This is a genomic window from Neobacillus pocheonensis (assembly GCF_050477905.1).
In the GTDB taxonomy this organism is placed as follows: Bacteria; Bacillota; Bacilli; order Bacillales; family Cytobacillaceae; genus Neobacillus; species Neobacillus pocheonensis_A.
Map to the genome: position 1 here is coordinate 230,687 of NZ_JBCNAD010000007.1, position 93,993 is coordinate 324,679.

General features: G+C 38.1%; 90 protein-coding genes, 2 tRNA genes and 1 pseudogene (1 of these 93 running past the window's edge). 76 read left to right on the plus strand and 17 right to left on the minus strand.

Annotation, left to right across the window (positions count from 1 at the left end):
• The 22 genes from ABES02_RS03985 to ABES02_RS04090 all read left to right on the plus strand — a co-directional run.
• Positions 1-918: the 3' portion of a BMP family lipoprotein gene (locus ABES02_RS03985; RefSeq protein ID WP_430131054.1), read on the plus strand. The gene continues 168 nt to the left of window position 1, outside the view; the window shows 918 of its 1,086 coding nt (coding positions 169-1,086); the start codon falls outside the window, past its left edge; it ends in the stop codon at positions 916-918.
• A gap of 206 nt (positions 919-1,124) precedes the next feature.
• Positions 1,125-2,660: an ABC transporter ATP-binding protein gene (locus ABES02_RS03990; RefSeq protein ID WP_430131057.1), complete on the plus strand. Its 1,536-nt coding sequence runs from the start codon at positions 1,125-1,127 to the stop codon at positions 2,658-2,660.
• Complete coding sequence (locus tag ABES02_RS03995; RefSeq protein ID WP_430131060.1) at positions 2,653-3,702, plus strand: ABC transporter permease; 1,050 nt, start codon at positions 2,653-2,655, stop codon at positions 3,700-3,702. The genes ABES02_RS03990 and ABES02_RS03995 overlap by 8 nt, the downstream gene beginning before the upstream one ends.
• A 1-nt stretch (position 3,703) precedes the next feature.
• The gene (locus tag ABES02_RS04000; protein WP_430131063.1) at positions 3,704-4,663 is read left to right on the plus strand and encodes an ABC transporter permease; all 960 of its coding nucleotides are present in this window, start codon (positions 3,704-3,706) and stop codon (positions 4,661-4,663) included.
• A gap of 167 nt (positions 4,664-4,830) precedes the next feature.
• Positions 4,831-6,111, plus strand: a complete 1,281-nt coding sequence (gene yfmF / locus ABES02_RS04005; RefSeq protein WP_430131066.1) for an EF-P 5-aminopentanol modification-associated protein YfmF — start codon at positions 4,831-4,833, stop codon at positions 6,109-6,111.
• A complete protein-coding gene (gene yfmH, locus ABES02_RS04010) occupies positions 6,111-7,403 on the plus strand; it encodes an EF-P 5-aminopentanol modification-associated protein YfmH (RefSeq protein ID WP_430131068.1) in 1,293 nt (430 codons plus the stop codon). The genes yfmF and yfmH overlap by 1 nt, the downstream gene beginning before the upstream one ends.
• 75 nt (positions 7,404-7,478) lie before the next feature.
• A complete protein-coding gene (ymfI, locus tag ABES02_RS04015) occupies positions 7,479-8,201 on the plus strand; it encodes an elongation factor P 5-aminopentanone reductase (RefSeq protein ID WP_430131071.1) in 723 nt (240 codons plus the stop codon).
• Between the two features lie 77 nt (positions 8,202-8,278).
• Complete coding sequence (locus tag ABES02_RS04020) at positions 8,279-8,530, plus strand: DUF3243 domain-containing protein (RefSeq protein WP_430131074.1); 252 nt, start codon at positions 8,279-8,281, stop codon at positions 8,528-8,530.
• Positions 8,531-8,694: 164 nt separating this feature from the next.
• A complete protein-coding gene (locus ABES02_RS04025; protein WP_430131077.1) occupies positions 8,695-9,483 on the plus strand; it encodes a DUF3388 domain-containing protein in 789 nt (262 codons plus the stop codon).
• A 21-nt stretch (positions 9,484-9,504) separates the two neighbouring features.
• Positions 9,505-10,392, plus strand: coding sequence for a helix-turn-helix domain-containing protein (locus ABES02_RS04030; RefSeq protein ID WP_430131080.1), 888 nt, complete (start codon positions 9,505-9,507; stop codon positions 10,390-10,392).
• Positions 10,393-10,460: 68 nt separating this feature from the next.
• Positions 10,461-11,045 (plus strand): CDP-diacylglycerol--glycerol-3-phosphate 3-phosphatidyltransferase, encoded by a 585-nt coding sequence (gene pgsA, locus ABES02_RS04035; RefSeq protein ID WP_430131083.1) that lies wholly within the window; start codon positions 10,461-10,463, stop codon positions 11,043-11,045.
• A 19-nt stretch (positions 11,046-11,064) separates the two neighbouring features.
• Positions 11,065-12,315, plus strand: coding sequence for a competence/damage-inducible protein A (locus tag ABES02_RS04040; protein WP_430131086.1), 1,251 nt, complete (start codon positions 11,065-11,067; stop codon positions 12,313-12,315).
• 478 nt (positions 12,316-12,793) lie between these two features.
• A complete protein-coding gene (recA, locus tag ABES02_RS04045) occupies positions 12,794-13,834 on the plus strand; it encodes a recombinase RecA (protein ID WP_430131088.1) in 1,041 nt (346 codons plus the stop codon).
• A gap of 324 nt (positions 13,835-14,158) precedes the next feature.
• Positions 14,159-15,718, plus strand: coding sequence for a ribonuclease Y (gene rny / locus ABES02_RS04050; RefSeq protein WP_430131090.1), 1,560 nt, complete (start codon positions 14,159-14,161; stop codon positions 15,716-15,718).
• A gap of 111 nt (positions 15,719-15,829) precedes the next feature.
• Positions 15,830-16,627: a TIGR00282 family metallophosphoesterase gene (locus ABES02_RS04055; protein WP_430131093.1), complete on the plus strand. Its 798-nt coding sequence runs from the start codon at positions 15,830-15,832 to the stop codon at positions 16,625-16,627.
• Positions 16,628-16,839: 212 nt separating this feature from the next.
• Positions 16,840-17,100 carry a stage V sporulation protein SpoVS gene (gene spoVS / locus ABES02_RS04060; protein ID WP_003211281.1) on the plus strand — a complete coding sequence of 87 codons (261 nt, stop codon included), beginning with the start codon at positions 16,840-16,842 and terminating at the stop codon, positions 17,098-17,100.
• A 516-nt stretch (positions 17,101-17,616) separates the two neighbouring features.
• Complete coding sequence (locus tag ABES02_RS04065; protein WP_430131096.1) at positions 17,617-19,353, plus strand: 2-oxoacid:acceptor oxidoreductase subunit alpha; 1,737 nt, start codon at positions 17,617-17,619, stop codon at positions 19,351-19,353.
• Positions 19,354-20,220, plus strand: a complete 867-nt coding sequence (locus tag ABES02_RS04070) for a 2-oxoacid:ferredoxin oxidoreductase subunit beta (protein ID WP_430131099.1) — start codon at positions 19,354-19,356, stop codon at positions 20,218-20,220.
• A 394-nt stretch (positions 20,221-20,614) separates the two neighbouring features.
• Positions 20,615-22,159 (plus strand): tRNA (N6-isopentenyl adenosine(37)-C2)-methylthiotransferase MiaB, encoded by a 1,545-nt coding sequence (miaB, locus tag ABES02_RS04075; RefSeq protein WP_430131102.1) that lies wholly within the window; start codon positions 20,615-20,617, stop codon positions 22,157-22,159.
• Position 22,160: 1 nt separating this feature from the next.
• Complete coding sequence (locus ABES02_RS04080; protein ID WP_430131105.1) at positions 22,161-22,616, plus strand: RicAFT regulatory complex protein RicA family protein; 456 nt, start codon at positions 22,161-22,163, stop codon at positions 22,614-22,616.
• 395 nt (positions 22,617-23,011) lie between these two features.
• Positions 23,012-23,554 (plus strand): outer spore coat protein CotE, encoded by a 543-nt coding sequence (locus tag ABES02_RS04085; protein ID WP_430131108.1) that lies wholly within the window; start codon positions 23,012-23,014, stop codon positions 23,552-23,554.
• Between the two features lie 96 nt (positions 23,555-23,650).
• Positions 23,651-23,851 (plus strand): hypothetical protein, encoded by a 201-nt coding sequence (locus ABES02_RS04090; protein ID WP_430131111.1) that lies wholly within the window; start codon positions 23,651-23,653, stop codon positions 23,849-23,851.
• A gap of 17 nt (positions 23,852-23,868) precedes the next feature.
• Here ABES02_RS04090 and ABES02_RS04095 read toward each other — a convergent pair whose 3' ends face one another.
• Entirely contained in the window at positions 23,869-24,420 is a 552-nt protein-coding gene (locus ABES02_RS04095) for a GNAT family N-acetyltransferase (protein ID WP_430131114.1), read from the minus strand.
• A gap of 114 nt (positions 24,421-24,534) precedes the next feature.
• On the opposite strand from ABES02_RS04095, the gene ABES02_RS04100 reads away from it, so the two are divergent.
• The 9 genes and pseudogenes from ABES02_RS04100 to ABES02_RS04140 all read left to right on the plus strand — a co-directional run bounded on the left by ABES02_RS04100 (position 24,535) and on the right by ABES02_RS04140 (position 32,048).
• Positions 24,535-25,251, plus strand: coding sequence for a serine/threonine protein kinase (locus tag ABES02_RS04100; protein ID WP_430131117.1), 717 nt, complete (start codon positions 24,535-24,537; stop codon positions 25,249-25,251).
• A complete protein-coding gene (locus ABES02_RS04105) occupies positions 25,248-25,991 on the plus strand; it encodes a prolipoprotein diacylglyceryl transferase (protein ID WP_430131120.1) in 744 nt (247 codons plus the stop codon). Before ABES02_RS04100 ends, ABES02_RS04105 begins: the two co-directional genes overlap by 4 nt.
• Positions 25,984-27,405, plus strand: coding sequence for a radical SAM protein (locus tag ABES02_RS04110; protein WP_430131123.1), 1,422 nt, complete (start codon positions 25,984-25,986; stop codon positions 27,403-27,405). The genes ABES02_RS04105 and ABES02_RS04110 overlap by 8 nt, the downstream gene beginning before the upstream one ends.
• Before the next feature lie 17 nt (positions 27,406-27,422).
• Positions 27,423-27,701: a hypothetical protein gene (locus tag ABES02_RS04115; RefSeq protein ID WP_430131126.1), complete on the plus strand. Its 279-nt coding sequence runs from the start codon at positions 27,423-27,425 to the stop codon at positions 27,699-27,701.
• 112 nt (positions 27,702-27,813) lie between these two features.
• Positions 27,814-28,278: a flavin reductase family protein gene (locus ABES02_RS04120; RefSeq protein ID WP_430131129.1), complete on the plus strand. Its 465-nt coding sequence runs from the start codon at positions 27,814-27,816 to the stop codon at positions 28,276-28,278.
• A gap of 146 nt (positions 28,279-28,424) precedes the next feature.
• Positions 28,425-29,198, plus strand: coding sequence for a 2-keto-4-pentenoate hydratase (locus ABES02_RS04125; RefSeq protein WP_430131132.1), 774 nt, complete (start codon positions 28,425-28,427; stop codon positions 29,196-29,198).
• A 76-nt stretch (positions 29,199-29,274) separates the two neighbouring features.
• The gene (locus ABES02_RS04130) at positions 29,275-30,258 is read left to right on the plus strand and encodes a fumarylacetoacetate hydrolase family protein (protein WP_430131136.1); all 984 of its coding nucleotides are present in this window, start codon (positions 29,275-29,277) and stop codon (positions 30,256-30,258) included.
• Between the two features lie 43 nt (positions 30,259-30,301).
• Positions 30,302-30,859, plus strand: a complete 558-nt coding sequence (locus ABES02_RS04135) for a XylR N-terminal domain-containing protein (protein WP_430131139.1) — start codon at positions 30,302-30,304, stop codon at positions 30,857-30,859.
• Between the two features lie 211 nt (positions 30,860-31,070).
• Positions 31,071-32,048 (plus strand): annotated as a pseudogene (locus tag ABES02_RS04140) (2-hydroxyacid dehydrogenase).
• Between the two features lie 99 nt (positions 32,049-32,147).
• Here ABES02_RS04140 and ABES02_RS04145 read toward each other — a convergent pair.
• Positions 32,148-33,650 carry a malate:quinone oxidoreductase gene (locus ABES02_RS04145; RefSeq protein ID WP_430131322.1) on the minus strand — a complete coding sequence of 501 codons (1,503 nt, stop codon included), beginning with the start codon at positions 33,648-33,650 and terminating at the stop codon, positions 32,148-32,150.
• A 312-nt stretch (positions 33,651-33,962) separates the two neighbouring features.
• Positions 33,963-35,123, minus strand: coding sequence for a DUF4317 domain-containing protein (locus tag ABES02_RS04150; RefSeq protein WP_430131142.1), 1,161 nt, complete (start codon positions 35,121-35,123; stop codon positions 33,963-33,965).
• Positions 35,124-35,269: 146 nt separating this feature from the next.
• Here ABES02_RS04150 and ABES02_RS04155 point away from each other — a divergent pair, with 146 nt between their 5' ends.
• On the plus strand, positions 35,270-36,073 hold the full coding sequence (locus ABES02_RS04155) for an ABC transporter ATP-binding protein (protein WP_430131324.1): 804 nt from the start codon (positions 35,270-35,272) through the stop codon (positions 36,071-36,073).
• A 41-nt stretch (positions 36,074-36,114) separates the two neighbouring features.
• On the opposite strand, the gene adhE is transcribed toward ABES02_RS04155, so the two are convergent.
• Positions 36,115-38,724 carry a bifunctional acetaldehyde-CoA/alcohol dehydrogenase gene (adhE, locus tag ABES02_RS04160; RefSeq protein ID WP_430131145.1) on the minus strand — a complete coding sequence of 870 codons (2,610 nt, stop codon included), beginning with the start codon at positions 38,722-38,724 and terminating at the stop codon, positions 36,115-36,117.
• Between the two features lie 238 nt (positions 38,725-38,962).
• Between adhE and ABES02_RS04165 the strand changes: the two genes are divergently transcribed.
• The 7 genes from ABES02_RS04165 (at position 38,963) to ABES02_RS04195 (ending at position 45,177) form a co-directional block, all read left to right on the plus strand.
• On the plus strand, positions 38,963-39,181 hold the full coding sequence (locus tag ABES02_RS04165; RefSeq protein WP_430131147.1) for a spore germination protein: 219 nt from the start codon (positions 38,963-38,965) through the stop codon (positions 39,179-39,181).
• Positions 39,182-39,782: 601 nt separating this feature from the next.
• Positions 39,783-40,043, plus strand: a complete 261-nt coding sequence (locus tag ABES02_RS04170; protein ID WP_430131150.1) for a hypothetical protein — start codon at positions 39,783-39,785, stop codon at positions 40,041-40,043.
• A 107-nt stretch (positions 40,044-40,150) separates the two neighbouring features.
• Entirely contained in the window at positions 40,151-40,537 is a 387-nt protein-coding gene (locus ABES02_RS04175) for a hypothetical protein (RefSeq protein WP_430131153.1), read from the plus strand.
• A 408-nt stretch (positions 40,538-40,945) separates the two neighbouring features.
• The gene (locus ABES02_RS04180) at positions 40,946-43,282 is read left to right on the plus strand and encodes a YhgE/Pip family protein (protein WP_430131156.1); all 2,337 of its coding nucleotides are present in this window, start codon (positions 40,946-40,948) and stop codon (positions 43,280-43,282) included.
• A gap of 184 nt (positions 43,283-43,466) precedes the next feature.
• Positions 43,467-43,649: a Fur-regulated basic protein FbpA gene (locus tag ABES02_RS04185; protein ID WP_430131158.1), complete on the plus strand. Its 183-nt coding sequence runs from the start codon at positions 43,467-43,469 to the stop codon at positions 43,647-43,649.
• Between the two features lie 252 nt (positions 43,650-43,901).
• Positions 43,902-44,561, plus strand: coding sequence for a fructose-6-phosphate aldolase (fsa, locus tag ABES02_RS04190; protein ID WP_430131161.1), 660 nt, complete (start codon positions 43,902-43,904; stop codon positions 44,559-44,561).
• Positions 44,562-44,706: 145 nt separating this feature from the next.
• Positions 44,707-45,177 carry a CBO0543 family protein gene (locus ABES02_RS04195; protein WP_430131164.1) on the plus strand — a complete coding sequence of 157 codons (471 nt, stop codon included), beginning with the start codon at positions 44,707-44,709 and terminating at the stop codon, positions 45,175-45,177.
• A gap of 64 nt (positions 45,178-45,241) precedes the next feature.
• Here the strand turns inward: ABES02_RS04195 and ABES02_RS04200 are convergent, their stop codons facing one another.
• The 3 genes from ABES02_RS04200 to ABES02_RS04210 form a co-directional block, all read right to left on the minus strand.
• Positions 45,242-45,943, minus strand: coding sequence for a pirin family protein (locus ABES02_RS04200; RefSeq protein WP_430131167.1), 702 nt, complete (start codon positions 45,941-45,943; stop codon positions 45,242-45,244).
• Between the two features lie 188 nt (positions 45,944-46,131).
• Positions 46,132-46,205, minus strand: a tRNA-Arg gene (locus tag ABES02_RS04205).
• A gap of 63 nt (positions 46,206-46,268) precedes the next feature.
• Positions 46,269-47,009 carry a TIGR02206 family membrane protein gene (locus ABES02_RS04210; RefSeq protein ID WP_430131170.1) on the minus strand — a complete coding sequence of 247 codons (741 nt, stop codon included), beginning with the start codon at positions 47,007-47,009 and terminating at the stop codon, positions 46,269-46,271.
• Between the two features lie 206 nt (positions 47,010-47,215).
• Here ABES02_RS04210 and mutS point away from each other — a divergent pair, with 206 nt between their 5' ends.
• Together mutS and mutL are read left to right on the plus strand one after the other, a co-directional pair.
• Positions 47,216-49,807: a DNA mismatch repair protein MutS gene (mutS, locus tag ABES02_RS04215; protein ID WP_430131173.1), complete on the plus strand. Its 2,592-nt coding sequence runs from the start codon at positions 47,216-47,218 to the stop codon at positions 49,805-49,807.
• Between the two features lie 13 nt (positions 49,808-49,820).
• Complete coding sequence (gene mutL / locus ABES02_RS04220) at positions 49,821-51,731, plus strand: DNA mismatch repair endonuclease MutL (protein ID WP_430131176.1); 1,911 nt, start codon at positions 49,821-49,823, stop codon at positions 51,729-51,731.
• Between the two features lie 296 nt (positions 51,732-52,027).
• Here the strand turns inward: mutL and ABES02_RS04225 are convergent, their stop codons facing one another.
• On the minus strand, positions 52,028-52,900 hold the full coding sequence (locus ABES02_RS04225; protein WP_430131179.1) for an SDR family oxidoreductase: 873 nt from the start codon (positions 52,898-52,900) through the stop codon (positions 52,028-52,030).
• A 177-nt stretch (positions 52,901-53,077) separates the two neighbouring features.
• Between ABES02_RS04225 and ABES02_RS04230 the strand changes: the two genes are divergently transcribed.
• Complete coding sequence (locus ABES02_RS04230; RefSeq protein WP_430131183.1) at positions 53,078-53,506, plus strand: Rrf2 family transcriptional regulator; 429 nt, start codon at positions 53,078-53,080, stop codon at positions 53,504-53,506.
• Between the two features lie 55 nt (positions 53,507-53,561).
• On the opposite strand, the gene mreBH is transcribed toward ABES02_RS04230, so the two are convergent.
• Entirely contained in the window at positions 53,562-54,569 is a 1,008-nt protein-coding gene (gene mreBH / locus ABES02_RS04235) for a rod-share determining protein MreBH (RefSeq protein WP_430131186.1), read from the minus strand.
• A 339-nt stretch (positions 54,570-54,908) separates the two neighbouring features.
• Between mreBH and miaA the strand changes: the two genes are divergently transcribed.
• The 3 genes from miaA (at position 54,909) to spoVK (ending at position 57,429) form a co-directional block, all read left to right on the plus strand.
• Positions 54,909-55,865, plus strand: coding sequence for a tRNA (adenosine(37)-N6)-dimethylallyltransferase MiaA (gene miaA, locus ABES02_RS04240; protein WP_430131189.1), 957 nt, complete (start codon positions 54,909-54,911; stop codon positions 55,863-55,865).
• A 26-nt stretch (positions 55,866-55,891) separates the two neighbouring features.
• Complete coding sequence (hfq, locus tag ABES02_RS04245) at positions 55,892-56,125, plus strand: RNA chaperone Hfq (protein WP_430131192.1); 234 nt, start codon at positions 55,892-55,894, stop codon at positions 56,123-56,125.
• 356 nt (positions 56,126-56,481) lie between these two features.
• On the plus strand, positions 56,482-57,429 hold the full coding sequence (spoVK, locus tag ABES02_RS04250) for a stage V sporulation protein K (protein ID WP_430131195.1): 948 nt from the start codon (positions 56,482-56,484) through the stop codon (positions 57,427-57,429).
• A 27-nt stretch (positions 57,430-57,456) separates the two neighbouring features.
• On the opposite strand, the gene ABES02_RS04255 is transcribed toward spoVK, so the two are convergent.
• Complete coding sequence (locus ABES02_RS04255; protein ID WP_430131198.1) at positions 57,457-58,062, minus strand: trimeric intracellular cation channel family protein; 606 nt, start codon at positions 58,060-58,062, stop codon at positions 57,457-57,459.
• A gap of 206 nt (positions 58,063-58,268) precedes the next feature.
• On the opposite strand from ABES02_RS04255, the gene hflX reads away from it, so the two are divergent.
• The 4 genes from hflX to glnA all read left to right on the plus strand — a co-directional run bounded on the left by hflX (position 58,269) and on the right by glnA (position 62,726).
• Entirely contained in the window at positions 58,269-59,528 is a 1,260-nt protein-coding gene (gene hflX, locus ABES02_RS04260; RefSeq protein WP_430131201.1) for a GTPase HflX, read from the plus strand.
• A 14-nt stretch (positions 59,529-59,542) separates the two neighbouring features.
• Complete coding sequence (locus tag ABES02_RS04265; RefSeq protein WP_430131204.1) at positions 59,543-60,814, plus strand: aminotransferase class I/II-fold pyridoxal phosphate-dependent enzyme; 1,272 nt, start codon at positions 59,543-59,545, stop codon at positions 60,812-60,814.
• Positions 60,815-60,984: 170 nt separating this feature from the next.
• Positions 60,985-61,359, plus strand: coding sequence for a MerR family transcriptional regulator (locus ABES02_RS04270; RefSeq protein ID WP_430131327.1), 375 nt, complete (start codon positions 60,985-60,987; stop codon positions 61,357-61,359).
• A gap of 32 nt (positions 61,360-61,391) precedes the next feature.
• Positions 61,392-62,726, plus strand: a complete 1,335-nt coding sequence (gene glnA, locus ABES02_RS04275) for a type I glutamate--ammonia ligase (protein WP_430131207.1) — start codon at positions 61,392-61,394, stop codon at positions 62,724-62,726.
• A gap of 262 nt (positions 62,727-62,988) precedes the next feature.
• Here the strand turns inward: glnA and ABES02_RS04280 are convergent, their stop codons facing one another.
• Together ABES02_RS04280 and lexA are read right to left on the minus strand one after the other, a co-directional pair.
• Positions 62,989-63,276, minus strand: coding sequence for a DUF4257 domain-containing protein (locus ABES02_RS04280; RefSeq protein WP_430131210.1), 288 nt, complete (start codon positions 63,274-63,276; stop codon positions 62,989-62,991).
• Between the two features lie 204 nt (positions 63,277-63,480).
• Positions 63,481-64,104, minus strand: a complete 624-nt coding sequence (lexA, locus tag ABES02_RS04285; RefSeq protein ID WP_430131213.1) for a transcriptional repressor LexA — start codon at positions 64,102-64,104, stop codon at positions 63,481-63,483.
• Positions 64,105-64,263: 159 nt separating this feature from the next.
• Here lexA and yneA point away from each other — a divergent pair, with 159 nt between their 5' ends.
• The 12 genes from yneA to ABES02_RS04345 all read left to right on the plus strand — a co-directional run bounded on the left by yneA (position 64,264) and on the right by ABES02_RS04345 (position 76,673).
• Positions 64,264-64,587 carry a cell division suppressor protein YneA gene (gene yneA, locus ABES02_RS04290; RefSeq protein WP_430131216.1) on the plus strand — a complete coding sequence of 108 codons (324 nt, stop codon included), beginning with the start codon at positions 64,264-64,266 and terminating at the stop codon, positions 64,585-64,587.
• 6 nt (positions 64,588-64,593) lie between these two features.
• Positions 64,594-65,241 carry a YneB family resolvase-like protein gene (locus tag ABES02_RS04295; protein ID WP_430131219.1) on the plus strand — a complete coding sequence of 216 codons (648 nt, stop codon included), beginning with the start codon at positions 64,594-64,596 and terminating at the stop codon, positions 65,239-65,241.
• 80 nt (positions 65,242-65,321) lie between these two features.
• Positions 65,322-65,552, plus strand: a complete 231-nt coding sequence (locus ABES02_RS04300; RefSeq protein ID WP_430131222.1) for a DUF896 domain-containing protein — start codon at positions 65,322-65,324, stop codon at positions 65,550-65,552.
• 180 nt (positions 65,553-65,732) lie between these two features.
• The gene (gene tkt, locus ABES02_RS04305) at positions 65,733-67,739 is read left to right on the plus strand and encodes a transketolase (protein ID WP_430131225.1); all 2,007 of its coding nucleotides are present in this window, start codon (positions 65,733-65,735) and stop codon (positions 67,737-67,739) included.
• A gap of 295 nt (positions 67,740-68,034) precedes the next feature.
• Complete coding sequence (locus tag ABES02_RS04310) at positions 68,035-68,949, plus strand: acetamidase/formamidase family protein (RefSeq protein ID WP_430131228.1); 915 nt, start codon at positions 68,035-68,037, stop codon at positions 68,947-68,949.
• Positions 68,950-68,962: 13 nt separating this feature from the next.
• Positions 68,963-70,357 carry an APC family permease gene (locus ABES02_RS04315; RefSeq protein ID WP_430131231.1) on the plus strand — a complete coding sequence of 465 codons (1,395 nt, stop codon included), beginning with the start codon at positions 68,963-68,965 and terminating at the stop codon, positions 70,355-70,357.
• Positions 70,358-70,372: 15 nt separating this feature from the next.
• On the plus strand, positions 70,373-71,155 hold the full coding sequence (locus ABES02_RS04320) for a carbon-nitrogen hydrolase family protein (RefSeq protein ID WP_430131234.1): 783 nt from the start codon (positions 70,373-70,375) through the stop codon (positions 71,153-71,155).
• A 274-nt stretch (positions 71,156-71,429) separates the two neighbouring features.
• Positions 71,430-71,870, plus strand: a complete 441-nt coding sequence (gene sirA, locus ABES02_RS04325; protein WP_430131237.1) for a sporulation inhibitor of replication protein SirA — start codon at positions 71,430-71,432, stop codon at positions 71,868-71,870.
• Between the two features lie 76 nt (positions 71,871-71,946).
• Positions 71,947-72,159, plus strand: a complete 213-nt coding sequence (locus ABES02_RS04330; protein WP_430131240.1) for a YneF family protein — start codon at positions 71,947-71,949, stop codon at positions 72,157-72,159.
• A gap of 416 nt (positions 72,160-72,575) precedes the next feature.
• On the plus strand, positions 72,576-72,899 hold the full coding sequence (locus ABES02_RS04335) for a hypothetical protein (protein ID WP_430131242.1): 324 nt from the start codon (positions 72,576-72,578) through the stop codon (positions 72,897-72,899).
• A gap of 227 nt (positions 72,900-73,126) precedes the next feature.
• Positions 73,127-74,878, plus strand: a complete 1,752-nt coding sequence (locus ABES02_RS04340) for an ABC transporter transmembrane domain-containing protein (RefSeq protein ID WP_430131244.1) — start codon at positions 73,127-73,129, stop codon at positions 74,876-74,878.
• Complete coding sequence (locus ABES02_RS04345; protein WP_430131246.1) at positions 74,865-76,673, plus strand: ABC transporter ATP-binding protein; 1,809 nt, start codon at positions 74,865-74,867, stop codon at positions 76,671-76,673. Before ABES02_RS04340 ends, ABES02_RS04345 begins: the two co-directional genes overlap by 14 nt.
• Before the next feature lie 43 nt (positions 76,674-76,716).
• Here ABES02_RS04345 and ABES02_RS04350 read toward each other — a convergent pair whose 3' ends face one another.
• The gene (locus ABES02_RS04350; protein ID WP_430131247.1) at positions 76,717-76,893 is read right to left on the minus strand and encodes a Spo0E family sporulation regulatory protein-aspartic acid phosphatase; all 177 of its coding nucleotides are present in this window, start codon (positions 76,891-76,893) and stop codon (positions 76,717-76,719) included.
• 277 nt (positions 76,894-77,170) lie between these two features.
• On the opposite strand from ABES02_RS04350, the gene ABES02_RS04355 reads away from it, so the two are divergent.
• The 3 genes from ABES02_RS04355 (at position 77,171) to ABES02_RS04365 (ending at position 79,968) form a co-directional block, all read left to right on the plus strand.
• Positions 77,171-77,878: a cytochrome c biogenesis CcdA family protein gene (locus ABES02_RS04355; protein WP_430131249.1), complete on the plus strand. Its 708-nt coding sequence runs from the start codon at positions 77,171-77,173 to the stop codon at positions 77,876-77,878.
• Positions 77,879-77,957: 79 nt separating this feature from the next.
• Complete coding sequence (locus ABES02_RS04360; RefSeq protein WP_430131251.1) at positions 77,958-78,431, plus strand: CcdC family protein; 474 nt, start codon at positions 77,958-77,960, stop codon at positions 78,429-78,431.
• 190 nt (positions 78,432-78,621) lie between these two features.
• Positions 78,622-79,968 (plus strand): L,D-transpeptidase family protein, encoded by a 1,347-nt coding sequence (locus ABES02_RS04365; protein ID WP_430131253.1) that lies wholly within the window; start codon positions 78,622-78,624, stop codon positions 79,966-79,968.
• Positions 79,969-80,055: 87 nt separating this feature from the next.
• Here the strand turns inward: ABES02_RS04365 and ABES02_RS04370 are convergent, their stop codons facing one another.
• On the minus strand, positions 80,056-80,481 hold the full coding sequence (locus ABES02_RS04370) for a DUF2621 domain-containing protein (protein WP_289982172.1): 426 nt from the start codon (positions 80,479-80,481) through the stop codon (positions 80,056-80,058).
• Positions 80,482-80,690: 209 nt separating this feature from the next.
• Between ABES02_RS04370 and ABES02_RS04375 the strand changes: the two genes are divergently transcribed.
• A tRNA-Sec gene (locus ABES02_RS04375) sits at positions 80,691-80,787 on the plus strand.
• A gap of 122 nt (positions 80,788-80,909) precedes the next feature.
• Here ABES02_RS04375 and ABES02_RS04380 read toward each other — a convergent pair.
• Genes ABES02_RS04380 through ABES02_RS04390 form a run of 3 tightly spaced genes read right to left on the minus strand, consistent with a single transcriptional unit; the run spans position 80,910 to position 83,044 of the window.
• The gene (locus ABES02_RS04380) at positions 80,910-81,380 is read right to left on the minus strand and encodes a site-specific integrase (RefSeq protein WP_430131255.1); all 471 of its coding nucleotides are present in this window, start codon (positions 81,378-81,380) and stop codon (positions 80,910-80,912) included.
• A complete protein-coding gene (locus ABES02_RS04385; RefSeq protein ID WP_430131257.1) occupies positions 81,365-82,042 on the minus strand; it encodes an Arm DNA-binding domain-containing protein in 678 nt (225 codons plus the stop codon). The genes ABES02_RS04380 and ABES02_RS04385 overlap by 16 nt, the downstream gene beginning before the upstream one ends.
• 51 nt (positions 82,043-82,093) lie before the next feature.
• Complete coding sequence (locus tag ABES02_RS04390; protein ID WP_430131260.1) at positions 82,094-83,044, minus strand: hypothetical protein; 951 nt, start codon at positions 83,042-83,044, stop codon at positions 82,094-82,096.
• Between the two features lie 119 nt (positions 83,045-83,163).
• Here ABES02_RS04390 and ABES02_RS04395 point away from each other — a divergent pair, with 119 nt between their 5' ends.
• The 11 genes from ABES02_RS04395 to ABES02_RS04445 all read left to right on the plus strand — a co-directional run bounded on the left by ABES02_RS04395 (position 83,164) and on the right by ABES02_RS04445 (position 93,901).
• Positions 83,164-83,388: a helix-turn-helix domain-containing protein gene (locus ABES02_RS04395; RefSeq protein ID WP_430131262.1), complete on the plus strand. Its 225-nt coding sequence runs from the start codon at positions 83,164-83,166 to the stop codon at positions 83,386-83,388.
• A complete protein-coding gene (locus tag ABES02_RS04400) occupies positions 83,375-83,599 on the plus strand; it encodes a helix-turn-helix domain-containing protein (protein ID WP_430131264.1) in 225 nt (74 codons plus the stop codon). The genes ABES02_RS04395 and ABES02_RS04400 overlap by 14 nt, the downstream gene beginning before the upstream one ends.
• Positions 83,600-83,665: 66 nt before the next feature.
• Positions 83,666-84,283 (plus strand): CHC2 zinc finger domain-containing protein, encoded by a 618-nt coding sequence (locus ABES02_RS04405; RefSeq protein WP_430131267.1) that lies wholly within the window; start codon positions 83,666-83,668, stop codon positions 84,281-84,283.
• Positions 84,280-85,860, plus strand: a complete 1,581-nt coding sequence (locus ABES02_RS04410) for a YfjI family protein (protein ID WP_430131270.1) — start codon at positions 84,280-84,282, stop codon at positions 85,858-85,860. The genes ABES02_RS04405 and ABES02_RS04410 overlap by 4 nt, the downstream gene beginning before the upstream one ends.
• 54 nt (positions 85,861-85,914) lie before the next feature.
• Positions 85,915-86,130, plus strand: a complete 216-nt coding sequence (locus ABES02_RS04415) for a hypothetical protein (RefSeq protein WP_430131273.1) — start codon at positions 85,915-85,917, stop codon at positions 86,128-86,130.
• On the plus strand, positions 86,131-86,544 hold the full coding sequence (locus ABES02_RS04420; RefSeq protein ID WP_430131276.1) for a hypothetical protein: 414 nt from the start codon (positions 86,131-86,133) through the stop codon (positions 86,542-86,544).
• A 166-nt stretch (positions 86,545-86,710) separates the two neighbouring features.
• The gene (locus tag ABES02_RS04425) at positions 86,711-86,932 is read left to right on the plus strand and encodes a hypothetical protein (protein ID WP_430131279.1); all 222 of its coding nucleotides are present in this window, start codon (positions 86,711-86,713) and stop codon (positions 86,930-86,932) included.
• 31 nt (positions 86,933-86,963) lie between these two features.
• Positions 86,964-87,341, plus strand: coding sequence for a hypothetical protein (locus tag ABES02_RS04430; protein ID WP_430131282.1), 378 nt, complete (start codon positions 86,964-86,966; stop codon positions 87,339-87,341).
• A 248-nt stretch (positions 87,342-87,589) separates the two neighbouring features.
• Complete coding sequence (locus ABES02_RS04435) at positions 87,590-88,408, plus strand: ATP-dependent DNA ligase (protein ID WP_430131285.1); 819 nt, start codon at positions 87,590-87,592, stop codon at positions 88,406-88,408.
• A gap of 176 nt (positions 88,409-88,584) precedes the next feature.
• Positions 88,585-92,940 carry an NACHT domain-containing protein gene (locus tag ABES02_RS04440; RefSeq protein WP_430131288.1) on the plus strand — a complete coding sequence of 1,452 codons (4,356 nt, stop codon included), beginning with the start codon at positions 88,585-88,587 and terminating at the stop codon, positions 92,938-92,940.
• Positions 92,941-93,271: 331 nt separating this feature from the next.
• Positions 93,272-93,901: a recombinase family protein gene (locus ABES02_RS04445; RefSeq protein WP_430131291.1), complete on the plus strand. Its 630-nt coding sequence runs from the start codon at positions 93,272-93,274 to the stop codon at positions 93,899-93,901.
• The last annotated feature ends 92 nt before the right edge of the window (positions 93,902-93,993 follow it).

A 93,993-nucleotide genomic window follows, 5' to 3' on the forward strand; every position in this document is an offset into this window, starting at 1 on the left:
GACAAGTCGTTTAACCAATCTGCTTGGGAAGGCCTTCAAAAATTTGGTCAAGAAAACGGATTGAAAAAGGGTAAAGGCGGCTATGATTACCTTCAATCCAAGTCTGATGCAGATTACTCTACAAACTTAAATACGCTTGCACGTCAAAAGTTCGATTTAGTATATGGTATCGGTTTCTTAATGCAAGCTGCAGTGGAGGAAATCGCGAAACAACAAAAAGATACTCAGTTCGCTATTATCGATGCTGAAGTAAAACAGCCAAACGTTGCCAGCGTTCTATTCAAAGAGCAAGAAGCAGCATTCCTTGCTGGTATTGCAGCTGCCCTCCAAACAAAATCTAATCACATCGGTTTCATCGGTGGTATGGAAATTCCAGTTATCGAACGTTTCGAATCAGGTTTCTTAGCTGGTGTTAAAGCAGCTAAGCCAGAAGTAAAAGTCGATGTTCAATATTCTGGTGCATTTGATAAAGCTGAACTTGGACAATCAATCGCATCTAAAATGTATTCATCAGGTGCAGACGTAATCTTCCACGCTGCTGGCGGTACTGGTAACGGTCTATTCAAAGAGGCTGTTGACCGTAAGGCAAAAGACCCTAGCAAAGAAATTTGGGCAATCGGTGTTGACCGTGACCAAGCGGATATGGGTCCAGATGTAGTTCTTACTTCTGCTCTTAAGCGTGTTGACGTAGCTGTACAAGACCTTTCTAAGAAAGCGATGGACGGCAATTTCCCTGGTGGAGAAGTCGCACTTTATGGTATGGCTGAAGATGGTGTAGGAGTAGCTCCAATCAACAGCAAAGCTTCCAACAAAGATGCAATTGAAGCAGCCATTAAAGATTGGTCAGAAAAAATTAAATCAGGTGCTGTAAAAGTTCCTGGAACTCGTGATGAATTAAAAACATTTAGCGCAAAATAAATGACAGAAAAGGAATAAGTAGGATGAATACGTGCCTGCTTATTCCTTCTTATTGAAAATCCTAACTGAAGCGTAGAAAACTTTTTCTACTTTTCATTTAAGGTTTTATGGGGAGAAATCCCTGTTTTTTTAAAAAACGAAAAGTCTGACCTCTTACTACTGATGGTCAAAATTTCCTATTACCTTCATCACAGGGAGTGAGAAAAATGGAACATGTAATTGAGATGCTCAACATCCGTAAAGAGTTTGGCGGCTTTGTTGCGAATGATAATATTACCCTTCAATTGAAAAAGGGAGAAATTCATGCTTTGCTCGGTGAGAATGGAGCAGGTAAATCAACTTTAATGAATGTACTATTTGGGCTATATCAGCCTGAGCAAGGTGAAATACGAGTTAAAGGGAAGCCTGTTAACATTACGAATCCTAACATTGCCAATGATCTTGGAATTGGTATGGTGCACCAGCACTTTATGCTCGTAGATACGTTTACGGTTACAGAAAATATTATTCTTGGACGGGAAATAACCTCTGGCGGACGGATTGACCTTAAAAAAGCGGAACAGGAAGTCCGTCAAATTTCTGAACGATATGGACTAGCCGTTGATCCACAAGCAAAAATCTCTGATATTACGGTAGGTATGCAGCAAAGGGTTGAGATTTTAAAAACTCTATACCGCGGTGCGGAAATTGTTATTTTTGACGAGCCATCAGCCGTATTGACTCCACAAGAAATCAAAGAGTTAATGCAAATTATGAAAACGCTTATTAAGGAAGGAAAATCCATTATTCTTATTACACATAAGTTAAAAGAGATAATGGAAGTTGCTGATCGTTGTACCGTTATTCGTAAGGGAAAAGGGATTGGAACTGTTAATGTAAGTGAAACAAATCCGAATGAACTTGCAAGCTTAATGGTAGGACGTGAGGTAGTTTTTAAAACTGAAAAGAAAGAAGCTGCGCCTCAGCAAGATGTTCTTGAAGTAAATGATTTAGTGGTAAAAGATGCACGTGGGGTCGCTGTTGTAAACGGCTTAAATCTTTCTGTCCGTGCAGGTGAAATTGTCGGAATTGCCGGTGTTGACGGAAATGGACAATCTGAATTTATCGAAGCTATTACCGGGTTACGTAAATCCGAAAAGGGTAGCGTTAAGTTAAATGGGAAAGAATTAATTAATCTTGCACCACGAAAAATAACGGAATCGGGTGTAGGACATATTCCTCAGGACCGCCATAAACATGGACTCGTTTTAAATTATCCAATTGGCGAAAATATTGTTTTACAAAACTATTATAAAAAGCCATATTCAAAAAATGGAATTCTTAATTTTAAAGAAATATATAAACAGGCAAAGAAAATAATTGCTGAGTTTGACGTTCGGACTCCGAGTGAATACACATTGGCTCGAGCACTATCCGGAGGAAATCAGCAAAAAGCGATTATTGGCCGTGAAGTTGACCGAAATCCAGATTTACTGATTGCTGCTCAGCCAACGCGTGGTTTGGATGTTGGAGCGATTGAATTTATTCATAAACGTTTAATCGAACAGCGTGATAATGGAAAAGCAGTCTTACTTGTTTCATTTGAATTAGATGAAATTATGAATGTCAGTGACCGGATTGCCGTTATATACGAGGGGAAAATCGTAGCTATTGTTAATCCAAAAGAAACAACGGAACAGGAACTTGGATTATTAATGGCTGGATCGAATAGAAAGGAAGCGGGTGAAGGTTCGCATGTCTAAACGCTTATCAGGTATTTTAACGCCATTAATTGCAGTGTTATTAGGGATTATTGTCGGAACGGTTATTATGTTAGCAAGTGGGTATAATCCCGTTGATGCCTATACTGCCTTATGGAATGGGGCATTTGGAGATATTTATTATGTTGGGGAAGTAATCAGACAATTTACTCCTTATATATTAGCTGGTTTAGCGGTAGCTTTTGCTTTCCGTGTAGGCTTATTTAATATCGGGGTAGAGGGACAATTTATTGTCGGTTGGCTTGCAGCCGTTTGGGTGGGGGTATCGTTTGACCTTCCACGCGTCATCCATTTGCCGCTAGCTATTCTAGCAGCCATGGTTGCTGGAGCACTTTGGGCTTTTATTCCTGGTTTGTTAAAAGCTCGTTTCCGTGTTCATGAAGTAATTGTGACCATCATGATGAACTATGTAGCCCTACACTCTACCAACTATATTATTAGAAACTTTTTAGCAGCAAAAAGTGGGGATAAAACAGAACAAATCCATGAATCCGCCTCACTAAGGTCAGATTGGTTACAAAGTTTAACAGATTACTCACGTCTCCACTGGGGAATTATAATTGCCATTATTTGCTGTTTTATTATGTGGTTCTTGCTTGAAAGAACAACAAGAGGATTTGAATTAAGGGCAGTCGGCTTTAATCAGCATGCAGCACATTATGCTGGGATGAGCGTCAATAAAAACATAATCCTTTCTATGTTAATTTCAGGGGCATTTGCTGGACTTGCCGGCTCAATGGAAGGATTAGGTACCTTCGGTTATGCTGCTGTTAAAGGTGGGTTTACTGGCGTTGGCTTTACAGGTATCGCCGTTGCCTTATTAGGTGCGAACACGGCGCTAGGAGTATTTTTCTCGGCGATTTTATTTGGAGCTTTAGAGGTTGGTGCCTTAAACATGCCGCTTGAAGCAGGCGTACCAAATGAACTTGTAAGTATCATCATTGCACTTATTGTATTCTTTGTGGCTTCAAGCTACATTATTAGGATATTTCTTGAACGATTCAGTAAAAAGGAGGTGAAGTAAGATGAGCTTTATGGAAATATTAATGATCGTTGTTCCATCCACATTGTTATGGGCTGCTCCTCTTGTCTTCACTGCATTAGGCGGAATTTTCTCGGAACGTTCCGGAGTAGTTAACATTGGACTAGAAGGTTTAATGGTTATCGGAGCGTTTTCAGCAATTGTCTTTAACCTAACCTTTGTAGATACTTTTGGCAGTGCAACACCATGGCTTGCCTTAGTAGTCGCTATGATTGCAGGTGGGATTTTCTCTTTATTTCACGCTGTTGCATCGATTACCTTCCGTGCTGACCATACCGTTTCCGGTGTTGCCATTAACTTATTGGCAACAGGAATTACCTTGTTCCTGGTTAAACTAATTTATGATAAAGGTGAAACTGGAATTATCAGCAAAGGTTTCAGTAAAATTGATATCCCGGTTTTAAAGGATATTCCTGTTATCGGGAAAATCTTCTTCCAAAATACGTATTGGACTTCATTCTTAGCAATAATTGTTGCGATTATTGTTTGGTATGTTGTTTTTAAAACTCCGTTCGGTCTTCGCCTTCGTTCAGTTGGTGAACATCCGATGGCGGCAGATACAATGGGAATCAATGTCACGAAAATGCGCTATTTAGGTGTTATCCTTTCTGGAGCTCTAGGTGGAATTGGCGGTGCCGTATATGCTCAATCCATTACATCAAACTTCAGCCACTCTACGATTAGTGGTCAAGGCTTCATGGCATTAGCTGCAATGATTTTTGGTAAATGGCATCCACTAGGTGCTCTTGGTGCCGCTATATTCTTTGGTTTCGCACAAAGTATAAGTATCATTGGCTCAAGCTTGCCATTCTTAAAAGAAATTCCAAATGTATACTTGTTAATCGCTCCTTACGTGTTAACCATCTTAGCATTGACAGGATTCATTGGCCGTGCTGATGCTCCAAAAGCAGTTGGTACACATTATATCAAGGGAAGCCGTTAATAAGCCCAGAACCCACAGTTCGCTATTGAACTGTGGGTTTATTTTTTGAAAAAATGAGTAATTACTTGTATTGTCCAAGCTTGGCAAATTATAGTAAAAAGTATAGGTTTCTTTTGTAAGGAAAAGATATAAAGAAAACTGTTTAATGAGGTTAAGGAGGAAAGTAAATGGAGGGTGCAGTTGAAAAAGTAATCGAAATGCAGGGATATAAACTCCATGTTATCGAAACGGATAAGTATAAAACCAACACATTTGTTTGGAGGATGAAAGCTCCGTTAACAAAAGAGGATGTCACAAAAAGGGCTTTGCTTCCACATGTATTACAGAGCAGCACGGCAAAGTATTCTACAACAACAGCACTTCGGTCCTATTTAGATGATTTATACGGGGCCACCCTTTTCGTGGATTTAGCGAAAAAAGGTGAATACCATGTCATGAGTTTCTCATTAGAAATCGCTAATGAAAAATTTTTAAGTGAATCTGAACCCTTATTAAAAAAGGGATTCGAATTATTAGCAGAAGTATTAACGAAACCAAACACTTCTGGTAATGCTTTTGATAAAGTTACAGTAGATAAAGAGAAGCGAACATTAAAGCAAAGGATTCAATCCGTCTACGATGATAAAATGCGTTATTCTAACGTCCGTCTTTTAGAAGAAATGTGCAAAGGGGAAGCGTATGCTCTCCAAGTGAACGGAGAAGCAGCAGAAGTAGAAGCGATTACCCCAGAAAACTTATTCGAGTTTTATCAAAATGTCTTCTTAGAAGATGAAATGGATCTTTACGTTATTGGTGATGTTAAAGAAGAAGAAGTAAAAAAAATCGCTTCTGAATTGCTTCATTTTGAAAACCGTACACCTAAGGAAATTGAAAAACGGGAAGTATCTAAAAAAGAAGAAGTCAATGTGGTGAAAGAGCAGCAGGATATAAAGCAAGGAAAATTAAATATGGGCTACCGAACCAATATTGTCTATGGTGATCCTGATTATTTTGCCTTGCAGGTCTTTAATGGCATTTTTGGAGGCTTTTCACATTCAAAACTGTTTATTAATGTAAGAGAAAAAGCAAGTCTAGCCTATTATGCTGCCAGCCGGCTTGAAAGTCACAAAGGTTTGATGATGGTTATGTCCGGTATCGATTTAAAGAATTATGACCAAGCTGTTGGAATCATCAATGAACAAATGGAAGCCATGAAAAAAGGAGATTTCACTGATCAAGAGTTAGACCAAACGAAAGCAGTTATTCAAAACCAAATTCTCGAAACCATTGATACCTCTAGGGGGTTAACAGAGATTTTATATCATAATGTATTAGCTCATACTGAGATTAATCTCGACACATGGCTTACTGAAATGCAAAAAACCACGAAGGATGAGATAATTGCGGTTGCGAAAAAAATAGAGCTGGATACGATATATTTCCTAACAGGATCGGAGGCGGGCGAATAGTGGAGAAAATAAATTTTGACCAACTTCAAGAAGAGCTATTTCATGAAAAATTGCCCAATGGGCTAAATGTCTATATTTTACCAAAAAAGGGCTTTAATAAAACCTATGCCACCTTTACTACAAAGTATGGGTCTGTCGATAACAATTTTGTTCCAATCGGGAAAAATGAGTATGTTAAAGTACCTGATGGGATTGCACACTTTTTAGAGCATAAGCTATTTGAAAAAGAGGACGGCGATGTTTTTCAGCAATTTAGCCGGCAAGGGGCTTCAGCAAATGCGTTTACATCGTTTACAAGAACAGCATATTTGTTCTCAAGTACATCCGATGTCGAAAAAAACCTAGAAACTCTGGTTGATTTTGTTCAAGATCCTTATTTTTCTGAAAAAACAGTAGAGAAAGAAAAAGGAATTATTGGTCAAGAAATTACTATGTACGATGATAATCCTGACTGGCGCTTATATTTTGGATTAATTCAAAATCTTTACCAAAACCATCCAGTGAAAATTGATATTGCCGGTACGATTGAATCCATCTCTCATATTACCAAGGATTGGCTTTATGAGTGTTATAACACTTTCTATCATCCGAGCAACATGCTGCTATTCATTGTTGGTCCTGTTGACCCTGAAAGCTTTATGAATCAAGTACGAGAGAACCAAGCGAAAAAAGACTACAAGGAAATGCCAGAAATTAAGCGTAAATTTGACGAAGAGCCATCAGGTGCATCAGAGAAAAAACAGGTGCTGCCAATGAATGTGCAGACGTCAAAATGCCTTGTGGGCATAAAAGCACTGCATGTGGATCAATCAGGTAATGAAATGCTAAAGAATGAATTAACGATGAATGTTTTGCTTGATTTACTGTTCGGCAAAAGCTCAGCTAATTTTGAACAGCTCTATAATGATGGATTAATTGACGAAACGTTTTCCTATGATTATACGCAGGAACAAGGCTTTGGTTTTGCCATGATTGGCGGGGATACAGGCGAACCGGACCAGCTTGCGGAAAGATTGAAAAAAATGCTTATAGAGGCAAAGAATGGAACATCATTTACGGAAGAGCAGTTAGCGAGGGCTAAAAAGAAGAAAATTGGTGCGTTTTTAAGAGCCGTTAATTCCCCTGAATACATTGCTAATCAATTTACAAGATACGCATTCAACGATATGAATTTATTTGATGTTGTCCCAACACTTGAAAAAATCACCTTAGAGGATGTACAATCACTGGCATCCGAGGTTATATCGGAAGAACGTTTTTCTATTTGTCAGGTCATTCCAAAGGGGAAATAATTTTTAGCGGAAGCGCCAGCGGGTAGCAGGCGCTTTTCGCTGTGTTAATGTTTATAGAAAGAAAGAGTGAATCGAATGAAAAAATATGCATTGATAACGGGAGCAAGTGGAGGAATTGGACAAGCAGTAGCATATAACCTTGCAGCAAAAGGATATAACTTATATTTGCATTACAATCAGAATGAAGAATCAATACGAGTTTTATTAGACATGCTCTCCCCCTTTGGCGGTGAGTATATGCCGATAAGTGCTGATCTGGCCACTTCAGATGGATATAAAAGGGTGTTCCCTCATATCTTTTCTCTTGATGCAATCGTGCATTGTAGTGGTAATAGTCAGTATGGACTGTTAATGGATTTGGAGCAAAAAGAAGCAGAGGCTTTAATGAATGTTCATGTTTTAAATCCTCTTATGATAACAAAAGAACTCCTTCCGAAATTATTAAGTAAGGGGTCAGGAAGTATTGTGGTTATTACCTCAATCTGGGGCCAAACTGGAGCGGCCTGTGAAGTAGCTTATTCAACAGCTAAGGGGGCCCAGATTGCTTTCGTAAAGTCTCTTAGTAAAGAAGTTGCCTTAAATGGCATTCGTGTAAATGCGATTGCTCCTGGAGCGATAAATACACCAATGATGGAAGGATTTTCACAGGATGAAGTGGATGGAATTACAGATGAAATTCCAATGGGAAGACTTGGTCAGCCTGACGAGATCGCAAAAGCTGTGGCCTTTTTGCTGTCTGAGGATTCAAGCTATATCACCGGGCAAATCCTTGCCATTAATGGCGGTTGGTACACATAAAATTCACAAGTTTATATGAATAGTTCATGCCTCTACATCGCAAAATAATCTTGTACTATTCTAAAGGAGGTAAAATGATGTCTGTTTTAGATAACTGGAAACAGTGGGAAGACTTTTTAGCTGATCGCCTTCATCATGCACAAAATGAAGGAATGAGTGAGGGAGCAGTTAGCAACCTTGCATTTCAAATTGGTGATTATTTAGCCAACCAAGTAGAGCCAAAAAATGAGCAAGAAAGAATTCTTTCAGACCTCTGGTCAGTGGCTGACAAACAAGAGCAGCAGGCGATCGCAAATATGATGGTTAAACTTATTAAGAATAATGGGTAATCGTTAAAAAGAGAGGAGGCTGCTCCTCTCTTTTTCGTTCTGAAATTAATGGTGACAAAACTCCATGTTTTTTCTTTCATCTTGCATCAAAATCATTTATGATAAGGTTTAGATATAGAGATTTGAAAAAATTGTCGAAACTTCTTTAGGGGGTTAATATATTTATGAAAAAAGAATGGTACTTAGAATATGAGATTCAAAAAAATCGTCCGGGTCTTTTAGGTGACATTTCATCCCTCCTAGGAATGCTTTCTATTAATATTGTAACGATTAATGGAGTAGATGAAGGAAGACGCGGTCTCTTGATTTTAGCAAAAGATGATGATCAAATTAAACGACTTGAGTCAATTTTAAATACAATGGACACAATAAAATTAATCAAACTAAGAGAACCAAAACTCCGAGACCGTCTGGCAGTGAGACACGGCCGATATATTCAAAGAGATGCAGATGATAAGAAAACATTCCGCTTTGTAAGGGATGAACTTGGATTATTAGTTGATTTTATGGCAGAATTGTTTAAGCAGGAAGGTCATAAGCTAATCGGCATTCGCGGCATGCCTCGTGTCGGCAAAACAGAATCGATTGTTGCCTCAAGTGTTTGTGCCAATAAGAGGTGGTTATTTGTCTCTTCTACCCTCTTAAAACAAACGATTCGAAATCAGCTTATTGAAGATGAGTACAATGCTGATAACCTATTCATCCTGGATGGCATTGTTTCCACCCGACGTGCAAATGAACGTCATTGGCAGCTTGTTCGTGAGATTATGCGATTACCTTCTGTTAAAGTAATAGAGCATCCAGATATTTTCGTCCAAAATTCAGAGTACACACTCGATGATTTTGACTATATTATCGAACTGAGGAATAATGTTGAGGAAGAAATTACATATGAGGTAGTGGATCAAAATAATTTGTTCTCCGGATCTGATTTTGGAGATTTTGATTTTTAAAAATTGGAAGGTGTTAAAAAAGTGACTGAACTAGGGAATCGACTTAAAGAAGCCCGAATAGAAAAAGGATTTAGCTTAGATGATTTACAAACAATGACTAAAATTCAAAAGCGTTATTTAATTGGCATTGAAGAAGGTAACTATTCAAGCATGCCTGGGAATTTTTATGTGCGGGCCTTCATTAAGCAATATGCAGAAGCACTTAATCTCAATCCCGATGAAATTTTTGAAACGTATAAAAGTGAAATCCCTGCAAGCTACAACGAGGAATTACCTCAGCAATTATCAAGGGTAAAAACTCATAAATCGATTTCGGAAGGGAACTCAAAAATCTTTGACATCCTTCCCAAAGTTTTAATAGGTGTTTTTGTTCTAGGCGTTGCAGGTCTACTTTATTATTTCTTATATAATCATGCAGGCAGTGATTCCAATGAATCTGTTGGCAAGGATAACGAACAGGTAAAATTCGTGCAATCAGAAAATCTCGAAAAAGCCAAAGCTAATGAGTTGGAAAAGCAAAATACTGAAAAAGAAACTAAAAAAGAAGAAGAAAAAACACCTGTCGTGGAAGCACCAAAGCAAGAAATAACAGTTGTTCAAAGCCAAGGAAGAAATTCTACTTATTCCTTAAAAAACGCTGATAAATTTGTAGTGAAATTAGTTGCTACTGGAAAATCATGGGTAGGTGTAAAGAATAGCACTGGAAAAATGATTTATCAATGGACGCTAGATAAAGATAAAGTTCCAAGCCAAACAGTAGATTTAACAGCAGAAACCAATCCTGTTATTCGGGTCGGTAACGCTGCTGGTGTTGAAATCTACGTTAATGATCAAAAGCTTGAGTATGCAGTGGCACCAACTCAAAATGTTCAGAACATCACGATTCAATATGTTCCTAAAACCCAATAGTCATCTGATTTGATGACTATTTTTGGCTTGCCTAACAGTCACTCGCTTTCTTATAGGAGGATACACAAATGAATTTACCTAATAAAATAACCGTATCAAGAATTTTGCTTATTCCATTGTTCTTGATTGTCATGCTTGTCCCATTTGATTGGGGAAACATGAATTTACTTGGCGCAGATATGCCGGTAAAACATTTTGTTGGAGCATTGATTTTCATCATCGCCTCAACAACCGATTGGATTGACGGTCATTATGCCCGTAAATTAAACCTTGTTACAAATATGGGGAAATTTCTTGATCCGCTTGCTGATAAATTACTTGTTTCAGCAGCACTTATAGTCCTAGTAGAGCTTAATGGTGTCTATGCACCATCCTGGATCGTCATCATTATTATTAGCAGGGAATTTGCTGTTACCGGCCTTCGTCTCCTGCTTGCAGGAGAAGGAGAGGTAGTAGCTGCCAATATGCTTGGAAAAATTAAAACCTGGGCACAGATTATCGCTATTTCTTCCCTTTTATTACATAATATTATTTTTGCGCTAATTCCATTTCGTTTTGATATAGTGGCGTTATGGGTTGCAATGATTTTTACAATATGGTCTGGTTGGGATTATTTTGCCAAAAACAGCCATGTGTTGAAAAATTCTAAATAGTCATTGGGGGCGGTTTACGATGAATGCTGAGATTATCGCTGTTGGCTCGGAACTGTTACTAGGTCAGATTGTGAATACAAACGCTCGCTTTTTGTCTCAGCAATTAGCTGGACTCGGTGTGGATGTTTATTTTCATACAGTCGTCGGCGATAACCCGGACAGGCTTAAGTCCGCGATTGAAATTGCCGAGATACGTTCGCAAATTATCATTTTCACTGGCGGTCTTGGACCGACTAAGGATGATTTGACGAAGGAAACAATTGCTCGGCATCTGGGTAACGAGCTAGTGATGGATGAATCGGCACTGGCATCCATAGAGGATTATTTCAAGCGGACAAACCGTGTGATGACGGAAAACAACCGCAAGCAAGCCCTAGTATTGGCAGGGTCCCATATTCTACCAAATGATCATGGTATGGCACCTGGGATGGTACTTGAAAAGGGTGAGCATATTTATATGCTTCTGCCAGGGCCGCCTAAGGAAATGGAGCCAATGTTCCTTCAATATGGCCGTAAGGCACTTTCTGGTGATAGCGATTCGAATGAACAAATTTTTTCGCGTGTGCTGCGTTTTTTCGGAATCGGGGAAGCTGCTTTGGAAACGGAAATTTTGGATTTAATCGATGCCCAAAGCAATCCTACGATTGCTCCTCTTGCAGGGGATGGTGAGGTTACCTTAAGGTTGACGGCGAAACATCAAGATCAAAAGGTTGCCGAGTCTATGCTTGATGAAGTGGAGGGCAAGATTAATCAGCGTGTTGGTGAGTTTTTGTATGGGTATGATAATACTTCATTATTGAATGAACTGACGAAAATTTTAAAAGAAAAGAAGTTGACGATTACCGCTGCTGAGAGTTTAACAGGCGGGATGTTCCAAAAGGAAATTACCTCTGTACCGGGGGCAAGTTCTGTTTTTGAGGGCGGGGTTGTTTGTTACTCAAATGAGGTGAAGCAGCAGGTTTTGAAGGTTTCCGCTGAAACGCTTGATAAGTTTGGTGCAGTTAGTGAGCAATGTGCTTTGGAATTGGCGGAAAATGCTGCGTCGATTTTTGGTGCTGATATTGGAATAAGCTTTACCGGTGTGGCAGGTCCTGATGAGTTGGAGGGAAAGCCAGTCGGAACGGTTTATATTGGTCTAGCGATTAAGGGATTTCCGACCATTGCTGAAAAAATCGTGTTAGCAGGAACTCGGGAGGCAAATAGAGTTCGTGCGGTGAAATATGGCTGCTATTATTTATTGAAAAAATTGAAAGAATCACAGAATGCTTAATTGGTGTTCTGTGGTTTTTTTATTGGGAAATCTTTTTTAAAATTTACGTCGAAACTAAGAGTTATAGGCCACAGGAATGGTGAAGGAAAAGGGGGAACGGGTAGCCAAGAGGAGTCATTGGCTACCGGAATGGTAAAGGAAGAGTGGGAACGGGTAGGCAAGAGGAGTCATTGGCGACCGGAATGGTAAAGGAAAAGAGTAATCGGTAGCCAATGGCTAGGAAATGCTAAATCCCCCCTAATTAAGGTTTCAGATTAATTAAGGAAAAGACCTTTTCTCTGAAAATTCATCATGAAAAGGATCTTTTAGTGGGTATTTTTGTCTGCTCTTCCAATATAAATAGTCTAGAAAAAGGTCGAATGAATGTTCGATTTTTTGCTCGACAAATACCATAAAAGAGGTTATATTATTAATAGGTTTTATTTAATAGATTAAGGCAATAAGCTTGTGTTTATATAGATAAGGGAGGAAATAATTCGTGAGTGATCGTAAAGCGGCCTTAGAAATGGCGCTAAAACAAATCGAAAAGCAATTTGGTAAAGGTTCAATAATGAAAATGGGAGAGCAAACAGAAACGCGAATTTCTACAGTTCCGAGTGGCTCATTAGCACTTGATACTGCGCTTGGTGTCGGCGGATATCCAAGGGGACGGATTATCGAAATATATGGACCGGAGAGCTCAGGTAAAACAACCGTTGCCCTACATGCAATTGCAGAGGTCCAAGCAAAAGGCGGACAAGCAGCATTTATCGACGCTGAGCATGCACTTGATCCAACTTATGCACAAAAATTAGGTGTCAACATTGATGAGTTATTATTATCCCAGCCTGATACAGGTGAACAAGCTCTTGAAATTGCTGAGGCACTAGTACGAAGCGGTGCAGTCGATATTATTGTTATTGACTCCGTTGCTGCATTAGTACCAAAAGCGGAAATCGAAGGTGAAATGGGAGACGCTCATGTAGGTTTACAAGCCCGTTTGATGTCACAAGCACTTCGTAAACTATCAGGTGCAATCAATAAATCAAAAACAATTGCTGTCTTTATAAACCAGATTCGTGAAAAGGTGGGTGTCATGTTCGGAAACCCCGAGACGACTCCAGGAGGCCGCGCCCTCAAGTTCTATTCCACCATCCGTCTAGAAGTACGCCGTGCTGAAACACTAAAGCAAGGCACTGAAATGGTCGGAAACAAGACGAAAATTAAAGTTGTTAAGAACAAAGTTGCGCCTCCATTCCGTACAGCAGAAGTCGATATTATGTATGGAGAAGGAATTTCTAAAGAAGGCGAAACTATCGATTTAGGCTCCGAATTAGATATCGTTTTAAAAAGTGGTTCTTGGTATTCTTATAACGATGAAAGACTTGGCCAGGGACGTGAAAATGCGAAACTATACCTAAAGGAAAACCCTAGTGTGCGCCTTGAAATTCAACAAAAAATCCGTGACCACTACGGTCTAGATGGAGATAAAACCATCACGGAAACTGATGACGACGATCAAATTGAGTTACTAGATTAATCAAAAAAGAGCAAAGCCCAGTGCGTTGAGGTTTTGCTCTTTTTTATAAAATGAATAAATATACAACTAAACGGATAATTATTCATATTAAAATGAGCAAAAAAAATGAATAAGCGGTGGCAAATTCGAAATATTTCAAAAAGCTAATTGGACAAAACCTTGACAATGTATATTCCCACAATTACAATTAACATGTATATTTTACATTTTTGTTAATATTACAATTGCGAAAAGCCTAGTGCTTGCTGTATGTTGAGTCTAAACAATGTACATGCCGACACTTAAAAAATGTAACAAAAGTTCATAGCAAGAGGAGGTGTAACGATGGAACCAATTACTATCATCTCCATTTTGCTTGGCCTTATCGTCGGTGCCGTTGTTGGCTATTTTATTCGTAGATCCATTGCTGAAGCAAAGATAGCAGGAGCAAAGAATGCTGCAGACCAGATTCTTGAAGACGCTAAACGTGATGCTGATTCATTAAAAAAGGAAGCCCTGTTAGAGGCAAAGGATGAAATTCACAAGCTTCGTACAGAAGCGGAACGTGAGGTTCGTGAACGAAGAAATGAACTGCAAAAACAAGAAAACCGTTTACTGCAAAGAGAAGAGAATTTAGATCGAAAGGATGAAACGTTAAATAAACGTGAAATTCTTTTAGAAAAGAAGGATGATTCTCTAAACCAAAGACAACAGCATATTGAAGAGATGGAAAGCAAAGTGGACGAGTTGGTAAAAACACAACAAACTGAACTCGAACGTATATCGAGCTTAACTCGTGAAGAAGCGAAATCGATCATAATAGATCGTATGGAACAAGAACTTTCCGTTGAGACCGCGGTCATGATTAAAGAAAGCGAAAATCGTGTGAAAGAAGAAGCTGACAAAAAAGCGAAGGAGATTCTTTCGTTAGCAATCCAACGTTGCGCAGCTGATCATGTTGCTGAAACGACCGTCTCCGTCGTCAACCTGCCAAATGACGAAATGAAGGGCCGAATCATTGGACGTGAAGGACGGAACATCCGAACTCTGGAAACGTTAACAGGAATTGACTTGATTATTGACGATACTCCTGAAGCTGTAATTCTATCAGGTTTTGATCCGATTCGTCGGGAAACAGCTCGCTTGGCTCTTGAAAAGCTTGTTCAAGATGGACGTATCCATCCTGCACGAATTGAGGAAATGGTTGAAAAATCTCGTCGTGAAGTGGATGAGTATATCCGTGAAGTCGGTGAACAAACCACTTTTGAAGTAGGGGTTCATGGGCTCCATCCAGATCTTATCAAAATTCTTGGGCGCTTAAAGTTCCGTACAAGCTACGGTCAAAATGTATTAAAGCACTCTATAGAAGTGGCACAGCTTTCTGGATTGCTTGCGGCTGAGCTTGGTCAAGATGAAACATTAGCGAGACGTGCAGGGTTGCTTCATGATATTGGTAAAGCAATTGACCATGAAGTAGAAGGAAGCCATGTTGAAATCGGGGTAGAACTTGCAACGAAATACAAGGAACATCCTGTTGTAATTAACAGTATTGCTTCTCACCATGGCGATACGGAACCAACTTCTACGATTGCCGTTTTAGTCGCTGCTGCAGATGCTTTATCTGCTGCAAGACCAGGTGCTCGTAGTGAAACGCTTGAGAACTATATTCGCCGTCTTGAAAAACTTGAAGAGATTTCAGAATCCTATGAAGGGGTTGAGAAATCCTTTGCGATTCAAGCAGGGCGTGAAGTGCGAATTATCGTTAGACCGGATACTGTTGACGATCTGGCAGCACACCGCCTAGCGCGCGATATTCGTAAGCGAATTGAAGAAGAGCTGGATTATCCAGGGCATATTAAAGTGACAGTTATCCGTGAAACACGGGCTGTTGAATACGCAAAATAAGCGGTGCACATGCACCGCTTTATTTTTTTGAACTTGCCTTGACGATTAATTACGCGGAAACTGTGATACAATTTAATCAATACCAATTTTTATTTACGAAAGGGCAATATTATGAATTTATTATTTATTGGCGATGTTGTCGGTTCACCTGGAAGGGATATGGTGAAGGAATATCTGCCAAAGCTAAAAGAAAAATATCGGCCCCATTTGACCATTATTAATGGTGAAAATGCGGCAGGTGGAAAAGGAATTACCGAAAAAATTTACCGTCAGTTTCTTGAGCAGGGTGCTCAAGCGGTGACATTAGGAAATCATGCATGGGATAATCGAGAAATTTTTGAGTTTATTGATAAAGCGAAATACTTAGTCCGACCCGCAAACTTTCCAAAAAACACCCCTGGAACAGGACTAGTTTTTCTAAAAATAAATGATCTGGAAGTGGCAATCATTAATCTGCAGGGGCGCACCTTCATGAATCCAATCGATTGCCCCTTCCAAAAAGCAGATGAGCTCGTTTCAATCGCTAAGGAAAGAACGCCATTTATATTTGTTGATTTTCATGCTGAAGTTACAAGTGAAAAACAGGCGATGGGCTGGTATTTAGACGGAAGAGTTTCTGCAGTGGTAGGGACACACACACATGTTCAGACGGCAGATAATCGTATCTTACCTGGTGGAACAGCCTATTTAACGGATGTGGGCATGACGGGGCCGTATGACGGTATTTTAGGAGTAGAAAGAGAAGCTGTTCTTAAACGGTTTCTAACTAGTTTGCCTGTTCGCTTTGAGGTTCCAACTGCGGGTAGAAACCAGTTAAGTGCCGTATTAATTGATTTGGACCGAAAAAGTGGTCAAGCGAAGAAAATCCAACCAATTTTAATCAATGACGATCACCCATTTTATTCTTAAGAGCAAATTTCACGATTTGCTCTTTTATTTTGTAATTAATAATTTCTTTTGGGCTCTGATAACACAGTGCTAGCCTTGTACTGCCTCTTTTTTTTGACCAAGCCGGAATATGTCATTTCAGAAATGAATATAGTAGCAGTGGAATGCTATATACCTGATTTGTTCATGAAACTGCTCATGCGGGATCGGGATTTTACAAGGGGGAGCTAGGGATGGAAATATTAAAAGTTTCAGCAAAATCTAATCCTAATTCTGTAGCTGGTGCACTTGCCGGAGTTCTGCGTGAAAGAGGTGCAGCGGAAATACAGGCCATTGGTGCGGGTGCATTAAATCAAGCCGTAAAGGCAGTAGCCATTGCTCGAGGATTTGTAGCACCTAGCGGAGTTGATTTGATCTGTATCCCTGCGTTTACCGATATTTTGATTGACGGGGAAGAACGCACAGCTATAAAGCTAATTGTAGAACCGCGTTAAATAAGATATCTTTTAAGCTATACGTGGGAAAATGAAAGAACCTTCCATTGCCTGACTGGTTTTATACCAGCAGGTTTTTTGTTTTTAATCTCTTAAGAATTTGGTGTTTTTTTCCATACTTCAAATCTCTGTTATCGAATTATAAAAATATTATTCTGATATATATCAAAAATCTTAAAAATTTTCATTTGGTAAGTAAATAAAAATGTGGATAAATTACTCAAACTGCATAGGAACAGGGTTTAACACGCTGTTTTACGTCAAATTTCCGATAAAGAAAATATCGAAGTTCAAATAATAAAAAAATATACATATTTTAGACAATATTTCGCGTGAAAGGGTTGCATTTTTTAGTGCATAGGTCTAGAATTGAAAGCGTTTAGTACGTATCCATTTTTCTAGATTTTAAGTCTTTAAAGCATTAAATAAACAAAATTCTAGTGATTTACTCGGAAAAGTGCTACACTATTAATGATGTAATTTACTTATTTTTACATATCCAAAGGGGTGTAAGTCATGATCAATCAACTTTCGTGGAAAGTTGGCGGACAACAAGGGGAAGGTATTGAAAGTACTGGGGAAATCTTTGCAATCGCACTGAATCGCCTAGGATATTACTTGTATGGTTATCGTCACTTTTCATCTCGTATTAAAGGCGGCCATACGAACAATAAGATTCGAGTGAGCACAACAGAAGTTCGTTCAATTTCTGACGATCTCGATATCCTCGTTGCGTTTGACCAAGAGACAATTGATTTAAACTACAAAGAACTGCACAGCCAAGGTGTAATCCTTGCAGATTCAAAATTCAATCCAAAAAAGCCTGAAGATACGGAAGCATCCATGTATGCGGTTCCATTTACAGAGATTGCTACTCAGCTAGGGACTTCTTTAATGAAGAACATGGTTGCAATTGGTGCAACATCTGCAGTCTTAGACTTAGATATTCATGTTTTTGAAGTAGTAGTTCGCGAGATTTTTGGCAAAAAAGGCGATCAAGTTGTTGCAAAGAACATGGATGCCATCAAAGCTGGCTTTGATTATATGAAAGAAAAAATGGATGCAAATGTTCCTACAATGGTACTAGAAAAAGCAGATGGCAAACACCGTATGTATATGATCGGAAATGATGCGATTGCATTAGGCGCACTTGCTGCTGGATGTCGTTTCATGGCCGCATATCCAATTACTCCTGCATCTGATATCATGGAATATTTGATTAAGAAATTACCTGCAGTTGGCGGTACTGTAATCCAGACAGAAGATGAAATTGCAGCAGCTACAATGACTATTGGAGCAAGCTACGGTGGTGTACGTGCCATTACTGCTTCTTCAGGTCCTGGATTATCTTTGAAAATGGAAGCAATTGGACTAGCTGGTATTACAGAAACTCCGCTTGTCATTGTTGACACGCAACGTGGTGGTCCATCAACAGGTCTTCCAACAAAACAAGAACAATCAGATTTAATGGCCATGATTTATGGTACACATGGTGAAATTCCGAAAATTGTTATGGCTCCAAGTACTGTACAAGAGGCTTTCTATGATACTGCTGAAGCGTTCAACCTTGCAGAAGAGTATCAATGCCCGGTCATCGTTTTATCTGACCTTCAATTATCATTAGGAAAGCAAACAGTGGAACCGCTTGATGTTTCTAAAGTGGAAATTAGACGCGGAAAGCTCGTTACTGAAGAACTTCCAGAAATTGAAAACAAAGGTTATTTTAAGCGTTACGAAGTTACAGAAGATGGTGTTTCACCACGTTCAATTCCAGGAATGAAAAATGGTATTCACCATGTTACTGGAGTTGAGCACGCTGAAACAGGTAAACCATCTGAGTCTGCAACAAATCGGAATGCTCAAATGGATAAACGTTTCCGTAAGGTGGAAAATATTCGTTTTAACACACCGGTTTATAAAAATGCGCCACACGAAGATGCAGATTTGTTAATCGTTGGTTTTAACTCAACACGCGGTGTGATTGAAGAAGCGATGGGACGCTTAGAAAAAGATGGATTGAAAGTAAACCATGCACAAATTCGTTTAATTCATCCATTCCCTTCAGACGAACTGCTTCCACTTGTTCGGTCTGCGAAAAAAGTGATTGTAGTAGAAAACAATGCGACTGGACAGTTAGCAAATATCATGAAAATGAATATTGGTCATGCTGAAAAAATTACTAAATACCTAAAATATGATGGAAATCCATTCCTACCTCACGAAGTTCATTCAAAATGTAAGGAGTTGTTCTAAATGGCCACTTTTAAAGACTTTCGAAATGATGTAAAACCGAACTGGTGCCCAGGCTGTGGCGACTTCTCTGTACAGGCTGCAATGCAACGTGCGGCGGCAAATGTTGGTTTGGTACCGGAAAATTTAGCCGTTATTTCAGGAATTGGCTGTTCAGGTCGTATCTCTGGTTATATTAATGCTTACGGTTTCCATGGAATCCATGGCCGTTCTCTTCCGATTGCCCAAGGTGTTAAAATGGCCAATCGTGATTTAACGGTTATCGCTTCCGGTGGTGACGGTGACGGATACGCAATTGGTATGGCTCACACCGTTCATGCTATTCGCCGTAACATTGACATTACATACGTTGTAATGGATAACCAAATTTATGGTTTAACAAAAGGACAAACATCTCCACGTTCGGCAGTTGGATTTAAAACAAAATCTACTCCAATGGGGTCAATCGAACAATCGATTTCACCTATGGAATTGGCTTTAACAGTAGGGGCAACCTTTGTCGCACAAAGTTTCTCTACGGATTTAAAAGACCTAACAGCATTAATTGAAGCGGGGATTAATCACAAAGGCTTCTCTTTAATCAATGTATTTAGCCCGTGCGTTACCTATAATAAAGTAAACACGTACGACTGGTTTAAAGAAAATTTAACGAAGTTAAGTGATGTTGAAGGATATGACTCATCAAACCGTGAAATGGCGATGCAGACATTAATGAAGCATAACGGCTTAGTTACTGGACTTATCTACCAAAATACGGAGCGTCAATCTTATCAGGAATTACTAACTGGTTACTCTGAAGAGCCGTTAGTAGATGCAAATCTAAATCTTGATCAAGCACACTTCGATAAATTAGTTGCAGAATTTATGTAATATGATCAAAAAATCCCGGGAAAAAGTTTTTCTCGGGATTTTTTTATTGTATTAAGTGAATTACATCACATATAAAATTACATTCTTCCATTATCATTATTATTTGGCGGCATAATTTTGATTACATATTGTCTATAAAAGAGCGTGTTTACAGGGATTGCTATTGTTTTCAAATCTGTAAACCTTTATACTATAATAATGTGCAGATAGCGTAGAAAGTATCCCTATCTATATAGCACAGGTAAAAAATAACAATTATTAATCTTATAGACGAATCTTATTTTTAGGCTGTGGAGGAGGCTTTAGGACCTCCCCACGGATAGCGAGAGCCCGGAGCGGAAATCAACATCTAAATTTAACACAGCCTATTTTTAAAAGAAAGGGGTCTTTACACATGAATGAAAAGCAACGATTAGAAGGTCAACAAGTAGCATCTGCAAATTCTTCGGACAAAAAATCCGCCAAGGATTACAGCAAGTACTTTGAGCAAGTCATTACGGCGCCTTCTTTAAAAGATGCAAAAAAGCGTGGTAAAGAAGAAGTAAAATATCATAATGATTTCTCCATTCCTGAGGAATTCAAAGGGATGGGTGAAGGCAGGAAGTTCTATATCAGAACTTATGGCTGCCAAATGAACGAGCACGATACAGAAGTAATGGCTGGAATCTTTTTAGCATTGGGCTATGAACCAACTGACAGCACAGAGGATGCCAATGTGATTCTTTTAAATACTTGTGCTATTCGTGAGAATGCGGAAAATAAAGTATTTGGCGAGCTTGGTCATTTAAAGGCCTTAAAATTGGAGAAGCCTGATTTACTGCTTGGTGTATGCGGCTGTATGTCTCAAGAGGAATCTGTTGTTAATAAAATCTTAAAAACGTATCAACAAGTGGATATGATTTTTGGTACTCATAATATTCACCGTTTACCAAACATTCTGCATGAAGCATATATGTCAAAAGAAATGGTTGTCGAAGTTTGGTCTAAAGAAGGGGACGTTATTGAAAACCTTCCAAAAGTCCGCCGTGGAAATATTAAAGCATGGGTTAACATTATGTACGGCTGTGATAAATTTTGTACGTATTGTATAGTACCGTTTACACGTGGTAAAGAAAGAAGCCGTCGTCCAGAAGAAATTATCCAAGAGGTCCGCCATTTAGCAGCACAAGGTTATCAAGAGGTAACTTTGCTTGGACAAAATGTTAATGCATATGGTAAAGATCTTGAAGGAATGAACTATGGACTTGGCGATCTAATGGAAGAACTACGTAAAATCGATATTCCTAGAATCCGTTTTACTACCAGCCATCCGCGTGATTTTGATGACCGTCTGATTGAGGTTCTTGCAAAAGGTGGAAACTTGATGGATCATATTCATCTTCCTGTACAATCTGGTTCTACCGATGTATTAAAAATAATGGCTCGTAAATATACAAGAGAGCAATATTTAGAGCTTGTTAGAAAAATTAAAGCGGCCATTCCAAATGTTGCATTAACAACAGATATTATTGTTGGCTATCCAAACGAAACGGATGAACAGTTTGAAGAAACATTGTCTCTTTATAAAGAAGTGGGTTATGAATTAGCTTATACATTTATTTACTCTCCACGGGAAGGAACACCTGCTGCCAAAATGGAGGACAACGTCCCAATGGAAGTGAAAAAAGCACGTCTTCAGCGCTTAAATGCTCTTGTGAATGAGCTTTCATTAGAAGCAATGAAAAAGCATGAGGGTCAAATTCTGGATGTACTTATCGAAGGCGAGAGCAAGAATAACTCTGATGTCCTTGCTGGTTACACTTCAAGAAATAAACTTGTTAATGTTGTAGCACCAAAAACCGCTATCGGAAAAATTATTAAAGTAAAAATTACAGAAGCAAAAACATGGTCATTAAACGGAGAAATGATCGAAGAATTAGAAGCAGCAGAGGTGAAATAGGGTGGCAAAATACACAAAAAACGATATTGTCGCACGTGCTACGGAATTAGCACACATGATTGCAGAGACTGATGAAGTGGACTTTTTCAAACGCGCAGAAGCACAAATTCATGATAACCCAAAGGTGAAAACTTTAATTTCAGATATTAAAGGTTTACAAAAGCAAGCTGTAAACCTTCAACATTATGGGAAACCTGAAGCATTAAAAAAGGTGGAAGACAAAATTACTTCCATTGAACAAGAATTGGATGAAATTCCAGTTGTACAAGATTTTAAGCAATCTCAGTTAGAAGTAAATGAATTGCTCCAGCTCATCGCTTCAACCATTTCCAATACTGTAACCGATGAGATTATCATTTCCACTGGTGGGAATGTATTGATGGGGGAAACAGGTGCCAGCATGAAAAATGGCGGCGGCGAATGCGCCGGCCACGACGACTGCGATCACGATCACTAATCAATAGAGCCAGGCTTATAAAAATAAGCCGGCTCTATTTTTTTTGCTTATTTTTAGGTTGTGTTAAACGATATTGTTGTTTATTATACTCTGTTGATTGGAGCGGAAGGCGCTCGACTCCTGCGGGAGTACGGGGCAGGGAAGACCCCACAGGCGCAAATGCGCCGAGGAGGCTCCCCGGCACGCCCGCGGAAAGCGAGCGCCTGGAGCGGAAATCAACAGCCAAATTTAACAGAGCATATTTTAAAGTACAAGGCAAAAAGGCACACACCTAGGTAACCCGCATAAAATGAATCATATCTAAACATTTAACCAGTATTTCCAAAATTATATACACACTAGTCTACAAATTAGCATAGGATGAATTGAAACTGAATGAGGAGGGTTCGCGCGAAATGGGAGATTACAGAGAGATAATTACAAAAGCCGTCGTAGCGAAAGGACGTAAATTCACCCAGTCCAATCATACAATTAGCCCGGCACACAGTCCAACAAGTATTCTTGGCTGTTGGATTATCAACCATAAATACAACGCGAAAAAAGTCGGCAAGACTGTAGAGATTCACGGCTCATATGACATCAACGTTTGGTACTCTTTTAATGATAACACCAAAACAGAAGTAGTAACTGAACGCGTTTCCTATACCGATGTCATTAAGTTAAAGTATCGTGACCATGACTGCTTGGATGACAATGAAATTGTTGCTCGCGTGCTGCAACAACCAAATTGTACGGAAGCAGTCATCTCCCCTAATGGCAATCGCATTATCGTGCATGTGGAAAGGGAATTCCTTGTTGAAGTGATTGGCGAGACAAAAGTTTGTGTTGCCATCACGAAAGGCCATAAACATGACGATGATGACTGGGGAAATGATGTCGACGACGAAGAATTCGAGGAATTAAATCCTGACTTCTTAGTCGGCGGAGAAGAGGAATAAAATAAACTAGGAGGTTTTTACTTCCTAGTTTTTTCTTTTTTATTCTTTGTATTATTATTTGTAAAAATAAGCACCTTAAATTTAGGAGGTGCAGATTTGGAACCTAGACAGCCTGGAAATAAAAAAATGCCTGATTTTGATCAGTTAAACGACAGAGTGATTGCAGAAAGCACATCGGAGCCAATGATCGTGATTAAAACAAATCTTGACCCAAAGGATTCAACCGAAAATAATCCCTATTATCATAACGGGGAAGTACGGAACCCGAAAGCATTTAAGGCGTATTTTGAAGAATAAGTACAGCCAGGATGGTATTAACCCTGGCTTTTTGCCCATTCTGGTTTTAATAATGATAAAACATATGTATCATGATTATGGTTATTTTGTAAAATGTAGCCCCGAAGTAAACCCTCATTCGTAAAGCCAATCCCTTTAAGGAGTTTTAGGGATGCCTCATTTTCTGGATAAACAACGGCCCCAATTCGATATAAATCGAGTTGAACGTATGAAAAGCGTAGAACCTCTTTTATGGCTTCGGACGCAATCCCTTTTCTCCAATAGGCTGGATGCAATTCATAGCCGATTTCGGCCCGTTTATTGTTCAATTGAAGGCCATTTAAACCGATGGTACCGATTATCCTTTGATTTTCCTTCAATTTGATTCCCCAGCGGATTCCTCTTTTTTCATGAAAATTCTTTTGGAATATATCAATTAATCTCGCAGCCTCAGCCTGTAAAACGAAGCGATCAGTACCGTAATACCTCGTGACTTCCTCTAGGGATAAAATTTCAAATACACTATCAATATGCTTATGGGTTAATTCAATAAGTTTTAGTCTTTTTGTTTCTAAAATGGGAAATTTCATCGGATCACCCCTTAAATATCAGTGTAATCGGTGTGAATCTAAAAATAAAGGTATTAGCTATCATTTCATAACAATTTTTCTTGCTTGTTTATAAGATAAGATGAGAAAATAATATTGTCAGAGTTTTTTGAAAAAACATCCCATCAGGATTTTTCTAGATTAGAAGGTGTACGAATGCAGATTGGCCAATATATAAAACTCATAGAAACCGAATTATTACCACAAATTTACTTAACCACTCCCAGCCCTTTTGATCCCATTATTGTCGATAATCGTTCAAGTTCTTGGAAAACGGTTGGAAGTGGCAATTATGCAGGGGTTTTTTCAAACGATTTCAATCCCGCATGGGTTGTAAAGGTATATGGGCGTGATCCTGCAGAGCTAAAAAAGGAAATTGAAGTCTATAAAAAATTGGGAAACCATAAGGCCTACTCAACTCTCTATGCCTATAGTGACAGTTATTTAGTGTTAAAAAAAATCGATGGCATCACACTTTTTGATGCGTTAGTGAAGGGTGTTCCCATCCCTCAAAGCGTGATGGAGGATATCGATAATGGTTTGGAATATGCTCGCTCTGTTGGATTAAATCCTTACGATGTCCACGGTAAAAATGTAGTCATGTCAAATGGCCGAGGATATATCGTTGATGTATCTGATTTCTACAAAGAGGGCTATTGTCGAAAATGGGATGATTTGAAAAAGGCCTATTACAAAATTTATCAACCATATATTCACAAGTACCATCCTCCAATTCCTTTTTTTATGGTGGATGGAATTAGAAAAGGCTATCGTCTATATAGGAAATTTTTTAGGAAGGAGGGGAAAAGGTGAATTTCCCTTTCTATATTTTTGGCATTCACCCCCATTTCTTATTTGAGTCATTAGCTTACTTTGTTGGCTTTCGTGTATATTTATTCACTCGCAATAAGGAAAGGATTCCAATGGATAAAGCCATATGGGTTATTGTCGGGGCTATTTTAGGTGCCGCCATCGGTTCAAAATTTCTTTATTGGCTGGAGGATCCGAAAAAGACGCTCGAGAACTGGAATAATCTTATCTATCTTATTGAGGGAAAAACAATTGTTGGCGGCTTATTAGGCGGATTAATTGGTGTGGAAACAGCAAAAAAATGGATTGGCTGGACACGTTCAACCGGTGATGATTTTGTCCTTCCATTAGCGGTCGGCATGATGATTGGAAGAATAGGCTGCTTTTTAACCGGTTTGGACGATCATACCTATGGTGTGGCAACTTCTTGGATAACTGGCGTTGATTTTGGGGATGGAATTAAGCGTCATCCAACCCAATTATACGAAATAATCTTTTTGGCTATTGTTATCTTGTCGCTCTTGCAAATAAAAAAGCAAAAGATTGGTTGGGAGGGGTTGTTGTTTCAACTATTTATGCTTAGCTACCTTGGGTTCCGATTTTTGATTGATTTCATTAAGCCGACCCCGCACCCTTACTGGATTCTCAACAATATTCAACTTGCCAGTTTACTAGGAATTTCGTATTACATATGGCTCATAAATAAAAAACAAACAGAAAAAAGGAGAGAAATCCATGCCTAATCGTCCTTATTTATTTTATGAATTAACCAACAGCATTTGTTCAACCTGTTTGCGGAAGGTCGAAGCAAAGGTGATTATCGAAAATGAAAAGGTCTATCTGGTAAAGCATTGTGTCCAACATGGAAGAGAAAAGGTTCTGATTTCAACGGATGTTGCCTATTATAAATGGTGTCGTGAGTTTATCAAACCTTCAGAAATGCCGTATCGCTGGAATACTCCGATTAAATATGGCTGCCCATATGATTGCGGACTATGTCCCGACCACGAACAGCACAGCTGTCTTACCTTATTAGAAATTACCGAAAAATGTAATTTGCAATGTCCGATTTGTTATGCCGAATCTTCCCCACACAAAGGTGGTTTCCGAAGCCTAGAAAAAATTGAATTCATGCTGGATAACATTATTAAAAATGAACGCCACCCCGATATTGTGCAAATAAGCGGCGGCGAACCAACGATTCATCCACAGTTTTTTGAAATATTGGATATGGCAAAGTCACGACCAATCCGGCATATCATGGTTAATACAAATGGACTCCGAATCGCCAATGATAAGGAATTTGTGAGGCGTCTTGCCACTTATTCCCCAGGGTTTGAAATATATTTGCAATTTGATAGTTTCGAAAAGGAAGCCCTTGAAGAATTGCGAGGTGTCGATTTAAGAGAAACCCGTCGAAAAGCAATCGAGAATTTAAATGAGTACAATATTTCGACAACATTAGTCGTAACGTTAAAAAAAGGATTAAACGACAATGAGGTAGGAAAAATCATTCAATATGGCTTGAAGCAAAAATGTGTTCGCGGGGTGACCTTCCAACCGATTCAGGCGGCAGGCCGATTGGAGGAATACGATCCATCGACCAATCGCTTAACGTTGAGTGAGGTAAGGCAAATGATTATCGATCAATCCAATGTTTTTGGTACAAAGGATATTATTCCTGTTCCGTGTCATCCAGATTGCCTTGCGATGGGCTACGCACTTAAACTAAACGACACCGTCACACCATTAACCGGATTGATTGATCCAAACATTCTCTTAGAGGGAGAGCGCAACACCATCGTTTTTGAACAAGACGATCATCTTAAAAATATGATTTTTAAATTGTTTTCACTCAATCATTCCCCGGATTCATCAGCATTGTCACTAAAAGACTTATTATGTTGTCTTCCAAAGGTGGCAATGCCAGGACCAATTGGCTACGACAATGTGTTTCGTGTCATTATAATGCAATTTTTAGACGCCTATAATTTTGATGTCCGCTCTGTTAAAAAATCGTGTGTTCATATCGCACATCCCGATGGCCGCATTATTCCATTTGATACGTATAATTTATTTTACCGGGATGAAAAAGAACAGGAACTTAAGAAAATCCAGGCTGAACTAGAGGGCAGAACCTTCATTAACGCTGAATAAAAAGGAGTGGTGGTTTTTTGAGTCAAAACAAAAAAGATGGCTCTTTAAAGGACCTATGGATTGGGATTGGAATCTCACTAGGAATTTATTTAATGGGAGTAATCCTATTATTATTGAATTCGTCTATTATTATTGTCTATATGCTGATTGCTGCCATCGCGCTGATTGTGCTGCCGATATACTGCTTTGCTAAGGGAAAAAAACGGATGGGGCAGGGAGCGCTTATTGGAATCGGGTTAAATATATTATTATTTAGCGCCTGTTTTGGAATCATTATTTCCGGTTTGGGCGGATAATGAGCAATAGTGAGGCAGGCACATAAAAACGTGCCTGCTTTTTATTTGAAGTGATAATCTAAACCACTGCAAAATATTCTTTAAATAATGAACAAACAAGGAGTGATTTCAGATGGATGATCGTCTATTTCGGAACGCAATGGGGAAATTTGCTACAGGCGTAACAGTGGTGGCAACAGAAGTGGATGGCCAGGTACATGGAATGACAGCAAATGCTTTTATGTCTGTCTCGCTAAATCCTAAGCTGGTGGTCGTTTCAATTGCTGAAAAAGCGACAATGCTTGAAAAAGTAAAACAAAGCAAGTCCTTTTCCGTTAATATTCTGGCTGCCAGCCAACAGGACTTCTCAATGATATTTGCAGGTCAAATTAAAGAGCATCGCGAGGTACAGTTCGACAGGCTTGGAGGTGTACCTGTCATACCGGGCTCAATCGCCCAAGTCACGTGTGAAGTTACCTCAACACATACAGAAGGAGACCATACGCTGTTTATCGGAAAAGTAACCGACATTCATTTGGAGGATAAAGAACCACTAGTTTATTTTAGTGGCAAATACCGAAAACTGGCAGAAGGATAATTCTATTTTGGGAAAAAGTATTTAAAATTTTTTGATTATTTATTATAGTTTTTCTAGTGAAAGTATTTTAAAATTTAAGGAGGACAATTCTATAAGTTAACCAGAATCGCAAAGTTAGGGCATGCGATGTAATGGAGGATTACAAGATGGATATTCAAAAGGCAGCAACTGCATTATTGGAAGCAGAAGTCCATAAAAAGCCAATTGACCCTTTTACCTCATCAGCAGATATTATTTCTGTTGATGAGGCTTACCAAATCCAGCTTCAGCAAATCCGCCGAAAAGTGGAAAATGGGGCTGTGATTGTAGGGAAAAAAATTGGCCTTACCAGTAAAGCCATGCAGGAAATGTTTAATGTCAATCAGCCTGATTATGGTCATCTCCTTAATGATATGATTTATGAAGACGGTGAGACCATTTCCCTTGACCGGTTTATTCAGCCAAAGGTCGAATTTGAAATTGCCTTCGTCCTGAAAAAAGATTTGCATGGTCCTGGTGTTACGGTTAAGGATGTCATCGAAGCAACAGATTATGTAGTCCCTGCTCTTGAAATCATCGATAGCCGTATTCGGGACTGGCAAATAAAATTCGAAGATACAGTTGCTGACAATGGTTCATCAGCCGGGGCAGTAATTGGTAATAAATCGACCCCAATTAATGGGCATGACCTTGCCAGAATCGGAATGAGAGTTTATAAAAATGGTGAATTTCTCGATTCGGCAGTCGGAGCAGCGGTCATGGGCCATCCAGCTATGGCGGTTGCCTGGCTGGCAAACGCGGTCGGGGGTTACGGAATTTCCCTTCATGCTGGTGAATTCATCTTGGCGGGAGCGCTTTCAAAGGCTGTTGTCATTGAAAAAGGGGATACCTTTACAGCTGAATTTGACCACCTTGGTTCCGTATCGGCAACGTTTAAATAGGAAGCACAATGAGACTCCTTCTATGCAGTGTAAGGGAGTCTTTATTATCATTTTAGAAGTGAAAGGAGTTATTTAAATGGGGATACAAGTTGTAAGGTTTGAAAAAGACCAACAAGAAAAATGGGGAGTTTTATCTGGAAACCATATTCTATTGCTCAAAGGGTCCTATAACAGCTTAGCAGACTTTTTGGAAAGCGGGAAAGAGGAAGCAAGGAAAATAAAAGACGAGGAAAATGTCGAGACCATTTTTTTAAATGACGTGACACTATTGAGCCCAGTGACTAAGCCGGCAAGAATAATTTGTCAGGGAGTAAATTATTCAACACACCGTTCAGAGACAGGAATGGAAGCAGCAAGACCGCCATTCAATATGATTTTCAGCAAAGCAGATAGTTCCTTATGTGGAGCAAATAGTGATATTGTCCGCCCGCAGGGTGTTAGGCTGTTAGATTATGAATTAGAGCTAGGACTAATAATCGGTGCCAACATCTCCGAGCCTGTCGAAGTAACCGATGAAAATCTACATAATTATGTTGCTGGACTGGTCATCGTTAATGATGTTTCGGCACGGGATGTGCAGCTGCCGCAGGGACAATGGTTAAAAGGAAAAAGCTTTCGGACATTTTGTCCAACGGGTCCTTTCTTGTACCTCCTAGACAAAGAAGAATTGCCCCTCATTCATGACCTGCAGTTAGACCTTTGGGTGAATGAGGAACTCAGACAATCGGCAAACTCCAGCCAGCTCCTATATAAACCAGCTGAAACAATAGCAGAACTTTCAGAAGTAATGGATTTATCGGCAGGAGATTTAATTGTTACCGGTACAGGCGGCGGGGTGGCATTAAACCTTTCACCAGAAGTAAATGCACTTCTGTCCAATTTATCTGTCCCATATCAGCAAAAGCTGGAATTGCTGGTGGAGAAGCAATTGGAAAGCGGAAAGTATCTCAATGATGGTGATATCATCCGCTGCCAAATTAAAAGTTCTAATGGAAAAATTGATCTCGGCGAGCAAGTAAGCAAGGTGGTTAAGAGCAAAAGACTTGTAAATTCCAAATAGGTATGAATGCTGATGAGGAAAAGGTGAGATTATGGAGGGAAACTTGGTTAATATATTGGAACCAAACCGTTCCGAAGAGGGAAATAAAAAAATTCTAACGACCACTTCGGCCTTTGGGCTCTTGCGTAAAGGAATTATTGAAAATTTAGGAACCAAGAGAGCCAAGGGATTTCTTCTTCGTTACGGTTGGAGCTTAGGCGTCAGTGATGCCAAAGAAGCTATGTTAACTAGTACCTCTATAGAGTACCTTCTTAAACAGGCTTCCATTCTCCATCTAAATACTAAACATATCAAAGATATACAGTCTGAAAGAGTTATAGAAATGGGCGATTCGGACACGCTCAAGTCGATAATTGGAAAAGGTAAATGGATTGACTCATCTGAAGCAAATGTACATCTTAAACATCACGGATTATCTGATATCCCTGTGTGTTATACCTTGACCGGATATGCCAGCGGATATATGTCCACGGATTGCCGAAAAAGCGTCATTGTAAAGGAAACCAGCTGTATAGCCAAAGGGGATGATATTGGAGTCATCACAGACTATAAGACAGTGCTTTTTGCCTTAACGGAAAAGCTAAAAAGGGTATTGGTTTAATACATAGAGCATTTGAATACAATCTGATAATTCCTCTATAATGTTGAGGACTCTTTTTGTTGGAAAATTTATTATTTATTGATTGAATATAAAGAATAGGCTCTGTTAAACGATATTGTTGTTTTTTTTATAATCTGTTGATTGGAGCGGAAATCAACAGCCAAATTTAACAAAGCCAAAGAATAAAAGTGTTTTAAGAAAGGAAAATTATATGAAACCAAAAGTCATAGTCTACAAGAAGCTAGATTCAGCTATTTTAAATTTTATTCGCAAAACATGTGATGTTGTTTATTTTTAGAAATTAGATTCTCATACATATCCTAGTTTTTATCAGGAATTAAAGGATGCGGAAGGTATTCTAGGGTCAGGTCAAAAAGTGGATCATGAATTTCTCCAACGTGCTCCTCGAATTGTGAGTAATATCTCTGTCGGTTATGACAACTTGGATATTCCTGAATTAACCAATCGAAAAGTTTTGGCTACCAATACACCAGGGGTATTAAATGATACTGTGGCTGATACGATTTTTGGATTGATGCTGGCCACCGCTCGAAGAATGCCAGAATTGGATCAGTTCGTGAAGGAAGGGAACTGGAAATCACTAATTGGTGAAAGCCTATTTGGAATAGATGTCCATCATAAAAAACTTGGAATCATTGGTATGGGCGGGGTTGGAACTGCCATTGCAAAAAGGGCCCATTTTGGCTTTGACATGTCCATTTTGTATCATAATCGCTCACGGCATCTTGAAGCAGAGGAAACCTTCAATGCAACCTATTGCTCACTTGAGGAATTGTGCGAGCAATCAGATTTTATTTGTTTGATGACACCATTAACTCCCAAGACGGAAAAACTTATTGGAGAAAAAGAGTTTAAATTAATGAAAAAAACAGCCATTTTTGTCAATGGTTCGCGCGGAGCAACTGTTGATGAAGACGCATTAGTTCGTGCCCTGGAAAACAAGGATATTCTAGCTGCTGGCTTAGATGTATTTGCTCAGGAGCCAGTTCGACCAGACCATCCGCTGCTATCAATGAATAATGTGGTTACATTGCCGCATATCGGTTCTGCAACGAAAGATACCCGAATAAAAATGGCTCAGCTGGCGGCCGAAAATCTAGTCACTGGCTTACAAGGTAAGACTCCGCCAAGCCTTATAAATCCTGAGGTCTTAGTGAGAAGTAAATAAATAAAAAAACACATCTATAAGCATCTAAAAAAGCAGGAGAAATTCGTAAAATGAATTAGTCCTGCTTTTTTATTGATATGAGAATTTCTATGAAAGTTATTAACTAAAAACAAGCTCTTTTTCTCTCAAACCAAGCGTCTCTGCTGTTGAAGTATGAAGCTTGTGCAGAAGTTCTGGATTTTCCATTAGTGACAGGCCATAAGAAGGAATCATTTCTTTAATTTTCGTTTCCCACTCATCTATATGCTGAGGGAAGCATTTTTTAATTACCTCAAGCATCACGTGAACAGCAGTAGAGGCGCCCGGAGAAGCACCTAATAATGCTGCAATCGAACCATCACCAGCAGTAATCACTTCCGTACCAAATTGAAGTGTTCCTTTGCCGCCAGCTTCCGTATCTTTGATTACTTGCACACGTTGTCCCGCAACTACTAAATCCCAATCTTCTGTTTTGGCAGTCGGGATAAACTCTCGTAACTCTTCCATGCGCTGTTCTTTTGATAACATAACTTGCTCAATCAGGTATTTTGTCAATGGCATGTTTTTTGCGCCTGCCGCCAGCATAGTTACGAGATTATCTGGTTTTACAGAAGTGACTAAATCCATCATTGAACCAGTTTTTAAAAACTTTGGTGAGAAACCGGCAAACGGTCCAAAAAGCAATGATTTCTTATTGTCGATAAATCTTGTATCAAGATGCGGAACAGACATTGGCGGTGCACCAACCTTGGCTTTTCCGTATACTTTTCCATGATGCTGTTCTACAACTTCCGGATTGTTACATACCATGAAAAGTCCGCTTACAGGGAATCCACCGATATGCCTTCCTTCTGGAATACCGGTTTTTTGAAGCATATGGAGACTTCCTCCTCCAGCTCCGATAAATACAAATTTTGCACAATGCCGTTCGATGTTACCTGTCTCCATGTTCCACACTTTCAATTCCCATGAGCCATCGTCAGTACGTTTAATATCTTCAACACTGTGTTCGAAGTTTATCGCAACATTTTTACTTTCTAGGTGGGTAAATAACATGCGCGTTAAAGCGCCAAAGTTAACATCAGTACCAGAGTCGATTTTTGTTGCCGCAATCGGTTCATTCAATTTACGGCCTTCCATGATAAGTGGAATCCAGTCAATCAGTTTTTCATGGTCATCAGAAAATTCCATCCCTTGAAACAGGGGATTGTTTGACAGCGCTTCAAAACGTTTCTTTAAGAACGCTACATTTTGTTCCCCATGAACTAAACTCATGTGAGGCAATTGTCTGATAAAATCCTCTGGATTTTGGATTAGACCGCTATTTACAAGATATGACCAAAACTGCATAGAAACCTGAAACTGTTCATTAATATTAATTGCTTTGCTAATATCTACAGATCCATCTTGTTTTTCGACTGTGTAGTTTAGTTCACAAAGTGCCGCATGCCCCGTTCCCGCGTTATTCCATTCGTTCGAGCTTTCCTCACCTGCTTTTGCAAGTTTCTCAAAAACTGTGATTTCCCATTCCGGTACTAATTCTTTTAGGATTGTCCCCAAAGTAGCACTCATGATTCCGGCGCCAATTAAAATGACATCTGTTTTAGTTTCGCTGTTGTTCATTTTTATCAACCTTTTCCCCTAAAATTTGAAGTTATGAATTAGGCATCACACCAACCTAAGGCGTCACCTAGTCACACCACTTTTTTGACTTGGTCATAATCATATCTAGTGTATTAAAGTTGTTTATAGTATATATCTATTATTATATGATAATTATAAATTATTTAAAAGCTGTTAGAAAGTGAGAAGTCCTTCCACAAGGAAAAGGAATTGATAAAAACCGCGCTATGAACTCAAATATTAATCTAAATCCTAATATGATAATAAAAAAAAGTTGGTCCCTATCAAAATAGAGGACCAACTAATACTAAACTAGAGTGTATTTGTTTCCAGTTTAAATCCTTCCACGACCACTTCTTCATCTACTTCTAACAATAGGCAGCGTTTTCCTTCGTAGGTAATATATTTTACATATTTCAGGTCTTTGGGATTAATGGTTACATTCGCCAATTTCGTCTCGATTTTAATGGTTTTAGGAACTAAGCTGCTGGCCTTGAATTCATATTTTTCATCATCAAAGATTGCTTTAATGGCATGTTCCACTTTAGCCGTCTCGACATTTTCCACACCACTTACAGTTAAGATGCGTTCGATATCTTGAGAATCCAACGTAGGAATTTCACTTTCCTCATTTTCTTGATTCTCCTGAACAAGTTTATCAATTTCCTCATAGACATTGGAAATGACCCGGGAATCCACCTCGGCTCCTATTACTTCTTGTAAAATAAAATCGAAGCAGTCTTTATCTTCTTGGGCAGTATTGATTTCTTCACAATTGAGAACCTCTTCAATAAATCTTTCATCAGGTTGATTGGCTTTTCCAGCACAATAGAGAATATGGTTCACATCTGCCGCATTGTCATTAAAAGCCGGGAACAAAAACCCTGATAATGGTGAATCTAAATTAATAATCGGATCAAAGAAGTTATGCGGTTTAAATTCTTTTTCAATATAATCAAAGGTTAAGGCTCGTTTCGGCTGATCTGTTTTATTGAGACTGCAAAGGATAAACCCGTTTGAATAGACTTCGTCATCTCCGCCTTCTTCGGATTCTGTATTCCGTTTCCGGGTCGGTTTTCTGTATTCTCCTCGGATAAACGTCACCACGGTATCAAATTCATATACCGAGTTAGCAAACATTTTCACGACGATTTCCAACATGTATTCTTTCCAATCTTCCGTTGTCTCTTGTTGTAATCCTTCGAAAAGGAACATTTGGGTGCTGTCTTCCACATCCCGCTGGAATTTCAATTCAAATAGTTTAGCATCAAGATGACCTGTCAGGACTTTTTTAAAGTTTGATAAAAATAACTCTTGTGCTTCCTGTTCTAACATTTGAAACGGCTGACTGACATGGTGGTAAATCTCGCCTGATTCTTTCTGAACATACACATTAAAGATTTCTCGAATTTGCAAATTATAATTATCTAACTTAAATTGTTTTCGGATATTAGCGATATCTTTTTTATTCATTTGTTTTCAACTCCCATTCCTGATTATACTGTTCAGAAAATAAAAAACAACTCCTAAGGGACGGCTCTAATAGTCTTTTGTCCGAAAATTTTGATATTATTAATCTATATTTACTAGAATGGAGAAGGAAAGGAAGGGAAGATTTGATGATTTTACAGCTTGAAGATGTTTCATTAAAACGAGATGGAAAGTGGATTTTACAAAATATTGATTGGAAAATTAACAAAGGGGAGAATTGGGTTCTATTTGGTTTAAATGGTTCAGGTAAAACGGCGATTCTAAATTTACTTAACGCTTACTTTTTCCCGACAAAAGGAACAATTAATGTCCTTGGAATGGAATTTGGCAAAACGTATCTTGGTGAGAAACTTCGTAAGCAAATTGGGTTCGTCTCATCTTCTCTTCAAGATAAATTTCATCCTGGTGACAATGCAAATGAAGTTGTTTTAAGTGGGGCCTTTGCGTCAATCGGTCTTTATGAAACACCATCAGATGAAATAAGAAAGAAGGCTGCTGATTTACTTGATAATCTCGGTTGCGAAGAGTATGCAAATCGAAACTATGAAACCTTATCACAAGGGGAAAAACAACGTGTTTTAATTGCGCGTGCTCTGATGGCAGAACCTTCCTTGCTTATTCTTAATGAGCCTACCAATGGACTGGACTTTATTGCACGGGAGCAACTAATAGAATCAATAGAAAAAATCGCACAAGGTGCAGGAGCTCCAACGATTATTTATGTCACCCATCATGTGGAAGAAATTCTCCCTGCATTCAATAAAACATTATTACTGAAAGAGGGCAAAATTTTTCCCGCTGGAAATACAAATGAAATGATAGAAAGTGATAAACTCTCTGGGTATTTCAATTTGCCAGTTAAAGTTAGTTGGGAAAATGAACGCCCCTTCCTTATAAAAAAGAATATTCATTCTACGACAAATATAAGATGAAAAAGTGGAAAGGTGCAATCACTGCGCCTTTCCATTTTTTATTATTCTTTATCGGAACACCTATAAGCCTGACGGAAAATTCCAGCTAATTCTCTTGTAAGAGGACGTTTTGGATTTACGTTTGTATCTGGGTCATTAAAGGCGTTTATGGCTAAAAGATCAATTTTACTTTCAAATTCTGCTTCTTTTATACCGCAATCCTCAATACATAAAGGCATATCCAATTCTTTTGCAAGGTTTGTAATTGCCTTAATTAAGCTTTCAATTCCTTCTTCAGTAGTCGCAGCCGGCAAACCGAGCATTCTAGCTAACCCAGCATACCGCTGGTCGACAATATATTTTTGATAGCCAGCAAATGGTGTGAATTTTGTCGGTTTAATTGCATTAAAACGGATCACGTGCGGCAGGAAGATGGCATTAGCACGACCGTGCGCAATGTGGAACTCGGCACCAATGGCATGGGCAAGGCTATGGTTAATTCCTAAAAAGGCATTGTTAAAGGCCAATCCTGCTAAAGTTGACGCATAGTGCATTTTCTCGCGTGCTTCTTCATCAAGTCCATCCCGGTATGCTCTTGGCAGGAATTCAAATACCAACTGGATAGCTTTGATAATTTGTCCATCCGTGAAATCGTTGGAAACTACTGATACATAGGCCTCAAGGGCATGTGTCAAGACGTCCATGCCTGTATCGGCTGTAATATGCTTAGGTACAGTCATGGTAAATTGCGGGTCAATAATGGCTACATCAGGTAATAATTCTGGGTCTGAGAGCGGGTATTTGATATTTTTCTCCTTTTCAGTAATAACTGAGAATGATGTGACCTCAGAACCTGTGCCAGATGTTGTTGGAATCGCAATTAATCGCGCTTTTTCCCGAAGTTTTGGATAGGTGACAACGCGCTTTCTTGGATTTAAGAATTTTTGCTTTAATGCATGGAAGTCAGTATCAGGATGCTCGTAAAATAACCACATCGCTTTTGCTGCATCTAGAACAGAACCTCCGCCAAGAGCAATAATGACATCTGGCTCGGAATGTCTCATGAGTTCTGCCCCTTTTAGGACGGTATCAACACTCGGATCTGGTTCAACCTCAGAAAAGACGTCGTATTGGAGAAAATCAGGACGTTTTTTCAAATAATGAAGAACCTTGTTCACATAGCCATTTTTTAATGAACTTGGACTCGTAACAATAAAAGCCTTTGTAATACTTGGAATAAATTCTAAAGATTGAACAGAGTTCTTTTTATAATAGATTTGTGGCGGCGTTCTTAATATTTGCGGGTTAATATTTCGCTTGGCCACTTTTTTGATATTGATTAAATGCATGGCACCAACATTTGTAGACACTGAGTTTCCGCCATATGTACCGCATCCAAGTGTTAAGGTAGGCAGAAAATCATTGTAAACATTGCCAGTTGCCCCTTGAGCAGAAGGCGTATTGACTAGGATTCGTCCAGCTCTCATTCTCATCGCATACTTTTCGATAATACTGTCATCAAAAGTATGAATGGAAGCCGTATGACCAAGCCCGCCGTAATTAAGTGTTTCTTCCGCTAGATCAAAGGCCTCCTCAACACTATTTGCTTTATAACAGGCGAGGATGGGACTTAATTTTTCACAAGAAAGCGGATAGTTCGGTCCGACACCGTCGAGTTCTACTACTAATATTTTTGTATCAAGAGGAACCTCTATACCCGCCATTTCCGCAATTTTATTAGCAGACAAGCCCACAATCATTGGGTTGAGGGAAGATGTTTCTTTGATAATCGCTATTTTTTCTAATTTTAATTTTTCTTCTTCGTTGAGGAAATAACTCTTATTAGCAATCATTTCTGTAACCACTTCAGTATAAATGTCTTTTTCAATAATGAGTGCTTGTTCAGAAGCACAAATCATTCCATTATCATAGGTTTTCGATAATAGTAGGTCTAGTACGGAAGCTTTAATATTAGCTGTTTTTTCAAAATAACAAGGGACATTTCCAGAACCGACGCCAATGGCTGGCTTTCCTGAACTGTATGCAGCCTTCACCATGCTAGACCCACCTGTTGCGAGAATAAACGAGACATCTGGGTGTTTCATAAGTATATTTACGGCATCACGCGATTTTGATACAAGCCATTGGATACAATTTTCAGGAGCCCCCGCCTTAATAGCGGCATCGCGAAGCAGCGTGGCTGTTCTAATTCCTGATTTTTGGGACAAATGATGGAAAGAGAAAATAATCGGATTTCTTGTTTTTAATGAAATAAGAGATTTATAAATAACTGTAGAGGTTGGATTGGTGATAGGGACAAGAGCAGCAATGACGCCAACAGGTTCAGCCAATTCATAAGTTCCTTCATGCTCGTTTTCACTAATTATTCCGACCGTTTTAAGGTCTCTTATAGAGTGATAAATCATTTCGGTCGCAAACATGTTTTTAGAGATTTTATCTTCAAATAATCCGCGCTGAGTTTCTTCTACAGCCATTTTTGAAAGTTCAACATGGTGTTCGAGTGCTGTTAGGGCCATTTCTTTAACAATATGATCAACCATTTCCTGATTGAAGCCTCGGAACGCCTCTAAAGCCTTGGCCCCATTTTTAGCTAGAAGATCAATTTCGATACTAACCTGATTTTGTTGAAGCACTTTCTCTTCTACTGCCACAAGAACTCCTCCAATTTCTAAAAAAATCCTATCCTGTTTAAAAATATAGCAATCGATAACGTAGAAATTTGTAGAAAAAAAGGGAATTTTCTTTCGTATTTAGAAAGGTTCGAAATTTGTTCAAAAAGTAAGATGACAATTACTTACCTTATTTATAAGGCCTTGAAGGATAGTTGAACCATTGAAGATTATGGGAATATATTAGTTTAAGTGATTAAAATGTAAAGGATGAATGGATATGTCCCTTTTTCCAGGTCAGGTTAAAATTGATACTGTAAGTGGCGGGGGTGTACAATTTGGTGGTGCCGTTTTCGTATCCCCAAAAAATGCTTTAAAGAGTATCCTTGGTTCTGGAGCTTCAAATACTGGTATACAAATTATTAATTTTAATGGAGTGAGCACATCTAATACGATTGATTCTGATTTAATTGATCAACCAATCGTTCACGATAACTAGAAGTGTACAGTTTTTGACCTATTTAATTGTTCACAGTATTGACATATTTTTTCAAAATTTTTAATTCTTTTTTCGACATAAAAAGTGATGGTTTTGGATTAGATTTTTCTCGTTATAATCGGATTTGAAAAATTTATAGGGAATTTTGTAATTTAAGGTATAATACAGTCGTTTTTTTAAGATTTTCTAATAATAATTTGTTTGTTACAATGGAAGAAACATTCACCAAAAAACGATAGGAATCTTGTATTGGGTTTCTTTCGATGCTTGATGATGAGGGGGACTTTATATGGTATTCAAAGTAAGGTTCTGGAGAATGTTAACAAAGAACCAGAAGTTAAAATTACTGAAGCAAAAAGCTCACATTTAATTTAGCCCCAACTAATTCACTCATAAAATACCCACTTACTGATTATTGATCTTCAAGTACATTTATACCATATCATTGACCGCAAAGCGCAAAGTCTCCGTGTGGGGCTTTTTTTGTTATCCTTTCCTAACATTGATCCAAAAAAATGGACAAGTTTGGGTGTTCGCCTGTACACAAAAAGGAATTCCTCCATACTTTATAGCATGTTTATTTTGAAAAGGGGGATTTGGAATGCAATTAGATTTTGAAAAAGCACGTCATTTAGAGGGGAAAATGATTCAATTTAAAAATAATCAAGGGGAATGGTCAGTCGGAAAAGTTGTAAAGGTAAGAAAAAATGGCCTGGAGATTGAAGAATTAAGTACTTCCAGTTCAAATGATGGGTACGGATTTGGTTTCTTTGGTCCAAGACCGTTCTTTAGACGACCGTTTTTTAGACCGCCTGTTTTCTTCCCATTTGTTGGCTTTGGTTTTTCCCCTTTCTTTTTTTAAATAGAAAATTTGGATGTAATTATGAAGAACTATTTGTACATGTGTCCACACTCTGATACAAAAACAATCATAGTTTATCTAAAAGGGTAAGAAAGAAGGAAAAGCCATTGGTTGAGAATAATAATAATCAAGAACTGGAACCGAATGGTGGTATTGACCGATTCTCAAGATTTATGTTTGGAAACAGAAAACACAGGGAGACATACCATGAAGGCGAAATTAATTCACAAGAATCGCCTGAATTAAATGAGCGATCATCTTTAAATAATAGAATGAATCGGAGAGAAGAAGGGCCTTTTGGCTTTAGGAGAAAAGAACCTACCTCCCATACGAACACTGCTCAAAATCAAATAGAAAATCTTCTTAACAATGTGGATATTGATTTACTAATGGAAACTACTGATATGTTTGTTTCAACATTTAAACAATTTAAACCATTATTTAAAGACATTGCTCCTCTATTGAAACGTTTTACTAATAAGCTCAATCAATAGTTCTCCAACCCAATCGTTTGATTGGGTTTTTATATTTTGGCTCTGTTAAACTTGTCTGTTGATTTCCGCTCCAGGCACTTCGCTTTCCGCGGGCGTGCCGGGGAGCCTCCTCGTCGCTGCGCTCCTGCGGGGTCTCCCCTGCCCCGTACTCCCGCAGGAGTCTTCGTGCCTTCCGCTCCAATCAACGAGCTTCAAAAATCAACGATGTTCTTTAACATAGCTTAAATTTTAATTATTGATTAATAAAATAAGTTGTGGTAAAGTAATCTGGTCTAATAAATGACCAAAAAACCAAAACGGTCAATTGATGTAAAAATTGAATGAAGTTTCTTTTTTTATACTAAACTGACCAAATGAGGACTATAGTCATTGTGAGTGAAAACGATAATTATGAATGAGGTGACCAACATGAAATCTTTTGCATCGGTGAAAAGTGAATTTCTGCGGATTATTCGTACCCGGAAATTGCTAATTGCCATTATTGGAGTGATGACGATTCCGGTGCTATACAGCGGAACCTATTTATGGGCCTTTTGGGATCCATATGCCCATTTGGACAGAATGCCTGTGGCGATTGTCAATAATGACCAGGGTGCCGAGTACAATGGAAAGCAGATAGCGATCGGCTTGGATTTAGTCGAAAACTTGAAAGACAAAAAAACATTTAATTGGAAATTTGTCAGTGCAAGCAAGGCGAAACAAGGTTTAAAGAACCAGGATTATTATTTAGAAATTGAAATTCCAAAAGATTTTTCAAAAAATGCAACGACATTACAAAGTGAAAATCCCAAAAAATCAAATCTGATCTATACAGTTAATGAAGGCAATAACTATTTATCATCGAAAATTGGAGATTCCGCCATTGAAAAAATAAAAGAGGCCGTATCTGCCTCCGTAACGAAAACGTATGCGGAATCCATGTTTGACAGCCTAAAAGATGTCGCTAAAGGGTTAAATAAGGCGAGTGACGGTGCTGGTGAGCTTTATAACGGGATAGCTGAGGCTAAAGATGGTACTGGCAGTTTAGCAGAGGGAATTACATCTGCAGGCAACGGTGCGGAAAAGTTAGAAAACGGTGCAAAATCATTGGATGAAGGCGCCTTAACGATCAAGCAAAATCTTGAAGTTTTAGCCGAGAAATCAGTTGCTTTCTCAAATGGAGTTGTATCTGCTTCATCCGGTTCAGAGCAAGTCCAAAGCGGGTTGGAGCAGTTCAGTAACGGCCTCACACAAATGAAGGATGCCAACGCGAGACTGTTGGCAGGTGCGACTCAAGCGGAAGATGGCACAAAGCAATTATCTGATGGCTTAGCTTCAGTTGCAGGAAATCTTCCTGATTTGCAAGACGGTTCAAAGCAGCTTGTAGATGGTTCTTCTCAGCTTTCTACTTCATTAAGTAACTGGAAAAAAGGAGCAGACCAAACAAAGTCGGGGGCCGATTCGGTCAGTCAGGGACTACAGCAACTTCTCGGCCAAGTAGAAAGTATGATAGAAAATACGACCGAACCAACCGAGAAAGCAAAGCTGAATGCTGTGAAAGACAGTCTGACACAATTATCGCAGGGCAGCCAACAGGTGGCATCAGGTGTAGGTAATTTATCAAGCAGTGCTGCACAATTAAAGCAGGGATCCGATTCATTAGCATCTGGTGCAAGTCAGGTGAATCAAGGCCAAGAGAAATTGGCTGAAGGCATCAATCAATTATCTGGCGGAACAAACCGAGTATTGAACGGTCAAGAACTGGTAAAACAAGGGCTTGCCCAGTTTGGTTCTAAAATTGATGAAGCACAAAATGGATTTAGCCAAATTGAAAACGGCTCAAGCAGCCTGACTGCAGGGTTAGGGCAATTAGCATCTAATTCCATTTTATTGCGAGATGGAACGAATAAGCTGTCATTAGGAGCAAACCAATTAGCAGGCGGCACAACACTACTTTATACAGGTGAAAAAGACTTAAATAAAGGGATGTCCGCGCTTGCGAGTGGTTCAGATCATCTAACCAGTGGTATGACTAAACTTACAGATGGCTCGAAAGAATTGAGTGAAAAATTGGCTGACGGGGCAAAAGACGCTAGTAATGTAAAAGCCGATAATCGAGTGTATGATATGTTTGCGAAGCCGGTAAAACTTGAGGATCACAAAATGAATCAAGTTCCAAATTACGGAAGTGGATTGGCACCATATTTCTTGTCCCTAAGTCTTTTTGTGGGAGCTCTTATGCTTTCGGTTATTTTTCCAATGTTTCATCCGGCCTCAGAGCCGAAAAGCGGATTTGGATGGTTTATTGGAAAAACGGGAGTCATTTTAGCTGTAGGAATTGGTCAGGCATTATTAGTGGATGCAGTTATGCTTTTAGGTCTAGGGCTTGAAGTGAAGAGTGTGCCATATTTTATTATGCTAAGTATCATCACGAGCTGGGCATTCTTGGCCATTATACAATTCCTTGTTACTACACTTGATAATCCCGGACGTTTCGTTGCTGTAATTATCCTGATTTTGCAACTAACAGGAAGTGCTGGAACCTATCCGATTGAATTAAGTCCTAATTTCCTGCAAAAGATTATGCACTACTTGCCAATGACCTATTCGATTTCTGGTTTTAGAGCAATAATCTCAACAGGTGATTATAGTTTTATGTGGAATAATATTGGACACATTGCAATTTTCTTTGTTTTATTCCTGGCTGCGACCTTGACCTTTTTTATCGTCAAATTTAAACGCCAGCCTCAATTACAGGTACAGTAATTTTTAAACTACGGAGGCAGGTCCTTTTAAAGGGCTTGCCTCTTTTTCCTTAAATTTGTTGAATTATTTAAAATTCATACTTTACTGATAGGAATTATAGGTTTATAATTTAATTAATCTAAAAACGAATTTATAAGTTGTTGTATTCAAGGGAAAGTTTTTGTAAAACAAAGGAGAGTTTCTTATGAGAAATAATAATGAAAAGAAGCGACAAAAACTTATCAATAAATTAATTTTTTTAAACGTATATGACAAAGAAGATCAACAGCTATATGAGCTGCCACTATCGAAATTAGAATATGAGTATAGAAGATTTAAATTACAAAACCATCCACATGGTGAGTTTGGGTCTATTCAGTGGGTATAAAATAATGATGGTTACGGTACATGAGACTGCATGGTGTTTCGCACACATGCGGTCTTTTTTTTTTGCAAGGAAATTAGAAAATTCAATGTTCTTAAATTTAGGACAAAAAATGATTGATTACCATCATGAAGTGGGATATTAAAGGAGTAATGTATTCTTCTAGTGATCTGCATTAGAGATGAATTTGGCGATTTTGCGACCATATGTCGGAAGAATTAAAAATAAAACCAAAAAATTTGGAGGAATTTTTACATGAAATTTTTTATCGATACTGCAAACTTAGAGGAAATCAAAAAAGCTTATAAAATTGGAGTGTTATCTGGCGTAACCACTAACCCTTCATTGGTTGCGAAAGAGGGCGTAAAGTTTGAAGACCGTATCGCTGAAATCCTTAATGCCGTACCAGAGGTTGAATCTGTTTCTGCCGAAGTAACACCCAATGCTTTAACAGCTGACCAAATGATAGAAGAAGCAAACGAGCTGATTAAAATTAATGACGGTGATAAGAATATCACCATTAAGCTACCAATGACTCTCGATGGTTTGGAAGCTTGTCGATATTTAACTAAAAAAGGTGTTAAGACAAACGTAACTCTAATTTTTAGTGTGAACCAAGCATTGCTGGCGGCACGTGCAGGAGCGACCTATGTATCACCATTTTTAGGCCGGTTAGATGATATAAATGAAGATGGTGTAGAACTGGTGGCTAAAATTGCTGAAATGTTCCGAGTTCAAAACTTGAATGCGCAAATCATTGCAGCTTCTGTCCGCCACCCTGACCATGTTACTCGCGTGGCAATGGCTGGAGCCCATATTGCAACTATACCATTCAAGGTTATTGAACAATTGTCAAAACATCCATTAACAGACCAAGGTCTTGAAAAATTTGCTGCTGACTGGAAAACTGTGTAACAGTTGATCAAATAAAAAAAGCTAATCGAAAGTGTTCGATTAGCTTTTTTAAGTAAATATTTCTTAAAACTCTAAAGAATATTAAATACTTAACAAAGAAATAATAGGTAGGAATTTATACTGAAAAATTTAGGTGGATGATTTTATGGAAAAAAAACTCTTGAATCTACTTACTACTTTGTGTTTAGTTTCCTTACCATTTTTATTTAAGGGATCTAAAATGCGCGAAAATCTTGTTATTTTTTTCTCAAAAGGAGTAATAGCAACTCTGCTTGATGCGTATGTGGTTGGTACCAAAAAACTTGAATACCCAGTTCGTCCTTTTCCAAAAATCTTTAAAACTAACATCATTTATGACATGTTGTTCTTCCCGCTTTTAAGTGTCATCTGGGTTAAACTATCTTATCATGATAATTTCGGAAAAATTCTTTTGAAAAGTTTATTATTCAGTGTTCCTATGAGTATTGGTCAATGGTATTTTGAAAAGAATTCAAGATTATTCAAATGGAAAAAATGGACACCATTTCATACTTTTGCAAGTGTAAACGTTACTTTGTTTATTATAAGAGGCTTGGTTGGATTAATAAAAAAATTAGATAAATTCAAGAGTGTGTAAGTGTCACCTATAGTAATAAAAAATCTGATGGGGTGATAAAATTCCATCAGATTTTTTGATTAAACTATTCAGCTTTTTCCATCTCTATTAATAAAAGATGCGAAGTTTTTTCTGCCTTAATTGTAATGGTTTCCTCAACAATCTCCATGCCATCTCTTTCAAAGAGTTCCATATCTTTAATGTTTGATGTTCCTTCTATTTGTACTAAATAAGCTTGCCTGCCAGTTTTAACAGGAAAGCTTATTTCTTTCCCTTGCTCCAATTCTAAAGAATAAATATTTCCATCCTGGTTAATTTTAATTGGAGCATCACCGTCTATTCCTGAAACCATGTGCAGCCATTGATTATTTCTCTCTTCCCAATTGAATCTATAATCACCATAGGTTGGTGTATGACCGTATTTGTCAGGTAAAATCCAAATTTGTAAAAATCTTAACGTGTTTTCTCCTAAATTATACTCACTATGAAACACACCTGTACCTGCACTCATATATTGAACTTGTCCACGTGTTATTGTATTGCTGTTACCCATGCTATCACCATGAGTTAATTCACCATTCACCACATAGGATATAATCTCCATATTTTGATGGGGATGTTTTCCAAAACCTGTTTGCGGATTAACTAAATCGTCATTGATTACTCGTAAAACGCCAAACTGTATATTGTCAGGATTATAATAATTTGCAAATGAAAAGTGAAATTTACTGCGTAACCATCCAAGATCACTAGAACCCATATTATGACTATCGATTTTTCTAAACATAATTTTCTCTCCAATCTATTCAAAAAGATAATTTTAAGAAACTGTTTATTTATCTCGAATTCGAGATAATTGTATAATTTATATTTTTAAATGTCAACTTAGCTATTTATAAAGCAATTTAATATTTAGTATTGAACAAAATAAAAAGCCTTGAAAAATCAAGACTTTTTGAATTCAAGGCATTTTGACGTCCCGAAGAGGATTCGAACCTCCGACCTACAGTTTAGGAAACTGTTGCTCTATCCTGCTGAGCTATCGGGACACTTATGTTGTGACGTTATTTATTATAATGAGTTAATCGAAAAAGGTCAATAATTAAATCGCCTTATTGCATTGGTAATTCCTTTGTTACCTTTGATTTTTGTCCTGACTTTTCGCGGAAAATCAGCCAGACAATCAGACTAAGAGTGATCAGTAAGCCTTCCATAGATAGGATATAAAAAGGATATGGACCTAATACATCTAATAAGCTTGCGCCATTTGGTTTATGACTTAAAAACATATAATTTCCGCCAACCAGTTTATTGATTACCATAATGATTGGCATTAAAATATTCAAGAAAACAAATAGCTTTACAACAGACCAAATGGTCGGACGGTAGCCTTTTGCCCAGGTGAAATACAAAGGAACCCAGATCTCCATAAGGTGAGTATAAAAGAAATGGAAAAACCGAAAATGCGGAAAATCATAATTTAACAATGGAGTGAAAATAGCCTGGGTGGCGCCTAACAATGCAGTAAATAATAATATCTCATAAATTATTTTTTTGCGGGTTAGCAATAATAGGACCGTTATGATTAAACTGATGCTGCATAATTCCAATGGAAAAGCATGACTAACATCCCAGCTTCCATTCACAGCCATCCAAATATGATAGGTTACTTCTATTAAAATTAAGGAAATGGCAATTCCAATTTCGGCACGTCGCCATTTCTCATCCTTCAATTTATCTCGATAAAGAAAAATTCCAATTGCACCTAAAAATAAGATGGCCATAATAACAAAGTGACTAACGGAAAACATTTCAAAATCAAAGTTTTTATTGCTCCGACCGAACCACTCCATAAAATCCACCATCCCATTATGATTATTATATAGAGAATATATGCAAGTAGATTCAGCAATAGCCAAAAATCATCTGCTTAAATATTTCGATAAAGAACAAGAAATCCCTTTAAATTGGAAGTTAATCGCTGAGTGCCTGGTACCCCAATGATGTGATATAATAGTTTGTCGAAGATAGACGAAAGATTAAAACAGTGGAGGTCATTATGGCTGGTTATACGCCGATGATACAGCAATATTTAACCGTTAAGGCAGACTATCAAGATGCCTTTTTATTTTTTCGCTTAGGAGATTTTTATGAAATGTTCTTTGAGGATGCGATTAAAGCATCCCAAGAATTAGAGATAACCTTAACAAGCCGCGAAGGTGGTTCTGAAGACAGGATTCCGATGTGCGGTGTTCCCTACCATTCAGCGCCTGGATATATCGAGCAGCTCGTTTCAAAAGGGTATAAGGTAGCGATTTGTGAGCAAATGGAAGACGCTAAGCTGACAAAAGGTATGGTCAAAAGGGAAGTTGTTCAGTTAATCACACCAGGAACGCTCATGGAAGGCAAGGGTTTATCAGATAAAGAGAATAACTATATTGCATCCATTACAGCATTTGAAGACAAAACCTATGGTTTTGCGTATAACGATATTTCAACAGGTGAGAGCAAGGTAACGTTGCTTTCCCATAATTTTGATGAAGTTTTGAATGAAATTGCTGTTTTAAGTGCAAAGGAAGTTGTCGTTTCCAGTCATTTTGATGGCGATCTGCAAAAGAAATTGCGTGAACGTGATGTGCTTGCCATTTCATTTGAAGATAATAGTTCAATAGAAATGAATTTTTCTCATCTAATAGAAGATTTAAATCAGGACAAACTAAAGCAAACGGTGGCAAGGCTGTTTAACTATTTATATCATTCTCAAAAAAGAAGTCTTGACCACCTTCAGCCAGTAACAACCTATCAAATTCATCAATTTATGAAAATTGATTATTATTCGAAGCGGAATTTGGAATTAACCGAAACGATTCGCTCTAAAGGGAAAAAAGGTTCGCTATTATGGCTCCTTGATGAAACGATGACGGCGATGGGGGGACGGATGTTAAAGCACTGGATTGACCGGCCCTTGATTGTACAAGACGAGATTGAATATCGCCATAAATTAGTTGAAGTGCTAATGAACCATTATTTTGAGCGCCAGGAACTTCGTGAAAAATTAAAAGAAGTGTATGATTTAGAACGGTTAGCAGGTCGTGTTGCCTTTGGTAACGTCAATGCACGTGACTTAGTCCAATTAAAACGGTCATTAATTCAGGTTCCTTTTTTAAAACAAATCTTAAACAGTATGCAGAATGATGATGTGAATAAAATAGTTGACCTTCTCGATCCTTGTGAAGATGTGACCGATTTGCTTGAACAGGCAATTGTGGAGAACCCGCCACTTTCCTTAAAAGAAGGAAATATGATTCGTGACGGTTACAATGCCCAGTTAGATCAATATCGCGATGCCAGCCGGAACGGGAAAACTTGGATTGCCCAGTTGGAACGCGAAGAGCGAGAAAAGACCGGGATTAAATCGTTGAAGGTGGGGTACAACCGGGTATTTGGCTACTATATTGAAGTGACCCGTGCGAACCTTCATCTCTTAACGGAAGGTCAGTACGAGCGTAAACAAACGTTAACGAACGCTGAACGGTTTATTACTCCTGAATTGAAGGAAAAAGAGGCATTAATTTTACAAGCAGAAGAAAAATGCGGCGAGCTCGAGTATGAATTATTCACCGAAATTCGTGAGATTGTGAAGGAATATATTCCGCGACTGCAAGCATTGGCGAAAACGGTAAGCGCACTAGATGTTTTGCAATGCTTCGCGCAAGTGAGTGAAGAGCGCCGCTATGTGAAACCGCAATTTTCAACTGAGCGACGTGTCGTAGTGAAGGATGGCCGCCACCCAGTTGTAGAGAAGGTTTTAAATGCACAGGAATATGTACCGAATGATTGCTTCATGGACAGTGACCGGGAAGTTCTGTTGATCACGGGACCAAACATGTCTGGTAAAAGTACGTATATGCGCCAAATCGCGTTAACAGCCATCCTCGCACAAATCGGCTGTTATGTTCCGGCATCTGAAGCGGTCCTGCCAATTTTTGACCAAGTGTTTACACGGATTGGGGCAGCTGATGATTTGATTTCAGGACAAAGTACCTTCATGGTCGAAATGTTAGAAGCCAAAAATGCGATTGCCAATGCCACTCAAAACAGCTTGATTCTTTTTGATGAAATTGGTCGCGGAACGTCTACTTACGACGGGATGGCCCTAGCACAGGCCATTATTGAATACATTCATAACCGCATTGGTGCGAAGACCCTGTTTTCAACGCACTATCATGAATTGACAGTGTTGGAAGAAGAATTATTGAAATTAAAGAACATTCACGTCAGTGCGATTGAGCACAACGGCAAAGTAGTTTTTCTTCATAAAATTAAAGAGGGACCGGCCGATAAGAGTTATGGGATTCATGTGGCGCAGTTGGCTGAACTTCCAGCAGAATTAATTGAACGAGCAAATGAAATTTTAACCGCTCTTGAGCAGCCTGATGTGGTGCAGGCTGTTCCGATAAAAGTGGAAGCAAGAGTAGTTGAGCAACCGGCGCAGTTATCATTTTTTGATGAGCCCAAAGATCCAAAAAAGCAGGAACTGTCTTCAAAAGAGAAAAAGGTTCTGGACAAAATTAAAGAACTAGATTTATTAGATGTGACACCGCTTCAAGCGATTAACATGTTATATGAACTCCAGAAAAAGCTAAAGTAGGAGGCGATTGCTGGTGGGGAAGATAATCCAATTAGATGACGCTTTATCGAATAAAATAGCGGCAGGGGAAGTAGTCGAACGCCCTGCCTCTGTTGTCAAAGAGCTAGTGGAAAATGCCATTGATGCCGGGAGTACGGTCATCGAAATTGAGGTAGAAGAAGCAGGACTCGCGAAGATCCGCATTACCGATAACGGAAACGGTATTGAAGAGGACGACGTGTTACTCGCTTTTCAACGTCACGCCACTTCCAAAATTAAAAATGAAAATGATTTGTTTCGCATTCGTACCCTCGGATTTCGCGGCGAAGCCTTGCCAAGTATCGCTTCCGTTTCCAGACTCGAGATGAAAACATCTACAGGAGATGGAGCCGGAAACCGCGTCGTGTTTGAAGGCGGCCGTGTGGAAGTGTTTGAAAAAGCTTCAAGTAGACGTGGTACGGATATCACCATTACCGATTTATTTTTCAATACGCCTGCCCGCTTGAAATATATGAAAACCATTCACACGGAACTTGGGAATATCACGGATGTGGTCAATCGGCTTGCGTTATCACATCCAGAGGTTGCCTTTCGTTTGATTCATAATGAAAGAAAGCTTTTGCAAACGAATGGAAATGGCGATGTGCGCCAAGTGCTGGCAGCTATATACGGACTGAGTATCGCCAAGCAGCTCGTACCTATTTCCGGGCAGTCGCTTGATTATAAGATCAGCGGCTTTGCCTCTATGCCTGAAGTAACAAGAGCATCTCGAAACTATATCTCAACGATGATCAATGGCCGGTTTATTAAAAACTATCCATTGGCAAAAGCGATTCAGGAAGGGTATCATACATTGCTTCCTATCGGGCGGTTTCCGATCGTCCTTTTGAATATAGAAATGGATCCATTGCTGGTAGATGTCAACGTACATCCTTCAAAAATGGAAGTCCGCATAAGTAAAGAAGCAGAATTAAATGAACTGGTTACTTCTATTATCAAGGATGCTTTTAAATCGAAAATATTGATTCCAACTGCGTATAACCCTGTGAAAAAAGAAGTGCCGAAATCAGAACAAACTACGTTGGTCCTAGATGAAGGGACAATTCCCGCTGACATGGAACTGAAGAGTGCATTTACTACGAGAACGGTTGAGATACCGTATTCTTTTGATCATAAAGAAAAAGACCGGATATATGAATCAAATACGTGGGAATCGATTAATCCATTTGTTGATTCAAGTGAATCTCCTTATGAAGAAAGAATTGAATCCAATAATAGCAGCCAAATGGTGAAAACGGAAAATGAACCCGTTGATAATGGTTTAGTGGAAGATTCATTAAATGAATCCAATCAAGTCGAAAGCCGAGTCCCACGCCTGTATCCGATTGGACAAATGCACGGAACCTACATTTTCGCACAAAATGAAAATGGGCTTTATATCGTTGATCAACATGCCGCTCAAGAGCGGCTTAAGTATGAGTATTTTCGTGAAAAAGTGGGGCAAGTTCAGTCTGAGCTACAGGAAATGCTTGTACCATTAACTTTTGAATATTCAACAGACGAATACTTGAAGATAAATGAATACTCGAATGAGTTAGAAAAGGTAGGAGTTTTTCTCGAGGAATTTGGCCTGAATAGTTTCATAGTCCGCTCCCATCCACAATGGTTTCCTAAGGGAGAGGAAAAGCAAATCATTGAAGAAATGATCGAACAGCTTTTATTAATGAAAAAAGTCGATATTAAAAAACTGCGTGAGGAAGCGGCCATAATGATGAGCTGTAAAGCTTCGATTAAAGCCAATCGTCATTTGCGAAATGATGAAATCCAAGCGCTGCTGGACGATTTGCGAAAAGCATCGGATCCCTTTACCTGTCCGCATGGAAGACCAATCATCGTCCACTACTCTGTGTACGAAATGGAGAAAATGTTTAAAAGGGTCATGTAGTTGAGCTGCTCTACGTTACTTTGAGCAGTAAGAATAAGAGAACTCGGTCACGTAGGAAGGGTCTATGTGACCGAAATGGGATAAAAGAAGGGAACTGGGTCACGTAGGAAGGGTCTACGTGACCCAAATGGGATAAAAGAAGGGAACTGGGTCACGTAGGAGGGGTCTACGTGACCCAAATGGGATAAAAGAAGGGAACTGGGTCACGGAGAGGTTCTCCTAACACAAATAGTTTTACATGATGAAAAACCGACCTCTTCTGTATTCAGAAAGGTCGGTTTTTAATTTGAGTTTAATTATTTACCTTGAATTAATCCCTTAACCACTTGACCCAGTGACTCACTTACAGGTGTAGCGGGACGGCCGAGAAGTTTTTCGAAATCATTGCTTTCGACTTCTAATGCACCATCGCGGATTCCTTTTTGGATGCCAACAAGGAAAGGAATAAGGAAATCTGGTAATCCTGCACTTTTCATAATATCGGCATAAGCGACATCATCCACCTGTTGCACTGGTACTTCTTTACCCAATACAGTACCAATGGCAGAAACAAGTTCTTCCTGTGTCAATAGTTTACCCGAAAGCTCATAAATCGTATTTTCATGTCCTTCACCAGCAAGTACCGCAGCAGCTGCCTCTGCATAATCTTGTTGCAGTGCCCATCCTACTTTACCAGAACCTGCAGATGTCACCCATGGAGCTCCTGCTAAGACACCTTGAATGCTAGGAATTTCATTCTCCAAATACCAGTTATTGCGTAAGAAGGAATAAGGGATGCCTGTTTTTAAGATCGCTTCTTCCGTAGCAACGTGTGGCGGTGCAAGGAACATTGTAGTTTCACCTGCATTCGCTAAACTAGTATAAGCAATGAAACTTACCCCAGCGCGCTGTGCTGCTGATACAGCATTTGTGTGCTGTCGAATTCTTGTTTCATTGTCCCCATCCGCAGAAATAATAAGTAAGCGGTCAATACCAGCAAAAGCTGAATCCAATGTTTCTGGGTGGTCAAAATCCCCTTGTCGAACTTCTACTCCACGAGCTCGTAAACCCTCTGCTTTCTCGGGATTGCGAACACTTACAGCCAATTGAGTTGCTGGGATAGTTTTCAATAGGGTCTCTACAACTTTTGTACCAAATTTTCCGGTTGCACCTGTAACAAGCATTTTCATAATCTTTTCCTCCAATTAGTTTTATTTTGTTTAATTGTAAACAAATCGATTACCTGTAACTATAATAGTTACATTTTAAAATTTTGTCAACACCTTAAAAAATATTTAAGGTATAATACATTTGTAATTAGATTAGTTACATGATATAAGGGAATAATCATAAGGAAGGTGACGAAGATGTCTATAAGCAGTCGGTTTGCCGTTGGCATTCATATATTAGCTCTTATTGAAATAAATAAAGATGGGGTAAGCTCATCAGAATATTTAGCAGGCAGTGTAAACACGAATCCTGCAGTAATCAGAAAAATTATGGGGATGCTCAAAAAAGCAGGGTTAGTAGAAGTACATCCTGGTATTGCGGGGGCTAAATTGGCTCGGGAATTATCGGATATTACCTTGCTGGACGTGTATAAGGCAGTTAATGTTGTACAGGAGAAAGAACTGTTTAGTGTACATGATGATCCCAATCCTGCTTGCCCGGTCGGAAGGAATATCCAGGATACTATAGGTCCGTTATTTTCTGCAGCACAATTAGCCATGGAGAAAACCTTGGAAAATGTCACCCTTGAAGAAGTGGTAAAGGATATTGTAAAAAAGGGAACTTAATAGGAGCCACAACCAAAACAAACAGACTGTCGAACTCTTCGACAGTCTGTTTGAATTATTTTACTGCAGCTTGCAGCTTATTCATATAAGGAATAGCTTTCCCTGTTCCAATCGCCACAGATTCAAGTGGATTATCAGCCAGCTGAACTGGTACGACGATCTCCTTGCTTAACCATTCCTCCATGCCGTTCAGCAATGAACCGCCGCCTGTTAAGATGACACCGCGGTCAACGATGTCGCCGCTTAGTTCTGCCGGACAATCCTCAAGTGTGGCGCGAATCGCTTCTAAAATATGCAACAATGACTCTTTCAAGGCATTGCGAATTTCAAAGGATGATAGTTTGATAGTTTTTGGCAAACCTGACACAAGGTCACGCCCGCGGATCTCCATGAATTTTTCATCATGATCAATCAAGGCATAGCCAATTTCCATCTTCACTTTTTCAGAAGTCCTCTCACCAATCAACACATTGTATTCTTTGCGAACATATTGAAAGATATCTTCGTCAAGGCGGTCACCGCCGACTTTAATAGAGTGGCACGATACCACGCCTCCAAAGGAAATAATCGCAACTTCCGTATTTCCACCGCCAATGTCCACGACTACATTGGCAACCGGTTCATCAATTGGCATTCCAACGCCAATTGCAGCAGCTACAGGCTCCTCAATTAAAGTAATTTTCTTAGCTCCTGCGTTTTTAACAGCATCGTGAATCGCTCGTCTCTCTACACTTGTAGCACCTGAAGGGATGCACACAACAACATTTGGCTTACGGATGGCTAAACCAAGCTTTTTGGAAGCCTTCTTTAGGATATTCTTTAACATTTCTGTTGTAAGGTCAAAATCGGCAATAACTCCCTCTTTTAATGGACGAATTGTTACAAATTTTTCTGGAGTTTTTCCGACCATTTCATAGGCTTCTGAACCGACAGCCACAATATTTTTTGTAGTTGTATCCACAACTACCACGGAAGGCTCATTTAGCGCAATTCCTTTATTTTTGCTGTAAACCAATATATTTGCAGTACCTAAATCAATTCCGATATCATAATTTGATAGCATCTATATCACCCTTATTTCCTAGTTTTTTTAAATATAATCAAATACCCGCATGTCAAAATGCGAGCTTTTTTTACAAAATAATCTACGATTAAGCCTAACATGAATATGGGGGTAATAAGTGGTTTGTAAATGAACCGTTATCGTTTTGTAATTTAAGGCGAAAAAATTTTCTAATTTGTAATTGAAATGAAAAAAATAAATTCATTTGTTAAAAACGCATAGAATAGAAATTTTTTGTATATACTTGTTTGATGTTCAACTGCTTTTTTATAATTGTGTTACGATGAAGTAGTGGAAGTTACCGTTCCATTTAAAAAGGTATAAGGCAGTGTGAAAATATTGGATTCAAAACAAAAACTATTAGTCATCATCGGACCAACCGCAGTAGGAAAAACAAAGCTAAGTGTTGAATTGGCCAAACAGTATAATGGTGAGATCATCAGTGGTGATTCGATGCAAATCTATCGAGGCATGGATATTGGTACAGCAAAAATAACACAGGATGAAATGGAAGGAATTCCTCACCATTTGATTGATATTAAGGAGCCCGACGAAAATTTTTCCGTTGCTGAATTCCAAACACTTGTAAGGGCAAAGATAGAAGAGATTGCCAAAAAGGGCAAACTCCCTATTATAGCTGGTGGAACAGGGCTGTATATTCAATCTGTTATTTATGATTATCAATTTTCCGATGTTTCAGGTGATGAACAATTTCGTCAGCAGCTAGAAGAACGATCAAAAGAAATCGGCAATGAGGCACTTTATAAAGAATTAATCGAAGTGGATCCTGAGAGTGCATCACAAATTCATCCCAACAATGTCAGAAGGGTCATTCGTGCCCTGGAAATTTATCATCTTACGGGTAAAACGATGCATGAATTTCAACGGACTCAGGAGCCTGATCTCTTGTTTGATACGGCACTCGTTGGCCTATCAATGGAAAGAGATAAGCTTTATGATCGGATTAATAGTCGAGTGAATGTAATGGTAGAACAGGGACTTTTAGAGGAAGTAAAACGATTGTATCACCAGGGCATTCGCGATTGTCAGTCGATTCAGGCAATCGGATACAAAGAAATTTATGAATACCTGGATGGGAAAGTTTCCTATGAGGATGCGGTTGAAGCCCTCAAGCAAAATTCTCGTCGCTATGCCAAAAGACAATTAACTTGGTTTCGCAACAAAATGGATGTAAAATGGTTTGATATGACAGATGTGAATAATTTCACTAAAAAAATAACGGAAATTTCGCATTATGTTGAAGGAAAGCTACAAGTAAAATCGAATACATATTAGTAGAGATAAAAGAGGAGGATATACAAATGAAAACCACTATTAACATTCAAGACCAATTTTTAAATCAATGCCGTAAAGATAATACACACGTTACGGTATTCCTGCTGAACGGATTCCAATTAAGAGGCCAAATTAAAGGCTTTGATAATTTTACAGTTCTTTTTGAATCAGAGGGGAAACAGCAATTGGTATTTAAGCATGCTATTTCAACGTTTGCACCTCAAAGAAATGTACAACTTGAATTGGATAACAATCAATAAAATTTCACGTAAATCTGAGCCCATAATGAAAGGGCTCTTTTTTATTTTTAGGTGTAAAACTAATTGCTAATTATTAATCCTGTTGATTGGAGCGGAAGGCGCTCGACTCCTGCGGGAGTACGGGGCCGAGGAGGCTCCCCGGCACGCCCGCGGAAAGCGAGCGCCTGGAGCGGAAATCAAAAGCCATGCTTACCAACTTATTTTTCAAGTTTATTTAATGAAATGCATAAGTTTTGAATACACATAATTTGAAGGATTATGTTTTCCTTTTACACTTAAGAATTTTTTGGACAAAAATTCTGATTTCATAATAGCCTACCATACGTATACTGTTTGCAGAATGAGAGGTGAAAGCTTTGGATCAACCAATTCGCATGAAAAGTAACGGGCAAATAACCGTTAGTCTTAATTCTCAAAAAAGAAAAACAATAACGAAAGAATTACCTGACTTTCAAGTTGTTCCAAAGGTCATTCCCCCTGAGCATACGGCTCTAAAGGAGATTGAAGAGGAGCTTGGGGCTTTGGTTGGTATGGAAGAAATGAAACGAATGATAAAGGAAATTTATGCATGGATCTATGTGAACAAGAAACGGGAGGAAATGGGGTTAAAAGCAAGAAAGCAAGCTCTCCATATGATGTTTAAAGGTAATCCCGGGACAGGAAAAACAACCGTAGCAAGGCTGATTGGCAAGCTGTTTCATAAGATGAATGTCCTTTCAAAAGGTCATTTAATTGAGGCGGAGCGCGCAGATCTCGTGGGTGAATATATCGGCCACACCGCCCAAAAAACACGGGATTTAATCAAAAAGGCCCAAGGGGGGATTTTGTTTATTGATGAAGCCTATTCCTTAGGTCGTGGCGGGGAAAAGGATTTTGGCAAGGAAGCGATCGATACGCTCGTCAAACATATGGAAGATAAGCAGCACGAGTTTATTCTCATTCTGGCGGGATATTCACGCGAAATGGATTATTTCCTCACACTAAACCCAGGACTTCATTCTCGCTTTCCTTTAGTCATTGATTTTCCTGACTATAACATTGATCAATTAATGGAAATTGCGGACAGGATGATGGTGGAAAGGGAATACAATTTTAGCCATGAGGCGGAGAAAAAGTTGAAAGAGCATTTAATCTGGGTAAAGGCAGTTCTAAGTCCGACCAGTTTTTCAAATGGTCGTTATGTCCGGAATATTATCGAAAAATCGATACGGGCACAAGCAATGAGACTTTTACTGTTAAATAGCTATGACAGGCATGAATTAATGACTTTGAGAAGCAATGATTTAGTGTTTGAGGAAGATTAAAAAAATCGACGGATCTCCGTCGATTTTTTATTGCTCTCTTAGTCTCCGCGTTGGCAGTTTCCAATCGAATGTATAGGATAGAACGCGCAGTACCGTGACAAGAACAAATAATGTATATAATTCCCAAGAGCTTGATGCAAGGTCAAGTCCAATTATCAGACCGGCAAGAATTGCCCAAACGGCATAAATTTCTGATCGTAAGACAATGGGTTTTCGACCGGCTAATAAATCGCGGATAATTCCACCACCAATTCCGGTTAGTACTGCAGCCACTATTACAGCACTAAGAGGATGGTTCATTTTTGCAGCATAAATGGCCCCTTGAATCGCAAACGCAGACAATCCAATCGCATCAAACAGGTTGCCCCATCGGTGCCAGTGTTTAAGGAGGTTATTTGGAAATAAAAATACCGCTGTAATGGATAACAAAGCAATTTGAAAAAATAAACCCTGTTCCCATAAAGCAGATACGGGAACACCAATCAAAAGGTTTCGAATTGCCCCGCCGCCAAATGCGGTCACAATCCCTAAAATATAAACACCTAGAATATCATATTCCTCTTCCATGGCCACGATCGCGCCGCTGACCGCAAAGGCAATCGTACCAATCATACTTAATACTTCCCATGTCATTTCTTTTCCATTGCTCCTCGAGGTAAATTTTTATAAAAGCACTATTTGCACAGTGATTTGTTCATTTAATAAACAATAAAATTTTACCATGGTAAGAGAAAATTACAACTAATTTTTTTATAAAGTGATATTAAGGGGAAAAATAGAGAATATCTGTTATTTTTGTTATGATGAGAGGTAGAGCATTTGCGAAGGGAAGGATGTAGTTGGAACAAAGAGATACAAAAGAAAAAGCGATTCTCGTCGGCTGCCAAACGAATGCGGATGATGATTTGCGTTTTCAATATTCGATGGATGAATTAGCTTCCTTAACAGAAACGGCACAGGGTGAAGTATTGATTTCTGTTGTGCAAAAAAGAGATCGACGTCATCCGGCTACTTATATTGGTAAAGGAAAGGTGGAAGAGCTAGTAGCGTTAGTAGAGGAACTTGAGGCAGATATTATAATCTTCAATGATGAGCTATCCCCGAGTCAAAAGCGGAACCTAGCCTCTGAAATCAATGCCCGGATTATAGACAGGACACAGCTTATCTTAGATATTTTTGCTCAAAGGGCACGTTCGAAAGAAGGAAAACTCCAAGTGGAGTTGGCGCAGTTACAATACATACTCCCCCGCTTAGCTGGTCAGGGAACGGCGTTATCAAGACTAGGAGCTGGAATTGGTACGAGAGGGCCTGGGGAAACCAAGCTTGAGTCGGACCGTCGTCATATTCGCCGTAGAATTGATGATATTAAAACGCAGCTTTCCGTTATTGTCCAGCACCGGGAACGATACCGGGAGAGAAGAAAGAAAAATAAAGCTTTTCAAGTTGCCATTGTCGGTTACACAAATGCCGGTAAATCAACATTATTTAATCGCTTGTCAGAAGCAGACTCTTATGAGGAAAATCAGTTGTTCGCAACACTTGACCCAATGACACGAAAATTGATTCTACCAAGCGGCTTTTTAGCGTTGATTACCGATACCGTTGGATTTATTCAAGACTTACCAACAGCGCTTATTGCCGCTTTCCGCTCAACGCTTGAAGAAGTGAGAGAAGCAGATTTGCTGCTCCATGTCGTCGATATGTCGAATCCTGATTATTTTCATCATGAAAAGACGGTAAACAAACTGCTGGAAGAACTAGACGTAAAAGATATCCCGCAATTAACGGTTTATAACAAAAAAGATATCCAGCATCCTGATTTCGTTCCGACAGCCGACACACCGACTGCCTTTATAAGTGCCTTTAATCAAGAGGACCGGTTAGCACTTAAGGGGAAAATCGAAAAGGTCGTCATGGAAATGATGGAAACATATGAGGTGAAAGTTCCTTCTACTGAAGGAAAGCTCCTTTCCCAATTGAAAAATGAAACGATATTAAGAGAGTTGTCCTTCGATAAAGAAGGCCAGTTCTATCGATGCAGGGGCTTTTCATTAAAAGATCATCAAATTACAGGGCAATTACAGAAATATAAAATGTAGATTGGAGTAACATCATGTTTCAACAGTTGAAAAATGGGGAAAAGCTTCAACCACTGGTTAAAAAAGTGGAGCAGCAAATTGCTGGAGCTCATAAAGAAATCGATGAGAGATCAGAATCAAATCAATTTCGCGTTTTAAAAAGCTATCAAAAACATCGGGTCAGTGATTCTCATTTTATCCCGACAACAGGTTATGGGTACGATGATATTGGCCGGGACACGCTGGAGTTAATTTATGCTGACGTATTTGGCGGAGAAGCCGGCCTTGTCCGTCCGCAAATTATTTCCGGGACTCACGCCATTTCCATAGCATTGTTTGGCGTCCTTCGCCCAGGTGATGAGCTTCTCTATATTACTGGAAAACCATATGATACCCTCGAAGAAATTGTCGGGATTCGCGGGAATGGTGTGGGGTCCCTAAAGGAATTTGGCATTACTTATGATAGTGTCTCCTTGACTAAAAAGGGCGGAATTGACTGGGATACGGTTGCAAGTAAAATCAAGCCAAATACCAAAATGATTGGGATTCAGCGCTCGAAGGGCTATGCAACTCGTCCATCGTTCACGGTTGCTGAAATTGGCGAAATGATAGCGTTTGTTAAAGAAATCAAGCAAGATGTGGTTGTGTTTGTTGATAATTGTTACGGCGAATTTGTTGAGGAGCTAGAGCCTTGTCATGTTGGGGCAGATTTGATGGCTGGGTCCCTCATTAAAAATCCTGGTGGCGGAATCGTTAAAACGGGCGGCTATATCGTCGGCAAGAAAAATTGGGTAGAAGCTTGCTCATACCGGATGACTTCTCCTGGAATTGGGGCTGAGGCAGGTGCTTCCCTTTATAGCCTTCAAGAAATGTACCAAGGTTTTTTCCTGGCACCACATGTTGTGGCACAAGCACTTAAAGGGGCTGTTTTAACAGCCGCGATGTTGGAGAATTTGGGAATGAATTCTTCGCCTAAATGGGATGCGAAGCGAACGGATTTAATTCAATCGGTGCAATTTGATGATCGCGATAAGATGGTTGCTTTTTGCCAGGCGATACAATTTGCCTCTCCGATCAATTCTTATGTTACGCCACATCCGAGCTATATGCCTGGTTATGAGGACGACGTCATTATGGCGGCAGGAACCTTTATCCAAGGAGCAAGCATTGAACTGACAGCAGATGGTCCCATCAGGCCGCCGTATGTTGCCTATGTTCAAGGCGGTTTAACCTATGCACATGTAAAAATGGCCGTTTGTCTTGCTATTGATCATCTAACTGAAAAAGGATTAATTAAACTGCAATAGGAAAACCTATAAATTGGACAGTTGTTGACACTGTCCTTTTAATACATATAAAAACCATGTTAGATTATCTAACATAAGATTGACATATTATCTAACGTCAAATATAATAACAATATGAATTAAGTAAAGGGAGGAGAAATTTGGTGAATAGTAAGGAAATCCGCCGTTCCATGCCATTGTTTCCCATTGGAACTGTCATGCAATTAACAGAATTGACAGCTAGGCAAATCCGTTATTACGAAGAACACCAATTAATTTCTCCAGCTAGAACCGAGGGAAACAGGCGGTTATTTAGCTTAAATGATATTGATAGACTGTTAGAAATCAAGGATTTAATTGATCAAGGAGTTAACATGGCTGGTATTAAGCAGCTATTCTTGGTCAAGCAGGAACAATCAAATGTTCTTGCACAGGATGCGGAAAAGGCAAAACGCGAGTTAACAGATGACCAGTTGAGAAAACTACTTCGTAATGAGTTAATTCATTCTAATAGATTGAATCGTTCCTCACTACGCCAAGGTGATATGTCTCGCTTTTTCCATTAAAATCTTTTTTGAAAAATTAGGGGGATTGAAAAATGCCAAAGTATTCAAGAGATGATATTCAACGTTTCGCAAAAGAAGAAAATGTAAAATTTATTCGTTTACAGTTCACTGATATTCTTGGAACTATTAAAAACGTTGAGATTCCAATCAGTCAATTAGAAAAAGCACTAGATAACAAAATGATGTTTGATGGTTCTTCAATTGAAGGATTTGTCCGTATTGAAGAGTCTGATATGTACCTATATCCAGATTTAAGCACTTGGGTTGTTTTTCCTTGGACAGCTGAAAAAGGAAAAGTTGCTCGTTTAATCTGTGATATTTATACTCCTGAAGGAAAACCTTTTGAAGGGGATCCTCGTAATAACTTAAGAAGAGTATTAAAGGAAATGGAAGACCTTGGTTTCACAAACTTTAACCTTGGACCTGAACCAGAATTCTTCTTATTTAAATTAGACCAAAAAGGTGAGCCTACATTAGAATTGAACGACCAAGGCGGTTACTTTGACCTTGCTCCAACAGATTTAGGGGAAAACTGCCGTCGCGATATCGTTCTTGAACTTGAGGAAATGGGCTTTGAAATCGAAGCTTCTCACCACGAAGTAGCGCCAGGTCAACACGAAATCGATTTTAAATATGCGGATGCTTTAACAGCATGCGACCAAATCCAAACATTCAAGCTTGTTGTTAAAACTATTGCACGTAAGCATGGTTTACACGCAACATTTATGCCAAAACCATTATTCGGCGTAAACGGATCTGGAATGCACTGCAACCTTTCATTATTTAAAAATGGCCAAAATGCATTCTACGAGCCAACTGGTAACCTTGAATTGAGCGATACAGCACGCCAATTCATCGCAGGAGTTCTAAAGCACGCTCCTAACTTTACAGCGGTTACTAACCCAACTGTAAACTCTTATAAGCGTCTTGTACCTGGTTATGAAGCACCTTGTTATGTGGCATGGTCTGCAAGAAACCGTTCACCACTCATCCGTATTCCTGCTTCACGCGGATTAAGCACACGGGTTGAAGTACGTAGCGTAGACCCAGCTGCAAACCCATATCTAGCAATGGCAGTTCTATTAAAAGCTGGATTAGATGGAATTAAAAACAATTTAACTCCTCCAGCACCAGTTGATCGTAACATTTATGTAATGAGCAAAGAAGAAAGATTAGAAGAAGGCATCATCGATCTACCTGCAACTTTAGCTCAAGCATTAGATCAATTAAGTTCTGATGAAGTCATCGTTTCTGGTCTTGGCGAGCACATCTTCGAACACTTTGTGGAAGCAAAAGAGATCGAATGGGATATGTTCCGTACCGTCGTTCACCAATGGGAACGCGATCAGTATCTGAGCATGTATTAATTTTCGAAAGCCTTGTCGCTATTAGCGTCAGGGCTTTTTTTTTGAGAAATAATATAGAATACCATTATTAAAAAAATTTTATAGTGGATGCATTTACCCAAGAGTCCCTTTTTCTTGGTTTACGGTAAATGAAACGCCCGTGCATTTACCCGAGGAGAACTTTTTCTTGCTTTATGGGTAATGCAATGGGTACGATCTCCTAAAAAAGTAACCAATGATAAAAAACCAGCATTCAATAAAACTATGCTGGTTACTAAAAAGGTCATTTTTCTTCACTTTTCTGTCTTAAAAGCTTCAATCCAGATAGGGTGGCATCACCAAAAATCCCGGCAACAATTGAAATGATGATATTCTCAACATTAGAATTTGGAGCTGTATACAAAACGAGGAGAAGTGCAGCTACCGCACCAAGAAGCATTTCTTCTAGAAAACCAAGATAAATGAACTTTTTTGTTTTTCTTGGCATAATAATTTTACCATGCTTTCGAACATGTCCAATGATTCCCACTGTCCCACCAATTACTAAAGAGAAAATAATGTCAACCAACATATGTTTCTCACTCTCCTTAAGCCTAAATTTTTGGACCTAAGGTAAATCTTGGTGTATTACCATTATACTAAACTTGGAAACTTCTGAGCATAGGGAAAAATACTGAATTTTCACTACACTCAAACAGATTATATTTTTTGTGAAAAATTTTCCCAATATCAGTTTGGAAAAAAGAAGAGTCGGCATTGAATTGCCGACTCTGTCTTAATGAATATGTCTATATACTCCAATAACTTTTCCGAGAATAGAAACATTGCGTAAAATGATAGGATCCATAGTGGAATTTTCCGGCTGCAAGCGAATGAAATCTTTTTCTTTGAAAAATCTCTTACATGTCGCTTCATCTTCTTCTGTCATTGCAACAACAATATCCCCATTATTTGCTGTTTGTTGCTGCTTCACGATTACATAATCCCCGTCCAGGATGCCAGCTTCTATCATACTTTCACCCATGATTTCTAGCATAAATACATGTTCATCTGCAGGTGCTAGTCTTTCTGGTAGTGGGAAATATTCTTCCACGTTTTCAATTGCTGTAATTGGCAAGCCTGCTGTAACTTTACCGACCACTGGAACATTAACAACATTGTTTCTTGGGATATGAGCTAATTCATCGACCTCTAAAATTTCAATCGCTCTAGGTTTTGTTGGATCTCGTCTAATAAGTCCTTTACTTTCTAATCTAGCTAAATGGCCATGTACAGTAGAACTTGAGGCAAGTCCAACCGCTTCGCCGATTTCACGTACGGATGGTGGATAGCCCTTGCTCTTAACCTCATCTTTAATAAAATCCAGGATATCCTGCTGCCGCTTTGATATTTTTACCATGATAAAATGCACCTCGCCTGGTTAATGTTGTCTTAATTATATCATGTTCGCCAATTTTATACAAACATAAGTTCGAATTTATAGTTGACAACAAACAAGTGTTCGAATTATAATCAAAACATAATAATCGAACGTACATTCTATTAAGAGGTGTTATTCATGAAAAAATTATGGAACCAATACTCATACGCTATTATTCTTTTGCTAGTAAGCTGTACATTTGCACTCATACTATCCGTTCAACAAACTTCCAATGACAAGGATAAATATCTAAAGGTGATTGTCTCTGAAGGAGATTCGCTTTGGAAGATTTCCGATCAATATGCTGGTCAGCATTCTCTTTCTAATAAGGAATTTGTCAGCTGGGTGAAAAAGCATAATAAAAATGTAGATGACCAAATTTACCCTGGAGATGAGATTGTCATTCCGGTCAGCACAGATACTTCTGATACGACTGAATTAGCAAGTGCCATTGGAGATTAGAATTTTATGAAAGCTATTATATACTGCCGTGTAAGTACAAATAAGGAAACACAAGAAACTTCCTTGCAGCGTCAGGAAGAAGAACTTATTCAACTCGCAAAGAAGCATGATTTTGAAATCGACTCGATAATTAAAGAACAGGCAAGCGGCTATGACTTCGATAGAGATGGAATCCTTCAAGTCTTAGAAGGGATCAAGGATAAAAAGGTACAAGCATTGCTAATCCAAGACGAAACCCGGCTTGGAAGAGGCAATGCTAAAATTGCTCTTTTACATTGCATTTTAAAAGAGGGGATCAAACTTTATAGCATTTCTCATAATGGCGAACTGCAGCTTTCAGAATCAGATTCCATGGTATTGAAAATTGTCAGTATGGTGGAGGAATACCAGCGAAAGCTCCATAATGTAAAAATTAAACGCGGAATGAAACGGGCAGTTGAACAAGGTTATCAACCACAAAAAAATTTAAAAAACCTTGGTAACGCATCAGGCCGAGAAAAAATTGAAGTTCCTGTTGAAGAAATTGTACGATTAAGAAAAAACAACTTAACCTTCCATGAGATAGCCGCAATATTAAGAGGATTTGGTTATAATATTTCCAAAGCGACTGTCCATCGCAGATACCAGGAATATATGGATTCCCAAGATGAGTAGACCTTTTGCCTTGTCATTAGGTCTTTTTTTTAGTAAAATCAGTTGCTATGTAAACAGTTTTTATGAAAGTTGGTGTTTAAATGCTATCCAAAGAAAAAATGGCCAGAATTAATGAGCTTGCTAGGAAAGCAAAAGCAACCGGGTTAACGGAATCAGAAGCGAAAGAGCAAACGAATTTAAGAAGTGAATATCTAGCAACTTTCCGATCAAATATGCTTGATACATTAACCAATACAAAGTTCATTGATCCATTAGGTAATGACGTTACACCAGAAAAACTAAAAACAAGAAAGAAAAATAATCTTCATTAATTCAAGGAATACAATTATTTGTATTCCTTTTTTACATACACAAACCATCTCTGTGTCAAAATAAGAAATAAAGTGAAAATTAATTTCTTTTATTAAGTTTATTGGTTGAATTAAATTTGGGGGCAATATAATATTAAGGATGTATTTTAGTATCCATGTGATGAAGAAAGGATGTAATTCATGTTTAATACTATTGATGATTTATCCGTAACTTCCATTCGTACACTTTCCATAGATGCGATTGAGAAAGCAAACTCAGGTCATCCGGGAATGCCAATGGGCGCAGCGCCAATGACCTATACATTATGGACTCGCTTCATGAACCATAATCCGAAGAATCCGCATTGGTTTAACCGCGATCGTTTTGTGTTATCTGCAGGTCACGGATCTGCGTTGTTGTACAGCATGCTTCATCTATCTGGTTACAATTTATCGATGGAAGATTTAAAGCAATTCCGTCAATGGGGAAGTAAAACTCCAGGACATCCAGAATATGGCCACACCGAGGGTATAGAAGCTACAACTGGTCCACTAGGTCAAGGGATTGCAATGGCAGTGGGTATGGCAATGGCAGAACGCCATGTAGCAAGTGTTTATAATAAAGACAATTATGAACTTGTGAACCATTATACATACAGCATTTGCGGCGATGGAGACTTAATGGAAGGTGTATCTGCTGAAGCAGCTTCGCTTGCAGGTCACTTGAAATTAGGACGATTAGTTGTTCTTTATGATTCAAATGATATTTCACTTGATGGTGACTTGAATAAATCCTTCTCTGAAAGTGTTAAAGAGCGCTTTTCATCATACGGCTGGCAGTACCTTCGCGTAGAAGATGGCAACAATCTTGAAGAAATCGCAAAAGCTCTTGAAGAAGCAAGAAATGATCTTGATCGTCCTACAATGATTGAAGTTAGAACAGTTATTGGATATGGTTCACCAAACCGTGCGGGAACTTCTGGCGTTCACGGCTCACCACTAGGTGCTGAAGAGTTAAAACTGACAAAGGAAGCATATAAGTGGACATTTGATGCGGACTTCCATGTACCACAAGAAGTATATGATAACTTCCAAAAGTTAATTGTGGAAACTGGTGAGAAAAAGGAAAAAGAATGGAATGACCTTTTCGCACAATATAAAAATGAGTATCCAGAATTGGCTAAACAACTTGAGCAAGCATTAAATCATGAACTTCCTGAAGGATGGGACAAGGATATCCCAGTATACAGCGAAGGCAAAGCTCTTGCTAGCCGTGCTTCTTCTGGTGAAGTATTAAATGCGATTGCAAAAAATCTGCCAACATTTATCGGTGGTTCTGCAGACCTTGCTGGTTCCAATAAAACGATGATTAAAGGAACGAAGGATTATATGCCTGGCTCATACGAAGGCCGTAATTTCTGGTTTGGCGTTCGTGAATTTGCCATGGGTGCTGCATTGAATGGTATTGCTCTACATGGTGGAGTACAAGTTTTTGGAGGAACTTTCTTTGTGTTCTCTGATTACCTTCGTCCGGCAATTCGTCTTGCGGCCTTAATGGGACTGCCTGTAACATATGTATTTACCCATGACAGTATTGCGGTTGGGGAAGACGGTCCTACACATGAACCTATCGAACAGCTTGCTGCTCTTCGTGCAATGCCAGGATTATCAATCATTCGTCCTGCAGATGGAAATGAAACAGCCGCAGCTTGGAAGCTTGCTGTTGAATCTAAAAACACACCAACTGCGCTTGTTTTAACTCGTCAAGATTTACCGACATTAAAGGGAACTGATACAAACGCATATGAGGGAGTTTCAAAGGGTGCGTATGTGGTTTCTCCTTCAGAAAGAGAAACTCCAGATGCATTGTTACTCGCAACTGGTTCAGAAGTAAGCCTTGCGGTTGAAGCACAAAAAGCTTTAGCAGGCGAAGGCGTTCACGTATCCGTTGTAAGTATGCCTTCATGGGATCGTTTTGAAAAGCAATCTCAAGAATATAAGGATTCCGTACTTCCTAAGAATGTGAAGAAACGTCTAGGAATTGAAGTAGGTGCTTCCTTTGGCTGGCACAAATATACCGGTGATGAAGGCGATGTATTAGCCATTGATAAATTCGGAGCATCTGCACCAGGTGAAAAGATTATGGAAGAATACGGCTTCACTGTAAGCAACGTAGTTGCCCGTGTGAAAGCACTTTTGCAGAAATAAAATATATGTTAAGAGAGGACGGAATTTCCGTTTTCTCTTTTTTTTGGTATTACATTCATAGTTGCTATTATGAAAAAAATACAAACTTTTGCTGAGGGATAACCAAAAAATTTACAACATAATTCCTATGATTTACAAATATTTCCTAGTAGATTACACATATCGTAAATAATATTTTTAAATTAATAACCAATATGTCAGATGGAATTGTGTTCAATTCAATATACAATAGGAATACGTGTTATTATCAGAATATTATTAATTTTAAAATTATCTTATGAGGAGGTCAATCAAAATGTCAGCCATTTCAACTATTAAAATTTTAAAAGAGAATACCATTTTAAGTTTTTCACCTTCAAACCAACCAGTATGTAAAGCAATTAGCGGGGATGTGATTACATTTGAAACCTGCGACTGTTTTAGCAACCAGATTCAAAGCGAAGAACAATTATTCAGTTCTGTAGGTTGGGATAAAATTAATCCTGCAACTGGCCCTTTATTTGTAGAGGAAGCTGAACCAGGAGATATTTTGAAGGTAGAAATCTTAAAGATTTCTATTGCAAAACAGGGGGTAATGACAGTCGCTCCCAATCTTGGTGTTTTAGGCGAAGCTATTAAAGAAGAAAAAACAAAAATCATCCGCATTGAAAATGGAAAAGCTTTGTTTAATGAAAAAATTCAAATCCCTGTTCGGCCTATGATTGGTGTCATCGGAACATCCCCAGAAACAGAAGAAATACCAACGGGTACTCCGGGGCAGCATGGAGGAAATATGGATTGTAAACGGATTGTGGAGGGAGCCGTACTTTATCTCCCAGTTCATGTAAACGGGGCACTTTTATCGATGGGAGATCTTCACGCAGTAATGGGTGACGGGGAGGTAATCATTTGCGGACTTGAAATTTCTGGCGAAGTAACGGTTCGTGTAAGTGTTATTAAAGACAAAATATTTCCACTGCCTTTGCTAAAAGAAGGGGATCACATCATGACCATCGCCTCTGCGGAGACCTTAGACTTGGCAGCAAAACAAGCTACATTGCAAATGCACAACTTTTTAATAGAGGAACTCGGGGTGGAATTTAACGAAGCCGGCATGCTGCTTAGTTTGGTTGGGAATCTTAGAATTTGTCAGGTAGTAGACCCTTTAATGACCGCTAGAATGGAACTACCATTATCGATTCTAGAAAATTATCATTACCATTTAGCCTAAGGAGAGTGACCGTATGTCAAATGAAGTAAAAACTAAAGAAGATCTACAAAGATCCCTATCGTTTTTTGGGAACATATCCATTTCTGTAAGTGATATTAGCCCGACGACCGGTGTTTTCCTTATGGTGCCTGCAGTTCTTGCAACTACTGGAACGGGAACATTCATCTCTTTCTTGGGTGCGGCTTTAATTGCTTTATGTGTGGCTTTATGTATGGGTGAATTGGGGGCGTTATATCCTGGGGCAGGGGGATTATATAGTATTGTGAATCGTGTTTTAGGACGTCCCATTGGATTTCTGGCTCTCTTAAATTATCTTATCCAAGGTATCTTTCTTCCGGCTACGATTGCTTTTGGGGCAGCAGCCTATTTAACTAAAATATTCCCAAGTTGGACCACAAACTGGACGGCGTTTGGGGTTATGGTTGGCTGTACAGTTATTACCATGCTTTCAATGAAATGGAATGCAAAGTTCGTTGAAGTTTTTCTTATTCTCGAGTTAGTTGTTGTTGCCGTTATTGCGGTAGTGGCAATATTTCATCCATCACAGGAGATTGGAAGTTTATTTAATCCTGTGGCGCTAACAGAGGATAAATCATCGGTTATCCCGGTTTCATGGTCTACTATCTTTGCAGCCGTTACAGTGGCTCTATTTTCCTATAACGGATACGATAGCTCTATCAATTTTTCTGAAGAAACCGACAAAAACGCCAATATTGGGAAGACCCTGTTTACTTCCGCTTTAATTGGTGTTCTGGCACAAATAATACCTTTATTCTGCATTTTGCTTTCTGTACCTGATATCAAGACATTTCTTTCTTCCTCTTCACCAATAAACTACATCGGAGAAATGTATATGGGCAAAAATGCGACGCTCTTTTTGAATGCTGGGGCTGCAATTGCGATGATCAACTGTGTACTTGCTGTTATTCTACAATTTTCACGAGTTTATTATAGTGCAGGTCGTGATAAAGCATTTCCTGAAAAAATCAATAAGTTTCTTACGACTCTTCATCCGACCTTTAATACTCCTTGGTTAGCCACAATATTTATGGGGGCATTAGGTGCACTTGTTTGTTTTGATTCAAGTTTGGTAAGTATGGTTACATTCACTTCAGTTACGATCGTCCTTTTATACGCAACGGTCGCATTATGTGTCATTATTAGTAGGGTGCGTGACAAGGGACTTCATCGTCCGTTTAAGGCACCTTTGTTTCCGATCATTCCAATTATCGCTTTTATTGGATCCATTGCCGCGTTGTCACAGCAGTCAGGTAAGGACCTTATTATTAGCGGCATAGCCTTTGGGGGAGCACTCCTTTATTATTATTTATATTTAAAACCACGAAGCAAAACACATTGGCTGGTGAATAGTTCGGAGCCTATAACTAATCATGAAAAAGCAGTTTAAGAAAGGAGAAGCTAAATGCCTAAGATACTTTTAGCTCAAGTAAAACCTAAATTACTTGATAAATCTAGTAATTTAGAATCGATGGAACAGTATATTAGGAGTGCCCATCAACAAGGTGCGGACCTTGTGCTTTTCCCAGAGTTATTCCTTACGGGTTATTTTACAAGGGAATTTACAGGCGAAGTGGCGGAGGACTTAGATGGGCCATCTATTTGTAAAGTACGGGAATTGGCCAAAAAATATAGTGTAAAAGTAGTTTTTGGATTTCCAGAAAATAAAGAAGGAAAGTTCTATAACTCCGCTTGTTTTATAGATGAAGAAGGGGAAGTGCTAGGGACATATCAAAAGGTTCATCTCTGGGATGAAGAGCCAAAATATTTCGAGCCGGGAATGAACTTTCCTGTTTGGGATACCAATATTGGAAAAATAGGTATCATGATCTGTTATGATACGGAGTTTCCTGAATCAGCAAGGACTCTTGCGTTAAATGGTGCAGAAATTATCTTAGCTCCAACAGCGAATATGACTCCGTTTCAACATGTCCAACAACTTTTCATACAAAGTCGTGCAGCTGAAAATCAGGTGTTTGTAGCTACGACCAATCAAATTGGAAAAGAAGAATCCACTTGCTTTTTTGGTGAAAGTGCAGCGGCAGATCCCTATGGACAGCTTCTTGGGAAATGTAAAGATCAGGAAGAAATGCTGTTGTTAGAAATGGATTTGAATTTGGTTCATCAAGCTAGAAATTTTCCTATCTATTTGAATGACCGAAGACCAATGTATTATAAATTAACCTAAAAAATGAAAGTAGAAAAACGCCTGGTTGGGCGTTTTTTTTATTTGCGATAAATAGCAATTAGAGTGTCCTTGAAGATAATCGTAAATTTTACAAAAATATGGACAAATATAATTTTCAGAGGATTGTTCATCAAAACTACCGAATTTAATGTTAATTTGTTATATAACCATATAATCGACAAAAAAAGTGAAAGTTTTCGCCACCGTAAGACAAATGTTTCGTATCTGATTTTTTATAATAGATAAAAGGGTTGACAGCGAAGGAGAGGTTTGTGTGAGAAAATATCAGCTATATTTAATAGAAGATGAATTTGCCGCCCATTACTTCGGAAGAGAACGACTGTTTTTTCAGCTTTTTAAGGAACATCAAAATGCATACGGTGAGTTTAAATTTATAACTAAGAAACAAATTGATTATATATCGAAAAAGGTTGAGGTATTAAAAATCCACAATCTGATTCAAAAACAGCTGGGGAGAACGAAAGGATTTAGAGCCGATCATGGTGCATACTATATTGAATTAAGTGGAAAACTAAGTACGGCAAAATTAGAAGTATATCAGGATTTAATAACCGTAGAAGCGCAAGGTAGCTATGAAGCAGAGACTGCTTTTTTTGAAGTGCTAAGAAAATGTGAATCCTCCTTCTTGGCAATCGACCTTGAACATCAGCGCTTTGGTTGGTTAAAGCCAATTAAAGAAAGAAAATTAATCTAATTGCATGAGGATATTGTATTATGCCGTTTTATTTAGTACACTGTAGTATGGTAGACAACATGAAGGAGGAAGTATTATGATGTACGTTCTAGTTGGTATACTAGCATTAGTAGCTGGTGTAGCACTAGGATTTTTCATTGCTCGCAGATATATGATGAGCTATTTAAAGAAAAATCCGCCAATTAATGAGCAAATGCTTAAAATGATGATGATGCAAATGGGTATGAAGCCTTCTCAAAAGAAGATCAACCAAATGATGTCTGCAATGAACAAGCAGCAGGGAAAGTAAAACCCAGTCGTATCAAGCGTTTGAGCTAGATTATAGAGGTTTTATTGGACAGGTTTTCATCAACATTTCGTTGTTGAGTAAATCTTTCATCATAATTTTTTTATATTTCTGCTTAATCTTTCATCAAACTATTCCGAAACCACTTATTCTGTTGGAACCTTAACCAATGGGAAAGTGGTTTCTTATGTTTTATTTATATAGAAAAGCCCTTCTCAATATTAATTGAGAGGGGCTTTATCATTTTTATGTGCTAATAATCTCATTAATTCACTTTCATGGACAAGCATTCACATAAAACACTGTCCGATAAATGCATGCAAAAGCCACTTTTTCTGCTGAAGAGATAATGAGAAAGGGTGGTTTTTCTGTGTTATTAGAAAGTATTCCTTCATAAAATTTTATTGGAGGTGTCGGTAGTGAAAAAGAATGCGAGTGAAATTGAATGTCTTGTCTGCAATGGAACACATTTTCGAAAAGGCTATTTTGTAGCCAATTATGAAAAATATGATGAGAATACTAAGTGGAATGTGAAAACTGAAGCTAGTTTAGGGTTTTATTTGGAATCTGAGGAGGATCATTCATTAAACAGAATTCCCGAGAAAGCAAACTTATTTTCTTATATTTGTGAAGACTGTGGTTATATCATGAACTTCACGAAAGAAAAACAGGTGGAAAGCAGGAAACTTGAACGAATTAGAAAACAAAGACAAAAAATGTATGATTGGACTAAATTTAAATAATGCTCATGAACACTTAGCGCTCAAAATAGTAGGGGTTTTTATTTTGATTGGACGGAATATACAAAAAAATAAAGTAGGGGAGAGAGGGTTTTCTCTCTCTTTTTTTATGCATAAAAGATGATTATTTCTAAATCTTTATTATTTTAACAATATTTGATAAAATAAAAATTCGGCTAGCTAAATAGTAACGAAATGGTTGGATTTTTCTTCTTTTTGGAGGCGTTTGGATGAAGGTATTTTTTGAGTTAGGCTGGTTTTTTAAGCAGGAGAAAAAGGCTTACATATCTGGAATCTTTCTCTTAATGATGGTGGCGCTGTTAACACTTGTCCCGCCAAAAGTAATCGGCATTATTGCAGATCATATTCATGATGGGACGATGACAAAAGGTATACTCCTGAAGTGGGTTTTGGTCCTTGTTGGCACAGGGCTTTCGATGTATGTCCTTAGATATTTTTGGAGAATTATGATTTTTGGATCATCCGTAAAGCTTAGCAAGATTCTTCGAAATCGTTTGTTTCAGCATTTTACAAAAATGTCACCGGCCTTCTATCAAAAAAGTCGCATTGGCGATTTGATGGCACATGCAACAAATGATCTGCAAGCGATCCAACAAACAGCCGGTGCTGGAGTTTTAACGATGGTTGATTCTCTTTCAACAGGCGGATTTGTCATCATGGCGATGGCTTTTACGATTAGCTGGAAGTTAACGTTGATATGCTTAATTCCGATGCCAATTATGGCCCTCCTGACAAATTGGTTCGGATCGATGTTACATAAAAGCTTCCATAAGGCACAGGAAGCATTTTCGTCATTAAATGATAAAACACAAGAAAGTATCACCGGGATTAAAGTGATTAAAACATTTGGTCAGGAACAAGAAGATATTGAAGACTTCCGCAAACTGTCTGAAGATGTGGTTGAAAAAAACATCGTCGTTGCGAAAATTGATTCCCTCTATGACCCTACCATTTCCATTATCGTCGGCATTTCCTTTTTCCTCTCCATTGTGTTTGGAGCAAAATACGTTCTTAATGACGAGTTAACCATTGGGGAATTAATTTCTTTTACCACCTATTTAGGTTTATTAATCTGGCCAATGCTGGCCTTCGGCTGGTTGTTTAATATCGTTGAGCGCGGCCGTGCTTCCTACGACAGGGTAGCAGCTCTCCTTAATGAAAAAATTGAAATCACTGATCTTGAAAACGCTTTAGATATCGTTCCGTGTGGCGGTATTCAATATAACATAACAGAATTTACTTATCCTGGAGAGACTAACTCAACCTTGAAAGATATTGCCTTTTCTCTAAAAAAAGGTGGCACTCTTGGGATTGTCGGTAAAACGGGTGCAGGAAAGACAACTCTGTTAAAGCTGCTTATTCGTGAGTTTGAGGGCTATCACGGAGAAATACTTTTTGGAGAAAAAGCACTACAAGAATATAGGTTTGAAAAATTACGTGAAGCCATCGGATATGTTCCTCAAGACCATTTCTTATTTTCAGCCACCGTGGCAGAAAATATCGCCTTTACAAATCCAGTAGTGGAAATGGAGAAAATTGAAATGGCAGCAAAAATTGCCAACATTCATGAAGACATTCTTCAATTTACTGATGGCTATCAAACGATTGTCGGTGAGCGAGGAGTGTCGTTATCTGGTGGGCAAAAACAAAGAATATCAATTGCTAGAGCGCTCCTCATGAATCCTGAAGTACTGGTCCTTGATGATTCATTGTCAGCTGTCGACGCCAAAACTGAAGAAGCTATTCTTTCTTCGTTAAAGAAGAACCGCGACGGAAAAACAACGATTATTACCTCACATCGTTTAAGTGCCATTCAACACGCTAATCTGATCCTTGTTCTTGATGATGGCCGCATTATAGAAAGAGGTACACATGAAGACCTCATGGAATTAGACGGTTGGTACAAAGAAATGTATTTACACCAGCAGCTTGAAGAGTTGGTTGAGCATGGGGGGCATTAATTTGGAAGAAAAGGTACAACTGTCGGAAAGGGAACAAAGAAAAGTCTTATCGCGCCTCCTTTCCTATACGAAGCCACATAAAAAAATGATTGGTATCGCTTTTGTATTGCTATTGTTAACCACCATCGGTGATATTTTTCTGCCAATCCTAGTTAAAATTTTTATCGATGACTATTTGACGCCGGGAAAACTTGCTTTTCAGCCTCTGGTGATTCTTGCATCCGTTTACATGGGAATTCAAGTTGTAAAAGGGATCCTCTTATTTTTTCAATTAGTGAAATTTCAAGAGATTGCCTTATTTATTATCCAGCAGCTGCGAATCGATGTCTTTTCAAAGGTGCAGGCACTCGGCTTAAAGTACTTTGATAAGACACCGGCGGGAAGTATCGTGTCAAGAGTAACGAATGATACGGAAGCTATTAAAGAAATGTTTGTAACCGTACTCGCTACCTTTATTCAAAGTGGCTTTTTGCTTACCGGAATATTCATTGCCATGTTCATTCTGAACGTAAAACTAGCCTTGTTTTGTGTGATCATTATTCCTATCCTAATCTATGTCATGGCACTATATCGAAAATTAAGCTCACGCTATTACCTCGATATGCGTGAAAGACTAAGCCAATTAAACGCAAAACTGGCAGAATCACTTCAGGGAATGTCGATCATCCAAGTTTTTCGCCAGGAAAAACGCTTTCGGAATGAGTTTGGCGATATTAATGAAAAGCATTACATGGCAGGAATGAAAAATATTAAAATTGATGGCTTACTGTTAAGGCCAGCGATTGATGTTATTTATACCTTTGCCCTGATTATTGTATTAAGCTATTTCGGGTTAACTTCCTTCCAGCACAGCATACAAATCGGTGTCATCTATGCCTTTATCAATTATTTGGACCGTTTTTTTGAGCCTATAAACCAGATGATGATGAGGCTACCATTATACCAACAGGCGATTGTTGCTGGTTCGCGAGTCTTTAAATTGCTTGATGAACAGGAGTTGGCACCCGCTCAGAATGTCGACAAGGAATTAGCCATTGCTAAAGGTAAGATTGAGTTTAAAAATTTAAGTTTTTCCTATGATGGGAAACGAGAAGTGTTAAAAAATATTTCTTTTACTGCTAATCCTGGGGAAACAGTTGCCCTCGTTGGTCATACTGGAAGTGGGAAAAGTTCCATTATTAATTTAATGATGAGGTTTTACGAATTTGAGCGCGGTGAGATTTTGATTGATGGAGAATCGATTCGAAATTATACCAAGCCAGAACTCCGCGAGAAAATGGGCCTTGTCCTTCAGGATCCGTTTTTGTTTTATGGCACAGTAAAGGATAATATCCGACTTCATAATCAGGAAATGACGGATGAACAAGTAAAAGAGGCTGCGCGATTCGTTCAGGCTCATTCGTTTATCGAAAAGCTTGATGATGGTTTTGATCACAAGGTAGTAGAAAGGGGAGCAACTTTCTCGAGTGGTCAACGCCAATTAATTGCCTTTGCGAGAACGATAGCAGCAAATCCTAAAATTTTAGTACTGGATGAAGCAACCGCCAATATTGATACAGAAACGGAAGAAGCGATTCAAACAGCTCTTGCAAACATGCGTAAGGGCCGAACGACGATCGCCATTGCCCACCGCTTATCTACCATACAGGATGCTGATTTAATTATGGTTCTCCATCAGGGCGAAATAGTTGAAAGAGGAACACATCAAGAGCTGCTTGCACAGGAAGGTCTATATCACAAAATGTTCCTTCTTCAAAACGGTGTAGTTGAAAGACTTGAGGATGTGGTCAATTAAATAGAAAAAAAGCCTGGCGTTTTGCCAGGCTTTTTACTGCAATTTAATAGGCTGTGTGTGATACTTTTTTTATATAAACTCGATTATATTCATTTAATAGATTGTCTAACTCCTGACTGTAGCGAATGGCAACGGAGGAGGTCAAGCCGTTAGTGATCGCGACTTGAATTAATTCAGCACGTTTTTTTTCAATTAATGTGATTAAATCTTGTTTGATCACGGCCGATATCCTTTCCGGAGAAACTCCAAAATTTTGGTAGAAAGTTAGATTAGGATACTACCAAATGGCATTGTTTTACTAGTATAACCTATGATGTAAATAATTTCAAAGGAATATGTAAAAAAATATCCATTCTTTTAGGACATAACTGTTAAAAAATTGAGTATATTGAAAGACAGAATTCAATTAGAGTCACAAAATATTCATGATAATCATTATCTTTTAAGCAAAAGTTTTGTTAGAATGAAAGGGTATCGACTATAGTGGGAGTGTTAATATGTCAGACGTAAATATATTTTTAGCATTAGGCGCGGGATTTTTGAGTTTTATTTCACCATGCTGTTTACCGCTTTATCCCGCATTTTTATCGTACATCACTGGTATGTCGGTAGGGGAAATACAAAGTGAAAATGCTTTACTACAAAAGCGAAGTCTTCTACATACGCTATTTTTCTTATTGGGTTTTTCGATTATATTTATCGCAATCGGGTTTGGAACATCCTTTCTTGGCAGCTTTTTCTTATCGTATAAAGATCTCATTCGCCAACTAGGCGGAATATTTATTGTTTTCTTTGGACTCATTATTGTTGGTGTCTTTAAACCAAATTTTATGATGAAGGATCACCGCTTTGAGTTTAAAAATCGTCCTGCGGGTTACTTTGGATCCACTTTAATCGGGATGGCCTTTGCCGCCGGTTGGACACCTTGTACGGGACCTATTCTCTCTATTGTAATCTCACTTGCAGCAACGAATCCGGGTTCAGGAGTTTTATACATGATCGCCTATTCTCTTGGCTTCGCGATTCCCTTTCTAATCCTATCTTTCTTTGTCGGTCGGATGAAATGGATTAAAAAGAACAGCGGCAAGATTATGAAAATTGGCGGCTACATCATGATTGTGATGGGGATTGTCCTTTTCTTTGACTGGATGACAAAAATCATCACTCTTTTCTCCGGTTTGTTTGGTGGCTTTACTGGATTCTAATTTCATATAAAATTTTGTTCAATTTTTAAATTCTGATGTATAATATGAAAGTAAATTCTTAGATAAGGAAGAGAATCCAATGAACTACGTTGTTGTTTCTTCAGTTGGAGCAGTTTTTATGGGCTTTTTTGTCCTGTTCATTCGTATGAAAGCAGCAAAAAAACCTACAAATGCAAAAAAAATAATTTTACCGCCCATTTTCATGTCGAGCGGAGCGTTTATGTATCTAGTCCCGCAATTTCGATTAACGCCAATGGAAATTTTAGAGGCCGTCATTGTTGGAATGCTTTTTTCAATTTTGTTGATTAAAACTTCTAAATTCGAAATTCGTGATAATGATATTTATTTAAAGCGATCAAAGGCCTTTATATTTATCTTGATTGGACTTTTAGTGCTGCGACTTGTGTTAAAAACCATTTTGAGCAGTACCATTGATATAGGTCAGCTTAGCGGCATGTTCTTCTTGCTAGCCTTTAGTATGATCGTCCCTTGGCGTATTGGCATGTATAGGGATTACAAAAAACTATTTAAGCAATTACATGGTAAACACTGATTCTTTTAGAGTCAGTGTTTTTTATTTTCCTGAAACGTTTGTTGGAATGAATATAAGTTCTCATCGTTTAATAAAAATTATTAAACTAATTTTTTTTGTATACCGTTATTTCCTTTTCGAGTTTTAGTTTAACAGAATCCTCCGATATCTCATGTGTTTTACAGATGACAGCGTGAATGGGGAGATACGAATGAGAAAATTATCGGTTATTTTTGTTCTGTTATTAGGCCTTTTGTTACCCGCAACCCAAATTGAAGCAAGCGGTAGTTCTCAGTTCATTATCATTAACAAAAGGACCAATACGCTTGCCTTTTATGATGGCGGTCATTTGGTCAAAACATTTAAAGTGGCAACTGGAAAAACAAGAGATTTGACACCCGAAGGGAAATTTAGGATTGTTAACAAGATTGTCAATCGGCCCTATTATAAGGAACATATAGCGGGAGGGGATCCCAGGAATCCTTTAGGAAATCGTTGGATGGGCCTGGAAGCGAGAGGTACATACGGCACAACCTATGGGATTCATGGCAACAATAATGAGAATTCGATAGGCAAATATGTTAGTCATGGTTGTGTCCGGATGCATAATGAAGAAGTGCGCTGGCTGTTCAGTCAGGTCCAAATGTTTACGACCGTGGTCATCACCTATTCGAATAGCAGCTTTGACTCTATTGCACAAGCTAATGGCTATGGGGTGAGCGTTCCAGCTTCTGGTGGAATAGAAAATGAGAATCCTGCACCGGTTAATGGCTGGGTAGTGACGGGCGGAAAAATCTATTACTATACAAATGGGACGGCAAAAACCGGCTGGCAGTCCATTAACGGCAAATCGTATTTTTTTGATAATAATGGCGTCATGAAGACAGGTTGGTTGACTCTTAGCGGCAAGACTTATTATCTGGATGGAAAAGGGGTCAGGATGACTGGCTGGGTAGAAGAAAGCGGCAAATGGTATTTTTTTGATAACAATGGAGTCATGAAAACAGGGCGGTTGACCGATGGAAGAATGACTTACTATCTGGATGAAAAAGGGGTCAGAATAACTGGCTGGGTAGATGAAAACGGCAAAAGATATTACTTTGATCAAACAGGAGTAATGAAAACAGGTTGGTTTGATGAGAATGGCAAAAGGTATTATCTTGATCCCAATACTGGAGAGATAAAAACTGGCTGGCTGTCGTTAGGTGAAAAAAGCTATTATTTTGATCATGACGGAATCTTGAAATCTGGCTGGGTGGAAGTCGAAGGCAAGTGGTATTATCTCAACCAGAGCGGAACATTGGATACAGGATGGTTTAATTTTAATGGCAAATGGTATTATCAAGACGCTAATGGTGCGAAGAATATTGTCCCAACACCCGTCATGAGCCAGTTAAAATTCTATGAAAATACGGAACCCCTATGGAACGGGTGGGTAACCTTTTTAGGAAATAGCTATTATTTTGGAAATCTTGATGGTTTGAAATCCGGCTGGTTAAGATATGAAGATTCATGGTATTATCTCAAAATTAGTCCGGATGTGGCTGGAATTCAATGAAAGCTGAATAGAAAAAGGTGCTCTGATTGCTAACTTTCAGGGCCTTTTTTTATGATCAAAACAAAAACCGCTCCGGAATGGAACGGTTTAGAATAAGTGGTCATATGGAGCAACATCGATTCTATTTTCAAACAGTTTTTTACGTAAAAATTTATGATCTCGTTTGGGTGTTGCCAATATATAGCCTCTGATGACCAGTTCTTCGGTAATTTTAGCAGCATTTTCTTTTAAAGCCAGCTCACCAATTTTACCGGCAATCTTATGCCTCGCCACATCGCGGAAAAGTTCGGGAACCGGACTGACTAAATCTTCAAGCAGGGATTTCTCCTCACCACTCCACAAATGACGAGTTTCATTTACATAATGCTCTTCCCAATCCATGACGGATTTGCCATCTTCTTTTGGCATCTTCTTCAAAAATTTTCGAAACATAAAATATCCGCCGATTGCAAAGGAACCGACAAGGAAAACGACCCAGAAAAGGATAAACCATAAAAACCAACCATGAAGCATATTATTCACCTACAAAAACTATTTTTCAACTTATTATAGTATGTTTTTAACAATAATGCCAAGTTAACTCCTTTTAGAACGTTGTAATTAAATTGGTAAGCAATAAGTGAATGTCGAAAATGGTTGTCGAAAAAGTGACAAAAATGGCGGTTCTATTGAAATATACTATAATCCAAGGTATTATGATAACAAATAGTAGATTATGATATGGGGCTGAATGGGGTACTGGTGTCCTCCACAGTCTTCAAAACTGCTTGAGACCTGCGTGCCAGGTCTGGTGGGTTCGATTCCCACGCAGTCCCGCCATCCTTGATATATAAGGGTTTTAGAAGAGTTTTTATGAAGTTAATGAGGGAATTTTTATGATTAAAAAAAGTATAAAACTGCCTTTTGGTCACAACTTGGTCACAACCATTTATTTAAGAAATCTATTTTATCAGTTGCTCTAGTAGATGTGCAGCTTCTTTTTGCATGTTCGGTAAGACATGAGTATACGTGTCCATTGTTATTCCAATAGTTGAATGTCCCAATCTTTCGGAAACTACTTTTGGATGCACTCCTTGTTGTAATAATAAGGTTGCATGGGTATGCCTCAAATCATGGAACCTTATATAAGGTAAACCACTCTTATCAACCATCTTTCGATAATTCCTTGCCATTTCGGTTGGTTGAATTGGTTTACCATTTATTTGGGAGAAAACTAAATCTAAATCATGATATTCTTGACCAAATGACAGCTTGTTTTCTAATTGCTGCTTATAAATTTTCTTTAATTCCTTAACAAGGGAAGGGGTAATAGTAATTGATCTGCTTTTACCGGATTTTGGTTCCTTAAATGTTAATCCTACCTTTTTTACTTCTTGTAAAGATTGTCTAACATAAATTATATTATTATCCAAATAGCATCTTGCCATCGTAAACCTAAGATCTCTCCCCGACGCATTCCTGTTTTAATGGCTGTCAGATATATTGAATAATAGGAAGATTCTTTAGATATCTCCAAAAAGGTTTTAACCTGCTCATTATCCCATGTTGCTAACTCAGGCTTTTTTGTTTTAGGTGGTGAAACCGCTTCTGCTACATTTCTTATTATAAATTGCCACTTAACAGCATCTTTTAGTGCTTTAGAAATTAGCCTATGTTGATGTTTTACTGATTGCGGCGATAGCCCCCCTCCATCTAATTTTCCGTTATTTAGTTTTTGCGAATAATATTCTTGTAGATGAGATGGCTGCAGCTTTGACAGTTTTATTTTACCTAACGAAGGTTTTATATGCTGTGTAATAATATAGCTATATCCCTCAAAAGTTCTAACAGCAGTATTTAGCTTTGCGTAGTTTTCGAGCCAATAATCAAGGTATTCGCTTAAAGTAATATCACTTGGTTCAAAATATGTCCCCTTATCCAGGGCGTGTAACTGTTCACTAATATATTTTTCAGCTTCCTTTTTTGTTTTAAATCCTCTTTTTCTTTTTTGCTTTCTTTTACGAGTAATGGGATCTTTACCTAGGTCAAAAACTACAAACCAGGAATTCCCATCCTTTTTAATTGAACCTCTCATTCTTAGCTTCCCCCTTATGTTTAGTTCGCCTTAGTACAAATATAACTTAAATCAATTAAACCACCCCCTTACCTCTTCGATAGGTCTATTAATTCTTTTTGCGACATCTTCTATGGATTTTCCCTTTTCCCTTACTGATTTTCTTGCTCGGGATTTCATTTGATTGTAACTGTTTTCACATGAACTATGCTTATCAAGTTGTGTTGGGGGGCAGTACTTACCAATTGGTGACCTAGGTACAAATAATGATCTACAGAATAAGCACTCCCTGAACTTCTTTCCTTGTGTAATAGCTTCATAAAGATGATAATAAGCTGCACCTAGTAGGCAATGAGATGTGTAGGATGGTAAAGCTTCTTCATTATCCCCTAAGTTTATAGAGGGAGAGACTAACCTTAATCCCCTGTTAACTATCGTAATTACAGTCTTCTTAAGAGTTTTTAATTCTTCAAGTGTGCTTGGGTTCTTTCCTTCCTTATATTGTTTTTCAAGGAAGGGAATTTCATAATTAATGACTTTAATCGCAAGTTGAATTAAGGCAGTATTCTGGAAAAAGTATTCGTAGTTTTCTGAAATATTTACTAGTACTTTTTCTTTAACCTCCAACTTTAATGGATCTGACAATAAAGGGGAGAATTCAGTTTTTGTTATGTTTTGTCCGTATAAGCCGTATTTATTACAAAAAGCTAGTATGGATTGATCATCTGTGAGATTTATGTTTGCTAAATCCTCTAGAAGATATTCTTCTACAAAGGGGTTGATAAATGAGGGTTGGCCCAATTTATTTTTTAATTCACTAATTGTGTTATCAGTGATATCCTCTTCAATTTTAATATAGGCACTTGCAGCTATTAAAAGCTCTCCCTTACATTCAGTAAATTCGTATGGTGAGTAGACAGGTAGCCTTGTAACAAATAATTCATCTTCTTTTTCAGGGGGGTGGATTATTTTTTTCTTTAAGTCTTCATTTTCTATGGATATGGCAGGTTTAACTTTTTTCAATTTTAAAACTCCTTTAAAAGTAAGAGGTTTAGTAAGAGGTAAAAGTATTTATGGCTCTTACTAATTAATATACTATAAGGCTATAGCTTTAGCAATATTAATTGAAAGTGGGAGATTATATGAATAATTTAGAATTTTTTCGGAGGCAAAAAGGATTGACGCAAACTCAGCTAGGGCTGAAACTTGGGATTCATCCCACCAATATCACAATGGTAGAGCGTGAACACAGAAGAGCTTGGCCTAAACTAAGAAAGCAAATTGCAAAGGAGCTCGGGGTCCTAGAGGAATTGTTGTTTGACGCTAACGGTAATTTGAAAAGGGGAACTAAAAATGAGTCAATTTAATCCGATGGACTATCCACTAACCTTACGAGTAGAAGATTTGCAAAAGATTCTAAGATTATCAAAAGCTTCGACTTATGAGTTAACTAAACAAAAAGGATTTCCATCCTTACGTGTGGGAAGAAGAATACTTATCCCAAGGGATGCTTTTTTTAAATGGTATGGAATCGATATCGTTAATGAAGGGGATAGAAGTTATAAAAATGATGGCTAATGTTATGTTGTCCTTGGGGGTTGACACTAATCAATTATGAAAAAAGATTAGCTAAGGGTGGTTGTTATGTCATCAATAGACCTAATTAAAGAAAATATTACTATTATAGATGTTTTAGACCGATATTCAGCCGCGTCATTTGCTAATGCAAAAACTAGCAGAAGCCGTTTTAACATCCGCTGCCCGTTCCATAATGACAGGAACCCAAGTTTTACTGTTTATACAGACACAAATACTTTTAGATGTTGGAGCGGATGTAATGACGGTAAATCGGGGGATGTAGTCGATATTGTAAAACTATCTCGTAATCTGAGTACAAAAGAAGCTATTAAAATATTAATTGATGATTATGGCTTAGAAAAGCCTGATAGTAAACGTGCAAAAGAATTGTGGAAAAAAAGAGCTAGCCGTGAACGATTAGCCGCACTAAAAAAAGTGAAAAACAAGAAAGTAATTGAAGCAATAGATGCTTTAAGAGAATTGGAGCAGTCGGTGAGAACTATACTGGCATCCATTAGATCGGTCGAAGATTTAGACCTAGTAGGTGAACTGTATCATGTTGTAAATCAAATAGATTATTGGTTTGAATGTCTAGTTGAAAACCAGGACATAGAATGTCAGATTCAAGCACTGCAAGAAGTAAGCTCCTTCTTGCAAAACATGAAAGAAGGTAAAGGAGCATGACTCAAAATGTTGCCAGCATTGTGACACGGCATATTCCAAAAGAGAAAAGGCAAGGCGTTAAAGATTTAGACATATCTGGTTTAACACAGCAAGGAGTATCGGAACATCCTGCGAGTGATGAATGGGAGTGTCCTGTTTCATGTGATGACTACACATTACCTCCCTTTCCTACAAATATATTCCCGCCTTGGTTAAAAGCATATGTCGAGGCAGTAACAGAAACCACTCAAACTCCAAAAGATATGGCAAGCATTGCTGCCATTTCAATTCTTTCCATCGTTGCAGCTAAAAAGTTCGAAATAAATGTTTACGGTTCATGGATCGAGCCACTTAACACATATACCTTAACACTTATGGGTTCTGCAAACAGAAAGTCTTCCGTTTTTGAATTAATGACACGACCAATATTACAATTCGAAAAAGAAGAACGAGAACGCTTAAAACTAGAAATAAGAAACCGGAAGTCACATATTAAGACTTTAGAAAAAAGGATGGACCAGCTGATAATCATCAATGCTAAAAAGCCGGATCAAAAGTATACGGAGGAAATAAAAAAAATTAATGAAGAGCTGGAGTTGCTGCCAGAAATTACTCCGCCTACATTCATCATTGACGATATAACGCCAGAAAGCCTTCAAAAAGTACTTGAAGAAAATGGTGAAAAGATAGGCATTCTTTCGGCAGAAGGAGGAATTTTTGAAATCATCCGTGGCCGATACTCAAAAGAGCTAAATATGGATATTTTTTTAAAAGGGCATAGCGGAGATTATTCACGAACTGACAGGAAAAATGGATTACCCATGATTTTAGAGAATCCCCTTTTAACAATTGGCATATTTGCTCAACCAGATATATTGCAAGATTTGCCAAAAGCCTTTCGTGGTAGGGGATTAATGGCCCGCTTCTTATATTCATTACCAAAAGACTTTAGAGGATATCGCAAAATCAGGCCTAATGATATTCCTCAAAATATCAAAAGAGAATATATGACATATATAAAACGGCTACTCCTGCTTGAAACTGGTGGAACACATAGGCTTACTTTGACGGCAGAGGCGGATTCTTACATGCAATATCTACAAAAAAATATAGAAGAACGACTACGAGATGGTGGCGACTTGTCAGAAATCCTGGAGTGGGGTGGGAAAATCGTTGGACAATTAGCGAGGATTGCAGGTTTACTCCATATAGCAAAACATATTACCACGAGCTCGGAGATTCCGACAAAGATTGAAGAAGAGACCATACTTTCTGTATTGACCTTAAAAGAGTATTTCATTAATCATGCAATGGCCGCTCATGGCTGTATGAGAGCAAATGAAGAGCAGGAAGACTTGAAATATCTTATATCGATGATTGTAAGGAAAGCCAAAGAACAGTATGACAAAAAGCGAACTGAAGAAATAACATTGGCTTATAGAGACATTCAACAATGGACAAAAAGACGATTTAAAAAAAGCCTTTTCTTAAAAAGTGTACTTAACGAATTGGAGCAATATGGATACATCAGAGAAGAGCGGGACGGGAAGAAAATATTTTATAAGATAAACCCGTTTGTATTTAAAGATAACTTATAAGTGTCCCCCACTTCCCCCAATATAGCCCCAAATATAGAATCTGAAGAATTTAGTATGGGGGCACATAAAATCCCATCAGTCCCCATGGTACCTGATAATTCCCCACTGGATGAAAGGCCTGGAACAATTGAGGGAACTGGGGACAAGTGGGAACAAAATGGGGAACTTAACAAAACAGAAAGCTACAGAGATCAGCAGCAAATGGGGGAAATGGGGGAACATTTCGATGGAAGTAAAGCTTATTTAGAAGATGAAAGTGAGCTGATATAAATGAATGTTTCTCATTTAATCAGTTTAGTAGAAAAAGTCGGAGGGCAACTATTGGCAGAAGGGGAAAATATTCGAGTAATAAACATTAAGCTGTTGGCCCCTTCCCTTGTGGAAGAAATCAAAAGTCATAAAGCAATTCTTCTAAAGCAATTAAATCAAGATTTAATAGCGAAAAAAGCGGGGTTTATCGTTGCCCTTTCCGGGAGTTTGTATACCCAGACATTAGGAAAAAATAGTTCAGTTTATATTGAGCGGATCGGCACTCAGTGGGAGACTTGGAGAGAAACACATATTCAAGGGAAGAAAGTACCTGTTGAGTATAGGATGATTGCTGCAGGCGAATTTGAGTATGTGATATTAAAAGCAAAGGAGTATTTTGGGTATATTGAGCGGAAGCGTAGTTCTGGAAATTGAAAGAATTTACTATATATGCTGTTTAATTAAAGCTTGTTTTTATCGCAAATGATGGTCGAAAATGGGTATCATAAACGGGGTTTTTTATCACATTTTGTAAACTAAAAATTCAGCAGTGCCATGATGTAATGGGATTTTTCTAGGTTACAAGAAAAGGAGCCAAAATATGAATAAACATTTTACTAATGACATTAGGATTAACAAGCCTCAAGACATTAGAAGGATGTTAGCAAAGGTGATTAATATTTTACTGAAAGATGGAGAAATGACAATAGATAAAGCAAAAACCATAGCAACATTATCGAATACAGCTTTAAAATCAATGGAATTAGGCGATTTAGCGGAAAGAATGAACAAGATTGAGAATATGTTTGATAACCAGGAATAACACAGAAATTCTGTGAAAGGACCGATTTGGAATGAGTTTAAAATCACGGCTAAAACATCTTGAGCAGAACATAAAGCCAAGGGCAAAAGATCCTGTTCAAGAGTGGCGTGAAAGAGTAAAAAGGAATGAAGAAATGGAAAGCCTTTCTCCTGCTATCGAAGAAGGAGATTTGCAAGCGTGCATTCGCTATTGCCAGCTGTGTGAGGAAAGTGTTGTTGACAGGACATATTATTACCGGGATGTTTATATTAAGGTTGCTGCAATGAACGAAGGCTATGAACCGAGATATGAGGATGAAACAGGGATCGATGTTTGGTATCACAATCTAAAGGCGGCATATAAATATCTGGAAGAGAAGAGAAAGGTTCCGAATACGCAGGAACCTGTTTTGAAAATTTGGAAATTATAAGGCATATACGTTCAAATAAATACAGTTAAAAAAGTGCGATAACTTGTAAGGGGTTATCGCCTTTAATCTTTTAAGCTGTGCGACAACGATTTGGCATTAGTGGAAAGCAAATGCTAAAGGATATAAGGGACATTTTCCCCTATATCGAAAATGGTAGATGGCATTGTGGGAAAAATTTCTATAATTTACAACCAATTACCAATGAATGAATCCTACTATTGCTTTACAATTAACCTGAGGTGGTTTATGTGTTTGTTTCACCTATGTTATTACAAAAGGTTGATAAGCCATTGGATGATGATTCATATATTACTGAATTAAAGCTGGATGGCATTAGGTTAATACTTTCAAAGTTTGATAATAAGGTAAAGTTATACACCCGGCACAACAATGAGGTAAATGCTAACTTTCCGGAATTATTATCCATAGATATTCCGAATGGTACAGTATTAGATGGAGAAATTATTGTCGCTGATCAAGATGGGAAACCAGACTTTGAAGCAATGATGGCCAGGTTCCAGTCAAAGCGAAACATGCTGGAAAATTGTTCTTTATGTTATGTTGTTTTTGACGTAATTCAATATAAAGGTGAGTCGGTTTCCCGGCTCCCGTTAATGGGTAGGAAGCGACTACTAGGTGAAATTATCACTCAAGATACAAGTTTAGTAGCAAAAGTGAAATATATTGAAGGTCATGGTTCTGCCTACTTTGATTTGGTCCGGCAGCAGGGCCTGGAGGGAATAGTGCTAAAGCGTAAGGACTCTCGCTACGAGGTTGGGAAACGCAGCAAATCATGGCTCAAGGTGATTAATTACCAATACGATGATGTGCTTATAACGGGGCTTAGAAAGAGTCAATTTGGCTTGCTGCTGAGCTTCCTAGATGGCAAACCAGCTGGTATGATGGAATTTATGTCAATGAGTGAACGGAAGTACTTATACCAACAGCAGCAAGTCATATCAGAAAATGAAAAATTTGTTTTTATCGAACCGATCAAGTGTCGTGTAAAGTATAGGAACCTAACCAAAGCTGGATTCCTTAGAATATCGTCATTTGTAAAATGGTGATGTGTTAAAAGGATGAAATCGTAATGGTTTTATCCTTTAATTATATATAAGGGAATGTGAAGGTTTAATGTAAAAAAATAAAATTTTATTTTATCAATAAATACAATTATTTTAAACAAATGTTGAATGCTATAATTATCTTTATAATTCAAAAACGAAATGTATAGGTGATCATAATGATAGACTGGTCCAAATTAAAACCTTATGATACTGATCAAAAGCGGAGCTTTGAGGAACTGTGTTATCAAATTGCCCGAGTTCAGTTCGAAGAAAAAGGTAGATTTACTTCGGTTGACGATAGTGGTGGAGGAGACGGAGTTGAATTTTATTTAACATTGCCAACCGGTGAAGAATGGGGATGGCAGGCAAAGTTTTATGTGGAGGGACGCCTCACCAATGGCCGTAAAAGTAGTATTATTGGCTCATTGAAAAAATCGTGCGAAATGCATCCAAATTTAAAAAAATGGTTCCTCTGTGTTCCTCTAGATCTTACGGTTGGTGAAAATGATTGGTTTCAACACACTTTATCCCGAACGGTTCCGGAAGGGATGGAGGTTGAATTTATTTTTTGGGGGGATAGCTATTTTAATCATCAACTAGCCGACCCGCGATTTGCTGGAAGAAAAAACTACTTTTTTGGTGAGCTTGAATTAACATTTGATTGGTTTAAGAACCAAGTTTTAAATCAGCTGACAACCGTAAAAGGAAAATACAATCCGGCGGTACATACTCATACACAGGTGGATCAGGGGTTAAATTCATTTTTAATGAATGATGAGTACAAACAATACATAAGAAGTCAGCATCATATTTTAACTAATGAATTTTCTAAATTTAAATCTGTTATTTTAAATTTAGAAAAGGTTGACAGGAAATATATTCCTTTAGGAATTAAAAAGGAAATCTTGGCTTCTATACAAGATACAAACGTACTTATAAATAAAATATTTGCTTTTATGGAGTTGGAAGTAGAATTCCCGAATGATTCAAATTATTCTTCCGATAATTCTCAAGGTGTAATGAGCGATTATAACGAGTTGGTTACTCAAATAGGAAACCTTAGAGATATTATACAAACGGTTTATGAAAAAAAACTTATTATTACTGATGAAATGAACGATCATCAAACGTACGAATTACGTAAAGTAAGAAACACTATCTGGGAGCCAATTGAATTCCTGGAAGAATTTTTGTACGATGTTCAAAATCTTGTTAAAGAAATGGACAAAGGGAGTTGGAAAAATCTATTTATTTTTGGAAATGCTGGTTTTGGTAAAACTCATGTTTCCGCTCATATTTGTCGCCAAACCATTGAAAAGGGATTACCAATTATTTTTATACCAGGTAAAAACCTTTCGGATCATCGTTCATTAACTGAACAATTACGAGGAATCTTGGATATTCCAGCTTCATATAGTTGGAATGATTTTTTACATACACTGGATAATACTGGTAAAGTATTTAGAACAAAAATCCCTATTTTTATTGATGGTTTTAATGAGGTCCGTGACCTTCAGGTGATTAAAAACGGGCTCCCTAGTTTCCTACAAGAAATATCTAATTTCAGCAACATATCTTTAATTGGAACATGCCGAACCACCTATATTAAGGCGATTTGGGGGGATAGACCAGAAAACGCATTATATATGTCCGGTTTTACAGGGGAGGATATTGAGGAGGCAGTCAACAGATATTTCAACTATTACAAGATAATTGCAGATACTTCATCTATAACATTGGAACAATTCCAACACCCTCTTTACTTACAAATATTTTGTCAAACGAAAAATCCAGAGAGAAATACAGAAACAAGGGTCTATATCAATGAGCAATCAATGTTTAATATCTTAGACGCTTACCTTAATCAATGTGATACCTTAATTTCTGAGAAATTAGGGCTTCATCCAAGACGTAAGGACGTCTTAAAAAGGCTTAAAGAGTTGGGAAGATATCTATGGGATAATAATACGAGGTTTATACCTTTAGAGACTGCAACTGACATTCTTGATGGAGATCGTCTTGGTAATTGGAATAATTCACTTGAAAAGCACTTAACGGACGAAAATTTATTAATTTACCGGGATTGGAAAAGAGAACAAGACGAAGAGGTAATAAGTTTTACTTATGATTTATTAGGTGGTTATTTAATTGCCTCGTATTTATTACAAAGAAATAAGGATTCGTTACTTGAGTTTTTTAATGACCAATATACTATATCTTTGTTATTTGGTGAAGAATTTAACGCACGTCACCCTTTACATGAAGATATTAATCGGTGTTTAGCTGCTCTTTTACCAGTCTTTAGTGGAAAATATTTAATGGATTATAATCAAAATAAGGAGACGTTAAATGTAACCGTGCATTCCTGGTTTGAAATGTCCCCTGAATATGTAAATGAAAAAGCCTTAACATTCATAAAGGAACTTTTTTTAAAAGATAAGAGAAATCAAATACTTTTATTCAAGGATGCAGAAAAAACGATTAGACAAGTCCGACATCCGCTAAATATTCAATTTTGGTCAACACTTCTATTGGATTTAAGTATGCCTGACCGGGATGTTAGTTGGAGCGAACATATCCGAAGGCACCAAAAAGAAATCGAAAAGACGGTTGATGCACTTGAAAAAAAGTCAAAACAGGTTCAAGAAGGGGATAATGAAATAGATTATCTTACTATACTTGCAGAAAACGTTATGTGGGTCCTAACCGTTACTGTTCGCCCATTAAGGGATAAGGCAACGCGGGCCCTTTACTACTTTGGTAGGGTTTATCCGGAGGAATTATTTAGATTGCTAAAATATTCCTTTACTATTAATGATCCATATGTATCAGAGCGGTTACTGGCAGCTGTTTATGGTGTAACAATGGCTAGGCAATACGATTTTAGGGACAACAGTTTTAAAGAGACCTCCTTACCAATAATTGCTCAAACTCTTTACGAGCTGATGTTTAAAGATGGTGCTAAATACAGTACAACACACATATTAGCACGTGATTACGCGAAAAGAACGATTGATATTGCTTTAATTCACAACCCTAATCTTTTAAGCGAAGAGGAAAAAAATGATATACAGTCGCCCTTTCAAAAAAGCAGTGATCATTCATGGGGAGACATAGAAAAAGATGAACTATCTGATTATGGTAGTAATCCTATTAGGATGGATTTTGGTAACTACACAATAGGAAGATTAGTAAAAGACCGTTCTAATTACGATTATGAACACGATGATTATAAAAAAGTCCGAGCGCACATTTATTGGAGAATCAATGATTTAGGATATTCATCAAAACTCTTTAAAGAAATTGATGATGAAATAGAGAATAAAAACTATTCTTATGGAAGATCAGATGATGGGCGGAAAACAGATCGTTATGGTAAAAAATATTCTTGGATTGCTTTTTATGAAATGGCAGGTTATCGAAAAGACTTAGGTCTTCTTGATGATGAATGGTCCCCGTTTAGAATCTCAGACACGGATATAGATCCAAGCTTTCCAAAAGAAGTTACCAAGTTTAAACTTGTTACCAATGACTATTTATCTGATTATTTTCCTATAAAAGAATGGTTGTATTGTGAATGTTCACCGAATTTTGATGAATATTTTACTGTTAATGAAATCAATGGTGATAAAGGTCCGTGGGTTTTATTAGATGGGTACTTCTCTGATGAAAATGAAAGAAAAACAAGAAGTTGTTTTTTCTTTACGAGAGGAATCCTTGTTAAGTCCAAAGATTATAATAGAGTTTACCAATTATTAAAAAATCAAGATTTAGGTGGTCAATGGCTCCCAGAAGTCCCTGATGACCATTACGTATATGCTGGTGAAATTCCTTGGGCTGAAACATTTCCAGAAAATGATGAAATTGATCTTGAATTCATTACTTCAAGGTATCTTGAAAGTGTTAATTTGGAAAAAGATTTTCTAATGAAAAATGGAAAAGAATTATCTCAGGATGAAGTAAGCAAGGTTATTGATTTGTTAATTGAGGAAGGAGAATTAGATTGGTTCCAAACCTTTTTCTCCAATCCAAATGATTTTAGTAAGTTCGAATCATTCTTGGTAAAACATCAAATTTCTGTTGAAAAAAGGGATGTTAAGATTGAAAATGAGAAACAAACTATGGAGAAATACAAAGTCCTTTTGCCTGTAAGGGAAAATAGTTGGGAAGAGAATGGAAGCGAAGTTATTCCTGGTCGCAATGTTGTAATTCCCTCCAAACAGATTACAAGTACATTAGGTTTAGTTAACCAACCACAGACATTCGATTTATTTGAAAAGAACGGGGCAAAAGCATCGGTTACGGTAGAATTCGGTGAAATATATCGTAATCATCAACAATTTACTTTTATAAGAAAAGATTTACTTGACAAGTTTCTTGATGAAAAAGATTACAAACTTATATGGGGTTTGTGGGGTGAAAGAGAAATCTCTTATAAAAGTGAGTCTTTTAGAAATTATTTTCTTAAGCAGTATGGTGATGTAAGAAATAATTTCCAAGAAATTATATTATATTCTTGGATAAATGAGTGAATGATTAGGTATAAAAAAAGGTACATCGAATAACAACGTTATTAATTTTCCAATTGGCAAAAATTCTGAAAACATTTGCCATTAATATGAGGAATCGAAAAATAGTACCCCTTGGCCCCAAGGGGTTTATTTTTCATGTTTCCTTTTTAAAATTTGTTTGAAAAGGTATACCATTATAAACACTATTACACTACTTAATTTTTTAATGATTTTTTAGTTTCAAAAAGTCTAAAAAATATTTATAAACGTTTGTAAAATGTTATATACCTTTATAAACTATTTTGTTATGATGTAAGTATCTACAGAATAGCATCAAGGAGATACTTACATCATGAAAAATAAAATATTCGGTTATATTCGAGTAAGCAGCAAAGACCAAAATATTGATCGTCAACTTAACGAAATGCTTGAATTAGGAATAAATGAAAGGGACATATTTATAGATAAGGAAAGCGGGAAAAATTTTAATCGCCCTCAATACAAAACACTAAAACAGTGCTTACGTGAAGGTGACTTACTTTATTTAAAGTCGATTGACCGTTTTGGCCGAAATTCTAAAGAGATTAAAAAAGAATGGGAAATCATTACTTCCGAAATAAAGGCTGACATTAGAGTAATTGATATGCCATTGCTGGATACAACACAACATAAGGATACTTTGGGGACATTTGTTTCTGATTTAGTATTGCAGGTTCTTTCGTTCGTTGCTGAAAAAGAAAGAGAGGATATTAATAGGAGGCAACGAGAAGGAATTGAATCGGCCAAAGCAAAAGGCAAACATCTAGGCAGACCGAAAATAAGCCTAGAATCATTGAACGAGAAACAGAAAGCAATTTTAAAAACTAAATATGAATCATGGAAAAAGAACGAAATAACGGCAGTTGAATTTATGAATAAAATGGATTTAAAGAAAAATACATTTTATAAAATCATGAAGGAATATGAAACGAATAGGCACTAGCAATAGTGCCTTTTTTAATTTAAATCAAGAAAAAGTTTGTGAAAAAATGTACTTAAGCTAACGGAGCAGATTAGTTGTGCGAAATGTTTCTA

What these genes read in the sequence shown, in the direction of transcription:
- ABES02_RS03990 (WP_430131057.1), top strand. Translation starts at nt 1,125, where the DNA reads ATGGAACATGTAATTGAGATGCTCAACATCCGTAAAGAGTTTGGCGGC.
- ABES02_RS03995 (WP_430131060.1), top strand. Translation starts at nt 2,653, where the DNA reads ATGTCTAAACGCTTATCAGGTATTTTAACGCCATTAATTGCAGTGTTA.
- ABES02_RS04000 (WP_430131063.1), top strand. Translation starts at nt 3,704, where the DNA reads ATGAGCTTTATGGAAATATTAATGATCGTTGTTCCATCCACATTGTTA.
- yfmF (WP_430131066.1), top strand. Translation starts at nt 4,831, where the DNA reads ATGGAGGGTGCAGTTGAAAAAGTAATCGAAATGCAGGGATATAAACTC.
- ymfI (WP_430131071.1), top strand. Translation starts at nt 7,479, where the DNA reads ATGAAAAAATATGCATTGATAACGGGAGCAAGTGGAGGAATTGGACAA.
- ABES02_RS04020 (WP_430131074.1), top strand. Translation starts at nt 8,279, where the DNA reads ATGTCTGTTTTAGATAACTGGAAACAGTGGGAAGACTTTTTAGCTGAT.
- ABES02_RS04025 (WP_430131077.1), top strand. Translation starts at nt 8,695, where the DNA reads ATGAAAAAAGAATGGTACTTAGAATATGAGATTCAAAAAAATCGTCCG.
- pgsA (WP_430131083.1), top strand. Translation starts at nt 10,461, where the DNA reads ATGAATTTACCTAATAAAATAACCGTATCAAGAATTTTGCTTATTCCA.
- ABES02_RS04040 (WP_430131086.1), top strand. Translation starts at nt 11,065, where the DNA reads ATGAATGCTGAGATTATCGCTGTTGGCTCGGAACTGTTACTAGGTCAG.
- rny (WP_430131090.1), top strand. Translation starts at nt 14,159, where the DNA reads ATGGAACCAATTACTATCATCTCCATTTTGCTTGGCCTTATCGTCGGT.
- ABES02_RS04055 (WP_430131093.1), top strand. Translation starts at nt 15,830, where the DNA reads ATGAATTTATTATTTATTGGCGATGTTGTCGGTTCACCTGGAAGGGAT.
- spoVS (WP_003211281.1), top strand. Translation starts at nt 16,840, where the DNA reads ATGGAAATATTAAAAGTTTCAGCAAAATCTAATCCTAATTCTGTAGCT.
- ABES02_RS04065 (WP_430131096.1), top strand. Translation starts at nt 17,617, where the DNA reads ATGATCAATCAACTTTCGTGGAAAGTTGGCGGACAACAAGGGGAAGGT.
- ABES02_RS04070 (WP_430131099.1), top strand. Translation starts at nt 19,354, where the DNA reads ATGGCCACTTTTAAAGACTTTCGAAATGATGTAAAACCGAACTGGTGC.
- miaB (WP_430131102.1), top strand. Translation starts at nt 20,615, where the DNA reads ATGAATGAAAAGCAACGATTAGAAGGTCAACAAGTAGCATCTGCAAAT.
- ABES02_RS04085 (WP_430131108.1), top strand. Translation starts at nt 23,012, where the DNA reads ATGGGAGATTACAGAGAGATAATTACAAAAGCCGTCGTAGCGAAAGGA.
- ABES02_RS04095 (WP_430131114.1), bottom strand. Translation starts at nt 24,420, where the DNA reads ATGAAATTTCCCATTTTAGAAACAAAAAGACTAAAACTTATTGAATTA.
- ABES02_RS04110 (WP_430131123.1), top strand. Translation starts at nt 25,984, where the DNA reads ATGCCTAATCGTCCTTATTTATTTTATGAATTAACCAACAGCATTTGT.
- ABES02_RS04120 (WP_430131129.1), top strand. Translation starts at nt 27,814, where the DNA reads ATGGATGATCGTCTATTTCGGAACGCAATGGGGAAATTTGCTACAGGC.
- ABES02_RS04125 (WP_430131132.1), top strand. Translation starts at nt 28,425, where the DNA reads ATGGATATTCAAAAGGCAGCAACTGCATTATTGGAAGCAGAAGTCCAT.
- ABES02_RS04130 (WP_430131136.1), top strand. Translation starts at nt 29,275, where the DNA reads ATGGGGATACAAGTTGTAAGGTTTGAAAAAGACCAACAAGAAAAATGG.
- ABES02_RS04145 (WP_430131322.1), bottom strand. Translation starts at nt 33,650, where the DNA reads ATGAACAACAGCGAAACTAAAACAGATGTCATTTTAATTGGCGCCGGA.
- ABES02_RS04150 (WP_430131142.1), bottom strand. Translation starts at nt 35,123, where the DNA reads ATGAATAAAAAAGATATCGCTAATATCCGAAAACAATTTAAGTTAGAT.
- ABES02_RS04155 (WP_430131324.1), top strand. Translation starts at nt 35,270, where the DNA reads ATGATTTTACAGCTTGAAGATGTTTCATTAAAACGAGATGGAAAGTGG.
- ABES02_RS04165 (WP_430131147.1), top strand. Translation starts at nt 38,963, where the DNA reads ATGTCCCTTTTTCCAGGTCAGGTTAAAATTGATACTGTAAGTGGCGGG.
- ABES02_RS04170 (WP_430131150.1), top strand. Translation starts at nt 39,783, where the DNA reads ATGCAATTAGATTTTGAAAAAGCACGTCATTTAGAGGGGAAAATGATT.
- ABES02_RS04180 (WP_430131156.1), top strand. Translation starts at nt 40,946, where the DNA reads ATGAAATCTTTTGCATCGGTGAAAAGTGAATTTCTGCGGATTATTCGT.
- ABES02_RS04185 (WP_430131158.1), top strand. Translation starts at nt 43,467, where the DNA reads ATGAGAAATAATAATGAAAAGAAGCGACAAAAACTTATCAATAAATTA.
- fsa (WP_430131161.1), top strand. Translation starts at nt 43,902, where the DNA reads ATGAAATTTTTTATCGATACTGCAAACTTAGAGGAAATCAAAAAAGCT.
- ABES02_RS04195 (WP_430131164.1), top strand. Translation starts at nt 44,707, where the DNA reads ATGGAAAAAAAACTCTTGAATCTACTTACTACTTTGTGTTTAGTTTCC.
- ABES02_RS04200 (WP_430131167.1), bottom strand. Translation starts at nt 45,943, where the DNA reads ATGTTTAGAAAAATCGATAGTCATAATATGGGTTCTAGTGATCTTGGA.
- ABES02_RS04210 (WP_430131170.1), bottom strand. Translation starts at nt 47,009, where the DNA reads ATGGAGTGGTTCGGTCGGAGCAATAAAAACTTTGATTTTGAAATGTTT.
- mutS (WP_430131173.1), top strand. Translation starts at nt 47,216, where the DNA reads ATGGCTGGTTATACGCCGATGATACAGCAATATTTAACCGTTAAGGCA.
- ABES02_RS04225 (WP_430131179.1), bottom strand. Translation starts at nt 52,900, where the DNA reads ATGAAAATGCTTGTTACAGGTGCAACCGGAAAATTTGGTACAAAAGTT.
- ABES02_RS04230 (WP_430131183.1), top strand. Translation starts at nt 53,078, where the DNA reads ATGTCTATAAGCAGTCGGTTTGCCGTTGGCATTCATATATTAGCTCTT.
- mreBH (WP_430131186.1), bottom strand. Translation starts at nt 54,569, where the DNA reads ATGCTATCAAATTATGATATCGGAATTGATTTAGGTACTGCAAATATA.
- hfq (WP_430131192.1), top strand. Translation starts at nt 55,892, where the DNA reads ATGAAAACCACTATTAACATTCAAGACCAATTTTTAAATCAATGCCGT.
- ABES02_RS04255 (WP_430131198.1), bottom strand. Translation starts at nt 58,062, where the DNA reads ATGACATGGGAAGTATTAAGTATGATTGGTACGATTGCCTTTGCGGTC.
- ABES02_RS04265 (WP_430131204.1), top strand. Translation starts at nt 59,543, where the DNA reads ATGTTTCAACAGTTGAAAAATGGGGAAAAGCTTCAACCACTGGTTAAA.
- ABES02_RS04270 (WP_430131327.1), top strand. Translation starts at nt 60,985, where the DNA reads ATGCCATTGTTTCCCATTGGAACTGTCATGCAATTAACAGAATTGACA.
- glnA (WP_430131207.1), top strand. Translation starts at nt 61,392, where the DNA reads ATGCCAAAGTATTCAAGAGATGATATTCAACGTTTCGCAAAAGAAGAA.
- ABES02_RS04280 (WP_430131210.1), bottom strand. Translation starts at nt 63,276, where the DNA reads ATGTTGGTTGACATTATTTTCTCTTTAGTAATTGGTGGGACAGTGGGA.
- lexA (WP_430131213.1), bottom strand. Translation starts at nt 64,104, where the DNA reads ATGGTAAAAATATCAAAGCGGCAGCAGGATATCCTGGATTTTATTAAA.
- yneA (WP_430131216.1), top strand. Translation starts at nt 64,264, where the DNA reads ATGAAAAAATTATGGAACCAATACTCATACGCTATTATTCTTTTGCTA.
- ABES02_RS04295 (WP_430131219.1), top strand. Translation starts at nt 64,594, where the DNA reads ATGAAAGCTATTATATACTGCCGTGTAAGTACAAATAAGGAAACACAA.
- ABES02_RS04300 (WP_430131222.1), top strand. Translation starts at nt 65,322, where the DNA reads ATGCTATCCAAAGAAAAAATGGCCAGAATTAATGAGCTTGCTAGGAAA.
- tkt (WP_430131225.1), top strand. Translation starts at nt 65,733, where the DNA reads ATGTTTAATACTATTGATGATTTATCCGTAACTTCCATTCGTACACTT.
- ABES02_RS04310 (WP_430131228.1), top strand. Translation starts at nt 68,035, where the DNA reads ATGTCAGCCATTTCAACTATTAAAATTTTAAAAGAGAATACCATTTTA.
- ABES02_RS04315 (WP_430131231.1), top strand. Translation starts at nt 68,963, where the DNA reads ATGTCAAATGAAGTAAAAACTAAAGAAGATCTACAAAGATCCCTATCG.
- ABES02_RS04320 (WP_430131234.1), top strand. Translation starts at nt 70,373, where the DNA reads ATGCCTAAGATACTTTTAGCTCAAGTAAAACCTAAATTACTTGATAAA.
- ABES02_RS04330 (WP_430131240.1), top strand. Translation starts at nt 71,947, where the DNA reads ATGATGTACGTTCTAGTTGGTATACTAGCATTAGTAGCTGGTGTAGCA.
- ABES02_RS04340 (WP_430131244.1), top strand. Translation starts at nt 73,127, where the DNA reads ATGAAGGTATTTTTTGAGTTAGGCTGGTTTTTTAAGCAGGAGAAAAAG.
- ABES02_RS04345 (WP_430131246.1), top strand. Translation starts at nt 74,865, where the DNA reads ATGGGGGGCATTAATTTGGAAGAAAAGGTACAACTGTCGGAAAGGGAA.
- ABES02_RS04355 (WP_430131249.1), top strand. Translation starts at nt 77,171, where the DNA reads ATGTCAGACGTAAATATATTTTTAGCATTAGGCGCGGGATTTTTGAGT.
- ABES02_RS04360 (WP_430131251.1), top strand. Translation starts at nt 77,958, where the DNA reads ATGAACTACGTTGTTGTTTCTTCAGTTGGAGCAGTTTTTATGGGCTTT.
- ABES02_RS04365 (WP_430131253.1), top strand. Translation starts at nt 78,622, where the DNA reads ATGAGAAAATTATCGGTTATTTTTGTTCTGTTATTAGGCCTTTTGTTA.
- ABES02_RS04370 (WP_289982172.1), bottom strand. Translation starts at nt 80,481, where the DNA reads ATGCTTCATGGTTGGTTTTTATGGTTTATCCTTTTCTGGGTCGTTTTC.
- ABES02_RS04385 (WP_430131257.1), bottom strand. Translation starts at nt 82,042, where the DNA reads ATGAGAGGTTCAATTAAAAAGGATGGGAATTCCTGGTTTGTAGTTTTT.
- ABES02_RS04395 (WP_430131262.1), top strand. Translation starts at nt 83,164, where the DNA reads ATGAATAATTTAGAATTTTTTCGGAGGCAAAAAGGATTGACGCAAACT.
- ABES02_RS04400 (WP_430131264.1), top strand. Translation starts at nt 83,375, where the DNA reads ATGAGTCAATTTAATCCGATGGACTATCCACTAACCTTACGAGTAGAA.
- ABES02_RS04405 (WP_430131267.1), top strand. Translation starts at nt 83,666, where the DNA reads ATGTCATCAATAGACCTAATTAAAGAAAATATTACTATTATAGATGTT.
- ABES02_RS04410 (WP_430131270.1), top strand. Translation starts at nt 84,280, where the DNA reads ATGACTCAAAATGTTGCCAGCATTGTGACACGGCATATTCCAAAAGAG.
- ABES02_RS04415 (WP_430131273.1), top strand. Translation starts at nt 85,915, where the DNA reads ATGGGGGCACATAAAATCCCATCAGTCCCCATGGTACCTGATAATTCC.
- ABES02_RS04420 (WP_430131276.1), top strand. Translation starts at nt 86,131, where the DNA reads ATGAATGTTTCTCATTTAATCAGTTTAGTAGAAAAAGTCGGAGGGCAA.
- ABES02_RS04425 (WP_430131279.1), top strand. Translation starts at nt 86,711, where the DNA reads ATGAATAAACATTTTACTAATGACATTAGGATTAACAAGCCTCAAGAC.
- ABES02_RS04430 (WP_430131282.1), top strand. Translation starts at nt 86,964, where the DNA reads ATGAGTTTAAAATCACGGCTAAAACATCTTGAGCAGAACATAAAGCCA.
- ABES02_RS04440 (WP_430131288.1), top strand. Translation starts at nt 88,585, where the DNA reads ATGATAGACTGGTCCAAATTAAAACCTTATGATACTGATCAAAAGCGG.
- ABES02_RS04445 (WP_430131291.1), top strand. Translation starts at nt 93,272, where the DNA reads ATGAAAAATAAAATATTCGGTTATATTCGAGTAAGCAGCAAAGACCAA.